At 47.6% G+C, this 115,343-nt stretch carries 107 protein-coding genes and 1 pseudogene (2 of these 108 cut by a window edge); 34 read left to right on the forward strand and 74 right to left on the reverse strand.

The genetic code is table 11. The features are described 5' to 3' along the window. From lon to tig, 4 genes are all read right to left on the reverse strand, one after another. Positions 1-894, reverse strand: partial view of an endopeptidase La gene (lon, locus tag B076_RS0106785; RefSeq protein WP_028486647.1) — the start only. 1,518 nt of this gene lie to the left of the window's left edge; 894 of the gene's 2,412 nt are visible here — the first part of the coding sequence; it begins with the start codon at positions 892-894; the stop codon falls past the left edge of the window. A gap of 104 nt (positions 895-998) precedes the next feature. Then, the gene (clpX, locus tag B076_RS0106790; protein WP_028486648.1) at positions 999-2,258 is read right to left on the reverse strand and encodes an ATP-dependent Clp protease ATP-binding subunit ClpX; all 1,260 of its coding nucleotides are present in this window, start codon (positions 2,256-2,258) and stop codon (positions 999-1,001) included. Positions 2,259-2,269: 11 nt separating this feature from the next. Continuing rightward, positions 2,270-2,872: an ATP-dependent Clp endopeptidase proteolytic subunit ClpP gene (clpP, locus tag B076_RS0106795; RefSeq protein ID WP_028486649.1), complete on the reverse strand. Its 603-nt coding sequence runs from the start codon at positions 2,870-2,872 to the stop codon at positions 2,270-2,272. A gap of 187 nt (positions 2,873-3,059) precedes the next feature. Continuing rightward, the gene (tig, locus tag B076_RS0106800) at positions 3,060-4,373 is read right to left on the reverse strand and encodes a trigger factor (protein ID WP_028486650.1); all 1,314 of its coding nucleotides are present in this window, start codon (positions 4,371-4,373) and stop codon (positions 3,060-3,062) included. Between the two features lie 267 nt (positions 4,374-4,640). On the opposite strand from tig, the gene B076_RS0106805 reads away from it, so the two are divergent. Next, positions 4,641-4,847, forward strand: a complete 207-nt coding sequence (locus B076_RS0106805; RefSeq protein ID WP_028486651.1) for a YgaP family membrane protein — start codon at positions 4,641-4,643, stop codon at positions 4,845-4,847. 104 nt (positions 4,848-4,951) lie between these two features. On the opposite strand, the gene B076_RS0106815 is transcribed toward B076_RS0106805, so the two are convergent. The 6 genes from B076_RS0106815 to B076_RS0106840 form a co-directional block, all read right to left on the reverse strand. Continuing rightward, the gene (locus B076_RS0106815) at positions 4,952-6,892 is read right to left on the reverse strand and encodes an ABC-F family ATP-binding cassette domain-containing protein (RefSeq protein WP_028486652.1); all 1,941 of its coding nucleotides are present in this window, start codon (positions 6,890-6,892) and stop codon (positions 4,952-4,954) included. A gap of 12 nt (positions 6,893-6,904) precedes the next feature. Then, positions 6,905-7,624, reverse strand: coding sequence for a lipoprotein-releasing ABC transporter ATP-binding protein LolD (lolD, locus tag B076_RS12340; protein ID WP_051347230.1), 720 nt, complete (start codon positions 7,622-7,624; stop codon positions 6,905-6,907). Continuing rightward, a complete protein-coding gene (locus tag B076_RS0106825; protein WP_028486653.1) occupies positions 7,617-8,867 on the reverse strand; it encodes a lipoprotein-releasing ABC transporter permease subunit in 1,251 nt (416 codons plus the stop codon). Before B076_RS0106825 ends, lolD begins: the two co-directional genes overlap by 8 nt. A 12-nt stretch (positions 8,868-8,879) precedes the next feature. Further along, complete coding sequence (locus tag B076_RS0106830) at positions 8,880-9,539, reverse strand: trimeric intracellular cation channel family protein (protein WP_028486654.1); 660 nt, start codon at positions 9,537-9,539, stop codon at positions 8,880-8,882. A gap of 141 nt (positions 9,540-9,680) precedes the next feature. Beyond that, positions 9,681-11,000: an NAD(P)/FAD-dependent oxidoreductase gene (locus B076_RS0106835; protein ID WP_028486655.1), complete on the reverse strand. Its 1,320-nt coding sequence runs from the start codon at positions 10,998-11,000 to the stop codon at positions 9,681-9,683. A gap of 216 nt (positions 11,001-11,216) precedes the next feature. Next, entirely contained in the window at positions 11,217-12,431 is a 1,215-nt protein-coding gene (locus tag B076_RS0106840) for an MMPL family transporter (protein ID WP_028486656.1), read from the reverse strand. A gap of 117 nt (positions 12,432-12,548) precedes the next feature. Between B076_RS0106840 and mfd the strand changes: the two genes are divergently transcribed. The 4 genes from mfd (at position 12,549) to B076_RS13020 (ending at position 19,288) form a co-directional block, all read left to right on the forward strand. Next, positions 12,549-15,992 carry a transcription-repair coupling factor gene (gene mfd / locus B076_RS0106845; RefSeq protein ID WP_028486657.1) on the forward strand — a complete coding sequence of 1,148 codons (3,444 nt, stop codon included), beginning with the start codon at positions 12,549-12,551 and terminating at the stop codon, positions 15,990-15,992. A 7-nt stretch (positions 15,993-15,999) separates the two neighbouring features. Further along, positions 16,000-16,716: a CsiV family protein gene (locus B076_RS0106850; RefSeq protein WP_051347231.1), complete on the forward strand. Its 717-nt coding sequence runs from the start codon at positions 16,000-16,002 to the stop codon at positions 16,714-16,716. 100 nt (positions 16,717-16,816) lie between these two features. Further along, positions 16,817-17,236, forward strand: a complete 420-nt coding sequence (locus B076_RS0106855) for a hypothetical protein (protein WP_028486659.1) — start codon at positions 16,817-16,819, stop codon at positions 17,234-17,236. 129 nt (positions 17,237-17,365) lie between these two features. Then, positions 17,366-19,288 carry an AAA family ATPase gene (locus B076_RS13020; RefSeq protein WP_169721410.1) on the forward strand — a complete coding sequence of 641 codons (1,923 nt, stop codon included), beginning with the start codon at positions 17,366-17,368 and terminating at the stop codon, positions 19,286-19,288. 164 nt (positions 19,289-19,452) lie between these two features. On the opposite strand, the gene B076_RS0106865 is transcribed toward B076_RS13020, so the two are convergent. Beyond that, positions 19,453-19,776: a DUF4156 domain-containing protein gene (locus B076_RS0106865; protein WP_028486660.1), complete on the reverse strand. Its 324-nt coding sequence runs from the start codon at positions 19,774-19,776 to the stop codon at positions 19,453-19,455. Between the two features lie 126 nt (positions 19,777-19,902). Here B076_RS0106865 and B076_RS0106870 point away from each other — a divergent pair, with 126 nt between their 5' ends. Then, positions 19,903-20,508, forward strand: a complete 606-nt coding sequence (locus tag B076_RS0106870) for a DUF938 domain-containing protein (RefSeq protein ID WP_028486661.1) — start codon at positions 19,903-19,905, stop codon at positions 20,506-20,508. 18 nt (positions 20,509-20,526) lie between these two features. On the opposite strand, the gene B076_RS0106875 is transcribed toward B076_RS0106870, so the two are convergent. Both B076_RS0106875 and B076_RS0106880 read right to left on the reverse strand, forming a co-directional pair. Then, positions 20,527-21,519 carry a lipid A-modifier LpxR family protein gene (locus B076_RS0106875; protein WP_169721411.1) on the reverse strand — a complete coding sequence of 331 codons (993 nt, stop codon included), beginning with the start codon at positions 21,517-21,519 and terminating at the stop codon, positions 20,527-20,529. Continuing rightward, positions 21,497-21,985, reverse strand: a complete 489-nt coding sequence (locus B076_RS0106880; protein WP_051347233.1) for a GlcG/HbpS family heme-binding protein — start codon at positions 21,983-21,985, stop codon at positions 21,497-21,499. Before B076_RS0106880 ends, B076_RS0106875 begins: the two co-directional genes overlap by 23 nt. Positions 21,986-22,104: 119 nt before the next feature. Between B076_RS0106880 and B076_RS0106885 the strand changes: the two genes are divergently transcribed. Both B076_RS0106885 and B076_RS0106890 read left to right on the forward strand, forming a co-directional pair. Then, the gene (locus tag B076_RS0106885) at positions 22,105-22,584 is read left to right on the forward strand and encodes a protein-tyrosine phosphatase family protein (RefSeq protein WP_028486664.1); all 480 of its coding nucleotides are present in this window, start codon (positions 22,105-22,107) and stop codon (positions 22,582-22,584) included. A gap of 148 nt (positions 22,585-22,732) precedes the next feature. Beyond that, the gene (locus B076_RS0106890; RefSeq protein WP_028486665.1) at positions 22,733-23,812 is read left to right on the forward strand and encodes an alkene reductase; all 1,080 of its coding nucleotides are present in this window, start codon (positions 22,733-22,735) and stop codon (positions 23,810-23,812) included. An 86-nt stretch (positions 23,813-23,898) separates the two neighbouring features. On the opposite strand, the gene B076_RS0106895 is transcribed toward B076_RS0106890, so the two are convergent. Beyond that, positions 23,899-24,594 (reverse strand): DUF4386 domain-containing protein, encoded by a 696-nt coding sequence (locus tag B076_RS0106895; RefSeq protein WP_038150469.1) that lies wholly within the window; start codon positions 24,592-24,594, stop codon positions 23,899-23,901. Positions 24,595-24,766: 172 nt separating this feature from the next. Here B076_RS0106895 and B076_RS0106900 point away from each other — a divergent pair, with 172 nt between their 5' ends. After that, positions 24,767-25,555 carry a TIGR01458 family HAD-type hydrolase gene (locus B076_RS0106900; protein ID WP_038150470.1) on the forward strand — a complete coding sequence of 263 codons (789 nt, stop codon included), beginning with the start codon at positions 24,767-24,769 and terminating at the stop codon, positions 25,553-25,555. A 148-nt stretch (positions 25,556-25,703) separates the two neighbouring features. Beyond that, entirely contained in the window at positions 25,704-26,324 is a 621-nt protein-coding gene (locus B076_RS0106905; protein ID WP_028486668.1) for an FKBP-type peptidyl-prolyl cis-trans isomerase, read from the forward strand. 119 nt (positions 26,325-26,443) lie between these two features. On the opposite strand, the gene B076_RS0106910 is transcribed toward B076_RS0106905, so the two are convergent. The 8 genes from B076_RS0106910 to B076_RS0106945 all read right to left on the reverse strand — a co-directional run bounded on the left by B076_RS0106910 (position 26,444) and on the right by B076_RS0106945 (position 31,997). Further along, positions 26,444-26,989: a DUF924 family protein gene (locus B076_RS0106910; protein ID WP_028486669.1), complete on the reverse strand. Its 546-nt coding sequence runs from the start codon at positions 26,987-26,989 to the stop codon at positions 26,444-26,446. Between the two features lie 10 nt (positions 26,990-26,999). After that, positions 27,000-27,551 (reverse strand): lipocalin family protein, encoded by a 552-nt coding sequence (locus tag B076_RS12350; RefSeq protein ID WP_051347373.1) that lies wholly within the window; start codon positions 27,549-27,551, stop codon positions 27,000-27,002. 80 nt (positions 27,552-27,631) lie between these two features. Then, positions 27,632-28,270: a paraquat-inducible protein A gene (locus B076_RS0106920; RefSeq protein ID WP_028486670.1), complete on the reverse strand. Its 639-nt coding sequence runs from the start codon at positions 28,268-28,270 to the stop codon at positions 27,632-27,634. A 193-nt stretch (positions 28,271-28,463) separates the two neighbouring features. Next, the gene (locus B076_RS0106925) at positions 28,464-29,366 is read right to left on the reverse strand and encodes a GGDEF domain-containing protein (protein ID WP_028486671.1); all 903 of its coding nucleotides are present in this window, start codon (positions 29,364-29,366) and stop codon (positions 28,464-28,466) included. A gap of 83 nt (positions 29,367-29,449) precedes the next feature. Further along, positions 29,450-30,106: an oxygen-insensitive NAD(P)H-dependent nitroreductase NfsB gene (locus B076_RS0106930; RefSeq protein WP_028486672.1), complete on the reverse strand. Its 657-nt coding sequence runs from the start codon at positions 30,104-30,106 to the stop codon at positions 29,450-29,452. Between the two features lie 216 nt (positions 30,107-30,322). Next, on the reverse strand, positions 30,323-30,634 hold the full coding sequence (locus B076_RS0106935) for a hypothetical protein (protein ID WP_028486673.1): 312 nt from the start codon (positions 30,632-30,634) through the stop codon (positions 30,323-30,325). Positions 30,635-30,767: 133 nt separating this feature from the next. Further along, positions 30,768-31,217, reverse strand: coding sequence for a DUF302 domain-containing protein (locus B076_RS0106940; RefSeq protein WP_028486674.1), 450 nt, complete (start codon positions 31,215-31,217; stop codon positions 30,768-30,770). 84 nt (positions 31,218-31,301) lie between these two features. Next, the gene (locus B076_RS0106945; RefSeq protein ID WP_028486675.1) at positions 31,302-31,997 is read right to left on the reverse strand and encodes a dUTP diphosphatase; all 696 of its coding nucleotides are present in this window, start codon (positions 31,995-31,997) and stop codon (positions 31,302-31,304) included. 183 nt (positions 31,998-32,180) lie between these two features. Here B076_RS0106945 and B076_RS0106950 point away from each other — a divergent pair, with 183 nt between their 5' ends. After that, positions 32,181-32,825 carry a LysE family translocator gene (locus B076_RS0106950; protein ID WP_028486676.1) on the forward strand — a complete coding sequence of 215 codons (645 nt, stop codon included), beginning with the start codon at positions 32,181-32,183 and terminating at the stop codon, positions 32,823-32,825. A 17-nt stretch (positions 32,826-32,842) separates the two neighbouring features. Here B076_RS0106950 and B076_RS0106955 read toward each other — a convergent pair whose 3' ends face one another. The 5 genes from B076_RS0106955 to B076_RS13265 form a co-directional block, all read right to left on the reverse strand. Next, on the reverse strand, positions 32,843-33,961 hold the full coding sequence (locus B076_RS0106955; RefSeq protein WP_028486677.1) for a PQQ-dependent sugar dehydrogenase: 1,119 nt from the start codon (positions 33,959-33,961) through the stop codon (positions 32,843-32,845). Positions 33,962-34,110: 149 nt separating this feature from the next. Then, complete coding sequence (locus B076_RS12355) at positions 34,111-34,404, reverse strand: hypothetical protein (RefSeq protein ID WP_028486678.1); 294 nt, start codon at positions 34,402-34,404, stop codon at positions 34,111-34,113. Then, complete coding sequence (parA, locus tag B076_RS0106965; protein WP_028486679.1) at positions 34,401-35,033, reverse strand: ParA family partition ATPase; 633 nt, start codon at positions 35,031-35,033, stop codon at positions 34,401-34,403. The genes B076_RS12355 and parA overlap by 4 nt, the downstream gene beginning before the upstream one ends. Positions 35,034-35,374: 341 nt before the next feature. After that, complete coding sequence (locus B076_RS0106970; protein ID WP_028486680.1) at positions 35,375-36,073, reverse strand: hypothetical protein; 699 nt, start codon at positions 36,071-36,073, stop codon at positions 35,375-35,377. A 229-nt stretch (positions 36,074-36,302) separates the two neighbouring features. Further along, positions 36,303-36,449, reverse strand: a complete 147-nt coding sequence (locus B076_RS13265; RefSeq protein ID WP_157753528.1) for a hypothetical protein — start codon at positions 36,447-36,449, stop codon at positions 36,303-36,305. A gap of 447 nt (positions 36,450-36,896) precedes the next feature. On the opposite strand from B076_RS13265, the gene B076_RS0106985 reads away from it, so the two are divergent. Next, the gene (locus tag B076_RS0106985) at positions 36,897-37,454 is read left to right on the forward strand and encodes an SgcJ/EcaC family oxidoreductase (RefSeq protein WP_028486681.1); all 558 of its coding nucleotides are present in this window, start codon (positions 36,897-36,899) and stop codon (positions 37,452-37,454) included. A 65-nt stretch (positions 37,455-37,519) separates the two neighbouring features. On the opposite strand, the gene B076_RS0106990 is transcribed toward B076_RS0106985, so the two are convergent. Together B076_RS0106990 and B076_RS0106995 are read right to left on the reverse strand one after the other, a co-directional pair. Beyond that, positions 37,520-37,843 (reverse strand): hypothetical protein, encoded by a 324-nt coding sequence (locus B076_RS0106990; protein ID WP_028486682.1) that lies wholly within the window; start codon positions 37,841-37,843, stop codon positions 37,520-37,522. Positions 37,844-38,436: 593 nt separating this feature from the next. Then, positions 38,437-39,624, reverse strand: coding sequence for a TlpA family protein disulfide reductase (locus B076_RS0106995; RefSeq protein WP_157753529.1), 1,188 nt, complete (start codon positions 39,622-39,624; stop codon positions 38,437-38,439). Here B076_RS0106995 and B076_RS13270 point away from each other — a divergent pair. Further along, positions 39,618-39,791 carry a hypothetical protein gene (locus B076_RS13270; RefSeq protein WP_157753530.1) on the forward strand — a complete coding sequence of 58 codons (174 nt, stop codon included), beginning with the start codon at positions 39,618-39,620 and terminating at the stop codon, positions 39,789-39,791. The two genes, B076_RS0106995 and B076_RS13270, sit on opposite strands and share 7 nt — an antisense overlap. A gap of 74 nt (positions 39,792-39,865) precedes the next feature. Here the strand turns inward: B076_RS13270 and B076_RS0107000 are convergent, their stop codons facing one another. After that, positions 39,866-40,939 (reverse strand): dihydrodipicolinate synthase family protein, encoded by a 1,074-nt coding sequence (locus B076_RS0107000; RefSeq protein ID WP_028486684.1) that lies wholly within the window; start codon positions 40,937-40,939, stop codon positions 39,866-39,868. Between the two features lie 93 nt (positions 40,940-41,032). Here B076_RS0107000 and B076_RS0107005 point away from each other — a divergent pair, with 93 nt between their 5' ends. Continuing rightward, positions 41,033-41,962, forward strand: coding sequence for a hypothetical protein (locus B076_RS0107005; RefSeq protein ID WP_028486685.1), 930 nt, complete (start codon positions 41,033-41,035; stop codon positions 41,960-41,962). An 11-nt stretch (positions 41,963-41,973) separates the two neighbouring features. Here the strand turns inward: B076_RS0107005 and B076_RS0107010 are convergent, their stop codons facing one another. Beyond that, on the reverse strand, positions 41,974-43,212 hold the full coding sequence (locus B076_RS0107010; protein ID WP_211230186.1) for a Glu/Leu/Phe/Val family dehydrogenase: 1,239 nt from the start codon (positions 43,210-43,212) through the stop codon (positions 41,974-41,976). Positions 43,213-43,509: 297 nt separating this feature from the next. After that, positions 43,510-44,367 (reverse strand): sensor domain-containing protein, encoded by an 858-nt coding sequence (locus B076_RS0107015; RefSeq protein WP_028486687.1) that lies wholly within the window; start codon positions 44,365-44,367, stop codon positions 43,510-43,512. 376 nt (positions 44,368-44,743) lie between these two features. Between B076_RS0107015 and B076_RS0107020 the strand changes: the two genes are divergently transcribed. Continuing rightward, entirely contained in the window at positions 44,744-45,916 is a 1,173-nt protein-coding gene (locus B076_RS0107020) for a DEAD/DEAH box helicase (RefSeq protein WP_028486688.1), read from the forward strand. A gap of 246 nt (positions 45,917-46,162) precedes the next feature. On the opposite strand, the gene B076_RS12360 is transcribed toward B076_RS0107020, so the two are convergent. The 4 genes from B076_RS12360 to B076_RS0107040 form a co-directional block, all read right to left on the reverse strand. Further along, positions 46,163-47,803: a sensor domain-containing diguanylate cyclase gene (locus B076_RS12360; protein WP_084205725.1), complete on the reverse strand. Its 1,641-nt coding sequence runs from the start codon at positions 47,801-47,803 to the stop codon at positions 46,163-46,165. 325 nt (positions 47,804-48,128) lie between these two features. Beyond that, complete coding sequence (locus tag B076_RS0107030; RefSeq protein WP_028486689.1) at positions 48,129-48,599, reverse strand: HAD family hydrolase; 471 nt, start codon at positions 48,597-48,599, stop codon at positions 48,129-48,131. Positions 48,600-48,839: 240 nt separating this feature from the next. Then, on the reverse strand, positions 48,840-49,877 hold the full coding sequence (locus tag B076_RS0107035) for a sodium:calcium antiporter (RefSeq protein ID WP_028486690.1): 1,038 nt from the start codon (positions 49,875-49,877) through the stop codon (positions 48,840-48,842). 242 nt (positions 49,878-50,119) lie between these two features. Then, entirely contained in the window at positions 50,120-51,562 is a 1,443-nt protein-coding gene (locus tag B076_RS0107040) for a dicarboxylate/amino acid:cation symporter (RefSeq protein WP_028486691.1), read from the reverse strand. A gap of 249 nt (positions 51,563-51,811) precedes the next feature. Here B076_RS0107040 and pyrC point away from each other — a divergent pair, with 249 nt between their 5' ends. Further along, positions 51,812-52,843, forward strand: coding sequence for a dihydroorotase (gene pyrC, locus B076_RS0107045; protein ID WP_028486692.1), 1,032 nt, complete (start codon positions 51,812-51,814; stop codon positions 52,841-52,843). Between the two features lie 124 nt (positions 52,844-52,967). On the opposite strand, the gene B076_RS0107050 is transcribed toward pyrC, so the two are convergent. The 10 genes from B076_RS0107050 to B076_RS0107100 form a co-directional block, all read right to left on the reverse strand. After that, positions 52,968-53,693 (reverse strand): VC0807 family protein, encoded by a 726-nt coding sequence (locus B076_RS0107050; RefSeq protein ID WP_028486693.1) that lies wholly within the window; start codon positions 53,691-53,693, stop codon positions 52,968-52,970. Positions 53,694-53,768: 75 nt separating this feature from the next. Further along, positions 53,769-54,446, reverse strand: a complete 678-nt coding sequence (locus tag B076_RS0107055) for a spermine/spermidine synthase domain-containing protein (protein WP_028486694.1) — start codon at positions 54,444-54,446, stop codon at positions 53,769-53,771. Between the two features lie 398 nt (positions 54,447-54,844). Next, a complete protein-coding gene (locus tag B076_RS13275; protein ID WP_157753531.1) occupies positions 54,845-55,006 on the reverse strand; it encodes a hypothetical protein in 162 nt (53 codons plus the stop codon). Between the two features lie 178 nt (positions 55,007-55,184). Next, on the reverse strand, positions 55,185-55,394 hold the full coding sequence (locus B076_RS0107065) for a DUF3820 family protein (RefSeq protein WP_028486695.1): 210 nt from the start codon (positions 55,392-55,394) through the stop codon (positions 55,185-55,187). Positions 55,395-55,632: 238 nt separating this feature from the next. Further along, positions 55,633-55,926, reverse strand: coding sequence for a GIY-YIG nuclease family protein (locus B076_RS0107070; RefSeq protein ID WP_028486696.1), 294 nt, complete (start codon positions 55,924-55,926; stop codon positions 55,633-55,635). Positions 55,927-56,094: 168 nt separating this feature from the next. Further along, positions 56,095-56,508 (reverse strand): ester cyclase, encoded by a 414-nt coding sequence (locus tag B076_RS0107075; RefSeq protein WP_028486697.1) that lies wholly within the window; start codon positions 56,506-56,508, stop codon positions 56,095-56,097. 500 nt (positions 56,509-57,008) lie between these two features. Beyond that, complete coding sequence (lpdA, locus tag B076_RS0107080) at positions 57,009-58,787, reverse strand: dihydrolipoyl dehydrogenase (protein WP_028486698.1); 1,779 nt, start codon at positions 58,785-58,787, stop codon at positions 57,009-57,011. 10 nt (positions 58,788-58,797) lie between these two features. Further along, the gene (gene aceF, locus B076_RS0107085; RefSeq protein WP_281168960.1) at positions 58,798-60,147 is read right to left on the reverse strand and encodes a dihydrolipoyllysine-residue acetyltransferase; all 1,350 of its coding nucleotides are present in this window, start codon (positions 60,145-60,147) and stop codon (positions 58,798-58,800) included. A gap of 105 nt (positions 60,148-60,252) precedes the next feature. Next, positions 60,253-62,916 (reverse strand): pyruvate dehydrogenase (acetyl-transferring), homodimeric type, encoded by a 2,664-nt coding sequence (gene aceE / locus B076_RS0107090; protein ID WP_028486700.1) that lies wholly within the window; start codon positions 62,914-62,916, stop codon positions 60,253-60,255. A 490-nt stretch (positions 62,917-63,406) separates the two neighbouring features. Continuing rightward, positions 63,407-63,895, reverse strand: coding sequence for an RNA pyrophosphohydrolase (locus B076_RS0107100; RefSeq protein ID WP_028486702.1), 489 nt, complete (start codon positions 63,893-63,895; stop codon positions 63,407-63,409). 201 nt (positions 63,896-64,096) lie between these two features. On the opposite strand from B076_RS0107100, the gene B076_RS0107105 reads away from it, so the two are divergent. After that, a complete protein-coding gene (locus tag B076_RS0107105; RefSeq protein WP_028486703.1) occupies positions 64,097-64,750 on the forward strand; it encodes a histidinol-phosphatase in 654 nt (217 codons plus the stop codon). Positions 64,751-64,932: 182 nt separating this feature from the next. Here B076_RS0107105 and B076_RS0107110 read toward each other — a convergent pair whose 3' ends face one another. Together B076_RS0107110 and ampD are read right to left on the reverse strand one after the other, a co-directional pair. Continuing rightward, positions 64,933-65,448, reverse strand: a complete 516-nt coding sequence (locus B076_RS0107110; protein WP_028486704.1) for a flavodoxin — start codon at positions 65,446-65,448, stop codon at positions 64,933-64,935. Between the two features lie 395 nt (positions 65,449-65,843). Further along, complete coding sequence (ampD, locus tag B076_RS0107120; protein ID WP_038150471.1) at positions 65,844-66,422, reverse strand: 1,6-anhydro-N-acetylmuramyl-L-alanine amidase AmpD; 579 nt, start codon at positions 66,420-66,422, stop codon at positions 65,844-65,846. Positions 66,423-66,746: 324 nt separating this feature from the next. Between ampD and nadC the strand changes: the two genes are divergently transcribed. Continuing rightward, on the forward strand, positions 66,747-67,589 hold the full coding sequence (gene nadC / locus B076_RS0107125) for a carboxylating nicotinate-nucleotide diphosphorylase (RefSeq protein ID WP_028486707.1): 843 nt from the start codon (positions 66,747-66,749) through the stop codon (positions 67,587-67,589). 145 nt (positions 67,590-67,734) lie between these two features. Then, entirely contained in the window at positions 67,735-69,723 is a 1,989-nt protein-coding gene (locus B076_RS0107130; protein ID WP_028486708.1) for a monovalent cation:proton antiporter family protein, read from the forward strand. A 45-nt stretch (positions 69,724-69,768) separates the two neighbouring features. Here the strand turns inward: B076_RS0107130 and pgeF are convergent, their stop codons facing one another. Both pgeF and rluD read right to left on the reverse strand, forming a co-directional pair. Further along, positions 69,769-70,548, reverse strand: a complete 780-nt coding sequence (gene pgeF / locus B076_RS0107135; RefSeq protein WP_028486709.1) for a peptidoglycan editing factor PgeF — start codon at positions 70,546-70,548, stop codon at positions 69,769-69,771. 69 nt (positions 70,549-70,617) lie between these two features. Continuing rightward, positions 70,618-71,661: a 23S rRNA pseudouridine(1911/1915/1917) synthase RluD gene (rluD, locus tag B076_RS12365; RefSeq protein ID WP_038150476.1), complete on the reverse strand. Its 1,044-nt coding sequence runs from the start codon at positions 71,659-71,661 to the stop codon at positions 70,618-70,620. Between the two features lie 83 nt (positions 71,662-71,744). Between rluD and B076_RS12370 the strand changes: the two genes are divergently transcribed. After that, on the forward strand, positions 71,745-72,590 hold the full coding sequence (locus B076_RS12370; RefSeq protein ID WP_051347235.1) for an outer membrane protein assembly factor BamD: 846 nt from the start codon (positions 71,745-71,747) through the stop codon (positions 72,588-72,590). A 129-nt stretch (positions 72,591-72,719) separates the two neighbouring features. Here B076_RS12370 and B076_RS0107150 read toward each other — a convergent pair whose 3' ends face one another. The 3 genes from B076_RS0107150 to sucC form a co-directional block, all read right to left on the reverse strand. After that, positions 72,720-74,348 (reverse strand): NAD+ synthase, encoded by a 1,629-nt coding sequence (locus B076_RS0107150; RefSeq protein ID WP_028486711.1) that lies wholly within the window; start codon positions 74,346-74,348, stop codon positions 72,720-72,722. A 66-nt stretch (positions 74,349-74,414) separates the two neighbouring features. Beyond that, the gene (sucD, locus tag B076_RS0107155) at positions 74,415-75,305 is read right to left on the reverse strand and encodes a succinate--CoA ligase subunit alpha (protein ID WP_028486712.1); all 891 of its coding nucleotides are present in this window, start codon (positions 75,303-75,305) and stop codon (positions 74,415-74,417) included. After that, positions 75,305-76,474: an ADP-forming succinate--CoA ligase subunit beta gene (gene sucC, locus B076_RS0107160; RefSeq protein ID WP_028486713.1), complete on the reverse strand. Its 1,170-nt coding sequence runs from the start codon at positions 76,472-76,474 to the stop codon at positions 75,305-75,307. The genes sucD and sucC overlap by 1 nt, the downstream gene beginning before the upstream one ends. Before the next feature lie 142 nt (positions 76,475-76,616). On the opposite strand from sucC, the gene B076_RS12375 reads away from it, so the two are divergent. Further along, positions 76,617-76,958, forward strand: coding sequence for a PP0621 family protein (locus tag B076_RS12375; RefSeq protein ID WP_211230187.1), 342 nt, complete (start codon positions 76,617-76,619; stop codon positions 76,956-76,958). Here the strand turns inward: B076_RS12375 and B076_RS12380 are convergent. From B076_RS12380 to cobO, 6 genes are all read right to left on the reverse strand, one after another. Beyond that, positions 76,955-77,467: an FKBP-type peptidyl-prolyl cis-trans isomerase gene (locus tag B076_RS12380; protein ID WP_051347236.1), complete on the reverse strand. Its 513-nt coding sequence runs from the start codon at positions 77,465-77,467 to the stop codon at positions 76,955-76,957. The two genes, B076_RS12375 and B076_RS12380, sit on opposite strands and share 4 nt — an antisense overlap. Beyond that, positions 77,439-78,677, reverse strand: a complete 1,239-nt coding sequence (locus tag B076_RS0107175; protein WP_028486714.1) for a GGDEF domain-containing protein — start codon at positions 78,675-78,677, stop codon at positions 77,439-77,441. The genes B076_RS12380 and B076_RS0107175 overlap by 29 nt, the downstream gene beginning before the upstream one ends. A gap of 96 nt (positions 78,678-78,773) precedes the next feature. After that, positions 78,774-79,124 carry a hypothetical protein gene (locus B076_RS0107180; protein ID WP_028486715.1) on the reverse strand — a complete coding sequence of 117 codons (351 nt, stop codon included), beginning with the start codon at positions 79,122-79,124 and terminating at the stop codon, positions 78,774-78,776. 43 nt (positions 79,125-79,167) lie between these two features. Then, entirely contained in the window at positions 79,168-79,506 is a 339-nt protein-coding gene (locus B076_RS0107185) for a hypothetical protein (RefSeq protein ID WP_245566333.1), read from the reverse strand. 28 nt (positions 79,507-79,534) lie between these two features. Next, entirely contained in the window at positions 79,535-79,843 is a 309-nt protein-coding gene (locus B076_RS0107190; protein WP_028486717.1) for a hypothetical protein, read from the reverse strand. A 69-nt stretch (positions 79,844-79,912) separates the two neighbouring features. Beyond that, positions 79,913-80,521: a cob(I)yrinic acid a,c-diamide adenosyltransferase gene (gene cobO, locus B076_RS0107195; protein WP_028486718.1), complete on the reverse strand. Its 609-nt coding sequence runs from the start codon at positions 80,519-80,521 to the stop codon at positions 79,913-79,915. Between the two features lie 189 nt (positions 80,522-80,710). On the opposite strand from cobO, the gene B076_RS0107200 reads away from it, so the two are divergent. Beyond that, positions 80,711-81,994 carry a glycosyltransferase gene (locus B076_RS0107200; protein WP_028486719.1) on the forward strand — a complete coding sequence of 428 codons (1,284 nt, stop codon included), beginning with the start codon at positions 80,711-80,713 and terminating at the stop codon, positions 81,992-81,994. 16 nt (positions 81,995-82,010) lie between these two features. Further along, on the forward strand, positions 82,011-82,322 hold the full coding sequence (locus B076_RS12385) for a VF530 family protein (protein WP_038150477.1): 312 nt from the start codon (positions 82,011-82,013) through the stop codon (positions 82,320-82,322). A gap of 122 nt (positions 82,323-82,444) precedes the next feature. On the opposite strand, the gene B076_RS13160 is transcribed toward B076_RS12385, so the two are convergent. The 5 genes from B076_RS13160 to hrpA form a co-directional block, all read right to left on the reverse strand. Further along, positions 82,445-82,999 (reverse strand): c-type cytochrome, encoded by a 555-nt coding sequence (locus tag B076_RS13160; RefSeq protein WP_245566334.1) that lies wholly within the window; start codon positions 82,997-82,999, stop codon positions 82,445-82,447. A gap of 188 nt (positions 83,000-83,187) precedes the next feature. Then, the gene (locus B076_RS0107215; protein WP_028486720.1) at positions 83,188-83,505 is read right to left on the reverse strand and encodes a hypothetical protein; all 318 of its coding nucleotides are present in this window, start codon (positions 83,503-83,505) and stop codon (positions 83,188-83,190) included. A 184-nt stretch (positions 83,506-83,689) separates the two neighbouring features. Next, positions 83,690-86,308, reverse strand: a complete 2,619-nt coding sequence (locus B076_RS0107220) for a HAMP domain-containing methyl-accepting chemotaxis protein (RefSeq protein ID WP_028486721.1) — start codon at positions 86,306-86,308, stop codon at positions 83,690-83,692. Between the two features lie 222 nt (positions 86,309-86,530). After that, positions 86,531-89,107: an ATP-dependent helicase HrpB gene (gene hrpB / locus B076_RS0107225; protein ID WP_028486722.1), complete on the reverse strand. Its 2,577-nt coding sequence runs from the start codon at positions 89,105-89,107 to the stop codon at positions 86,531-86,533. Between the two features lie 36 nt (positions 89,108-89,143). Beyond that, a complete protein-coding gene (hrpA, locus tag B076_RS0107230; protein ID WP_322785319.1) occupies positions 89,144-93,118 on the reverse strand; it encodes an ATP-dependent RNA helicase HrpA in 3,975 nt (1,324 codons plus the stop codon). 176 nt (positions 93,119-93,294) lie between these two features. Here hrpA and B076_RS0107235 point away from each other — a divergent pair, with 176 nt between their 5' ends. Next, positions 93,295-93,987 (forward strand): MBL fold metallo-hydrolase, encoded by a 693-nt coding sequence (locus B076_RS0107235; protein ID WP_028486724.1) that lies wholly within the window; start codon positions 93,295-93,297, stop codon positions 93,985-93,987. Between the two features lie 269 nt (positions 93,988-94,256). Continuing rightward, positions 94,257-95,300 carry an NADP(H)-dependent aldo-keto reductase gene (locus B076_RS0107245; protein WP_028486725.1) on the forward strand — a complete coding sequence of 348 codons (1,044 nt, stop codon included), beginning with the start codon at positions 94,257-94,259 and terminating at the stop codon, positions 95,298-95,300. A 103-nt stretch (positions 95,301-95,403) separates the two neighbouring features. Here B076_RS0107245 and B076_RS0107250 read toward each other — a convergent pair whose 3' ends face one another. Further along, complete coding sequence (locus tag B076_RS0107250; protein WP_028486726.1) at positions 95,404-95,793, reverse strand: Gfo/Idh/MocA family oxidoreductase; 390 nt, start codon at positions 95,791-95,793, stop codon at positions 95,404-95,406. Positions 95,794-96,369: 576 nt separating this feature from the next. On the opposite strand from B076_RS0107250, the gene B076_RS0107260 reads away from it, so the two are divergent. Further along, positions 96,370-98,445 carry a BCCT family transporter gene (locus tag B076_RS0107260; protein ID WP_028486727.1) on the forward strand — a complete coding sequence of 692 codons (2,076 nt, stop codon included), beginning with the start codon at positions 96,370-96,372 and terminating at the stop codon, positions 98,443-98,445. Between the two features lie 146 nt (positions 98,446-98,591). Here the strand turns inward: B076_RS0107260 and B076_RS0107265 are convergent, their stop codons facing one another. The 5 genes from B076_RS0107265 to B076_RS13285 form a co-directional block, all read right to left on the reverse strand. Further along, positions 98,592-99,257: a hypothetical protein gene (locus tag B076_RS0107265; protein ID WP_028486728.1), complete on the reverse strand. Its 666-nt coding sequence runs from the start codon at positions 99,255-99,257 to the stop codon at positions 98,592-98,594. A gap of 75 nt (positions 99,258-99,332) precedes the next feature. Further along, complete coding sequence (locus tag B076_RS0107270) at positions 99,333-100,067, reverse strand: hypothetical protein (protein ID WP_028486729.1); 735 nt, start codon at positions 100,065-100,067, stop codon at positions 99,333-99,335. Between the two features lie 122 nt (positions 100,068-100,189). Beyond that, positions 100,190-101,794: an AAA family ATPase gene (locus tag B076_RS0107275; protein ID WP_028486730.1), complete on the reverse strand. Its 1,605-nt coding sequence runs from the start codon at positions 101,792-101,794 to the stop codon at positions 100,190-100,192. A gap of 103 nt (positions 101,795-101,897) precedes the next feature. After that, the gene (locus B076_RS13280) at positions 101,898-102,035 is read right to left on the reverse strand and encodes a hypothetical protein (protein WP_157753532.1); all 138 of its coding nucleotides are present in this window, start codon (positions 102,033-102,035) and stop codon (positions 101,898-101,900) included. A 246-nt stretch (positions 102,036-102,281) separates the two neighbouring features. Then, complete coding sequence (locus B076_RS13285) at positions 102,282-102,440, reverse strand: hypothetical protein (RefSeq protein WP_157753533.1); 159 nt, start codon at positions 102,438-102,440, stop codon at positions 102,282-102,284. 226 nt (positions 102,441-102,666) lie between these two features. Here B076_RS13285 and B076_RS12395 point away from each other — a divergent pair. Next, a pseudogene (locus B076_RS12395) lies at positions 102,667-103,608 on the forward strand (integron integrase). 274 nt (positions 103,609-103,882) lie between these two features. Here the strand turns inward: B076_RS12395 and B076_RS0107290 are convergent. Further along, positions 103,883-104,308, reverse strand: coding sequence for an FKBP-type peptidyl-prolyl cis-trans isomerase (locus B076_RS0107290; RefSeq protein ID WP_028486731.1), 426 nt, complete (start codon positions 104,306-104,308; stop codon positions 103,883-103,885). A gap of 67 nt (positions 104,309-104,375) precedes the next feature. On the opposite strand from B076_RS0107290, the gene dnaQ reads away from it, so the two are divergent. Then, positions 104,376-105,077: a DNA polymerase III subunit epsilon gene (gene dnaQ / locus B076_RS0107295; RefSeq protein ID WP_028486732.1), complete on the forward strand. Its 702-nt coding sequence runs from the start codon at positions 104,376-104,378 to the stop codon at positions 105,075-105,077. 162 nt (positions 105,078-105,239) lie between these two features. On the opposite strand, the gene rnhA is transcribed toward dnaQ, so the two are convergent. Then, positions 105,240-105,686 carry a ribonuclease HI gene (rnhA, locus tag B076_RS0107300; RefSeq protein WP_028486733.1) on the reverse strand — a complete coding sequence of 149 codons (447 nt, stop codon included), beginning with the start codon at positions 105,684-105,686 and terminating at the stop codon, positions 105,240-105,242. After that, positions 105,677-106,543, reverse strand: a complete 867-nt coding sequence (locus B076_RS12400) for a class I SAM-dependent methyltransferase (RefSeq protein WP_051347237.1) — start codon at positions 106,541-106,543, stop codon at positions 105,677-105,679. The genes rnhA and B076_RS12400 overlap by 10 nt, the downstream gene beginning before the upstream one ends. Positions 106,544-106,805: 262 nt before the next feature. Here B076_RS12400 and gloB point away from each other — a divergent pair, with 262 nt between their 5' ends. From gloB to B076_RS12410, 3 genes are read left to right on the forward strand one after another with little or no spacing between them, the layout of a single operon-like run. Next, a complete protein-coding gene (gloB, locus tag B076_RS12405; RefSeq protein WP_038150479.1) occupies positions 106,806-107,621 on the forward strand; it encodes a hydroxyacylglutathione hydrolase in 816 nt (271 codons plus the stop codon). A gap of 2 nt (positions 107,622-107,623) precedes the next feature. After that, a complete protein-coding gene (locus B076_RS0107315; protein WP_157753534.1) occupies positions 107,624-109,474 on the forward strand; it encodes a LysM peptidoglycan-binding domain-containing protein in 1,851 nt (616 codons plus the stop codon). Then, positions 109,458-111,464, forward strand: a complete 2,007-nt coding sequence (locus B076_RS12410) for a transglycosylase SLT domain-containing protein (RefSeq protein ID WP_051347238.1) — start codon at positions 109,458-109,460, stop codon at positions 111,462-111,464. The genes B076_RS0107315 and B076_RS12410 overlap by 17 nt, the downstream gene beginning before the upstream one ends. 312 nt (positions 111,465-111,776) lie before the next feature. Here the strand turns inward: B076_RS12410 and cysS are convergent, their stop codons facing one another. Further along, positions 111,777-113,144, reverse strand: coding sequence for a cysteine--tRNA ligase (gene cysS, locus B076_RS0107325; RefSeq protein WP_028486735.1), 1,368 nt, complete (start codon positions 113,142-113,144; stop codon positions 111,777-111,779). Between the two features lie 296 nt (positions 113,145-113,440). Here cysS and B076_RS0107330 point away from each other — a divergent pair, with 296 nt between their 5' ends. From B076_RS0107330 to B076_RS12415, 3 genes are all read left to right on the forward strand, one after another. Continuing rightward, entirely contained in the window at positions 113,441-114,043 is a 603-nt protein-coding gene (locus B076_RS0107330) for a peptidylprolyl isomerase (RefSeq protein WP_028486736.1), read from the forward strand. Positions 114,044-114,100: 57 nt separating this feature from the next. Then, positions 114,101-114,604, forward strand: a complete 504-nt coding sequence (locus tag B076_RS0107335; protein WP_028486737.1) for a peptidylprolyl isomerase — start codon at positions 114,101-114,103, stop codon at positions 114,602-114,604. 203 nt (positions 114,605-114,807) lie between these two features. Next, positions 114,808-115,343, forward strand: partial view of a UDP-2,3-diacylglucosamine diphosphatase gene (locus B076_RS12415; RefSeq protein WP_084205728.1) — the 5' portion only. Its footprint extends 262 nt past the window's final position; 536 of the gene's 798 nt are visible here — the first part of the coding sequence; it begins with the start codon at positions 114,808-114,810; the stop codon falls past the right edge of the window.

Consider the following 115,343-nt stretch of genomic DNA (forward strand, 5'->3'; position numbering starts at 1 on the left):
ATCGAGATAATTGCGCACCACGGTCGCTTCGGATGATTGAGCGGGCATCATTTTGAGTTTTTTCAGCTCTGTCTGAGCTTTGGTTTTGGCTTCCTCACTCAACCCAACCTGCTCAATTTTTTCGGCGATTTGGTCATATTCACTGACCGCCTCTTCATCGCCACCTGCCAGTTCACTATGAATGGCCTTGATCTTTTCATTCAGATAGTACTCGCGTTGCGTTTTGTCCATCTGTTTCTTGATCTTGGTGGTAATGCGTTTTTCCGACTCCTGCAATTCTCTTTCCGTCTCAACGACCGTCAACATCCGTTCGAGACGTTCATTGACCGCGACCAACTCAAGCAACGCCTGCTTCTCGCTGACTTTTAAATTAACATTAGCCGACACCAGATCCACCAAGCGATCGGGCACCTCTTCTTTTTTAACTGAAGCAATCACTTCGGATGGAATTTTCTTTTTGAGTTCGGCATATTTGACAAAACTCTCTTTCAATGCACGAACCAATACAACCGTGTCTGCTTCGCTGGCTTCTTCTGAAACAAACTCGGCGATGTCACCCATCAATACATTGGTTTCGTGGTTAAGGCTTAAGAGTTTGAATCGCTGAACCCCTTCCACCAAAACCTTCACTGTGCCATCGGGCAATTTCAGCAACTGCAGAATGTTCGCCATGGTTCCGACACTGTACAAATCCTCCAAGCTGGGCACATCCAGCTCGGCACTTTTCTGCGTGACCAAAAAGATCTGCTTATCCCCTTCCATTGCCTCATTCAGTGCCTGGATAGATTTTTCCCTGCCCACAAAAAGGGGCATCACATTACCCGGAAACACCACCACATCTCTCAGTGGCAGTACGAGTACATTCATTTTCATTGTTACTTGGTCGAGTTCCATTTCATTCCTTCTCTATGTAAGGGTAAGGCCAAAAAAATACCCAGACTAGCTGGGTATTTAAAAAGACTGATTTGCCGTCCCTTCAGGACACCTGCCGTAAATAACTATTCACTTGAGGCTTTTTTTGGCTCGTCTTCTTGATACACCATCATCGGTGGCTTCTTACCTTGAATCACTGCTTTATTAATAACGACTTTCTCGACATTTTTCAAGCTTGGCAGGTCATACATCGTATCCAACAATAACTGCTCCATAATCGAACGCAGACCACGGGCACCGGTTTTACGCTCAATTGCCATCCTCGCAATCTCCAAAAGCGCATCTTTTCTGAACTGCAATTCCGCCCCTTCCAATTCGAACATCTTCTGAAACTGCTTGACCAGCGCGTTTTTAGGTTCGGTCAAAATCTTGACCAACGCTGTCTCATCCAACTCTTCCAGAACCGAAATCATCGGCAAACGCCCAACGAATTCGGGAATCAATCCAAATTTGATCAAATCTTCCGGCTCAATGCTTTTAAATTTCTCGGACAAGGTTTTCTTCTTGTCCGCAGACTTCACTTCAGCCGAAAAACCGATCCCCAAATTGGTTTCAACACGTTGATCAATGATTCTGTCGAGTCCTTCAAAAGCTCCCCCAACGATAAACAGAATCTTGGAGGTATCGACCTGGATCATATCCTGATTCGGGTGCTTACGCCCACCTTGAGGAGGAACAGATGCCTGCGTGCCTTCGATCAACTTAAGCAAAGCCTGCTGAACACCTTCACCGGAAACATCTCGGGTAATGGATGGATTTTCAGACTTACGCGTGATCTTGTCGATCTCATCAATATAAATAATGCCGCGCTCCGCTTTTTCAGGATCGTTATCGCAACGCTGTAACAACTTAAGGACAATGCTCTCAACATCTTCCCCAACATAACCCGCTTCCGTCAGAGTAGTGGCATCGGCAATTGCGAATGGCACGTCCAACAATCGAGCAAGAGTTTGTGCCAATAAAGTCTTCCCGGAACCGGTCGGACCGATCAGCAGGATATTACTTTTAGTAAGTTCCACGTCATCTTTGACATGCGCATTCTGCAAACGCTTGTAGTGGTTATAAACCGCAACGGAAAGCACTTTTTTGGCCGACTTTTGACCAATAACATAATCATCCAAAATGGTACTGATTTCGTGCGGTGTCGGCAGATTCTCAAGTTCAAACTGTGACAACTCTTCGCCACCAAACTCTTCTTGCAAAATATCGTTACACAACTCGACGCATTCATCACAAATGTAAACCGATGGACCCGCTATGAGTTTTCTAACTTCATCCTGCCCTTTTCCGCAAAATGAACAATACAGTGTTTTTTCATCACTCATAAAATCTAACCCTATCGTTGCGTCAAGACTTGATCAACTATTCCATATTCGTAAGCTTGCTGGGCGCTCATGAAATTATCGCGATCCGTATCTTGCTCAATGGTTTTAATGTCTTGCCCTGTGTGTTCTGCCAAAGCTTGGTTTAGCGTATCTTTGATTTTCAAAATCTCCTGGGCATGGATCTGAATATCACTGGCCTGCCCCTGAAATCCACCCAACGGCTGGTGAATCATCACTCTTGAATTAGGCAATGCATAACGTTTGCCTTTCGCTCCGGCTGACAATAAAAACGACCCCATACTCGCCGCCTGACCAATACACATTGTGCTCACATCCGGTTTGATGAAACGCATGGTATCGTAAATCGCCATTCCCGCCGTGACGCTTCCACCTGGAGAGTTGATATAAAGATGGATATCTTTATCGGGGTTTTCGGATTCCAAAAACAGCATTTGCGCAACAATCAGGTTAGCCATATGGTCTTCAACCTGGCCTACTAAAAAAATAACACGCTCTTTTAGTAAACGGGAATAGATGTCATAGGAACGTTCCCCTCGACTTGTCTGCTCAATAACCATGGGAACTAAAGCGTTTTGAATCAAATTACTCTCCATCCTGAATACCATTCCTCGTCAATATATACAATTAATCGTTTAACTTAGGTGTATCTTAGCCTTTTCTGTGGCAAAAAAAAACTTAACCCCAAAGACAAATGTAAAATTTCCTTTGGCAGGTTAAGTTTTTGATACAAAAAGCGACTTTCTTACAGAAAATCGCCTTCTAATGTCAGCTCTGACCTAATTAGGCAGCCGGGTTAATCACTTCATCAAATGATTTCTTAACTTCGGTCACCTTGGCTTCTGACAGAATCTTTTCAGCCACTGTGTTTTCAACAATGACCGCTTTGATTTCATTTAGAGCCTGAGGGTTCTTCTTATACCAATCGATGACTTCAGAAGGATCTTCATAAGAAGAAGCCTGTTCTTGAATAAATTCATCCACCTGCTCATCGCTTGCAACAATTTTATTGGCGCGAATAATATCACCCATCACCAAGCCTAACTTGACGCGTTTCTCAGCATCTGCCTGGAAATGTTCAGCGGAAATATTCACATCTTCAGGCTTCATGCCTTGCTGCTGAAGTTTTTGAACCATGTTATTCATTAGGCTTTGCACTTCTTGATCAACCAACGCCTTTGGAAGCTGAACATCAACGATTTCATTCAAGGAGTCCAACACGGCTGTACGATTCTGGTTTTGAACCGCACGCGCCAATTCTTTTTCCATATTGTCTTTGATTTCAGAACGAAGTGCTTCTTCGGTACCCGCTTCAATGCCGAAAGACTTCACAAACTCTTCATCAATTTCAGGCAATGTTTTAGTTGAAATCGAGTGAACCGTAATATCAAAAGTCGCAACCTTACCTTTCAGCTCATCCGACTGATAGTCTTCTGGGAAAGTCACTTCGATGGTTTTCTCTTCACCTTTTTTCATGCCAATGATTCCATCTTCAAAACCTGGGATCATACGACCACTACCAAGCTCCAAAGGAACGTTCTCTGCCGAACCGCCTTCAAACACTTCACCGTCAACTTTACCGACGAAATCAATGATTACTTGCTCGCCTTTCTTGGCTTTCTTGGCTGCGCTTTTTGAAGGCTTCCAAGCCATACGTTGCTCAAGTAGACGATTAATCATGTTATCCACGTCTTTATCGGTGATTTCCGCAGAAATCTTTTCGACTTCGACACCTGAAAATTCAGGAACGGTAATTTCAGGATAGGTTTCGAAACGCGCAGTGAATGTGATGCTGCCATCTTTATCATCCAACTCATCAAACATTGGGTAACCGGCTACCTGCAGTGATTCCTGTGCAACTGCATCGTAGAATGTTTGCTGGATCTTTTCACCCATGATCTCCTGCTTAACCTGCTCACCATGACGTTTTTTAACGACATTTAGAGGCACTTTACCAGGACGAAAACCATCCATTTTGATCGTACGGCGGATTTCGCTCAAACGCTTCTCGACTTGACTGTTTAATTCATCAGATGGGAATGTGACAGTAATTTTATGCTCAAGACCTTGTTCTGGCTTTTCTACAGTTACTTGCATGTTCTATTCTCAAAGTTGGTTATTAAAAGACGCTACCATGCCATAAACACACTAGCTAGAAATAAGGTGCAAAATTATACTTTTTTATTGGGATAAATTAAAGAAAAACAAAGAAAAACAACAAGAAATATTTTTTAAGACTTTGTCAGAACTTTAAAAAATGCTAAAATTTCATAACTTTTTTATATGGCTTTATCAGTTTTTTTGGCTTGAATATCGGTCCCTCGATCAAGATTCCAAAATCACCTCTATCATAAGGATTACAACATGAACATTGAAAGAATTGTATTATTGGTTGCCGGCACCATGGTTCTTGGAAGTGCCATCTTGAGCGTTTACCACGCCCCTGAGTGGATTTACCTAACCGGCTTTGTCGGCGCTAACCTGATATTTTCAGGCTTCACCGGATTCTGTCCAATGGTTAAAATCCTGCGCAAGTTCGGCTTCAAGCACGGCAACGCTTTCACAAAATAAACGCCGCATGCATTACCCATGCTTTAACAAAAAAAGGCCTTCATCCAGAAGGCCTTTTTTATTAGCCGCAGCCAATTGCAAACCATCAGGTCGGAACGCCGCGTTCAATCAAACTGCGAATCCTCAAAACTCTGGGTACAGAGCTCGATTTGCTCTTGTAACTCCAACCATTCCAACTCACTTTCTTCCAAAACTTTCTCACAACTTGCTTGAGTTTTCAGGATTTCAGTCAGTTTCGATTTGTTTTCAGCCTCATACAAAGCACTGTCTTCCATCAATTCATGCAATTGATCCAACTCCGACTGCGCCTTCTCCATTTGCTTTTCGACCTTTTTCATAGCCGACAAATGGGGTTTTAAAAGCTGGTCAAGCTGTTTGCGACGCTGCGCATTCTGCTGACGCAGCTGCTTTTTATTTTGAACAGGCCTGTCCATTTCCAGCCTCTCGGCTTGCTTTTGCGTCTCCTGGCTCTGCTTTAAGGTCTTAAGACGTGTTTGTAGGTAGGATTCCAAATCGCCATGATACAAAGTCACCTTGCCTTCATGCACCCACCAGAACTGATCTGCAATACTGGCCAACAAGTGCTTGTCATGAGTCACCACAATCAAAGCGCCACCAAACTCTTGCAGCGCCATGTCCAGCGCATCACGCGTTTCCATATCCAAATGGTTGGTCGGCTCATCCAAAATGACCAGATTAGGCCTTTGATAGACAATCATCGCCAAAGCGAGTCGCGCCTTCTCCCCTCCCGAAAAGGTGGCCACTGGCGTCAAAGACTGCTCGTTTGTAAATCCGAACTGGCCGAGAAAATCGCGGGCCTGTTGGTCGCTGACTTCCTCTCCCAAAGTCAACATATGTTGTAATGGGGAATGTTCAAGCTGCAAAGCCTCTAGCTGATGCTGTGCAAAATAACCGACGGTCACGCCTTTACTGATTTGTATTTTTCCGGCCTGAGGTTCAACCTCTCCCACAAGCAGCTTAATCAAGGTTGTTTTACCGGAGCCGTTGACCCCAACCAAACCGATACGGTCACCAGCGCGCAACACCAAGCTGGCCTGCTGCAAGATTGGTTTATCATCATACCCAAAATCCACGTTTTCGACTTTAACCATCGGGTCGGGCTGATGCTTTGGCTCAAAAAACTCGAAATGAAACGGATTGGTCGCCTGCACAGCCGCCACCTGCTCCATCCTTTCCAAAGCCTTGACACGACTTTGTGCCTGCTTGGCTTTAGAGGCTTTGGCCTTAAAACGTTCAATAAAGGTTTTTAGGTGCTGCATCTGCTGCTTCTGCTTTTCATGTAAAGCGTGCTGTTGCATCAACTGCTCATTGCGCTGACGCTCAAAAGCGGCAAAGTTACCCGAATAATAGTGAATTTTCTGATGTTGAATGTGCGCGATGCCCTGCACAACCTGATCCAGAAAATCGCGGTCGTGGGAAATCATCAATACGGCACCTTGATAAGACTTCAGCCATTGAATCAGCCAAGCCACCGCCTCAATATCCAAGTGGTTCGTGGGCTCATCCAGCAACAACAAATCCGAACGTTGCATCAGCGCCTTAGCCAGTTTCAGACGCACTTGCCAACCGCCGGAAAAAGACTGAATCGACTTATTCAAGTCCTGAACTGAAAAGCCCAGGCCTGCCAATAACTGCTGGGCTTTTTGCGGCACTTCATAACCCGAAATGCGATCCATTTCATCGTGTGCGCGAACCAATGCATCATGGTCATCGAGTTGTTCAGCGTGTTTGATTTTAGCCTCTAACTCGGCATACTGACTGTCACCGAAACAGACGTAATCCAAAGCGCACAACTTGGAATCACTGACCTCTTGCTCAACATAACCGATGAGCCAGTTAGCGGGGACTGAAATTTGCCCTGCGTCCAAAGGCACTTCGTTCATGATCGCTTTGAACAAGGTGGTTTTCCCTACCCCGTTCTGACCGATTAAACCGACCTTCTGGCCGGGATGAATGCTCAAACTGGCGTTTTCGAACAACGGCTTTACGCCGGCACGAATGCTAACCCCGTGAATCGCTAACATAGATCTCCCGCTTTATTGATTCTGATCGTCAGAAGCGTGTGCAACAGCGTGCAGCTGACCATCAAGCAAGGTAAGCTGTCGGTCCATACGACTCGCCAGCTCCAGATCATGGGTCACAATCAGCAAAGCCGTTTGCAATTCCTGATTCAACTCCAGCATCAGCTCAAAAACCTGCTCGGCCGTTTCATGATCCAAATTACCGGTCGGCTCATCCGCTAAAATCAAAGCCGGACGGGTGATCAAAGCTCGCGCAATCGAAACCCTTTGGCGCTCTCCACCTGACAATTCACTGGGCTTATGCTGCATACGATCCTTCAAACCAACACGCAACAGCAGCGCTTCTGCCTGGGCTTGTGCCGACTGAGCCGGCTCACGGCGAATGCGCAAAGGCAGCATGACGTTTTCAAGCGCGGTCAATTCGGCAAGCAAATGGTGAAACTGATATACAAAGCCCAAATGCTGGTTGCGCATCTTTCCACGCTTCACATCACTCAACTCGGAGAAAGGCTGCCCCATCAGCTCAACTCGCCCCGAACTCGGCTGATCCAACCCTGCAATCAAATGCAACAAGGTACTTTTTCCGGAGCCCGAAGAACCGATGATGGCAATTTTCTCACCCGCTTCCACCGTCAAATTGGCATCGGTCAACACCGGTGTCGGTATGACACCGTCCTGATAGGTCTTTTTCAAAGCACTCGCGCTTAATACCATTTGATTCAGTGTCTCACTCATATCTCAATGCCTCTGCCGGATGAATTTTAGAGGCCTTTCTGGCCGGGTACAATGTCGCAACCAAAGTTAAAAGAAAAGCCAACCCGGTTACATACCACACATCACTCCAAACCAGTTTTGAAGGCACTTCACTAATATAATAAACATCCGCCGGAAAGAATTTGAATCCCAAAAGGTTTTCGATGAATGGAATGATGACATCAATATTCATTGCCAACGCGACACCGCCCAGCAGACCGAAAAAGGCACCACTTAAGCCAATGACCAAGCCCTGAATAATAAACATCGTCTGAATACTCCCGGGCGTCGCTCCCAATGTTCTCAGAACCGCAATATCACTCTGCTTGTCCGTCACCACCATAACCATGGTTGAGACGATATTGAATGCGGCCACCATGATAATCAACGCCAACACAATAAACATCATGCGTTTTTCCATCTCGATGGCTTTAAAGAAATTAGCATGTTGCTGAGTCCAGTCACGCACATAAAAAACCTGCTGAATCTGCTGCGCCAAATCCTGACGAACCGAATAGACATCAAACATGTCACGGATTTTCAACTGCAACGCCCCTACCGCATCCCGATACTTGAACACCTTTTGTGCATCTTGGATATGAATGATCGCCAAACCGCTGTCATACTCATGCATGCCGGCTTTGAAAAGCCCAACAACAGTGAAACGTTTGATGCGCGGTACGATACCAACTGGGGAAAAACTGCCCTGAGGGGCAATCAAAGTGACCTTATCACCCACTGAAACCCCCAGACTGCCGGCCAACTCCGAACCCAAAATGATGCTGTAGGCTTTGGGCTGCAGATCCGCTAAATGACCATAGATCATTTTGCTATCGATATCGGCTACCTGCCCCTCATACTCTGGCAGAATGCCGCGAACCGCAACGCCTTTTACCTGGTCGCCGCTGGTCAACATGCCTTGCTCCATAATATTCGGAGCCGCACCCAGCACTTCTTTGTTCTGCTTGACCTCATGATAAAGAGTCGACCAGTCGTATAAACGCTCATCCCTCTCTGTCAAAGTCATGTGAGCCGTCATACCCAAAATCCTATCCCGCAATTCCTGTTGAAAGCCATTCATAATGGAAAGCACAGTAATCAACGCCATCGCCCCCAAGGCAATACCGATCATCGAGGACAAAGAAATAAAAGAGATGAAACCATTGCGTCTTTTGGCTTTGGTGTAGCGCAAACCTAACTGCAATTCAAACGGGGCTTTAAACATAATTAACCTAAGTTATGATTTGTGAACATCCTGATCGCTGGACTGAGTATCCGGCCCTTTATAGGAGATAAACACTGGCAATTCAACATTGAAGACAATGGCCCAGACACGCATAGTCAGCACCACTAGAATGGACGTCATGACCGCCCAATCCACCGTAACACCGGCCTCTATTAGAACCAATAAAAGACTGGCTCCAACAAATGAAGCCGTGGCATAGATTTCTTTACGGAAGACCAAAGGCACCTCACCCACGAGTACATCACGGATGACTCCGCCAACCACCCCGGTCATGATTCCGGTCATAATTGCGATCGGATCGGAAAAGCCTAACGCCATCGCCTTTTGTGTGCCAATTACGGTAAAAACAGCCAATCCCAGTGCATCTAAAAACAGTAACAACTTGACCGGCAGACGTTTAAATCGTGCCAAAAAGAACAATAGCAGCGCCGCAATGACCACGACATAAATATAGATATCATTCTGAGTCCAGAAAACCGGTACATCAATGATCAGATCGCGCACCGTTCCGCCACCAATCGCCGTAACCATGGCAATGACAATGGCCCCGAATAGGTCAAGCTGTTTACGACGAGCAGCCAAAAGTCCGGTAATGGCGAACACTACCGTGCCCAGTAAATCCAAATATTGCAATATCAGCGCTAAAGTCATAGGCGCATTATATAGGATGGATTAAATAAGGAAACTCCAATATGCACATTGCATGCGTAATTTGTCATAAGCACACAAACAAAAACGCCCTCTATATTGAGGGCGTTTTTGTACATCGTAAATAACCTGAATCAGGTCAGCTTATTTGCTGTCTGATTTCAAACGGTTAATACCTAACATTTTCATAATGTACTTCTGGTAGATCGGTTCAGAGTTACCGGCCTTCATATTGCGAATGAAGTATTTCTCAAACGCGATTTTAGCCAAATGCACCCACTTACCCTTCTTGGCCCAAGTCAGGTTACGCGGCGGAATCTGAGGCAAAGCCACAAACGCCGCACCGGAATCCCCCATATCTGCGAGACACACGGTATTCCAAGTTGGTTCTTCATGAGGCTCTTTGCCTTCCAGATTCGCTTCGATGTTATGACAGATGGCCGTCACCATCGACTCGATCATCAAGCCGGTTTTTGGGGTACCGCATGGAACGGGACATTTAGTGTCCACCGGAGGAATAGCAATCCCCACACCCAGAGCATAAATATTGTGATACGTCGGGTTACGACTGAACTTATCGACTTTAACAAACCCGCGCGGATTGACAAGCGGTCCACCCATTTTTTCCGGATCGGAGTCTACCAAATCAACCAAGAACTTAGACCCTTTGAAAGCCGGCAACATCATCGAATACTTGAACGGCAATTCATGTTTATTGATGACTTCACCCTGATTGTTATATTCATCAACGTACATCATGCCATCTTCGATTTTGGTGGTTTTGGCATTGCAAATCCAATTGATGTGACGGTTACGCATTTCCGATTCCATCAACCCCTTGGAATCACCTACCCCACCTAAACCTAGATGGCCGATGTAAGGTTCAGCTGTCACAAAGGTCATGGGAACCTGGCTACGGATTTTACGTTTACGCAAATCCGTTTCCATGATCATGGCAAATTCATAGGCTGGACCAAAACAGGAAGCACCTTGAACGGCCCCCACAATAATTGGTCCTGGATCCTTGCAAAACTCTTCCCACTGATCATAAGCTTCCACTGCGTGTGGAGTGGTACAAACCGAAACCGTATTACCACCGTGACTCTTAGGTCCAAACCCTTCCACCTCATCAAACGCCAGTGCTGGCCCTGTCGATAAGATCAGGTAGTCGTATTCCATCTCTGTGCCGTCATCCAAAGTAATCTTATTGTTTTCGGCATCCAAACCAGTACAGGTTTGATGATAGAACTCAATCCCTTTACGAGTTAGATAAGGCTCTAACTTGAATGAGATGTCTTCCGGCTTTCTCCAGCCAACTGCAACCCAAGGGTTGGACGGGACGAAATTGAATTCGTCGATGGCATTCACCACCTTGACAGTGTGTCCTTTATCCAAGTGCTTACGAATATCGTAAGACATGGGTAATCCTCCGGTACTAGATCCAACTACAACCACTGTTGCCATGTGTTCATCCTTTTGTTTGTCTTTTATTATTATTTACTTTTTTAATGGTAGTTAATTAAGCTTATTTATTAGTAAACCCTGCTTAACGTAAGTAGAGCCATCATGGACTAAAGCCCTGCAAAATAAAAATAAAATTTACATATCAGGCATTAATTAAATTAATTAATGACTAAAATTTTACCTTATGTAATTCAACGCAATATTTAACCAAAACCTTTACAGTTTTCGCATGATCAAAAACGCAGGCACCACAAACAAAATCATCAAAGTGGCCACTACCAGCGCCAACATAGTCATCAAACTCGCCTGCTGAATCAACCCTTGCCCAGCCAACAACAATACAAACAATCCCAGCATAACCGTCCAGCTAGTCATCCAGATCGGTCGCCCGACACTCGCCATCGCATAACGCACGGCCGATTCCGAATCCGAGAACACCCCTCGTTTAGCGCGAAGGTAACGGGAGAAGAAATGAATGCCGTCATCCACAATCAAACCCAACGGCATCATAATCAATAATACCGACAATGGGTGGGCCGGAACAAAAAGAACAAACACCAGCACCGCCACCGTCAACGCCAAAAAATTCGCCAGGGTATTCAGCAATGCCAAGCTCAGGCTTTGCCAAAAAACCGCAAACAATAACCACATGCCCGCCACCATCCAGACAATTTGGCTGAACCACGGCAACAAATCCCGTTGTAGCCAGCACAAGCCCATCAGCAACAGTGTCAAAACAAACATCAGCATCTTAACCTTATGAGGTGCAGACTGCATCCACTTAACCACAAACGCATAGCCCATGCGATCCGAACTGTGACCAACGCGAAACTCCAACAACCAACTCAACAGAATCATCGGCAAAACAGTTAAAGCCACCAGATAGCTGACAATGGCACCAATGACGACGACCCAACTCATTGGAACCAGCTCGGGTTCATACCACGCAGCCAACATAAAACCCAGCAAGGTGGTAAAGTTAGATAAAAAAACCGGCGTATTGTTCAATTTCAGAGCCTCCGCCAGCGCATCAAACTGAAATAGGCCGCGCGCCATTTCCCGCAATAAACTGCTTAATATATGAATCAGGTTACTTGTCACTAACGTCATCAGAATCACCCAGCCCAGCAGACTGGATTCATTCAACGCCACCCCGGCCCATCCCAGCGCGCCCAAGGTCATGGCACCAACATACAGACTCATCAGCAGTTGCAGGAACGCACTTTTGATCGAATCCATCCAGCGGGCCAGCGCAACACTCATCAACACCACACTTAAAAGCAACCAGCCCCATGCCTGATTGGACACCTGTTGATCCAACAGTGCGATGCCTGAGATCAGCAGCAGACTGATCCCGCTCCAAAGCACACTTAAAAGCACTTTGTTATGCGCCATAACCTGCACCCAACTAAACGCCCAATTACCGTACATACCTTCCCTTTTTATTGATTCATCTGGTTTTTCACATCCGGGCGGAAATTGCGCCCACTCTCCGGATGGGTAGTTTAAAATATTCCGTTTTACTCCATTAACAGAATTGATCAAAACATGAGCGCATTGACAAACCTATTGGCCTTAGACTCCATCAAACTCAAAGGAAACCGCTCTTACTGGGCGAGCCTCAATCCTTCCGAGCAATCTTTAGTCATCGCCAATCAAAGTCAAAAATCAGCAGGCCTGGTCGTCGTCGTCACAGCCGACACTCAGGAAGCCAACCGTTTAATGGATGAATTGCGTTTCTTCACACAAGACCAACAAACCCTATTGTCGTTCCCAGAATGGGAAACCCTGCCTTACGATCAATTCTCGCCACATCAGGATATCATCTCCGAACGATTAAAAACCCTCTATCAATTGCCGGATACCCAAAAAGGCATTCTGGTTGTGCCGGTCTCAACCCTGATTCAGCGTGTTGTCCCGTACGATTACATCCAGAAGTTTACCTTTCTGCTCTCCAACGGCGAACGCATCAAGATCCAGAGTTTTGCACAAAAACTCGAATCTGGCGGTTATCAGCGTGTCAGTCAAGTGATGGAACATGGCGAATTTGCAATTCGTGGTTCCATTATCGACCTCTACCCGATGGGAAGCAAAATACCTTTCCGCATCGACCTGTTTGACGAAGAGATCGAATCGATCCGCAGTTTCGATCCGGAAACCCAACGTTCAATTGAGCAAATCGAACGCATACAGTTGCTGCCGGCCAAAGAGTACGACTTCACCACCGAAGGCATCGATCTATTCCGTCAAAAGTTCCGTCAGTTTTTTGGCGACGACAGCCGCAATTGTCAGCTCTACCGGGCGGTCAGTGACGCCAGCACCACCGGCGGACTTGAATATTACCTACCCCTGTTTCATGAAAGTCTGACTTCTCTGTTTGACTACCTGCCAGACAACACCCTGTTTTTTGATTTCGACCAGACCGAAGAGAGCATTGACAAGGTGCATGAGGCATACCAGGAACGTTATCAGATCGGCCAGCACAACCCCGATTTCCCAATCCTCAAGCCGAACGAGCTGATTCTTTCCAAAACCGATTTCATGGGCGCACTCAAGGCGTTTCACCGCATCAGCCTGCAAAAAGAAAAAACCGCCAAAACCACTACCCTATTCAATACCCAGCAACTGCCGAACTTAAGCGTGCAGAGCGACAGCGAATACCCGCTTGCCAGACTCAACGCTTTTTGCGACCAATATCAAGGACGCATCATTTACAGTGCAGAAAGCACCGGTCGGCGTGAAACCTTATTGTCGCTACTGGGCAAACACAAACAACACCCCGAGATTCTGCATGACTGGAAACAAGCTCTGGAGACTCAAGCCCCCTACAGCATTGTCGTCAGTCCGCTGGAAGACTCTATCCACACCCCTGAACTCAGTCTCATCAGCGAAGCGCAAATTTTCGGACAAACCGTCGTTCAGAAGCGCCGACGCAAACGTAAACACAGCGATTTCGACGCCGCCATCAACAACCTGATTGAGCTCGACATTGGCAGCCCCATCGTGCATATCGACCACGGTGTGGGGCGTTACCAGGGATTGGAAACACTTGAGATTCAAGGGGAATCACGCGAATTCCTGATGATTGAATACGCCGGCGAAGCCAAACTCTATGTGCCGGTCACCTCCCTGCATCTGATCAGCCGTTACACCGGCGCCACGCCTGAAAGTGCCCCCTTACACAAACTCGGTAGCGACAGATGGGAAAAAGCCAAACGCAAAGCGGCTGAAAAAGTGCACGACGTCGCCGCCGAACTGCTTGATATCTACGCCCAGCGTGAAGCGCGTCCCGGCTACGCCTTCAACACGCCCGAAGAAGCCTACCAGCGTTTTGCCTCAAGCTTCCCGTTTGAAGAAACGCCCGATCAGCAACAAGCCATCGAAGCCGTCATCCACGACATGCATGCCAGCCGCCCGATGGACCGTCTGGTTTGTGGTGACGTTGGTTTCGGTAAAACCGAAGTCGCCATGCGTGCCGCCTTCATCGCCGCTTATGACGGCAAACAAGTGGCCATGCTGGTGCCCACCACACTGCTGGCGCAACAACATGTCGAGAACTTCCGCAACCGTTTCGCAGATTGGCCGGTGCGCATCGAAGTATTATCCCGATTCCAGACCGCCAAAGAACAAAAACAGGTACTGGCCGACTTGGAAGAAGGCAAAGTGGATATCATCATCGGAACCCACAAACTGATTCAGAAAGACGTCAAATACGCCAATCTCGGGCTGACCATCATCGACGAAGAACATCGTTTCGGCGTGCGTCAGAAAGAACAATTGAAGAAACTGCGCACCGAGGTCGACGTGCTCACCATGACGGCCACGCCAATCCCCAGAACCCTGAACATGGCGATGAACGACCTTCGCGATCTCTCCATTATCGCCACGGCGCCCGCAAAACGTCTGGCGGTACAGACCTTTGTACAGGAATGGAACGAAGACACAGTACGCGAAGCTTGCTTGCGTGAAATCCGCCGCGGTGGACAAATCTATCTTCTATACAACCAAGTCGACAAGATCGAAAAAATGGTTGAAACCATGCAGAAGCTGATTCCTGAAGCCAAAGTCGATTATGCCCACGGGCAGATGAACGAACGTGAACTGGAAGCGGTCATGGAAAACTTCTACCACCGCCGTTTCAACATATTGGTGTGCACCACCATCATCGAGACCGGGATCGACATTCCCACCGCCAACACCATCCTGATCCACCGGGCCGACAAGTTCGGGCTGGCGCAACTGCACCAGTTACGCGGTCGTGTCGGGCGTTCGCACCACCGAGCCTACGCCTACCTGTTCACCGCCGGTAAAGCCCTGCTTACCGCCGATGCCGAAAAACGTCTCGCCGCCATCGCCAAACACGACACCTTAGGCGCCGGATTTATGCTTGCCAGTCACGACCTGGAAATCCGAGGTGCGGGTGAATTGCTCGGAGACGGACAGTCCGGACAAATCCAGGAGGTGGGCTTCGGACTCTACAGCGAATTGCTGGATCGTGCGGTTAAAGCACTCAAGTCCGGCAAACAACCGGAACTCAACACCACATTGCACACCGGTTCGGAAGTCGACTTGGGCGTACCGGCGCTGATTCCAGAAGACTACCTGCCGGACATTCATACCCGTCTGGTATTTTACAAACGCATTGCCAGCGCCGATTCCGAACACGCCCTGCGTGAATTGGAAGTGGAGATGATTGACCGTTTCGGACTACTGCCTCAAACGGTCAAAAACCTGTTTGCCGTGACCCAGATCAAACTGGTGATTGAACCGATCGGCATCATCAAACTGGACGCCTCGGAGGCGATGGTGCGGGTGCAGTTCAACCAACAGCCCGATATCGACCCGCTCAAACTGATTCAGCTCATACAGGCCTACCCGAAGAACTACCAACTAAAAGGCCAGACCGAGTTGAAGTTTTTCGATACAATGCCCGATATGGAATCAAGAATCGCCGCCATTGAACTGATTATCAAATCCATAAAAAACGACTGAATCGATCATGAATTTCAACTTTTCAAAACCAGCAGGCCTGCTCAGAATGTTTAACTTTTTGCCACTTTTTGCCACTGCGGCCTTGTCGGCCTTTGTATTCTCCGTTGCCAGCCTATTTTCAAGTGCGCAAGCCAACGAGGAAAACCCGAATTACACCATCGAAGTCATCGTGTTTGAAACCTTTGCGCTCAGAAGCTGGACCGAAGAGTATTGGCCGGAAACCTTCGAATTGCCCGATTACGAAACCGCATTACCCTTGCAAGACATTTTGAACGGCAGTCTGACAACGCCAGTGACCCAAACCATGAAACTCAAAGCGCAACCCGATGGACTCACCTCCGAAGCGGCCAAACTCACACCCAAAAAAGGCTATCGAATCCTGTTTCACCAAGCTTGGTCGCAGGATACCGGAGCCGATGAAACCATGCCCAAGTTGCTGATTGATAATGCCGAACAAACCGGCTCGGCTTCGCATGTTTCCGGCACGGTCAAACTCTATAAAAGCCGTTACGCTCACGTCGAGTTTGACCTGGAATTCGAACGCCGTATCCCGGATCGTGTCAAAGCCGATTTCATGCAGCATCAGAAAATCACGGCCGACGAATTGACCCCTGATTACTGGCGTTTTAAACTCAAAGAATCCCGTAAGATCCGCCCCAACCAACTCCACTACATCGACCACCCGATGTTCGGCATACTGGTACAGATTCGCTATAACGGCTAAAACTCAGCCCATAAAAAACACACTAACAAACACTGAAATACCCTCAATAGCACAACACTTTTTAATTAGACATCATTAAGGTTTAAATATTATACAGTGCATGGGTCGCGCCGGTGGAATGGTAGGTGGTTCCGCAGGCAGCATGGCCAGCAATGCTGGAGGACGAGTTGCAGAGGCGGGCGCGCGTAGTGCCGTAGGAGGCTTGGCTGGCGCTGGGTCTGGAGCCAAGGCCGGTTGGAAGGGATCAAGTGGTGGTCTCCTCGGCAAATCTGTCAGTGCAGGCTATGGAGCGATCACCGGTGGAGGAACAGGCATTGGCTCAACCTTCCGTGGAAGGGGTGGAGAGTTTTCTAAAAAACCCCCTGCCATTGGCACAGGAATGCGGCTAGGTGACTCTATGAAGCAAGCCAGAAATGCCGTTTCCCTTAAATCCCAAGGCTCTAAAGGTTCTCAAGGCAAAGACGCATTGTTAAAAGTGCCCTCTAAAAGCGATTTTATGAATAGCGCCCACAGCCAATAGAGCCAGGGCCGCAAATTAGGAACGATGAAAAACCTGTAATCACAGGTTTTTTTATGCCTGGTGAAACCTTATTATGAGTGAACTTTTAAAAACTCAAATTAATTAAAGGAGTATTCAATGGATACTAAAGTGAAACAGAACCAAAAAAGGGATTATGCTGGCCATGGAGCCTTGTCGTTCTTCTTTTTTATACCGGCGGCAGGCATCTTGTATATTTGGCCCGAAGCAATAATTTCTCCTTACATTTTATTGTTTTTTGCGGCGCTCACGGCGCTTGCTTTCAGCCCTTTCCCTGTAAATTGGTGGAGGATTCTGCTTTTTACCATCACTAAGACTGGCATCCTCTGGGCCTCTCTTTACTTTTCATCCGGCATTGTAACGCCCGAAAAAAACCCGATGACTTGGATTTTTGGTGCCTTCCTCTTTAACATAGGTTTATCTCTTTTGTTTGTAAAAATTATAGAGATATCAGTCGAGGGTTATACAGTTTATCCAAAACAAGAAACGTATAGCCAAAAACAACCAATCCCAGCAGGCAATGGTCAACCTTCTCAGGAAGGCGAACTGTTACCGGCCAATGAGTTTCCAGCCAGACTGCCGCGCTTTACTTTTAAAGACGTTCACGGCATGGAGAACATGAAAGGTGAACTTTCTAAAACAGTAAACTTCTTTAAGGAAGAGGGTGGCAATGGTATTTTGTTATTTGGTGCGCCCGGTAATGGAAAAACCTTTGTGGCGGAATCCTTAGCCGGTGAGCTTGGAGTCAAGATCCTGGAAGCCAGAACGCAAGAACTGACTTCTAAATGGATTGGTGACACCACGGAGAAAATCAAACGGATTTTCGAAGCGGCCCAAGCTCAAGCGCCATGTGTTCTTTTCTTGGACGAGATTGATTCGTTTTTGCAAGACCGTGGTGACAGCGGGATGAACCAAGACCAGAATCAATCTGCCAACACCTTGTTGACCGCGATCGCGGAACTCAATAGAGGGTACAAGGAACACGGCATTCTCATCGTGGCGGCCACCAACTTCATCGATAAACTCGATGGAGCCGGTATTCGTGAAGGTCGCTTTGATAAGAAGATTGAAGTTTACTCACCTGATTTCGAGGCGCGTAAGTTCATCTTACTTGATGGCGTACTGGGTTACCCTGTCGATGAAAAAATGGTTGAACAGGTTGTGGCTCGATGGGAAGGTTTTTCGGTTTCTCGTATGCGGGCAATCGCCAAGATTGCGAAACGCTTCGCTCGAGAAGAAAACCGAACCATCGACATTGACTTGCTTAGCCGCGCTTTACGAGAGGTTCAAGGCAGGTTGGGAGACCAACTTTCTGAGAACACAATAGGCCTAAACGACCTATCCTTCAATAAGTTTCAAAAGGAGGCTCTGGATGTCATTCTCGAGATTATGCGAGATCGGCACCGCATCGAGGCTTCTGGTGGTAAGGTTCCTAAAGGTATGCTCATGTTTGGGGCACCCGGTACCGGAAAGACAACCGTGGCTAAGGCTTTGGCTAAGGAATTGGGATGGGCTTTCATTTCCACTTCAGGGCAAGAGCTTTTATCATCACCTTCACAAATCGATGTGGTCATCAAAAAAGCGGCTGACTTAAGGCCTGCCGTGATTTTTATTGATGAGGCTGAGGGGGTGTTGGCAGACCGCCAGCTCAACCCTCACACCAAAGAGATCACCAACAAGTTACTCGTGGCGATCGATGGTGAAAAGCCGTTGCACGACATCTTCATTGTCGCGGCAACCAATCACCCTGACGATATTGATCCGGCGATGGTTAGGTATGGCCGGTTGAGCCAGCACATGGATTTAACGCCAGATGCCGGCACAATCAAGTCAATCGTCCAAAACTTCATGAATGAGTGTGCGGAGCATGTCCAATTTATTGGGGATGTGGATGCATTGTCTGAAAGGTTAATTGAAAGACGTTATTACAACGCTGACACCATTGGCTGTTTAAGCGATAGCGTCACTTACGCCACCGTTAAACAAGGTAACAATACCGAAAAAGTCACCGTTGATTTAAATCGTTTACCCTAAACATGGTATTAAATCGCTTTTTAACTCAATTTGCAGCTTTTTAAAATGTAGGGCGGAGCCAGTGACAATCGGTTAAAAAAATGTCATGCCACCAATCACAAATGGACAGGCCTGTTGGTTTTCAAATACGGCTTCAACAAAACCTAGCGGCTTACGCTTAAGTTTTAACGCAACTGACAGCGATACACATCAAACACCATCTGACCTTGTTTGACCGGAGCGCGCGGCACGATGGTGTCGCCGCCCATCAAAGCGGCTTCGTTTTTAGCCAAGTCGGTCAATTCCTGGGTCATGGTTTCGGCGTCGCGCTCAATAAAACCGATCTTATGCGCCACCAAAGAACGTGTAAAACCCAATTTGCTGCAATGGGCGACTGAATCATAATCACTCACCGCCACCAAAGCTCCCTGCTGACTAACCTTAACCCAGCTGCACCCTGCCAAACTCAAGAGCAGTAACAACCAACCAACACTCCATAACATTTTCATATTCAACTCTCCCAGCAAATCAACACAAACCTCATTGCTTTACATATTTTTAAACACAGCGGCCGTTCAGCCGTACAATAAGGCCAATTAAATTTGAAAACCATTTAAACACGGGTCACCGAAACAATGCAAAACACAGCAGCCAAACCTTATGCCCCTTCCAGCGAAGAAAACAAAGAGGTAATTCTAAAGGTTCTCAGCCCTCTGTTCGCCAATAAGCACAGTGTTTTGGAAATCGGCAGCGGCACCGGCCAACATGCGGTCTATTTGGCGCAACAGATGCCGCATCTGCAATGGCAAACTTCCGACTTACCGGAAAACCATGACGGTATCCGTTTGTGGATAAAGGACTCGGGACTGCAGAATGTCGCGGAACCAATCGAATTGAATGTCTCCGCACGGCAGTGGCCAAACTGCCAATATGACGCCATCTTCACCGCCAACAGTTTCCACATCATGAGCCAGGAGAATGTCAGCGATCTGTTTGCACACATCGCCCAACAACTCAAGCCGCAAGGGCTCTTGGTAGTCTATGGACCTTTTAATTTCAAAGGCGAATTCACCAGTCCGAGCAATCAGCAGTTTGATGCTTTCCTCAAAAACCGCGACCCCAAAAGTGGCATCAAAGATTTTGAGTGGCTCAATGAACTGGCGACTGTGGCAGGACTGATGTTCAAGCAGGACTTCGCCATGCCGCAAAACAATCGTATTTTGTGCTGGCAAAAACTCTAGGGAAAAGAAACTACCCTATCAAAAGCGCCAGTTCATTGTCAGGGAAGCGAAGTGAAAGCTCTCTTCCGGTTGTTTTTTATAAATCTGACCGACCGCATTGCCACTTAAGGTGAGGGCAAACTCACGAAACGTCACTCCCATGCCATATTCCACCAACGGAATCCAATGGTAACGGCTCAACAGACGTTCGTCCTCGCCAAATAGGCGCCCATCCAACAAAGCGGTATAGCCCAGATAGCTCATGCCAAGACTGCCGTAATAGAAATAGCCCAGAGAGGAACCTGTCGGTGCCGCATAATTGATGTCGTTATATAAAAAAACCGGTTCGCTGTTGACCTGCTTGATCAAACCCGCGCCCCAAAATCCCTGCGTGGTTGGGCTGCCCAACTTCAACCAGGCCGATTGGTAGAGAGCCCAATCCTGCCAATATGCCTCGGTTTTTCTCACACTGGCGCCCAGCATCACGGTCGGCTGGTCAGGCAGTTGGTGATCCCAGCCGTCCACCAAGTCGTTACCAATCAACTGATGGAGTTCGTTTTGCAAAGGCTTTCCCGGACTGTTCGGCCCCAGCCAACCGACACTCAGATCCAGCCCCATCTGCACATCCCGATTTACATAGAATCGCCTCAAATCAACATGCGTCCAGGCTTCATTCAGCACCGCCACCGGCTTTTTACGATTGCCTTGAACACGAGTCAAGGTAAAGGCTTCCACCGCCACCTCCAACTGATCGCTGTGCGGTTTCAATTCGGCAATCCTGTACAACATCGCATCCAGGCCGCCAAATACCGCCTCGCCACTGTCCGAAGTGTCTGCCGTGAACTTAAACTTAAAGCCGCCGGTATACTCCCTGTCGGTACCGAAAAGCACATCGTTATCCACGTGCAAGGTGAACACAAGCGGTGCGGCAGAAAGCCTAACCGCAAAAAACATTGCCAGCACACCCAATAGAGCAGACAGTACGCTCGTGCGAATCTTGAGCATTCGCTTAGAACGCCAAACGATCTTCAAATTTTTCCAACGCCTTCACCACACAGGCTTCATCTTTTTCGCCGCCCGGGGCACCGCTCACACCAATCGCACCGATGCGTACCCCTCCGCTGACAATCGGCACCGCACCGACCATCATCAACACACCGTTCACATGGTTCAGTTCCGGACGAATATCCCCGCGCATTTCACGGAATTGCCCGGATTTCAGGCCCGACATGATGGTGGCATTGGCTTTTTCCTCGGCAATCTGCAAGGTGAATTTCGAAGCGAAATCGTTACGCAAGGCCACCCGCTGATTGCCATGCTTGTCGACTACGACCGCACTGACGGAAAACCCAGCTTCGCGACACGCATTTACCGCTTCGCTGGCAATATCCATGGCCAGATCCATGCCGATGTTTTTCTCTTCCAATACATCGGTCGCATTTGCGGACAAGGCCAAACAGCTCAACACCAGCAGACCGGTTTTTTTCAACATCTTCATCTTTGAATTCTCCATGTTTAGGGTCAGCTATCATTTTAGAACAGTGATTCTATTTGTCGAGAAACGATTTTAAATTATGTTTAAAATAGCTTTATTGTCACAGCTCTAGGCATCTCACTATGAACACTCAACTGTACCCTATCTGCCAACTTGGCAATGGCCAGATCTCCGTCATGCCCAAACCCGATCATGAACAGATGCAACGTGATGTCAGTCACTACCGTGCCCGAGGTGTCACCAAGGTCATCAGTTTGCTGTTGCCCAAAGAGATTGAAGAGCTGAAGATGCATCAGGAACCCGCCGTATGCGAAGCGCATCAGATTGAATTCATCAACTTTGCCATCAAGGACATGTCGGTTCCGGAACTGCAGAGCCTGAAGGCCTTGAATGCGCAATTGAAACTAGACCTGGAAAAAGGCCATCATTTGGCGATACACTGCCATGGTGGACGAGGGCGCGCCGGCATTGTCGCCATCAGCCTGATGGTGGAACACGGCATCCCGGCTGAACAGGCCATTGAAATCGCCTCCAAAGCCCGCGGAGACAGAATGCCGGTCAACGATTTTCAGACTGAATTCGTCAAAGCCTATCGACCTTGACGGGCTGGCCATCCAAAACAGACAGGCCTGCCCGTTTTGCCATGACCCTATTTTTTATCCCTGTATTTGACTTGCCTGTGCGTGTTAATATACCTGCTAACTGTAATACACATTACACAAACGACCCCATCACTGTAAGAGGTTTATTATGCAACAGACTTATCCGCATTTGTTTTCCCCCCTCAAACTCGGCACTATTGAGCTGCCTAACCGCATCATCATGGCACCTCTGACCCGCGCAAGATCGGGGGAAGACCATATTCCAACCGACCTGATGGCCGAACATTATGCGCAACGCGCCAGCGGTGGCTTGATTATCGCGGAAGCGACCATGGCCATGGAAGGCTGCAGCGCCTTCTGGAAAGAGCCCGGAATCTATTCCGAAGCACAAATCGCCGGTTGGAAAAAAGTCACCGACGCCGTGCATGCCAAAGGCGGCCGTATTGTTTTGCAGATTTGGCATGGCGGTCGCGCCTGCCATCCCGCGCTCAATAATGGCAAACAGCCGGTTGCACCCAGCGCCATCGCTATAAAAGATGAAGTGCACACGCCGCAAGGCAAACAACCATACACTGTACCTCACGCCCTCACTTTGGCAGAGATTCCTGGCATCATAGAAGGCTTTAAACAAGCGGCCATCAACGCCAAAGCCGCTGGATTTGACGGCGTGGAAGTCCATGGTGCCAACGGCTATCTTCTGGATCAATTTCTGCGCGAAAGCAGCAACCAGCGTACCGACACCTATGGTGGCTCAATCGAAAATCGCGCCCGCCTGTTATTGGAAGTGCTGACTGCCGTATGCGAGGTTTGGGGCAGTGATCGTGTCGGACTGCGCATTTCGCCGGTCAACAGCTTCAACAGCATGAAAGATGGCGATCCGCTGGCTTTGAGCCGCTGGTTGAGCGAAAAACTGAATGACTATAATTTGGCTTACCTGCATGTCATGCGCAGCGACTTTTTCGGGGAGCAGAAAGAGGACGTGCTGTCGGTGTGTGAAGAATTCTATCAAGGCAACCTGATTGCCAATATGGGCTATAGCGCCGAAGAAGCCGAAGCGGCCATTGCCAACGGTGATGTCGAAGCGGTAGCATTTGGCGTGAGTTACCTGGCCAATCCAGATTTGCCGGAACGCTTCAAGGCGGGTGCTGCTTTGAATGATCCAGATCCGGACACTTTCTATACCGAAGGGCCACAAGGTTACACCGACTATCCGTTTATGGAAAAATAACCCCTTCCTGCAAGGCACCTTTCTCAAAATGAACAGGCCTGCTCATTTTGAGAATCTCTCGATCATTAATCATTACCCCACAATGACTAATGATCCCTCACACCCTTAACCAACAAATACAGAGCAAAGGCTAGCTCGGCAAGCAATGGAATCAGATAAAGCGGCTCCATTAGCCCCGCATAATCCGGAAACACAAATCGCGTAAAACTGCCCGCCAAATACACCAATGCCGCCGCAATCAGCCCATAACCGAAAAACGTGGGAAAATAATCGGCACGAATCAAAAGATAACCCAGAATCAAATTGGAAAGCCCAAAGAAAATCAAGCCCAGATCGTAACCGTGGCTGTGCAGATCCAGAAACAAAGACGCCAAAACCTGCAATTGATTCAATTCCAAACCATTCAGATAGACTGTGCCGTTCATCAGCAAGGCGGCCGCATAATAATTGAGCAGGTTAAAGCCCAGAATCGAGGCCTGTGTCAGCCTGAACGCCGCCGCAATCAAAGCCAACGTTTGGTTGACCGGTTTAAGCAACACATAAAAAAGCACCGCAATCGCCACGTCACTTAACAGCATGATTGCATCGGCCACAAACCCCAGTCGAAACAGCCCGTCCGATTCCAGAATATTTGCCGCAGTGGCCGCGGCATCCCCATCAACGATCAAGCCGGAACGGATAAAGACTTCGCTGCCGATACCACAGACGATGATCACCAGATACAGAAACCCCGCCAATCGGGCCTGTCCCAAGGAAGGGATAATTGCATGGTTAGCTGACATTTCAATTCCCTCCAAATGCTTGGCCGTTGTACTAAAATAGAATTTACTCCGGTTCGAACGAACAAATCCAAAACCGCCAAACCACACCAACAATTATATAAAAAATTATTTAAAAACAACAAACTATATATCGCTCAGGAAAACCGGCACAATTTTTACAAAAGGCATGAGCATGAACCACCTTGCACCAGACGTTACACTTGCAAACATCAAAGCCCTCCTGCTTGACCTGAGTGGTGTCTTATACGAGGGAGAACAACGCCTTCCCGGAGCCGACAGCACTTTGCAATGGTTGCGAAACCAGGGTTACACCCTTCGATTCGTTACCAATACGGCCAGCGAATCACGGCGCCAAATACTTTCCAAACTAAAACAAATGGGATTGAGAGTCGAGGCATCCGAACTTTTTAGCGCTCCGCAGGCGGCCAAAAACTATCTGCTTAACCACCAAATGCGGCCCTTTTGCATTCTCCATCCAAACCTCAAAGAGGAGTTTCTTGAGCTCTGCAGCGACAGCCCAAATTGCGTATTGCTCGGCGACGCCCAGGACGACTTGAACTACGCCAACCTCAACCAGGCCTTTCGCCTGCTGGAACAAGGCATGCCGTTTTTCGGCATCGGCAAAAACAAATACTTCATGAACCACGACGGCCTCAAATTAGACGCCGGGGCTTTCATTCATGCTCTCGAATGGGCGAGTGGAACCGAAGCGGTGATTTTAGGCAAACCCGATGCCCACTTTTTTGCCGAAGCCGTGCGCTCCACCGGCCTGCAGAAGCATCAATGCCTCATGGTCGGTGACGACGTCGAAAGCGATGTGCAAGGTGCCATCCAAGCCGGTCTTCAAGCTTGCCTGGTCAAGACTGGAAAGTTCAAAAACACAGACCTGCAGAAGTTGCCTCAACAAGCACGGTTAATCGAAACGATCAAGGCTCTGCCAGACCTGCTTTCGGATTCATGACTCTCTATTCTTAATACTTCAAAATGGGCAGGCCTGACCATTTTTTACAAAAAGCAAAAAGCTTCCTACCCCTTAACCAGTGCGGTGACGGTCAAACACAGCCACAATTATGCTAAGATTGCCTTTTTCACTAAAAAGGACGACAGCAATGTCACAAAACTATACCACCACGCCAGACATCGTCAGTTATGGCTTAGGTCGTCAAGTAGGCGATCAATTTGCCTCAGACCCGTTTGACGGCATCAATGCCGAGGCCATTGCCGCCGGTGTCATGGATGCTTTGGGAGGCAAGCCCAGCCCGATCGACCAGGAAACCTTTACCAAAGCCTTTCAGGAAATCAACGACATCATGCAGGTCAAGGCCGCTGAGAAAGCTCAGAAAGCCGCCGAAGCAGGCGAAGCCTTTTTAGCCGAAAACGCTAAAAAAGAAGGCGTTATCGTGACCGAATCCGGTCTGCAGTATGAAATCCTGACCGAAGGCAGCGGTGACAAGCCTGGTGCCGAATCAGTCGTCTCGACACACTACCACGGCACCCTGGTCGACGGCACGGTTTTCGACAGTTCAGTCGAACGCGGCCAACCGGCACAATTTCCGGTCAATCGTGTGATTGCTGGCTGGACCGAAGCCCTGCAAATGATGCCGACCGGCTCAAAATGGCGCCTCTATGTGCCGCAAGAACTGGCCTATGGTGCACAAGGTTCCGGCGGTAAAATCGCCCCCTATTCCGCTTTAATCTTTGATGTGGAACTGCTGGAAATTCTTTCTTAAAAAAACAAAACCCGCTTAAGGCGGGTTTTTTATGACTTGCGCATTTTAGCCCTCGCCACAATAGAGCAGGCCTGCTCTTTTTAAGATTTCATGGCTTTGATATTCGGCGTGTTTTTCTGCTAACCGGTAAAGGCTTCCTTTGAAGTTAGATACGCCTTTTCCTCGGCACGGCTTGTCCTGCCCAAAAGCGCATTGCGATGCGGAAATCGACCAAAACGGCGAATAATCTCGCGATGATGGCGGGCAAAACGCGCATTACCTTCCAGTCCAGTGGCCTCGAACAAATGCACTGACTCATCCTGATCCGCCAGTTTTTCACTGTGCATCAACGGCATATACAAAAAAGCGCGCCGCTCTACAGGCAACTGCTCATCTAATCCATTGCTCACAGCATATCGACACACCTCTACTGCTTTTTGTTCAGTGGCAAAACTTTTAGCCTCACCGCGAAACATATTCAACGGAAACTGATCAAGCACAATACACAAAGCCAAACAGCCTTCCGCCGTCCGTTGCCAGGCATCCAACTCACCTTGTAAGGCTTGTTCCCACAGCCTTTCAAAACGATTGCGAATCAATCCGTCAATCTCGGGCGTTGAACTAAACCAATGTTCCGACATCGGTGGCGTGTACCAAAATTCGATGATTTCACTGACACGGGTCATGATGCCTCCTTCAAGCCGGGGACTTGAAATTTGCCGGCAGGCCACAATCTAACAGTCTGATCCAGGACTTTTCCGTTATGCCGATCTGCTCGGCAGCCTCATAAAATTCGCGGCACTGGCTGGCATCAGGCTGGTCGGATCGCGCTAAAATCCACGCGTAATCCAGGCTCGGGCCAATCACCAGCACCATGCTGTAATCCTCTGCCAATTTTGCGATGTTATAACCACCATAAAAAGGCCCAAAAAACGAGACCTTCAAACGTCCAACGGTTTCGTCCTCCACAAAATAGGCTTTGCCTTCGGCTTGCTTGACTTTACCGCTCTGGGCGTCGATGCCACGGTTTATGACGCGTACACCGCCGTCTTCACGCATCGAATAGGTAGCCGTCACCTGAAGCAGATTGCGCTCGAAACTGTGGTCCAAACGCGCCACTTCATGCCACTGACCCAAATAACGCGGCAATTCAAACCCGCTCACCGGCTCTACTTTATCCGGCACATTCGTACAGCCCAGCTGCATCATCAACACACTGAACAGGCCTGCCCATTTTATAATTCGCATCACGCTTCCTTTTAATTCATCTTGCATTGGTTCACGCGGACTTAATCAAACCCAAGTGTTTCAACTTTTCCTAAGATCTATCAAATGCACTCTTTTGCTGACACTTCACCCACGCTTGACTGGGTTGTCGCCAACAGCTGACTGCCCGCAATAGAGAACAGGCAATAACCCAAAAAGTAGTAAAACCCCACTTCAAAAGCAATACTGGTTTCCACTAACGGTGAACTTCCGGCGCTGGCTTTAATGGCTAAGAACGAGATAATCAAGGCCATTACAAATACATCCGCCATTGACCATTTGCTTAACCCCGAACTGATTTTTCCGGCCATCTGCCCCCAGAAATATCGCTGAAAACCTAAATGCACAATCAGCAGACCTGCCTTAATGACCGGCACCACCACACTAAAAAACAGAATCAAGGCCGCAACGGTGCGATTCCCCTGGTTCCACAAGAGTTCCGATGTGTCTAAAATGCTTTTAGCGGTATCTTGAATCACCACAGTGCCTTCAACCGTGACATTATTAAACAACTCAGTCGCCATCGACTTTATGAACGAAGGAATCTCTGGGCTCGCCAATAACGCTTCTTGACCCATATTGGCCAACTCCGATTTATCCAGAGTAGTAACCACATGCAAGACGGGTTCGCTGATGCCGGGAATCAGCAGGCCATACGCTAAGGCCAACAGCACAAGCCCCACATATTGTCGATATATCATTATTTTTTCTACCGTTAAAAAGTTGCAAAATTATACGTTTGATTCGTTCGATCGACGCTGTAAACAGGGTTTAGCTTTGTCAATCATCCACAAAGTGATTAGCCCGCCCCATAAAGATAGCGATGACAGGCAACGCCTTTGACGCAAACAGCAATGAACATCACTCTAGAAAAGTATCGAAAACGTTTTCCGATCATGCAATGACAATCTGGTTTTTACCATTTTTCTTGGCCGAGTACAAAGCGTCATCTACGCGCTTCAAGGTATCTTGATAAGAGGTATCCGTCGGCATGAAGGTTGTCACGCCAAGACTGACGGACACATCGGCACCATCAGCACGAAAACGCTCCAAACCTTGTTTAAAAAACTCTTTCAGCCTCTCGGAAAATTGAACCGCATGTTCCAATTCAATGCCCGGCAAAACAATAATGAATTCATCCCCACCAAAACGGCATGCAATATCGGTTTTTCTTAAGTGAGATTGGCAAATGCCGGTAACCATCAGAATGGCCTCGTCTCCAACGTGATGACCGAATCGGTCGTTGAGCTGTTTTAGATTATCTAAATCGTACATCACCACAGAAGTGGGTGTCGAATGCCGGGAAAACGCTTCGAAATGCAATGCTAGGTCTTGCTCAAGCCTTCTGCGATTGAAAAGTCCGGTCAGTTGATCGGTGTCACTTAGCTCACGAAGTTTAACTTCCAATTGGTGTCGCTTAGAAATATTACTCGCCACCCATAATACAACTTCTTCACCTTCGACAAGAAACTCCAGTGCCTGAATACGCCCCTCAAACCAAATGGGTTGTTGCGGCCCGTCATCTGGTAAGCCTTTCACATCTTTGTTACTTAGTTCGTATTCCTCAATCAATAATTTTCTAGATTGCAAAGCCTCATCGATTTTTTCAAGAAACCAGTCCGCTTTTTCGGCTTCAATCAAATCCGCAATAGACAAACCGACAAGACCACTACCGTCGTGATAGTAACGATTATCGCGCCCGCCGAAAATCGCTACATATTTGCCGCTTCTTGAAAACAAAAAAGCCGGATCCGGCAACGCATCAAGAATGGCTGGCATTTGTTCAAGATTAATCATGGATGATTTCTATGAAATTCAATTTCGGAGCTTTAAAAAACATAACGTTACACCTCATTCTAATTCTTGAAAAATAAATGCGTCTACTTTAAGAAAGTAAACAATTCTGCTTGCGGCAATCTGGATTTTGGCAAATCAGCGTTAAAATCGCCCTCATCACGATAACCTAAAGCGATCATCGCGACAGCGGTGTAGCCTTGACGGATCAAGTCGAACTCCTCATTCAGCACCTTCACATCCACCCCCTCTATCGGTACGGCATCCACGCCCAAAACGCCGGCCGCCAACAAGATTGTGCCCATATTCAAATACACCTGTTTTTCCATCCAACATTGGGTGTCCTGAAGCTCTTTTCGGTGCAAATCGGCATAAAATCCACGGACTTTCTTCACCATTTCCTTGCTTTCAGGCTTCGGAAAACGACCGTCTTTGTCTTCATTTTCCAGCAAGTGCTGTAGATAATCATCGTCCATGTCGGTTTTAGCACAAAAAAGAATTACATGGGAAGCGTCCAGCACCTTGGCTTCGTTGGCACTGTACACCCCCTGAGTGCCACGGCTCAAACGCTTTTTACCGGCTTCACTGTCCGCAATAATAAAGTGCCAAGGCTGCGAATTTACGCTTGAAGGGCTCAGTTGCAACAGACCCTTGATCTGTTTAAACACTTCTTGTGGAATGGATCGACCGCTGTCAAATTTCTTGGTGGCGTAACGCTTTTTGGCAACCTCAATTAAATTCATTTTTACACTCCCTTTTGGATAAAACAGGTTTTAACCACCATCATAATAAATTGCAATGAATCCGAGAAGACGGCATCAACTCATTTAAACATTTAAACCCAATAAAACGGCCAATAAAAAACCCGCTTAACAAAATCATTAAGCGGGTTATTCAGCCTCAATATGAACAGGCCTGATGGTTTTGCAATGAACCGCAGACCAGACCGATCCAATGCATTAGACCAGATGTTCCGTAATTAAATGCTGTACAAAATTAGCGTCAAAATCATAGTTAAAAAGGTCTTCTATCCACGAAGGGCTTTTCACGGCACCGTATTCGTCCGGTTCATAAAAAGCAAAACCCACTTTATATTCATCGCCATACTTGGCAAACATCAACACAAACTTTTTACGGTTCTGCTTATTGATCATCGAACAAGAGTGATTGTCGTTTTTCTCAAAGGCAATCTCAACGGCATCCTCTTGTTCCATATAATTTTCAATGGCGGATTGCACCACCTCATATAAATCATCGTAACCTTGAACCACAAAAAATCCTCCGCGCTATGGCAAAATCGCCTTCTTATTAAGAGAAGACATGATTATAAAACCTGTTAATAAAAAACTAAAAGTCACTGCCCTCCACGGCTCAACTGCCTGCTAGTCAGGACTTTTAGATGAATTAGTTGACTGACAATTTGACGATTGTGTCCAACCCCTTTTGCATTTTGGATAAGGTGGTATCACACCCTTCAATCTGATGCCTATGCTGCAAATAAGAAAAGGCGTTGTATGAGACCCAGACCTTCTCATGGGCGTCTTTCCAAATCAGCACTTTCAAGGGCAAATCAATCGCAACACTTTGCTGACATTGCATGAGGCGACTGCCTATTTTGGGGTTGCCGAACATCAGCAAAACCGTGTCTCTAAGCTCCATGCCCACGCCATGTGCGGCATCGGAATGATTAACACGAGCAAAAACCGTGATGCCCTTGTCTTGCAACACCTGTTCCATCCGTGCCGCCGTTTCCTCAACGTTGAAATGACTTTCAAGCTGAATCAAACTGTCCTCGGCCATCGCTGAAGTCGAGAAAACCAGTGTCGATAAAATTGCAAAAATCCATCTTCTCATTGCCTGTCCTTTGACAAAAGCTCTTTTCGATTCCAACAAGCCGGCAGCCTGCATATAAACATAGCGTTTTTCAGAAACGATGCTCTAGCCCACTTGGCTGTAGTATTGTTTTAAACTCAGGTAAAGTTCATCACCGGAAAACACCGACATCTTGGCGATGATTTCAAACATCACTACATTATCTTCCCGGCCATTCCAGAGTTTGCTGTAGGTGCCCTCTTTATAGCCGTGGTCCTGTCTGAACTTGTTCAACACATTCTTCGCCATGTAGATTTGATACAACTGCTCAAAACTTAAAGCCGCCACCTGGCAGGAATTGAAGAAAGCGCTTGCCAAAGCCGTTAAATACGCCTGAGACACCTCTGATTTTTGCAACGCCAACCGCATCATCTCTTCATGAATGGCGACCTGATCGATCACGGAGCTTTCATTGTCCGTTTTTTTCGACTCTTGCGATTTTTGACTGACCTGCATGGCTTTTTCCAACAGGCCTGCCGATTCTTCAAGATCAAAATGTTCCAACGCCAAACTCAGCAGAAAGTGCCAGATATCCACCAATTCGACTTGAACATTCTCAATATCGGTTTTCGCCTCCACACTTTTCCAATGCTTCCACGGATAACTGTCAATCAACTCCGCCGTTTCCATATAGATGCATCGCCGCCAATCAATCACCTTGCCCAACTGAGTCAGACCCGAACGCCAATTTTCACCATTGGTCATCTCATTCAGGGTGTTTTGCATGGAAAGCATTTCATGAATTGCATTGTGGTTTGGCATCAGTTTCTCTCAAGCGGTCTTTAATCATTAAAACGACTCATAATCATAGCATATCTCAATCCACTTCTTGGGGCTCTGGCCTAATCTACTGTCCTTTGACTGACAAGAGATTTACCCTCAATCCGCAATGCATTTCAGTGCTAGAATATTCGTCTTTACCCTGTTTTTAAACGGATTGGCTCAATGAGTTTGGAATTGTATTCGCTGTTTTTCATCACCACCGTATTGCTGATCATGGTGCCTGGACCTTCGGCGATGGTCGCCTCGTCACAGGGCGCTTCGCAACAGTCCTCCAAAGCCTTTCTGGGCATTCTGGGCATCGCCTCGGCCGATGTGATCTTCTTCGCCCTTTCAGCCACCGGCATCGCCACCTTGATCATTGCATCCAGCCTGCTGTTTAACCTGATTAAATGGGTCGGCGTGATCTTTCTGCTCTACCTTGGGTTAAGCGTACTTTTCAGCAAAACCTCAGCCATCCGGCTCAATTCGGCGCAAACCGACTCCCACCCTTTCAAACTATTCAGCCAAGGTTTGGTAGTGCAGTTCGCCAACCCCAAGGCGCTGATGTATTTTTCGGCGCTATTGCCGCAATTCATCAACCCAAACGAGCCACTGTTATCGCAAATTCTAATTATGGGTTTGACCTGTTTCATTGCCGATATTCTGGTGTACAGCCTCTATGCTTTCCTGGGGGCGCACCTTGCCAAACAACAACTCAAGGCCTGGGTGATCAACCTCATCAACAAAGTGGCCGGCACCGCCTTAATCTACACCGGCATTAAAATGGCACTGATCGAAAACCATCAAGCCGCCCCGACCAATCTGTAAAAGCCCAAGCGTCCCTCTCAATGGAGGTTCGCATTGCTCAGCCGATAAATATGGCCGGTATCCGTACCCACATAAATCCGCCCGGAAGCATCCACGGCGAGGCTGCGAATACGTTCATTCAGGTCTTGCAAATAGCGGCGTTCCCTGATTGGCTGAAGCGAGTCATTGAAGCGGATACGGTTAAGGTGTTGCAACTTGAGCGCACCGGTTAGGAGATCACCCTGCCAGGCCGAAAATTCCTGACCTCGATAGAGAATCAAATCGCTGGGGGCAATCGAGGGAACATAGATTTTTACCGGTTCCTGCATGCCCGGCTTATGTTTGACCCCCACCTGTGTATTGGAAAAATACTCCTTGCCTTGGGAGACAATCGGCCAGCCGTAATTTTTGCCTTTCTCTATCAGATTGATTTCATCACCGCCCCTTGGACCGTGTTCAATCTCCCAGAGCTGACTGGTTGCAGAATCGTAATACAGACCTTGGGGGTTGCGATGACCAAAACTCCATATCTCGTCACGGACATTGGGGTCGCCCACAAACGGATTGTCCTCAGGCACACTGCCGTCGCGATTCAGGCGCAGGATGCTTCCGGCATGGTTGCTCAGGTCTTGCGCATTGGCGCGCTCCCCACGGTCACCAATCGAGAAAAACAGATGTCCTGCGTCATCAAAGGCAATCCGGCTACCGAAATGAATGTTTCTGAAACTCTTCGAATCCGTGACCAATAAATCCTGCCAATCCACCAGCGACGTCTTTTCCAACCTGGCTCTAGCCAAAGTGGTTTGCGCCTGAAGCAAATCCGGCTTGCTGTAGGTGAAATAAATCCAGCCGTGTGTCGCATAGTCCGCTGGAATTTTCACATCCAACAAGCCGCCCTGGTTGTGCGCATGCACCTCCGGCAAACCCGACAGCCAAGTAACTTGATTGTTGCGTAAATCCAGCAGGCCTGCCTTTCCCGACCGTTGGGTGAAAAGAATGCGTTTGGAATCGATCAACTCCATGCCCCAAACCACACCCAATTGCGAAGCAACTTTCTCTATATGAAAAGGCTGGTCCGCAGCGCTTACGCTTTGGTAAACCAAGGTCATCAAAACTACGGCTGAAACAGCAGATCGAATCCAACGCATAAAACGCATAAGTCACTCCCGTCAAATAAACAGAATTTTATTTTAATACTTAAAAACACCGGTCAAAACACCAATAAAAAAACCCGCCTTTGCAGAAGCGGGTTTTTTCATCAAAACAGACAGGCCTGCTGATTTTTAAATGACGTTCAAAAGACGGCTTAATCCGGCCAAACTCGGCGGTTGGACGGCATAGGCGCGACCGATTCCTCTCGCGGCTTTTCCTGTTCCACAGCCTTCTTTGCCGGAGCCTTTCTGGTAGCCGGTGTTTTTCTCGCTGCCGGCTTTTTCGTTGCAGCAGGCGTTTTTCTCGTTGCCGCGGGCTTAGACGAGGTGCTTTCAGCTTTTGCAGATTCAACTTCGAGCGTCTTTTCTTCTGTCGGTGAAGTCTTGGCTCGGCGTACACTACTGGCTAGTTTTGAACCCGTGGTAGTTTTTGGTTTTGTGTCTGTCATAGTAACTCCTCGATAATTTCATCTATTTCTTGTGCCGCGGTTTGCCCGCGCTTTCCAATACAATAAACGCTCAGTCCTTCTATGGCGGCATTGCGATATATGGCACGGCGACGAACGCCAGACTGCAAAGCCGGAATATCAAACTCTTCCAGAGCCTCTTTCATAGCCGTGGATAAAGCACTGCGTGGCTCCAATTGATTCACCACAATGTACGGTTTGAGTTTTCGATTACGGAGTTTGGCGTGCTCAATCGCTTCGGCAATGCGAATGCTGGCCCACAAATCCACCGGCGACGGCAATACCGGAATTAAAACCGACTCCGACACCCCCAAAGCAGACTGCATCACCCCGGTTTCCAAAGTGGGTGGACAGTCAATTACGATAAAATCGTAATCCTCGGCAAAACGTGTCACTTCTCGTGACAACTGCCCCCCCACCGAAATCACTGAAACCGGAAACGGCTTATCATCCGAAGAACTTCTGCTCCACTGGCTGGCTGACCCCTGCGGATCGGCATCAACCAGCAAGACTCGCCCCCGCTGTGCCAAACCGGCCGCAAAGTTCATACTAAGGGTCGTCTTGCCCGTGCCACCCTTCTGATTCGCAATTGAAAAAATACGTGCCGTCATAAACGCTTCCAAATTTCATATTAAACATTGGCTTTTCAGCCGCATTTCATCATCTTATCAATAAGACAAAATCATTATACTGTGATTAATTGCGTAATAACCAATCTAAAAATACCATGCAAAAGCGCAAAAACCAGTGAGGCTACCTATTCCAGAGACGCTTTTACAGAATATCATCTAAATCGTGCTTACAGAGGCCAGTGCTCAACTCCATAATGGATAGTCAGACAAATCAATCCGCTAATGTCAGCGCTAGTGAAAAACCACAGATTTATACAACATTTGCTTTAAAGACTTTTCTGGTTCTCATGTTAAACAATTCAAGTTCAGCAAACGGTTTTTCAATCTTGCGCTGTGTTGAACTCATAATAGGGTCTGAGCTGACCTTCAAACGAATACGCGAATCGATAGGAACCACCGCTTGAAGCAGACTCCTTTGCTTTTGGGTTGATAGGAGTATGTTTGACCAGGACGGCCCTGATTTTATTGAGTTCAATGATTTCTTCAACAATCATCGGATAATAACCGTCAAGGAACTTACGCATGTAAGGGCCACGTTGAATATAAAAACCCGACTCCAGTAACGTCAAGGTACGACTCTCACCCTGAATGCAAACCTGGGCACCCCGCGTGACATTCGTCAAAACAACCCGGTGATGTGTCGCGTGGGCCCGTTCAATGCCCTGGTAAGCCACCACCTTGAGATTACGCGTATTTTCCGGATGGTAAGCCACTTCTATTTTGGGCACCGGGTCGAGTTGAAAATGGCATTGCGAGAACTGAACCCAGCCGGTTTTGAGACTGTCCGTATTAATTTTAAGTTCATTTTTTAACCAATAACTCTGTTTATTGGCTTTGTCGCTCCAAACCAATTGCTCGGAGGCAACGGTCATCGCATCCAGGTTAGAATCGTCTAATAACCACGCTTTTTCTTGTGGCGTTAACCCGTCCAGACTCTGACTGATTTCGATTTCAGCCGTCACATTAGAGAAACAACCAATCAGAACAAAACATAAAAGAGATCTAAAAAGCGTTTGCATAAGCTTCAAACTCAATCAATACATTCAGCATTCACTTTAGCATAGAAACCAATAATCAATGAATGACATACAAATTTTGGAAAAGGGTCAATCTTCTGACTTGTGACATGCAGAAGAACCGAAAGAAATGGAAATGGATTCTTTATGATCGGGTTTTACGGGATAAGAAAAATGGAAACAAGGTAGAAAAATAGGAAATTGCCCACCCGAATGGTGGGCAATGAATGCTTTATAGCGAGGCGCTAGTCAAAGCGACGGATACCGAACTTAAGAAAGCAACAGGTAAGATTGCAGAAATAAAGGCAACTTCAAAAATGCCGTCATAAAAAGAACCTTTTTTAGCAATAGACTGTAATTGACTGCGATTTTTTTTCATGGAATATCTCCTGACAAAATGACTCAATAATAAAATTATTTAATAATGGATCAACTTTATTTATGATTATAATCAGAAGAAGAGCGCTGTCAACAATAAATAGAATAATTTTATAGGCATATATATTATGCTAATGGTTTATTAAGACTCTATCGTGAATTGACAATGAAAACGCTTAAATCCGTGAATCTTTCATCTATCAAAAAGGATAGTGGCAATAATCGAATCCCTTGATACAACAACAAAAATAGGATGAAAGCGGACACTCAAACAAAAACCAGCAGGCCTGCTGATTATTCCGTTATTCAAAGGCATTAGTTTGATGGATGCGGTCTAGACTCTCTGCCTAAAAATACTGAAAGTAGGTAAAGCCGACTTGATGAAATGATTAAACTCATGATTCAGACTTTTTGATAAAATAATGCCTAAATATTACAAGGCATGAAGATGGACAATAAAAGTTATCAAATCTCAGGTACTAAAGGGATCAATCAAAGCCTTGAAGGCAACATCAGTTTTGGTCACTACCATCGCAACAAAACTGAACAAACCATTACCGGACGGGCCGCCTATAACTCGCCGATAGATACCGCAAGCACATCTGAAACGGTCGTTTGTCAGCCTGCCACCAAAAAGTTGGCTGATGAGTTATTCACTAAATGGAATACTGCCTTGCAAAGCGGCGATGCTAAAAAAGTCGCTGACTTATATGCTGAAGATGCAGTATTACTGCCTACGGTTTCCAATCTACCGCGCACTACCCCGGCCGAAATTGAAGACTACTTCAAACATTTTCTACAAAAAAAACCTTTCGGAATCATCAAACAACGCAATATCAAGCAAGGTTGCAATAAATTGACCGATGCAGGGGTTTATGATTTTGAAGTGACCACCAACGGCAAAAAAGAGATTGTTCCAGCACGTTATACCTTTGTATACGAATACCGCAACAACACCTGGAAGATTATTCATCATCACTCCTCGATGATGCCCGAAGCGAAATAATCTGGTTTAACCCAAAAGGCTCCAAGATAGGAGCCTTTTTAAAATTGCTTTGAAAAGCCTATTTATCACATCCCTCTGGGATGCATGGTTAAAAGCTCCTTAACCTCTTCTTGACTGCAACCTTGATCAAAAGCACATTTAGCCAGCTTCTTGGCACGAGACTGGAGTTCTTCTACGCCAACCCCTTGTGCAAGCGCATCCTCTAACCACTTTGAAAGCACATCTAATGTTTTTAACGGATTTTCATCCTCTTTGCGACCATGGTCATAATCATCGGCACTGATTCGCTCAATATTCAAATCAAAACGTTCGAGCAGTTGCTCGACTGAAATATTGGTATCTTTAACTAAATCAACATATTTTTGATTCATTGGATTCATCGGACCCATAACTTTTTCCTATTTAATGTTTTTGTATTACGCACATTTAAAAATCCCATCCTTACATCTGGATAATGTGCATTATCCGCTATATCACTCTTGAGAACTGAGGCTTTTTATAAATGAGTATGTAAATTTTGTGATTGTTTTATGGTTTTGTAAGAGGATAAATAAGGCTTAGCCGACTGCAAGCTACTCCCCTTTGAATTAAGTTTTAGACCAACTTAACGAAAGACTCTGAAAGCGATGAGTTGTTTGAGCAAACTTTAGTTTGCGAGTTCGAAGTCGCCAGAGGCTAAGCTTTAGTTGGTCTTAACGAAATGAGCAGGGGCTGTTTTCTTTGGTTCGTTTCTTTGTCAGCACAAAGAAATGAACAAGCGAAAGAGACCTCAAAAATGAATCTCCTAAGACAAAATAAAGAAGCTTGCTAATATCCGATAACAATCACAAAATTTACATACCCTTATAAATCTACCACTCAATTAACATAGACCCCTTGTTTACCCTACGGCCTCTAATTTAAATTAATTACAGGCTCAACATTAAAACCAACAGGCCTGCTGATTTTTTTAACTGTCTGTTTATTTGCTACACACAAACGACTAATCAATCAGTCTTTGGATAATGGATTGGATTTGCGGATCATCCCATTCAATGGCCGCATTCACCGAATAGCGCAGCTGCCCCTTTGAATCAATGATGAAAGAGCTGGGAAATGAGAATATCTCATAGCGGGCGGAAACCCGGCCGTCCAAATCGATTAACACCGGAAAATCCACCTGCACCTGCTTTAAGAACGCTTCAATGGTTGCTGGCGTCTCCTTAAAATTAACCGAAACAATTTCAAACTGATCGGCATTGAAAGACTGTGCCAACCGATTCATAGACGGAATTTCTTTAACACAGGGCGGACACCAACTGGCCCAAAAGTTAAGCAATATGACTTTACCGCGTTTATCTTTTAAATCGATCGATTTGCCATTGATATCTTTCAATATAAACTCAGGAGCAAGTCGGCTTGAAATGGGCACCAAACCCTTAAGGCTTGTCGTAGCGTCTTGAGAAATCAGCTCCTCAACCGGTTTGAATGTCGCTTGAGCGGAGACTCTGCTGGCCTTTAGCCAAAGCTCAAGTTGTGACGGAATGGCCTCTCCCGATTTTTTCTCTAACTCATTGGGATCACGGCGCAGAAAGTACCAATCCCTTACATCCGGCACAGCAACAATCATGACCTGGCTTTGATTCTTTTCCAAAGCCTCAATGATTTCCGGTAGCTTCCATTTATAGGTACCTTCAGTCGGTTGCACCAGCGTAATCGGCAGACTGGTTGCAGAAACAATCGGAAACAACTGTGGGGCATCCCCCGCTTTTTTGGGCGCATCGAATACATTCGGAAAAAACGTGATCACTTGTTGCAAGCTACCGATACCCTGCTTGGATGTATGAGCAAGCTGCCACAGGCGCGCACCCCGCAACAGCACCAAACTCATACGACCGGTACTGATCGGCACAAAAGCACGGCCTTGTTGACTGGCCTGCTTGAGTACCGCCTCCACACCTTCACCGGTTAAGCCCCGAACATTGATGGGCGTACGTTCCATAAAATAGGACTCCAACAAATCCACTTGCCAGAACGTATAACCCGCATCATTGAGTTGGGTAATCAACTGCTTAAACGGCTTTCTAGAGGCATAGCCCTCGGTAAACCAAATCAATATCGGTTTTTCAGACTCTCCAAAAGTCGCCGGATAAACATTGACCGTGACCTCCTCGCCGGACTCAAGTGGCAAGTGGATACTTTCGCTTGCCATTGACGGCATGGAAAAGAGAAAAAGACAGAAAAAAGAAAACCAATAATGCACTTGATAACCCCTTAGGTAAAAAGAGAAGCAATGCCAATCAGAATAAATGGATGAAAGATTTTATTTTGACCGCAAAAGGCCGTTTTGTGAACTAAAACCGGTTTGTCTCGAACCGAAAAGTGTCAGGAAAACTTCGTTATTCAGCAGCAGCACATCACAAGCGTCACCATTAGCTTTGATACAGTTGCAACAAACGTTGATGGTATGGGCCATCACTCATCAGATCCAAGCTTCTTGATAGCCTGATCCGATCCTCCCGGTTTTCAACCTTATTCAAGGCTTCAAACAATCGCTCAACCTCTACAGCTGTGACTCGCCCTAAAATAGGCTGTCCCAACCCCATTAGATACTTTGCGCGCTGCAAGTCAGCAAAATGCTCCGGATCATCCTGCATGGCTGAGAACAGTGGGGTCACTGCTTTTTGTGCGCGTTCCAACTCAGCCCAATTTCCGGCTTGCGCCTGTTGAAGCATATAATCATACTGATAGAGTGCCAGAGACATCATGCCTGACGTAATGCCCACTCGCTGACGTGCCAGCTTGTCAAAGCGCGGTCCATCTTGTAAAGCGCGACTCAAAAAAGGGTCCCAACCCTGAACGATCTTTAAGTTTTTCAACCTTGTATGGGATAAAAAACCAGCCGTGCTCGCTTCATAGTCGGCTTCGGTCACCTTAACAGCAACAATATGATCCCCTCCAGGGCGTTGCATCAGTTCAGCCACCGCTTCAGGTGTCAACGCCAGACCACTGACATCCGAAATGGAATAAAGTCCGATTGCCAGTCCGCGCTTGGCTGCGGCCTCAACGAATGGAGACAGGCTATCGGCCACCTGCGTCGTATCGGCATCGGCCGACAAATCATTTCCCGGCCGGAAAAAAACAATCGGATAACCGCTCCCGTAAAGCACGTCCATTAAATTTTCACAGGCATCCACGCCGTCTTCTGGGCGCAACAATCCGATCAAACGCATGGAACCGGTCTCAGCCGCAGCCGCACAAAGGAACCAGCTTTCTAATTCCGCGACCGTACGAAGATGCCCTTGTCCGGTGGAAGAAGCAATAAGCGCCGCTTGTGTTCCTGCTTGAGCCAAGCGTTCAAGAAACAATTGGGTGCGTCTTTCATCCAATTGACGGCGTGGCAGATTTCCGCAAGTGGGGTCAAACGCGGCTACCGTTGCCTGCGGATAAAAGTCGATTGGATTATTGAGCAACTTTTTAATCCACAACAAATCCTGCTTGGACATTTAGCCCCCTTGTGATGATAACCATAACAGCGTTAAGATGAATGCTATGCAACCTAAGTTCTTATACTAAATCGCTTTTCCGGAGGAGACAACATGCAAAATCTAGAACAGGTGCTCGAAGAACTCGGGCTACCTACTCAGGACAACCTCCACCTGCCTTCGTCGGAACTGCGCTTTCCCGACGGCGGTCACTACCGAATCGAAATCTCCGGTGTGGAGCGTGTGTCAGCTCTGGAAACCTTGATTCGTGAAGCCGAAAAACAGCAGGTTCCGGTACACAGAATCATCGCCACCGTCGGCGGCGCAACCTACCTGACCCAATCCGAACTCAACGACTTCGCCCAAATCGCCAAGGAACAGCGTATAGAAGTCGTCATGACACCCGGACCACGCAGGGCCTGGGATAACGGCCGCCAGATGCTGACGGACGAAGGATTGGTTTCAGGAATGCGCATGCGCGGCATGACAGGCGTGCGTCACTGGTTAAAAGATATAGATCGCTGCATTCAAGCCGGCATTCGAGGATTTTTAGTCGCCGATGAAGGCCTGCTCTGGCTCGTAACCCAACTCAAACAAAAAGGCGTCATCCCCGCCGACGTGATATTTAAACTTTCCGTATTCGCCGGCCAAGCCAATCCGGCCGGCGCCAAAGTGGCGCAATCGCTTGGCGCCAACACCTTTAACCCTTTAGCCGATTTAGACCTGCCGATGCTCTCGGCTATTCGCAGCAGCATTGACATTCCGATGGATGTCTATCTTTGCCTGGTCAACTCAATGGGAGGGTTTGTGCGTTTTTACGAGGCCGCGGAAATTGCCCGCATTGCCGCGCCGTGCTACTTCAAAATTGAACCCGGCCCTTCCGAAGCCCAGATCTACGCGCCTTGGAACCCACCCGAATACCACGACAATATGATCAAAGAACGGGTTCGTAATGCCGCCGTAGCATTGGAATTAATCCAACAAGAAAACCCTGAACTCAGGTGCTCGCCAACAGGAGGGCCAGACTTGGCCATACCGGTTTGAAGAGGATGCCATCAACACCAACCGCGCATCTTAATCGCCTCTTCCATACGTTTAAGGGCATTGATCCAGGCTCCGATGCGAGCCGATGTCACCTGGTAGCGTGCTGCAGTATTCAAAGCCGCATGAAATCCGCCCGATAATCGCTCACGACGAAACTGGTTTATGGTGGCCTCGTCCCAATAATTATCATATAACCCTTGTGTTCTTTCCATCTGACACAGGTGCACGCTACCGGCGTTAGCGAGTACATCCGGCACCACCGTCACGCCCTTTTCGGCCAGAATCCTATCCGCCTCCATCGTGGTCGGCGCATTCGCGGCCTCAACCACCAAACGTGCTTTGACGTGCACGGCGTTATCTGAGGTAATCACTCCTTGCAAGGCGGCAGGCACCAATACATCGCAGTCACAAGCGATCAATTCTTCATTGGTCACACCGTGTGTTCCCTCAAGCCCCAAAACCTGGCCGGTTGTCTGTTTATGCTCAATCAACGTGGGGACGTCTATGCCATTTTCACTAAAGACACCACCACGGCTGTCGCTGATGGCAATGACTTTACAACCTGCTGTAAAAAAACATTGTGCGGCCACGGCTCCAACCTGTCCGAAGCCTTGAATGGCAACACGGGCACCTTCGATTTCGAGGCCGATTTCACGAGCGGCCTCCTCAAAAACCTCAAAAACGCCACTTCCGGTCGCTTCATACCCCCCTAAAGTCCCCCCTAAGATCGGAGGTTTGTCATTCACGGCCGTTGGCTCGTGTCGATTATGAATAGATTCAAATTCATCCAACATCCAAGACATCGTCTGCAGGTTGGTACCCACATCGGCTCCGGGAACATCATAAGCAGAACCGCTGGAATGTAGGTGGCGCATATAACCACGGCACAACGCCTCAAACTCTCGACCACTCAATGCCTTGGGATCGGCAGCGATTCCGCCCTTTCCGCCCCCGGCGGGAATTTTACCGGCCGCATGCTTGACAGACATAATCAACGCTAATGCCTTAACCTCGTCCAAATCAAGTTCGGGTGAAATCCGCGTACCGTCACGCGTGGGTCCAAGGGCGTCGTTATAACGAACCCGGTGCGCATCGAAAACCCGAAACGAACCATCGTCCATTTTAAGCGGGATACGAAAAGAAATGACTCTCTGCGGTGCCTCTAACAGCTGCATCACATTCGGGTCAATTTGGCCAACCTTGCCGGCCTCTTGTAGAATCAAAGAACTCTGTTCCAGAAAGCTATACATAGTCATCCCCCGTTGGCTGAACAATAAGACCGGAGGCGTCTGAAAATCACCTCCGAGGTCATTCACCATAGCATTTTTTAATAACTTGAAAAAGACACCACCCGAGAACCTGCCGAACTGAATGCCTATCAGGATGACACGCGCATCTACTCTGAAAACCGGGTTAAACGCATTGAGAAATATAACCCGCTATGAAAGACCACTCTATATAAGCCAATGAAACCAAACTAAAAGCCTATGAAATTTTATAATTAACATCTAAAAAGGGGCTCATTCCTTTTCTGACCAGAGCCTTGCTCATCGTCCTTTGGCTTTATACATATTCACATCAGCGGTTGTGAACAAGCTATCCGTGGTTGTGCCATCTTCAGGGTAGAATGCAAAACCAATACTACAATTGATTTCAATTCTTTCATTATTAATGATAAATTCTCGGTTCAATGCCTTGTTTATGGTTTGGATCATTTTTGAGACATTGTTTTTGTCAGCCACATTTTCCAATAAGAGAACAAATTCATCCCCCCCGATTCTTGCAACCGTATCCGAATGACGAAGCGTTTTCTTTAAACGCGTAGCGGCTTCAATCAACACTAGATCGCCAAATACGTGGCCTTTTGTGTCATTGATAACCTTAAAGTCATCCAAATCAATGAAAAGCAGAGCGAAATGACTTTTACTCCTTTCCGACTGTGAAATTAAGTGCTTAAGACGTTCAAGCAACAAAAAACGATTCGGGACTTTGGTGAGATAGTCATAATGAGCCAATTGCTCGAGACGTTCGGTTTCTTTAATACGGTTAGTGATATCGCGGTTGATCCCTAATGCGCCAACCATCTGTTCATCTGAACCATAAATGGGCACGCACATGGACTCAATCCAGCCAATATCCCCATTTTTATGTAACATCCTGATTTCACCAGACCATTTGCCAAATTTTTCAACCGCTGATATCACCTCAAAGGTAATCCGCTCTGAGTCCTCGGGCACATGTAGGATATTAACGCATTGACCAATGGCCTCGTCTTTTGAGTAACCGTACAAATCTTCGGAACCTTTGTTCCAATCGGTAATGATGCCCTGCAGATCCGTCACGACCACGGCATCGAACAGGTAATCAAACGCCTTCGCGCGTTGTTTAAGGATATCCAAATTCATAATATTATATGCATCGGAAGAGATTCGTTTGATTATAACCCTTAAGAAAAAATAAACCTGTTATATAAGTTATTGGGGCATAACTTTTATTAAAGCCCAAAAATAAACTGTCGTTCAGTCAACGCTACGCAAGTTCATTAAAATCATAAAAACAAAGATCAATCCAAAATAGACAGGCCTGCTCATTTTCAAAGCGGGTTTCATTATGTTCAAACCTTGGTTTTTGAAATACTCAAAAAGAAGATGAAAACACACAAAACCAAAAACATGCGGCTTATTCAGTGCGTTGCTTTATAATTCCGCCTAACACAACTCCCCCAATTTTCACTCAATTTGCCTGCACCGCACGTTGAATACACCCAACCCGAGGTTTTATATGTCATTTTCAAAGCTTGGATTATGCAATCCCATTTTAAAAGCCGTGTCCGAGCTAGGCTATCAAACCCCAACTGAGATTCAAAAACAGGCCATCCCCATTATTCTATCGGGCAAAGATTTAATCGCCGCCGCACAGACCGGAACCGGAAAAACCGCCAGCTTTGTTTTACCATTGTTGGAAAAAATCAGCACCTACGACAAACCACGCGGTCGCTCTGTTCACGCCCTGATTCTAACGCCCACGCGCGAATTGGCGGTGCAAGTGGAGGCCAATGTGGCCGAATATGCAAAGTACCTGGATACCAGCTCACTGGCGGTCTATGGCGGTGTAGACTTGGAGCCGCAAATACAGCATCTAAAACAGGGCATCGACATTCTGGTCGCCACGCCGGGAAGACTGTTGGATTTGGCTTATCAACGCGCCCTGTTCTTTGATGACCTGGAGTTTTTGGTATTGGACGAAGCCGACAGAATGCTGGACATGGGCTTTATTGGCGACCTCAATAAAATCATCGAACGCCTGCCCAGAGACCGTCAGAGTTTGCTGTTTTCCGCCACCTTGACGGACGACGTGCGCTATTTGGCCGATACCGTGTACGACGATGCCGCCGAAATTTCCGTTTCGCCCAAAAAGAAAGCCAAGCCCAAAATCGAACAGTGGTTGATTACCGTCGATAAAGACACCAAATCGGCACTCCTGAGCCATTTGATTAAAGAACAACAGTGGGATCAGGCGCTGATTTTCGTCGAGAAAAAACACTCCGCCGCCAAATTGGTGGAGCAGCTCGGCAAGCGCGGCATCGAAGCCGACTCCATTCACGCAGGCCGCAGCCAGGCCAGTCGTGAAAAAGTGCTCGCCGCCTTCAAATCCGGTAAATTGAAATTTTTAGTGGCCACCGGCGTGGCGGCAAGAGGGATTGATATCGAAAACCTGAGCCGAGTCGTCAATTACGACCTGCCCTATCCTGCCGAAGATTACATTCACCGAATCGGCCGTACAGGGCGAGCAGGCAAAACCGGGGAGGCCATCTCCTTTGTCTCCAAAGACGACTTTAAAAACCTCTGCGCAATCGAAAGCCTGCTCGGGCATTTAATTGAACGCCGAGAAATCGAAGGCTTTCCGGTCAGAAAAGTGGTGCCGATTTCAATCCTGAACTATCAGCGTCGATAATTTTTTGATAAAGCCCGTGTAATTTGAGCTTTAACCGTTATCCAAAATGGATTATCGCAAAATTGCTTTAGAAGGCCTGAGTGTGACGATTTAAGCTCGCTTTTTGCGATCTCATTATCATAGTTACGCTCATCTTCTTTTAGCAGAATGTTTCAAAATCATATAATTCTAGATCCAGATAGCATTCAACCGCACCATCAAACCAATACTCTGTTGTCGAACTACCCACCAAGGACATGTATGTGGCTATGAATCCTTATTCAAGCTGTGATTATGCTGCGCCTTGCGTTGGTATTTATTTTCGTACATTCGTATATCGGCCAGATGTTTCAAATCCGAGGTATTTTCCACCTCATTCATAAAGGCCGTACCGGCACTGACACCCGCTTGTTCAAAGCCAGCTTGATGCATTTTCTCAATGACATCGTCTATAAGTGCCTGCACCCTGTGTACATTGCCGTCAGGGCAGGTCACCGCAAATTCATCTCCGCCTACGCGGTAAATGCAACCGTCATCTCCCAAGTCTTGCTTCATTAGCTGGGCAAACTGTACGAGCATCTCGTCGCCCTTTGCATGTCCAAACTGGTCGTTGTAAAACTTGAGATTGTCCATGTCGATATAGGTCAAAGATGAGTTTTGTCCGAATGTGGCCAATTCAACTTCCAGTGCATAACGGTTTGGGATTTGGGTAGCCGCATCGGTATGCGCCAATTTAGTGCTGTGATCGAGACGAAGCAGTATTTTCATGCGTTCACGGTAAAGTTGGCCAACCTGATAGGTGAGCACCAACGCAAGCAGAATCACCTCTATGGCAATAGCGGCCAGTCCATAGTGTTCAACGTAGATGGTATTTGAGCTTAATGTCGTTGGCAGCGTGGCCATACTCGCAAGCACGATAAAACTGAACAGAGCAATCAAATATAAACGCGCCACAATGCTACCCTGCATTGAACGTGCAACGCCCGCTACCAACCCGTATAACAGAAAAGCCCATACGCCAAAACGCGCCATCTCGTTAATCCAATGGGGCCAGAGCATGGCAAACAGCGCAAACGCCACCAGTATCAAAAGAGTCACAACTCCGATAGTGTGCAGTTTTGAGTTTTTTTCCGGATGTATTTCCAAAAGCTTCATTACAAAAAGGACATAAATAAAGTTGGAAATCAGGATAGGAAAGGAAATTAGATAAAAGTTATGCAGGTTAAACAGCTGCGCTAGAACCTGGTGTGCGCCGGCATTAAACAGCAAATTAGAAAATATGAAGATGGCATAAAGGATCTCTGTATTACGAGAGCGAGCAAAAGAAAGCGCACCGTAATAAATCCCCATGGAAAGGAAAATACCCAGACCAACCAACACGATGGCATTACCAATCCTGATCTCCTGCTGGTAATTGGCAAGCCTGTTGACATAGGGAACAGGCTGGGCAATAAAGTAAGGAGAAGACACTTCCGCAAGCAACTTATAGTGCCCGGATTTCAATTCAAACAATCGCCCATGGCGAAGAAAAAACGGATTGGCTTCATGACTTCCTATGCCACCGGAGGCACTGGCAATCAGTTTGTCTTGTTGGTCATAAATATAAAATGAAAAACGGTCTATCGCGGAGGTGTTTTTAAAGTCGACCACATAAGAACCGTCCTGATCTATATGCATCTCCCCAGAATAGAGGTAATGACCGCCCACCAAAGAAATGCCACCCACTTTTTGAAGGTTGTTTTGCAACTCCGGCCGATCAGGATCGAATTGTTGGTTTTCATCAAGGCTATACAACTGCCAAACATCATGATCGGCTTGTGCAGAAACGAGTCCAGAAAAAACAACACCCATTAACAGGATGGTCAACAGCAATGCCTTGTTCATCCGGACATGTCTAGAATCGTACATTCTTATCCTTTAAGAATATTAGAAACAAGGAACAATTAAATCCCGTTCCCATACTCAAACTGTTTAGGTCTGAATATGGCATTCGCTTGAATTCACTATAAAAGCCACGTTTTTAAGCGTGGGTTTTATTTAAGCAAAAACAACTAGGGATTACTATTTTTATAGCGAACAATCTTTGCGCTAAGCCCCCAAGTTCTAAGCCAATATTAAGCACGGACTTTAGGCTTCAAACTGAACAGGCCTGCTTATTCTTAAGAGTTGATGGGGAGTGAATTTGATCCTGATAGTGATTAACCGAGCCCAGGGTTGTCCGTATTCGTTTTGATCAGTTTCGCAGGGATGCAATGATCCGTTTGGGCTGCAACAGCGCGGTCAGTAGCTCGTAGATCGAACCGAACAGCAAATCGCTGGTCATCAGGGTTTGGGTAGCGCAACCCTCTTCCTGCATAATGGCAATGCCCAATGCCGCCTCTTTGAGCATCAACGCATCATTAAGACCGTTGCCGACAGCCACACAGTTTTGCGCGCCCAGCTGATTGATATACTGCTGTTTCTGCTTGTCCTGATGCTCTTTTCCAATCACATGAACGGTGATAAAGTCCTCAGAGCAAGCTTCATGAACCGAACCGTGGGTATCCGCCGTAATCACATGAACTTGCAAGCTGTTCGAAAGCTCTTGCAGCTTGGACATCACCCCCGCTTTCATTGTTCCGTCGCAAGCGATTGTACCGTTATAGTCCAACACCAGGTGTTGTAACGCCAAAGATTCGTGACCGGGTATTTCAATTTGCAGCATCTTCATCCCTATTCATTTTTCCATGTCGGTTGATGATCATACCCTATAAAAAGGCTTAAGAAGCAGACCCGTCGGTTAATTCACCTGATTTTGAAACCATGCCAGCCAAATTGTTTCCAGAACCAATTAAAATTAAAATTTTAAACAAAAAATGAGTTCTTTTTAGAGTTTGAGATTAGGAAGTCGGTCAAATTTTCACACTGGACTTATCCACGAAAAATGGCTTTGCCCCTTTTGTGACTACTGTACTATCGATAAAACAGTTATCCCGCCGAAATACAGCACCAGCAATATCACACTTTCCAAACCTATATTCCCTGGCCCGTGACGCTCACGATAGATCAACCCCATGGCAAGTACCGCTGTCATCAGCATTGAATTGGCGAGCCAGAACTGCTCTGTGCTCGAAATGGCCGCGTAGATTGAACCCTCACTATAGGCGATATCCGATGCGGCTACGAAAAGCGTGTCAAAAGCATTCCCCCCGATAATATCACCAACCGCTAGGTTTGGCGCCCCCATCCGAACAGCGGTAATCGCGACAACGAGCTCAGGAATTGACGTAGAGACGGCTGTGAAAACGCCTCCAACAACACCGTGTGATAAACCAGTTTTGTCTCCAAAAGGTATTGCAAGTTGAGCCAGTGCCCAACCAGCCAAAGCAACAATAGCAGCGTAGCTGCTAAAGTACAGCCAGAGCCTCCAAAGTTGATGGTGCCGTTTATGGCTGTGGTTCGCGGGTTCTGGAACGGTGTCAGCCGTCCTTCTCGGGATCCACATTGGCATATCGTGCGTTCGGGCTAGCAGATGAATACCAAAAACATACACAACAAGCAAAATCAGCGTCGCCGGATGGAAGGAGAAGATGCTGATATCTGGGAACGATAATGCAAGTGCGTGGATGCTCAACAAAATCAGAAGTAAGACTGACATAAATAAATTTTCAGCGGATGCGGCGGCATGCTCCAGATTTGCGCGACGGTAAGCAATGTCCGCTAAAGCAAGAAAGGCGGTCTGAGCAGCGATGCCGCCCAAACCATTACTGACTGCCAATTCTGCATGCCCGGCAGCCGCTGCTGAGACGGACGTCGTGATTCCTGACAGTGATGTTGAAGCACCAATGAATAGCGCTCCCATAAGCGCTTCCCCTAAACCTGTAGCTTGGGCAAGGTCACGAGCGGTTTTAGTCATCTTGATACCAAACCATCCAATTATCAATGCAACACCCGCGAAGGCTATCACAACTAATGTCAGCGACCAGCTGGCCGGATCTGTCATGCGATTACTCCAAACACCCATCAGACCTAAATGTACAAAGGATCTAAAAAAGGTAGCGCCCTTTTTTAGGTCTACCTACTGGCTTAAATTAAAGGGCATCATCCCTTTTCCTAACTGGTTAAATTACCAGACGCCTTTATCTCCTATTGCGAGCGCGACCACTCTGCCTCAAATGAGAAGGCCTGTTGATTTTAAAAAATCAATTTAAAAAACGAGAACTGTCTGTTTACTGTTACCCTGCCTTACCCCTTAACATTTTCGGGGGTCAGCACATCTAATCCTGTTTTTTCACGTATGTCTTCATGTAAGGCTTGCGTTTTAAGTTCCTCTTTAAGGGTGGCTTTCCCCCCTACCCAGCGATCCATCAGCTTAGCCGCAACGAGATCCCCTGTTACATTAATGGCCGTACGGCTCATATCCAAAATTCGGTCTACCCCCATAATCAAAGCAATCCCCGCCGCAGGAATACCCACCGATGCAAGCACCATCGATAGGATAACAATGCCGACTCCCGGTGTGGCAGGCGCACCGATCGAAGCGCCCACAGACGTTAATATAATCAGAGCCATACCCCCAAGGCCAATTTCAATACCAAACACTTGTGCTAGAAAAATCGCGGCCACTCCTTGATACAAAGCTGTACCGTTCATATTGATTGTGGCGCCCAACGGAATCACAAATTGGGAAATAGAAGGACGGACGTTCAATTTTTCTTCGGCTGTTTTGATCGAAAGCGGCATCACCGCTGCCGAACTGGACGTTGAAAAGGCCAGCAGCAATACATCACGGATAGAACGAATAAAGTTGAAAGGATGTTCTCTAGCAATGAAAAAAATCATGACCAAATAGGTGATGAACAATAACAGCAAAGCCAGCAACACCGTACCCACATACACGGCCATCCCAAATAAAGCGTCCATTCCAAGCTTGGCGGTTAACTGCGCCAGTAAGCCAAACACCGCTATTGGTGCCAGTACCATCGCCCAGCGTACTACGGTCATGCAAACCTCCTGCAAGGAGCCTAACAATTCCAGCATAGGTTTAGCTTGTGCGGGTGCCATCATAACCAGGGCAACCCCGACCACCATCGCAAAAATGACCACTTGCAACATATTGCTTTCCACCATTGAGTTCAACGGGTTAGAGGGCAATAACGAAACCACTTTTTGGGGCAATTCGGAAATATTGAGATCCTGGGAAGACGCTTGTTCAACCACCACCGGAGCCATTGACATGCTTGCCTGCAAAGATTGGCTATCAATGTAGGTGCCGGGTTTGATGATGGTTGCCACCGTCAAGCCGATAATAATCGCCATGGCGGTAGTCGCAATAAAAAACAAAACCACACGGAGACCTATATCGCGCAATTGCTCAAGGTCTTCCGTGGCTGCCAGACCGCGTATAATGGAAGCAAATATCAGTGGAATCACAATCATCTGGATTAAGGCCAGAAACAGCTTGCCCGGAAAGGCCAACCAATCCCCCACCACATTGGCGGTTGCAGGCTCAATGAGTCCTACGGAAGGACCAATAAGAATGCCCGTAAAAATCCCCAGAACCATCCCTATAATGACTTTTAGCCACAAGCGGCCTCGTACCAGTGATTGCAGATAACTCGTCAGGTACTTAAGAGATCGCGGGTACAATAAATCAATCGAAAAATCCTGCTTTGAATCTTGCTGCATGACGGGAATCCTGTATAAACGCACTTTTTATACGTTAATTAAACATATTTCATCACAGAAATACAGTCGCTGAGTTCAATCCAAAAAACCACATAAACCGGGCTTGTTAAATATCAAATGTACAGGCCTGGCCATTTCATTTTTTCTATATAAATCGGGGCTAATTCAATTGTTTTTTAATTCTGACTTAAGAAAAAACCTAAAAAACGGCATAATATGTTCACTTTAAATATCTTATAAGGCGTTGCTATGAAAAAATTAACCATCACTCGTCCAGATGACTGGCACCTACATCTGCGTGATGGTGCGGTTCTTAAAGATCTAGTACCTGCAACAGCTCGAATTTTCGGACGTGCGATTATCATGCCTAACCTGGTACCACCGGTGACCACTACCGCATTAGCATTAAGCTACCGTGAGCGTATTCTGGCTGCAAAACCAGAAGGCAGTCATTTCAAACCATTAATGACACTTTATCTTACTGACAACACCACCCCTGAAGAGATTCGAGCGGCAAAAGCCAGTGGTCACATTTACGCCTGTAAACTCTACCCTGCTGGCGCAACCACCAACTCGGATAGCGGCGTAACGGATATAGCCAACCTCTACCCTGCGTTGGAAGCCATGCAAGAAGTTGGACTACCACTGCTTGTACACGGAGAAGTCACGGCATCACACATTGATATCTTTGACCGTGAAGCCGAATTCATCAAAACCGTTCTTGAGCCGTTACTGCAACGCATGCCAGACCTGCGTGTTGTGTTTGAACACATTACCACCGCCCAAGCCGCTGAATTTGTTCGTAATGCCGGTGACAATGTCGCGGCGACCATTACAGTTCAGCATCTCATGTTAAACCGTAACGATATGTTAGTTGGCGGAATACGTCCTCATCACTACTGCCTACCGGTTTTAAAGCGTGAAACCCACCGTCAAGCGTTGGTAGAAGCGGCCATTAGCGACAGCGGTAAATTCTTTCTGGGTACGGACAGCGCGCCGCATACCAAAAACAATAAAGAAAATGCATGCGGCTGTGCAGGTATCTATACGGCTCCAGCCGCCATTGAATGGTATGCAGAGATTTTTGAACAAGCCGGTGCTTTAGATAAACTAGAAGGGTTTGCCAGTCATTACGGGCCAGACTTCTATGGTCTACCGCGAAATACTGACACCATTACACTGGTGAAAGAGCCTTGGCAGATGGCAACAGAGCTACCCTTAGCTGACGATACCATCGTACCCTTCCAAGCAGGTAACACCGTTCAGTGGCGTGCAGAATAAACACCTGTTAATTTGAATTGCCATGCTCATTTTAAGCAATGGATTGAGCCAATAAAAAACCACCCTCACGGTGGTTTTTTATTGGTCTGAACAAGCTAAAGTCAAAGAGATCGACTCCCTTTCTTCATCCTCTTTTTTGCTGAGCCGACACCATCACTTCCTCTAGGGCTAATCCGGTCATACTATTGATCGTGCGCCACAAATAATAAACAATCGCCATCATCATTAAGGTCGAAGGAATCGCAATCACCGGATAACTCAACAGTGTCATCTGCCCTAACTCTTCATTAAAAGCGACACTGCCTGCCGGGCTCGTGACCACCCATTTGGCCAATAGATAATTCATCGCAGCAGAAAACCCGAAGGTGCCGCTTAAAAAATAAGTGGCCTTCAAAAGGCGACTTTCAAATTCAGCCAAATTGCCGCTCTCTTGCAGTTTCTGCTCGATTTTTTCCACATTCAAAATCAGCGGGTTGTAAATCAAGGTTTTGATTAATGGATAACGCGTAAAGGTTGAAATCAAAACAGCCAAACCAATCACCGCAGGAATCGCCGCCTCTTTAATCGCCAACCACTTTACATCCAACGCCAACAAACCGATGCCACCGGTCAGCAAAACACTCACTAAACCCAAAATGGCAATGAAGTTAACTTTTCGGTATTTAACCAGCTCAAACAGCCCCCAGCCAATTGGGAAAGCCAGCGCCAAAATCAGCGCATTCGCCGCACCCAAATCATGGTCGCCACTGAATTTCATCAGAATGACCGAAGGAATCACAATACTCACCAACAGATCAACCATTGGGCGAGGTTTATGGGTAGGAATGTTTTTGGAATCCGTTTTTTTCATTTTTACCGCAAGCTTTTTTAATTAATTCGTTCAATAAATAAGAATAAAAGGATAACGTCTCTTGCCCCCAATTATTTAAGGCTTTTTCGCAAGGAAAATAGTATGCCGGCTACCTTTACCCGGTCTTGCTCTCACCATTTTGTCGGTCACTTTGAACCCGGCTTTTTTGAGTTGAGTAATGAACATCGAATCTGGCCCCGCAGACCACACGGCCAGCATGCCTTCAGGGCGCAGGCTATTATATAAGGCCTGTAAACCTGCGGTGGAATAAAGCCAATTGTTATCACTATTCGTCATGCCTTCCGGCCCATTATCAACATCGAGCAAAATGGCGTCAAAATCTGGCTTTTGTTGTTTGATTAAATCCGCGATATCGCCTAATCGTACATGACTACGCTCATCTGCCAAAGGGTTGCCCGCACATTCACCGAGCGGGCCCTGGTTCCATTCAACCACTTGTGGAATAAGCTCTGCCACAGTCACCCTTGAGCTAGCCGTCACACACTCTAACGCGGTTGCCAAGGTATAGCCCATACCCAAACCGCCCACTAAAACCTCTGCGCACTCTTTGTTTTTAATATGCGCACAGCCAAGCTTAGCCAACTCCTGCTCGGAGTTATAAACCCGGCTATTCATCAATACCCCGCGCGCGCCAGAAAGCTTGATAGAAAATTCATCTTCACGCTGTAATAAAACCAACTCGCCGCCGTTGTTGGGAATCATCGCTGTCGCGAGTTTATTTAATTGCTTCATATTATCTCGTCGTGGTTGTTGTGGGGGTTGATTGAGCTGCAGTGTGCTTTTTTTAGAAAAAATATTAGAACAGAAAATAAGCAGAAAGTGTTTTAAAAAAAGAATGGTTTAGACTTTGTGGCTTCAAAGTCATAGTAAAAAAGCCAGGTTAAACCTACCAGGCCTGGTGATCTTAAAAACATTCATGAGGAAATCAATCGAGCCTGATACCTTTGAATAACAACTGCAATAAAAGAGCAGCGTCTCTTTTTCCCTTTTTCTCTTTTTCAATTATTCCAATAAAAAACCCGCTTTTAAGCGGGTTTCTTCAAGATAAACTGACCAGGCCTGGTCAGTTTAATTATGCACGAATCAATCGAGTCTTATCCCGTTGATTATAAACATTTTTTGATAGTCAATTAAGCATTAACCATTGGCAATACCATTTGACTAATCAATGTCACTGGCGCTAGCAAAAGTAATGCACCAATAATGCTATATTTAAACCATGAAGCCGCTTTAATTTTATTTTGATTTGTATTAGACATTTTTTCACCTGTTTTTATTTCGGGCGAAATCATATAACATTTTCTTATCGAGATTAATCAGAATGATTTATAGTCGAACAAAAACCACCTATACCTTTGATTACCCACTTTTGTTTCTTTTCAGACATAAAAAAACCGCTTAACAAAAATGCTAAACGGTTTCACTATTTACCTAATTGATTTTAAAGCCCCACATTTTCTAATTAAAAGCCTATTTCCTTAACGGATCAAGAAGGTGCTTTAAACCATTGTGATCCAACTCCTGCATTAAAGCTAATAACTGCCCTAAATGACCAGGCGGGAAGCCCTTACGCGCAAACCAATTAAGGTAATTGCCTGGCAAATCAGCAATAATTCGACCCTTGTATTTTCCATAAGGCATTGTGACTTCAACGAGTTTCTTTAAGTTCTCAGGATCCATAAGTTAAAGTATACAGAAGCTGTAAACCTCCCTCTTGTAGTAGAGTTTAAGGATAGCGTATCCAATAATCTGCTTAATGAATACACTTTTAACAAAAAAACCGCTTAACAAAACGCTAAACGGTTTTTATGGATTACTACCAGGCCTGGTGATTTTTAATTGGGATCAGAGTAAAATTATTTTTAAGTCACTAATTATCAATAGGTTATAAATTTAATTTTACTCTGACCCAATTGTTTTATGTGTTTTGTTTGAATTTTGGCCATTGGTTGTAGCCAATTTCAGGGTTGTTAGATTCGTACTCTTTAATCAATTCAGCTTCTTTTTTATTAATTTCGTCAGCATTATCTGAAATTAAAAGTATTTCTCGCCGAATTGTCATATCCATTCTTTCTTCAGGCGAATAGTCTTTTGCAATTAATTCACTATTAGCACTTCCCCAATAGTTAATGCTATTGGTTAGATCTTTGCCAACGTATATCTTTCCGTTTGGGTAGGTGATTTTGTAAATTATTTTGCTTTTTTCATTCATGAGATTAGATTACACATAACGCAGTTTTCAGCGTGCCGGGCGGCGAACCGAGAAAGCCGACCAGAAGGATGAAATGGTTGAAAAACAACAGTGGTTAGCACAGGCACACTCCCGCCCGGTCCGCTACAAAAAATTGTTATGTCTCTTTTCTAACGGTTAGATAATGCGTTAGGAGAGTTCAGGAACAACCCCTAGCTGTTGAAAAAAGCTCAAGTTATCGAGAATCTCCCAATCCTCAAAGATCTTGTTGTCTTTAAATCGGCTCATTACCATTCCTCGGACTTCCACAGACTTTTTAGTTGCCGGAATCCCCATGAAATCGTCCTCGTGAGTGCCTCTAAGGGTGAAGGCAGTACAAGAGCGGTCATTTGACACAAACAGATCATCTATCAGAAGATTAAGATCAGGAAAGGCTTTGCGGAACGCCTGTATAAATTCTGTCAATTGACCTATACCTTTTAGTTGGCTGTTGTCAGGACTCAAATATTGGTACTCAGTATGAATGACATCCTCGAGTATCGAAAGATTCCCTTTGTTGAATGCTTCATCAATGAAGGTACGAATTAAGACTTCTGGTTGCATACTTTTCTCCTTTAGTGAGCAGGTTCATAGCAACATAACGGGGTGACGATAACCTGCGTGGCTTCGCCGAAAACATTTTAATTTTTTGGGTGAAACACATCAGGTTATTGGCTTGTTATGAGGCGCGAAGGCACGTCATGGCAAAGCAATTTTAATCGCCACCCCGTTAGGAGCGCCTTCGGGCGCTCCTAACATTTCGCATAAGGCACTCTTGCCTTGTTATTTGGTATTGCATTGATTTTTATGATTATTTTCCTGCCTAATGAACAGGCCTGTTGTTTTGACAGGTTATGCGGCATTACCTGTATTCACCTGATCAAATCAAAATGCTTTAATAAATAATACGTGAACAATACCACAATTACTAGAATAAATACGTAACTAGATACATCTTAAAATAGCTTTTGAATAAAATTCATGGCGGTGTAGATAGTGAAACATACATAATAAAAAACCCGCTAAAAAGCGGGTTTCTTAAAAGTGAAAATAGGCAGGCCTGCTTATTTTTTCTTTTTAGGTGGCATCAAGTCCGTAATCGTTCCTTCCGCCATCTCGGCTGCGAAACAGATGGTTTCACTTAGCGTTGGATGTGGATGGATGGTCAGGCCGATGTCTTGCATATCCGCGCCCATTTCAATCGCCAGCATGGCTTCGGCGATTAATTCACCGGCGTTTGGCCCGACGATGCCGCAACCCAATAAGCGATGCGTTTCGGCACAGAACAAGGCTTTGGTCATGCCTTCGTCACGACCTAAACTCAAGCTACGTCCGGAAGCGGCCCATGGGAAAGCGCCCTTCTCGTATTCAATGCCTTCGTCTTTAAGTTCTTGTTCGGTTTTACCCGCCCAAGCCACTTCCGGATCGGTATAGGCGACCGAGGGAATGCTCATTGGCGTAAAGGCCGATGGCATGCCGTTAATGACTTCTGCCGCCACTTTACCTTCGTGCACCGCTTTGTGTGCCAGCATTGGCTGACCGACGATATCACCGATGGCGTAAATGTGGTCTACATTGGTTTTTTGACGTTCGTCGACTTCGATGAAGCCCCAATCGTTAACCGCAACCCCCGCCTTGTCGGCGTCGATCAGTTTACCGTTCGGCGCACGACCGACGGCCACCAGAATACGGTCGAAGGTATCGGTTTCAGGACAATCCTTACCTTCAAACGTGACCACCAAGCCTTCTTCTTTGGCTTCGACGTTAGTCACTTTCGATTTCAGGTAAATGTTTTCGTACTGCTTTTTGATTTTCTTAAGCAGCGGTTTGGAGATGTCTTTGTCCGCACCCGGGATAATGGTGTCACCCAGTTCAACCACGGTGATGTTGGCACCCAGTGAATCGTAAACCTGCGCCATTTCCAGACCGATGATGCCGCCACCGATGACCAGCATGCGGTTTGGCACTTCTTCCAGTTCCAAGGCGTCGGTGGAATCCATGACACGAGGATCGTCATGCGGAATGAACGGCAGCTTCACCACACGCGAACCGGCCGCGATAATGGCGTTTTCAAATGCGATGGTTTTGCTGGAACCGTCCGCCATTTCAACCGTCACGGTATTGGCGGAGCTGAACTTACCATAGCCCTGAACCACTTCCACCTTACGCGCTTTGGCCAGGCCTGCCAAACCGCCAGTCAACTTACCGATTACGCTATCTTTATATTCACGCATCTTGTTGGTGTCGATTTTCGGTTCGGCAAAGGTGATACCATGCGCACCCATTTCACGGGTTTCGTTCAACACGACCGACATGTGCAACAAGGCTTTGGACGGAATACAACCGACGTTCAAACACACACCACCGATGTTGTCGTAACGTTCGATCATCACCACTTTCTTGCCAAGGTCGGCGGCACGGAAAGCGGCCGTGTAACCGCCAGGGCCGGACCCCAGAACCAGGACTTCGCACTGCATGTCAGCAGGCGGAAGGTCGGCGGCGGAAACGGCTTGCGGTGCAGGCTGTTCGGTTTTCGGCTCTTCTGCCGGAGCCGCACTAGCGGCCACGCTGGTTTCAACATTAGCGGCCACCGACTCGCTGTCAGCGATTTCGATGGTACCGAGAATAGACCCCTCTTTCACCTTATCGCCCACGGCGGCCGTAAACGTCACCACTTTACCGGCAAACGGTGCTGGGATTTCCATGGTGGCTTTATCGGATTCTAGCGTAACCAGCGAATCATCCTGCGCCACTTCTTCACCGGCCGCAACCAAGACTTCGATAATATCGACTTCTGCAAAGTCACCAATGTCTGGAACGACGATGTCTACAATTTTACTCATCAGTTAGCTCCTAAAGAATCAATTGGCGTAGGTCAGACAGGTATTGGCCAACCGTGGTCGTGAAACGTACCCCTTCGGCACCGTCAATGGCGCGATGGTCGTAAGAGACGCTAAATGGCATGATCAGACGCGGTACAAATTCGTTACCGTTCCAAACCGGCTGCATCTTGGCTTTTGAAAGCCCCATGATGGCCACTTCAGGCGCATTGACGATCGGCGTGAACTGGGTACCGCCGATACCGCCCAAACTTGAGATGGTGAAGGTTCCGCCGGACATGTCCTTAGGCCCCAATTTACCGTCACGCGCTTTAGCGGAGATTTCCATCAAATCACGAGACAACTCGTAAATGCCTTTCTTGTCGACGTCTTTGACGACCGGCACCATCAAGCCATTTGGCGTATCCACCGCGATACCGATGTTGTAATAGCCTTTCTTGATGATTGATTGCGCGTCTTCCGACAAGGAAGCGTTGAAACTTGGGTAATCCTGCAAGGCTTTGACCACGGCTTTCATCACAAAAACCAGCGGTGTCAGTTTGATGCCCTGCTTCTCGGCCACGGCTTTTTGATCTTTACGGAACTGATCCATCTCGGTGATGTCACACTCGTCAAACTGGGTGACGTGAGGCACGTTCAGCCAGCTGGCGTGCAGGAACTTACCGGAAATCTTCTTGATACGACCCAGCTCTTCGGTTTCGGTTTCGCCAAACTGGCTGAAATCGACCGCCGGAATCGGAGGAATGCCCGCGCCACCGGTCGCTTGTCCCGGTGCCGCTTTCTGGCCGGACATGACCGCTTTGATTGCCGCTTCCACATCGTTCTGTTGAATACGGCCTTTAGGGCCCGTTCCAGACACATTCGATAGATCCACACCCAATTTACGTGCGAAAGCACGTACCGATGGCGAGGCGTGAGATTTGGCGCCCATGGATTGCGCATTCACCAATTTATTGGCAACGGGCGCAACCGGAACCGGAGGTGCGGCTTGCGGAACCGGTTCCGGTTTTGGTGTTTCTGCGGCCGGAGCAGATGCTGGCTTAGCGGGTTCAGGTGCTTTTTCAGCCGGCTTTTCTTCGGCAGGCGCCGCCGCGTCACCGGACACTTCGATATCTAAAACGTAATCGCCTTCGGAAACCGAATCGCCAATTGATACCGCCACTTTTTTGACCGTTCCGGCTACCGGAGACGGAATTTCCATGGTGGCTTTATCGGATTCCAAGGTTAAAAGAGAATCGTCTACGGCAACCGTATCGCCCGCAGACACAAGGATTTCGATGATTTCAACCGAATCAAAATCACCGATATCAGGAATAGTAATTTGCTGTATAGCCATTGTTCGAACTTCCTTTGTAAATTCTATGTATCGGATATTCTTAAATATTTACCGATTTAATGTCGACCTAAGTCAGATTAAAACCTGTGTAAAAAAGCCGCTGACTCTGCAATGAGACAACGGCTTAGGACATTAAGCGTGAACCGGATAAGGTTTCGCGCTATCGATACCATATTTCTCGATAGCTTGAGCCACCACGTCTGCTTTGATGCTGCCGGCATCGGCCAGCGCTTTCAGCGCTTGCACGACCACATAGTAGCGATTCACTTCAAAGAACTTACGCAGTTGTTCACGGGTATCGGAACGACCAAAGCCGTCCGTACCCAATACATAAAATTCACCCGGAACGTATTGACGAATACGCTCTGGATAGTCACGGATATAATCCGTTGCCGCAATAAACGGACCTTCTGCGCCTGAAAGGGTTTCAGTCACATAAGGCTGTTTTGGCGCTTCCGTCGGGTTCAACATATTCCAACGTGTGGTTTCAACACCGTCACGACGCAACATATTGAAACTTGGCGCACCCCAGATATCGGCCGCGACATCCCATTCGTTTTCAAGCATTTCAGCCGCAGCGATGACTTCACGGAAAATGGTTCCCGAGCCCATCAGCTGAACTTTATTCTTATGCTTGGCTTCCGATTTCTTGAACGAATACAGACCTTTCAGAATGCCTTCTTCGGAACCTTCCGGCATTTCAGGGTGCGAGTAGTTTTCGTTCATGGCGGTGATGTAGTAGAACACGTCCTCTTTTTCATGGAACATGCGCTTGATACCGTCACGAATGATCACCGCCATTTCATATGCGAAAGTCGGGTCGTAAGACATGCAGTTAGGAATGTGGTCAAACTGTACCAAGTTGTGACCATCCTGATGCTGAAGACCTTCACCTTCAAGGGTGGTACGACCTGCCGTACCCCCCATTAGGAAACCGCGTGCACGGGAATCACCTGCTGCCCAAGCCAAGTCACCGATACGTTGGAAACCGAACATGGAGTAGTAAATATAGAACGGAATCATGCTCACGCCGTAGTTGGCATAAGCGGTAGAAGCCGCGACCCAGTTAGCCATCGCACCGGCTTCATTGATCCCTTCTTCAAATACTTGTCCGCTGGCAGATTCTTTGTACCACATCAGCTGATCGGCATCCATCGGCTCATAAAGCTGACCGGCCGGATCGTAAATACCCACCTGACGGAACAGACCTTCCATACCGAAAGTACGCGCCTCATCCGGAATGATCGGCACGACACGCGGGCCAAGTGTTTTGTCACGCAATAGAATCGAGATGATACGAACGAATGCCATAGTCGTGGACATTTCACGTTCGCCGGTACCGTCCGTCAACATTTTGAAGACATCCAACGCGGGAACCGGTAAAGCTTCGGCGTTGTCTTGACGGGACGGTAAAGAACCGCCCATTTCTTCACGGCGCTCACGCATATACTTCATGACGTCGGAATCTTCGTCCGGACGATAGAAAGGCACCGGCCCGTTTTCCAATTCGTCATCGGAAATCGGGATCGCAAAACGGTCACGGAAGTATTTGTAACCTTCCACGTCCAATTTTTTCTGCTGGTGGGCGGTATTGGCCGCTTCACCATAAGGCCCCATGCCGTAACCTTTGATTGTTTTGGCCAGGATCACGGTCGGCTTGCCGACGATTTCCGAAGCGCGTTTGTAAGCGTTGTAGATTTTACGCGGTGAATGACCACCACGGCTTAACTTGAAGATTTCGTCATCGGTCATATCTTCAACCAACGCCGCGGTTTCCGGATACTTGCCGAAGAAGTGTTTACGCACAAAGGCACCGTCTTTGGCTTTGTAGGACTGGTATTCACCGTCAACCACTTCACCCATGCGTTCAATCAGCTTACCGGTTTTGTCTTTGGCCAACAGGCGATCCCAGCCGGAGCCCCAAATCACTTTAGTCACAGACCAACCCGCACCGCGGAACAGGCCTTCAAGTTCGTCGATGATGCTGTCGTTACCACGAACCGGCCCATCTAGACGCTGCAAGTTACAGTTGATGACAAATACCAGGTTGTCCAGTTTTTCACGTTTGGCCAATTGAATGGCACCACGAGATTCCGGCTCATCCATCTCACCGTCGCCCAAAAACGCCCAGACTTTACGACCTGTGGTTTCAGCCAAACCACGTGCCTGCATATATTTCATGAAACGTGCCTGGTAGATCGCCATGAGTGGTCCAAGCCCCATAGAAACCGTCGGGAACTGCCAGTAATCGTTCATCAACCAAGGGTGCGGATAGGAAGACAGGCCGTTACCGTCCACTTCCTGGCGGTAGTTCCTCAACTGCTCTTCATTTAAACGTCCCTCAAGGAAAGAACGCGCATACATGCCCGGAGCGGTATGCCCCTGGAAGAAAACCATATCGGCACCCTGCTCATGCTTAGGACCTTTGAAGAAGTGGTTCATTCCCACTTCATACAAGGTACAACTAGAAGCATACGAGGCGATGTGACCACCCACACTAGTATTCTTATTGGCTCCCGACACGGTGGCCATCGCATTCCAGCGTAAAATCGCACGCAACTTCTGCTCAAGGCTCATATCGCCTGGGTAGTTGACCTGCTCTTCTTCGGAAATGGTATTGATATAAGGCGTGTTAGCCGAATAAGGAATGTCGATGCCGTGAACACGGGCTTTTTCGATTAGGCTTGCGATAATGTGTTGCGCCTTGTCCGTGCCTTCAAAATCGACAACGGCTTCTAAGGCATCAATCCACTCTTGTGTTTCTTGTGGATCTTGGTCTACAAAATTTTCGCTCATGATGTGCGTACCTCATGGGTTGGATCATTAATCTCCAGGTGCTGGGTGGGCCTGAAGCAAAGTCAGTACAGATAGGTCGTATCCATACCGCCAACAAAAATTAAACGTCTAGGGTTCCAGCTACTTAGTATTGCCAAGACGTTGAACAAAGGATTTGGTTTACTTATTTAACAGCGTTCGGCGTTTCCGCCGTGAGGTCTTTTATAAACTCAACAACCGCCAAAAAAGACGAATATTACCGCATCACTGGGTTCAATAAAGTTGTGGCATAATAACATTTTTTACGCCATTTTTACATTTAAAGCGGAACCGGCAGGCCTGCCTATTCTGCATGGTTTCGCTAAGCAATTGAATATTTTGTATTTCCATCCTTAAAACACCCTGAAAACCGATACAAAAAAGCCCCGAAATCGGGGCTTTCACGAACGATGCCAGGTCGGTTTTAAACACAAAAACGTGCCGCATACCGAGTCAAACACTTGTTAAGTACTTATTTAGGCAGCCAAAACTTGTCAAGTACGTCTTCAAGTTCCGTCAGAGCCTGATGATAGACCGCCTGTTTGAAACACACCACTTCCTGAACCGGGCGCCAATAATCCACCCATGTCCAGTCTTCAAACTCCGGGCTTTCGTGCAATCCGAGATCGATACGGTCCGAATTGCCCTCCAAACCCAACATGAACCAGATCTGCTTTTGACCAATACACACCGGCTGACTGTAGTGACGAATCAGGTGTTTGGGCAAGTCATAAGTCAACCAGTCCTGAGTGCGTCCCAAAACACGAACATCGGATGGTTCCAGCCCCACCTCTTCTTTCAGCTCTCTAAACACGGCCTGTTGAGGGGTTTCATGTTCACGAATCCCGCCTTGGGGAAACTGCCAAGCATCCTGCTGGATGCGCTTGCCCCAAAAGAGCTTGCCTTCTTTATTGACAATAATAATACCGACATTCGGTCGATACCCATCTTGATCTATCACAAATAGCCTTAAAAACTTTTAATACAAATATCCCGTATTATTGCCCATATTTCGCTCAATATTCAATCCAAATTTTGTTAATGTCGCCATTATCCCCGATTCAAGCCAAAATAAATGGCGCAATTGCCAGGGCGTGACTTGTGGCTACCCAATCAATGGTTTAGGATTGTCGCACCCAGAATAATTAGGAACAGGCAAAAGATGGCACTCGCAATTTTTGATCTCGACAACACCCTTATCGCCGGTGACAGCGATTATTTATGGGGGGAGTTTTTAGTTAAAAACGGTTACGTTGATGGTGAAGACTTCGCCAAACAAAACGATCGCTTTTATCAAGATTACCAATCGGGGTCTCTTGACATCATGGCCTACCAACGTTTTGCCCTCAAACCTTTGAGTGAGCAGAGCATGGATACCCTGGCCGATTGGCACAAGCAATTCATGCAGACTTTTATCGATCCCATATTGCTGCCGAAAGCCCAGCAACTGGTTAATAAACACAAAAAACAAGGGGATCGCCTGCTCATTATCACCGCCACTAACACCTTCATTACCCGACCCATTGGCAAACGTTACGGCATTACCGAATTGCTGGGGACCGAAGGCGAGATCATTGACAACCGTTATACTGGAGAAGTCTCCGGCACCCCTACTTTCCAACAGGGCAAGGTAACACGCCTCAATGAGTGGCTGGAAGAACAGGGCGAAACCTTGGAAGGCAGTTATTTCTATTCCGATTCACACAACGATTTGCCGCTTTTAGAAATTGTCGATTTTCCGGTGGTGGTGGATGCCGACGATACCCTAAGCGCCATCGCTAAACAAAAAGGCTGGCCAGCCATCAGTTTGCGTTAAAACCTGAAAACAGGCAGGCCTGTCCATTTTCAAACAGCCTTGACAGAATCTATAAAAAAACCGCCATAAAGGCGGTTTTTATCTTTTTATCTTTTTATCTTTTTATCTTTTTATCTTTTTATCTTTTCGATTAGGCCAGAAACCCTTAAAGACCCCCTTAACCTAAAGTCAAACTGAAAAAATCAGATTTCGAACTCTTCTTTAATCTGATCGACCCAGTCGTCCACTCGACTGGCTGTCAACTCAGGTTGCTGGTCTTCATCAATGCCCAAGCCGACAAAAAACTCTTCATCTTCGGTAACGGCTTTTGACTCGTCAAACTCAAACCCGTCGGTTGAGGTATAACCCGCCGGGATGGCGCCGTTTTCGACCGCGATGTCATGCATCATGCCCATGGCGTCCAAAAAGTACTCTGAATAATCCGCCTGGTCGCCCAAACCGAAACACGCTACGGTTTTACCAGTGAAATCGATGCCTTTGAAGTCTTCCCAGAAATCATCCCAGCTACTTTGCAATTCACCGTAGTACCAAGTTGGTTGGCCCAGAATAATCTTATCGTATTTGGCAAAATCCTCTGCGCTGGCGGTTGCGATATCGTGAACATCAACCAGGTCAGCACCGATTTTATCCTTAATCATATCTGCAACGCGTTCTGTGTTACCTGTATCCGTTCCGTAGAATAGGCCAACTTTGCTCATGTTTGTACCCTTTTAAGTCAAAATGAAAGTAAAATGAAATCCAAATCCGTTTATAGGATTCGCTTGCCGTACACTACAAAACCGTCGTACGACAAACGTATTTATGCGCTATAACTCATATTTATCACGAATAATAGCATAACCCCCCGGTTAATTAATTCACTAAATTTTATCGTGCTTTATGAATAAAACTAATTCGATTGATTGCTTTAAATGTCAACATTTTTACATCACCTGGGATGCGAATCAACCGCGAGGTTGCAAGGCTTTTAACTTTAAAAGCCGACAAATGCCAAGCCAAGTGGTTCAGGAAAGCTCCGGAGCTCCGTGCCTTAAATTCAACCCCAAACCGGAACCTCAAAAAAAACCGCCTAAAAAAGGCTGGATCGCTTAAGTCATTCTTTATGCTGCCAAGTCAGCGGCACATCCAACAGCCGTGCCAAAGAGACCCACTGAAAATACTGGCCCGGATCGGTTTTTCTGCCCGGAGCGATATGCTGATGTCCCACGACCTTATGCCCGGCCAAACTGGGATAGGCCTGCCACAAGCCCTGAATCAACTCCGCCAAGGCATGGTACTGGCTGGCGGTATAACAACACTGATCGGTGCCTTCCAACTCAATCCCAATCGAAAAATCATTACAACGCTCACGCCCTTCAAACTGGGAAACCCCGGCATGCCAAGCCCGACAATGAAAAGGCACATACTGAATCAGCCTGCCATCACGGCGAATCAATACATGCGCCGACACTTTCAGATCCTTGATGCTTTCAAAATAGGGATCCTCAGCCGGATCCAACTGATTGGTAAACAGCTGCGTCACCGCATGGCCGCCAAATTGATCGGGCGGCAGACTGATACCGTGCACGACAATCAGATCGACGTCCACCCCAGGCGGCCGTTCATCATAATTCGGACTTTTGATAAATTCCGCCTGCTCACACAGGCCTGATTTAAAATCCACATAGTACATGTCAATGCTCCCATTCAAATCCGCACCCAGCCTTAGCCCTTTAGGCTAAACGGATAAGGTATAATACCGAAATTTGGCGTATTTTATAGATTTCTACTTGAATAGGCCATAAAGAGAGATTTGCACGAGTCAATGGCACGACTAAAAAAGTTAAAATGCACGGCTTCTGTGTTAAAAAATTGGGCAATAGCACGTTATTACCTGCATTTTTTGCCTTGAATCCGCACATTTTTACGCCTTTTTATCTCGCGCCCTGACTTGTACAAAGCTCTCATAAAGACTTTTAAATTGGCACTAACGGCAAAGACCTTGAGTACACAGATTATGCGAAACATCGATTACTTTCAAACACTCACCCAGACAGTTGAAAACGCCCTGGCGGAAGATATCCAAAATGCCGACCTGACCGCGGATTTGATTCCTGAAGAGAAAAACGCCACGGCGCGTATCATCTGTCGTGAAGCGGCGGTGATCTGCGGCCGACCTTGGTTTAACGAAGTATTCCGGCAAATCGACGACAGCATTGTCATCAACTGGTTCGTGGACGAAGGTGAACAGGTAACACCCGATCAACTGCTGTGCACCTTGAAGGGATCCGCTCGGCATATCCTGACGGCAGAACGTACCGCATTGAATTTTTTACAGACCTTGTCGGCCACTGCCACGGTCACGGCTCAGTATGTCAGCAAACTCAAAGGCGGTAAAACCCAACTTTTAGACACACGCAAAACCTTGCCGGGCTTGAGAATGGCACAAAAATATGCGGTCGCCTGCGGCGGCGGCACCAATCATCGCATCGGTCTGTTTGATGCCATCCTCATCAAGGAAAACCACATCATGGCGGCTGGCAGCATTGCTCAAGCGGTACAAACGGCCAAACAGCGCCATCCCGGGATCAGCGTCGAGGTCGAAACCGAAAACCTGGACGAAGTGCAGCAAGCGGTCGATGCCGGCGCCGACATCATCATGCTGGACAACTTCACCCTCGAAATGATGCATCGAGCGGTTAAGCTGGTTGAAGGACGTGCCAAACTTGAGGTGTCCGGCAATGTTGAAATCGAGCAACTGGAAAAACTGGCAAGCACACAGGTGGATTTCATCTCCACCGGAGCCATCACCAAACACATCCGGGCAATCGATCTCTCAATGCGCTTTGAAAGTCATTGATTTTTAATCTGAAGTCTTCTGCGAACAGGTAAAATACTTTATAGTTGATGTAAGACTGGATGGTTCAGGTCTTTGGTCTGACCTCCACTCTATAGACAACTGAAACGCAGAAGTTTAAGACAACCGCTAACACCCAAGGCACAGAGTGAACGACCACCTTCTTCTACACATAGTTTTATTGCTCGGCATCGCCGTCATTACCGTTTCCATATCCCGCAGACTGCACTTTCCGCCCATTCTGAGTTATATCATCGTCGGGATCATTGTCGGTCCGTTTGGGTTTGGCTGGATTGAAAAAGAAGAAAACATCTCCCTGTTAGCGGAATTCGGCATCGTCTTTTTGCTGTTCTCAATCGGTCTCGAGTTTTCACTTTCGCAAATGGTCGCCATGCGCAAACTGGTGTTTGGCCTGGGCAGCGCACAGGTACTGGGAACCGGCGTGGCCTTCTTCACCATCGGCTGGCTGGCCGGATTGGACACCAACACCAACATTGTGGTGGCCTGCGCCTTTGCCCTCTCCTCCACCGCCATTGTCATTAAACAGTTGACGGAACAGGCTGAAATCCAGTCACGCCATGGCCGCTCAGCGGTGGGCATTCTGATTTTCCAGGACATTATGGCGATTCCGCTGCTGATCCTGATTCCCGCTTTAGCGATGAGCGGCGGCAGCGAAAATGCTTTGACCATGTCATTAGCCACCGCTTTTGTCAAAGGGATCGTGATTGTGGTCATCATGCATGCCATCGGCCGTTACCTGTTGCGGCCTCTGTTCCATGAAGTGGCTTCGGCCAAATCTTCGGAACTGTTTACCTTGACCGTTTTATTGGTGGCGCTGAGTTCAGCCGCGCTGACCGAAGAGATGGGCTTATCGATGACTCTGGGGGCGTTCTTAGCCGGCATGATGCTGGGTGAAACCGAATACCGTCACCAGATCGAATCTGATATCCGTCCTTTCCAGGACATTTTGCTCGGCCTGTTCTTCGTCACCGTCGGGATGTTGATTTCGGTGGAACGCCTTATCGAACATTTCTGGTCGATTGTTGCCTTGACGATTGGCATCATCCTCATCAAAGGCTTCATCATCTATGGGATTGCCCGCGTGTTTGGAAAAAAACCGGGCGTGGCCACCCGAACCGCCGTCTCTCTGGCACAGGTCGGGGAGTTTGGTCTGGTTCTGATGACCCTTGCCTTTACCTACAAACTCTTGCCGGAAGACACCGGCAACATCCTGCTGACTTCCGCAGTCATCAGCATGGCGATTTCGCCGTTCATTGTTAAATTCAACGGAAAAATCGCACGTTACCTGCATAAATCCAGCTATTCGCAAAATCATGCCGACATTGAGCACAGCATTGCGGAAGACAATGTACACCTGTCCAAACACGTGATTCTGTGTGGTTTCGGGCGTGTCGGCCAGACTGTAAGCCGATTTTTACATAATGCCAATGAAACCTTTATCGCGTTGGACATGGACATCAAACGTGTCAATGAAGCCCACAACGCCGGGGAACGTGTGTATTACGGCGATGCCGCCAAAGAACGTATTCTGCATGCCGCAGGACTGGATAAGGCCAAGGCCGTCATCATCACTTTCAGCGATTATCACGCCTCTTTAAAGATTTTGCACGCGATCCGCCACATCAATAAAGATATTCCGATCTTGGTTCGAACCATCGACGATTCACGCCTCAATGAATTATTGGAGGCCGGCGCCTCAGAAGTGGTGCCCGATACCTTTGAATCGAGCATCATGCTCTCCTCTCACCTATTGCTGATGATCGGCCAGCCGCCCAGCAAAGTGCTGCGTGAAACCCGTTCGGTGCGCAAAGACCGCTACAAGATTTTGGAAAATTTCTACCCAGGCCAGGACGACAATCCACTTGACGAACACCACATCATGAACCGCATCATCCATACGGTATTTGTCGAGGAGACCGCATTCGCGGTTGGAAAGACATTGAAGGAGATCCCCTTTGAGGAGATGAATGTGCAGGTCGATGCCATTGCACGCGGTCATGTTCGCGGCGAAAACCCCGATGAAGACACCGTGATCCGCGCGCATGACCGCATTGTCATTTCAGGCTTGGTGGAAGATGTCGAACGGGTCGAATATTATCTGATTACCGGCAAGTAAGCCGTATGCTGTATCGGGCTTTGGGGGCTCCCAGACTTAGCAGACTCAGTTAGCCGAGTCTGACGGATCTAGCCAGATTAAAGAGGCCATACGCCCAGTTTGGCCATCTCGACGATAAGAGTAAAAACGTGATGAATCCTCATATGAGCAGAGTTCACTGTCGTATATCTGCTCCACTCCCAAAGTCTTCAACTCCAATATGAGCAGGCCTGCCAGATCCGCCAGATATTTGTTTTTTGAGGGAACAGAACCGACTGTTTGTATTTGGAAATAAGGCTCGCTCTGCGGTGAGTCTTTGGCAAAAACCTCAAACACATCCTGCCCGACTTCAAAATGCGGTTGGCGTATCGACGGTCCAATCCAAACTAACAGATTTTCAGGGTTTTCCGGGAGCGCCAGAAGGCTTTTCCTGACAATGCCATTGGCAAGCCCTTTCCATCCGGCATGAATCGCACACACCAGACTGCCGGCACGATTCGTCACCAACAGTGGCAAGCAATCGGCCGTCATCACGACCGCCACTTTTCGCGCCTCGTCACTCCAGGCGGCATCCGCTTTGGGCGCGACCCAAGTAGACGAATCCTGTCCGTTGAGACACACTAGTCGGTCGGTATGCATCTGTTCAAGCCACATAGGGGCATCCGGCAGCTGCGCCATATCATTGAGTCTTTGACGATTCTGCCTGACCAGAGAAGGCGCATCTCCAACATGTGTGGCCAGGTTGAAACTGTCATAAGGCGGCAGGCTGACACCGCCCAAACGAGTCGTACACAAAGCTCGAATGGATTTTGGAGCCGGCCAGTCAGGTCGAATAACATCCATCATTTTCGACAACCGTTTTCATTCAAACTGCAAACGCTTTGGAGCGGAAGAAAAACGAACGCCATACTCTGTTCAATTGGGAATGTCATCATCCGTCACCCACTCCACTTCGACGCCATAATCGTAATCAAACTCATCATAACCGGCGTGCTTGGATTCAAATTCTTCCATATCGTCACGCAAAGTATCAATCAGATCGAGCATGTCTTCGGGCATATCCACTTTCCACTTCATGGTTTTTCCGGTGACCGGGTGGGTCAAACTTAAAGCCCCGGCATGCAGCGCTTGACGTTTAAAGTTTCTAAGGGTTTCAACAAAGTCTTCCAGCATCTGTTTGGGGATGCGCATGCGCTTGCCATAAACCGGGTCGCCGATCAGCGGAAAACCGATCGAGGCCATGTGCACTCGAATCTGGTGGGTTCTGCCGGTTTCCAGCTTAACGCGGATTCGGGTATGTTCTCTAAAGTGTTCCAGGACGCGATAATGACTGACGGCATGTTTCCCTCCCATTAACCTGATCGCCATTTTTTTGCGATCCTGCGGACTGCGTCCAATGGGTTTGTCAACCGTCCCTCCGGAGATCATGTGCCCGACCACCACTGCATCATAAATACGCTCTACCGCATGGCGCTGCAACTGATCAACCAGATGGGTTTGTGCCGGTACGGTCTTGGCGACCACCATTAAACCCGAGGTTTCTTTATCGAGACGATGCACGATTCCGGCACGTGGCACTTCACGCAGACGCTTGTCATGAAACAGCAAGGCATTCAACAGGGTTTTATCCGGGTTGCCCGCTCCGGGGTGCACAACCAGGCCTGCCGGTTTATTGATAACCAGAATGGCGTCGTCTTCGTATACAATATCCAACGGAATATTCTGGGCTTCAAGCGACACTTCCTCTTCAAGTTCGGCAATCAGTTCGACCTTTTCTCCACCCAAAACGGCTTGGCGAGGTTTGCTCCAAACCTCGCCATCGACCTTAAGGTTGCCCTCTTTGATCCACTGCTGGATACGGCTTCTGGAATAATCGGGAAACAGCGGCGCAATCGCCACATCCAGGCGCTGTCCCAAACAGGACTGCGGAATTTCTGCGTTTAAAATCTGTGTACTCAATTGAAGGCCTTAAAATACTGTGAACGGGTGAATTTGTGATACAATTTTGATCTTATTCATTTTATGTATTGTACCTAAGAAACATGAAAAAATCGCTGTTATCCATTGTGCTGGCCTTAACATTTTCTTTGCACGGTTGTTCGTCACTGATCGAGAAACCCGACTCTGAAATGACTGTCGAAGAATTTTACACCGAAGCCACGACAGCGTTCGAAGAAGGCAACTGGGATACCGCCATACAGTACTATGAAAAACTCAAGGCCTACTTCCCTTACGGGAGTTACGCCGAACAGTCCTATCTGGAACTGGCCTACGCCTATTACCGTTATGACGAACCGGAATCGGCGATCCGCGAACTGGAAGAGTTCATCAAACTGTACCCCAAACACAAGCAACTGGCTTATGCCTATTACCTTAAAGCGGTCGCGGCGGATTCCATCATCAAAAGCTGGCTGGACCGTTTCATCACCGATCCGGCTCACCGCGACATCAAGTCCACGGATCGCGCCTTCAACTACTACCAGGAACTGCTGACGCGCTTCCCCGACACGGACTATGCTAGAAGTGCCAGTGAGCGCCTGATCATCATTCGTAACCGCATGGCCAGACACGAATTTCAAGTGGCCAAGTTTTACTATTCCAAAAAAGCCTATCTGGCCGCTGCCAACCGTTGCCGCTACCTGATTGAAGAATACCCAAGAGCGGTCATAAACTTGCAAGCTCTGGAGTTAATGAAAGACAGTTATGCCGCACTTGGCATGCAGCAAAACTATGTGGATACACTAAAGGTTTACGAACTCAACCTGAATGTTCAGCAACAAGCCGAAGAGCAAGCCCTTGAAGAAGCCCCCGCGCCAGGCTCTGCAAATAAAAAACAGCCATCTTGGTGGGACAAAATGTCCACTACCCTTGATGAAATCTTCGATTAATATTCTAGCCCCGATAACGTCTTAATTTTCAAACAGTGCTTGAAGCTAAAAAGGCCAGTTCGATTCAATTCGAACTGGCCTTTTTTAATTCTATCTGTCTAGGCTAGGGGTTTAAACCTTGATCAGCTTTCATTCCGAATAACGGCTGGTAATCGGATAACGGCGATCCCGACCGAAAGCTCGATGGGTGATTTTAACGCCTGGGGCGGCCTGTCTGCGTTTGTATTCACTTCGGTCAATCAAGCGAATCACGCGGCGCACCTCTTGCTCATCGTAACCCAATGCTACTATTTCAGCGGGCGTTTTGTCTTCTTTCACATAACCTTTGATGATGGCATCGAGCACATCATAATCCGGCAAAGAATCCTGGTCTTTTTGATCCGGTCTCAATTCGGCCGATGGCGGACGTGTGATGACCCTTTCAGGAATCACCGGCGACAAGGTATTGCGATAGGATGCCAGACGGTAAACCAAGGTTTTAGGCACGTCTTTCAAAGGTGAAAAACCGCCGACCATGTCCCCGTAAAGCGTCGAATAACCTACCGCCACCTCGCTTTTATTACTGGTGGCCAGCACCATCTTCCCGGTCTTATTGGATAAAGCCATCAACAGGGTACCGCGAATACGCGCCTGCAAGTTCTCTTCGGTCACATCCTCATCGTAACCCTTGAACGCATCCGCCAGCGTTGCCTCAAAGGCATTGTACATCGGCTCAATCGGCAAAACACTGTACTTCACTCCCATGGTGTTGGCCTGCTTTTCGGCATCTTCCATACTGATGGCGGCGGTATAGCGGAACGGCATCATCACCGCCTCAACCTTGTCGGCGCCCAAAGCATCAACGGCCACGGCTAAAGTCAAAGCCGAATCAATCCCACCCGACAGTCCCAGCAAAACGCCTGGAAAACCGTTTTTATTGACATAGTCGCCGACCCCCTGGATGATCGCCTGGTAGATGCGCGCCTCATCCTCATAAAGTTCGGCCTGTTCACCTTTCAAAAGCACCACAGAATCCGCCTGCTTTATGACTTTGACTGGCGTGAGTTGCTCTTTGAATTCCGGTGACTGCACCATGACCTCACCGTCGGCACACATCGCAAAGGATCCACCATCGAATACCAGCTCATCCTGCCCACCAACTTGGTTGACATAAATCACTGGTTTCTTGATTTCGTCCACCCGACGCCTCACTACCTCTAAACGGTCTTGGTGCTTTTCATTGGAAAACGGCGACGCATTCAAATTAAGAATAATGTCCGCGCCTGCATCCACCGCTTGGGTAGCCGGCGTGATTTTCCAGATATCTTCACAGACCAACACCCCAAATCGGATGCCTTTAAATTCCACCACACAGGGCTGCTTGCCCGCAGAAAAATAACGCTGTTCGTCGAAGACGCTGTAATTGGGCAGGTTCTGTTTCATGTAGCTGGCCTGAATCAAGCCACCTTCAATCCACGCCGCCATATTGAAACGTTCTCCTAATTCATCCATCATTGGATAACCCACTAGCAGTACCACGTCTTCTACCCGTTCACACAGGTCGGACAAGGCTTGATTGATCTGGGCATAAAGGCCATCACGCAACAACAGATCTTCAGGTGGGTAGCCGGTCAGTGTCATCTCTGGAAACACCACGATATCGGCTTGATGTGTGTTTTTTGCCGTGTGTGCTGCATTCAATATCTTTTCGACATTGCCTGAGATATCCCCTACAACCGGATTAATCTGCGCCATTACGATGGTAACATTCTGTGTCATTGCGTCTTTCTCAAACTGTTTTGGATCCCGAGTGAATTTTACCGGTCGCCCATAAGGCAACCACCTTTAGCCAATTTGCTCAAGCTGTTTACGCATGACCTGACCCAAGTCCGCCGGAGAACGCACCACTGTGACACCGGCCGATTCCAAGGCTGCAAATTTGGCTTCTGCCGTGCCTTTACCGCCACTGACAATGGCACCCGCATGTCCCATGCGTTTACCCGCTGGGGCGGTCACACCGGCAATATAGGCTACCACCGGCTTGGTCACATGGGCCTTGATGAATTCGGCTGCGTCTTCTTCCGCCTGCCCACCGATTTCGCCGACCATGATAATGCCTTCGGTCTGTGGATCCTCTTGGAACAGACGTAAACAATCAATAAAGTTCATCCCTTGAATCGGGTCGCCGCCAATGCCCACACAGGTCGATTGGCCTAAACCGTTTTGAGTGGTCTGATGTACCGCTTCATAGGTAAGGGTTCCAGAGCGCGACACCACCCCAATCTTGCCCGGCAAGTGAATATGGCCCGGCATTATGCCGATTTTACAGCCTTCACCGTCATTTCCTGGGGTAATCAGTCCCGGACAGTTCGGTCCAATCAAATAAGCGTCGGACTTTTCCAACACCGCTCGCACTTTCAGCATATCGGCGACCGGAATGCCTTCGGTGATACAAGTAATCACTTTGATTCCTGCGGCAATAGCCTCAATAATCGAATCCGCAGCAAACGCAGGCGGCACATAAATCATCGAGGCTTCCGCACCCGTCTGTTCCACCGCTTCACGAACCGTATTGAAGACCGGCAGTCCAAGGTGGGTTTGCCCTCCCTTACCTGGGGTCACACCGCCGACCATTTTGGTGCCGTAAGCCAAAGCCTGTTCGGAGTGAAAAGAGCCTTGCTTACCGGTAAACCCCTGACAAATCACTTTTGTGTCTTTATTGATCAAAATACTCATTATGCCGATACTCCTGCCGCTTCCACCACTTTTTTAGCGGCATCCGCCAATCCATCTGCGGTAATAATACTCACATCACTGTTTGCCAAAATCTCTTTCCCTAATTCCACATTAGTGCCTTCCAGACGCACCACCACCGGAATGCTCAAGCCCACTTCCTTAACCGCTTGAATGATTCCATCGGCAATCAAATCGCAGCGCACAATGCCACCAAAAATATTCACCAAAATCGACTTCACTTCCGAAGAAGACAGAATCAGCTTAAAGGCTTCCGCAACACGTTCCGGTGTGGCACCGCCGCCCACATCCAAGAAGTTGGCCGGCTCTCCGCCATTGAGTTTAATCAAGTCCATGGTCGCCATCGCCAAGCCGGCGCCATTCACCATACAACCGATATCGCCGTCCAGGGCGATATAGTTCAACTGGTGTTCTGACGCCTTGGCTTCACGCTCATCTTCCTGCGTGAAGTCACGCATCTCTACCAATCCGGGCTGACGGTAAAGCGCATTGGAATCGATATTCACCTTAGCGTCCAACGCGACCAGTTCGTTGTCGGCGGTACGAATCAACGGGTTAATTTCGATTTGCGACACATCCTTGTCCAACGCCAGCTTGTAAAAAGCCATCATCAACTGTCCCAGCTGCTTAAAGGCACTGCCGGTCAAACCCAAGGCGAAAGCCACTTCACGGCATTGGTAAGGCATCACCCCCACCGTCGGATCAATATGCACACTCAAAATCTTTTCCGGACTCTGGGCCGCGACCTCTTCAATATCCATGCCGCCGGCGGCTGAGATCACAAAGGTGTGCGTGCGGGTGACACGATCCACCACCAGACTCAAATACAACTCTTCCTCAATCGCCAAGGTCTCTTCAATCAATAAGCTGTTGATCGGCAAAGCCTTACCCGCAGTTTGAATGGTCGCCAATGAGCTGCCCAACAAATCGGCTGCAGCGGAATGCGCTTCTTCACGGCTTTTAACCAGACGCACGCCACCGGCTTTGCCGCGTGCACCCGCATGGATTTGAGCTTTTACCACCCAAGCCTCGCCCCCTAAGGTGTCCATAGCGGACTGCAATGCATCCAATTGGGTGATGAGCTGGCCTTCGGGTACAGCAATGCCGTATTTTTTAAATAAAGACTTGGATTGATATTCATGTAAATTCATGTGAAAAAACGTCTCCGATTTCCTGCCCGGATTCTCACACAAAGGCAGGATGATGTTGCGATGGATTTTTTGTAGATATAAATTGCTTTTATTTTATGTTTTTTAGACAATGATTGCACCAACAAATCATTGCGAGAGCCCCGTGAGAGCCATTGTTTTTCTGTTATTCGTCATTTTAGTCTTCCTGATTTTGCGCTTTACCCTAAACCGCGTGATCGAGATCCGAGCCAAAAACCGGGAAAAAGCGATGATGAAAGATCAGCCAGCCTCTGCCAAAGAGAGTCAGCCGATGGTGCGTTGCGCTTTGTGCGGGATTCACCTGCCGCAATCGGAGGCGTATTTCGATGGCCAACACACCTTTTGCAGTGAAGGCCACATGCGTGAATTTCATGAGAATGGCGGTGTGCCAACAAAGACCGGGAAATCGTCGCAGTCAGACGAAGCAAACAACCATAACCCGGATGATACCAAGAACGAGAATTAGACTCTAAGCCTGAAAACCGACAGGCCTGTCGGTTTATGAATGAATCGCTTTGTAGTCGCTTTGAATACAATCATCTGTCCGGCAAGAGGATGGTTGAAATCGATCACCACTTCCTCCCCTTTTAATTCATGCACCTTGCCGGGCACCTCTTCTCCGGTGGGCGTATTAAAGCCAATCACATAGCCCTCTTCCATTTCCATATCTGCCGGAAAGTCCGAACGAGACATGCTCTGCAAGTTTGCCGGATCAATTTGACCAAAAGCCTGCTCGGGCGGCAAGGTGAAGGTTCCGGTGGTGCCGACTTCCAGACCAATCAACAACTCATCCAGTTTGTTGATAAAGGTGTTATCACCAATGGTAAACCGGAAGGTCTCATCACCTTCGGTCTCTTCCACCACCGTGCCGTCGATTAGCGTGAGTTTAAAACCGATTTCAACCTCACTGTTCTCGCCTACCGTCAATGGTGGAGCTGGATTCTGATCAACTTTTTCGTTTGCGGATTCTTGCACTTTTCTGTCCTCTTTTAATCACTTTCTCAGCCGGATCGCCGGAAACCACCACCCGGTTACGCCCCATCTCTTTGGCTTGATAGAGCGCCTGATCTGCCGCTTTAACGACCTCTTCCGGCGACTTAATATCCGCAGTTTTCTCGGCCACGCCGATACTCACGGTCACCTTGGTGGAGGTGTCCTGATTCTTGTGTTTAAAGCGTAGATCGGTGGCTTCAACCTGCTTGCGTAACTCATCCAGAATCGGACGAGCTTGTTCCGGAGTTTTATTGGTGAACACCACGGTAAATTCCTCACCGCCAAAACGATAGGCTTTACCACCCGATCCAACCTGGTTGAGCACCTTGCTGACGGTGCGCAACACCAAATCGCCGATATCGTGTCCATAGGTATCGTTGAACTTCTTGAAATGATCGATGTCGATCATGGCGATCGAATAACGCCGCCCCAACCCCATAAAGGATTCAAACAGCGCGCGACGTCCGGCCATACCGGTTAATTCATCGGTATAGGCAATCTGATGGGTGTCAAACACAACCGACAATACAATCATCAAGGCGGCAATCGTAATCAGCCAGTTCAACAGGCCATATTGCGCCGCATTGTTGAGCCCGACGGCCACCAGAATCAACACAAACAACGCCACCTGATCCAGCACTCTAGCCTTACGCATCATCGCCAAACGAATAATCATCAGATTGGCCACCACCAGCATCACCACCGTGCTAAGCATCGGCATTTTAAACGGCGAGTCCAAATCAGTGCTCACCGGCTTGGCAAGAAACTGAACCGTCTCAAACGATAAATTCTGCATCATCCAGTAAATGCCGACACCTTGTAAAACCAACAGGCCTGTCAGAAATAGATTGTAAGCGTGATGTTTGACGCCGCGCTCAGGCAGCAGAATCCACAGCAGGATATTGATTGGAATCAGCAGACTCACCAAAGGAAAACGCAGTGCTTGCGCGGTACTGTTCAAAGGCAATGGAACCAGGTCGCTCATCAAAAACACGACCAATAACAGATTCACCAGTAAAAATACCGGCTGCATGCGGTTGAGAAGCAGACTGACAAACACACCAATCGCGGCCACCGCATAAGGGGCATAATCCAATAAAGCCTGCCAGCCTAAGGGCCAACTGGGGATTTGATAAGCTTGCCAAACGGCAAATCCACTTAGTAACAACAACCAGAAGTAATGCCGTGCCAATTCAAAACCCTTATTGATTCAATTTTACGATTTGTCTTCATGTTTTGGCGGCTGGCCTGTCGCCATGCGCCCTTCGCTTTGCCCGTCACGGGGCAATTAGCTTTTCCCGAAGAGGGAGAATTTCTCTTCCGGCTTGTCGCTGCATTGAATGCGCCATTCCATTGCGTATTCGCAATTCTTGCCGCCAACACATTCAAAGTGCTGCTTGGCGAATTCCGAAGACTTGCCCGCCTTGCGCAACAGATACACATAGCCTTTCGGGCAACTCTCTTTGGCTTGGCGGCGCAATGACCAACTGTCAAAGCCGGTAACCGGCTCACTGTAGAATTCGGTCAGATAAAACGTCTCTTCATCCACCTGCTGGCTTTGCACCGTGGAACATGCGGATAAACTCAAGACCGTAACGCCAAAAACGAACAGGCCTGCTAATTTCAGAATGGGTTTCATGATTAAATAAATCTACTTATTAAGTTAAACAACGCCTCAAAGCCTATTGCTTGACGACCCCTAGCGAATCCATCGGCAAAGGCTCCTCTTTAAGGCCTTTTTCGGAAATAATATAACACAGATTAGTGTGCAGCTTTTTACCGTTGACCAACAAAGAAGCGCCGTACTGATCTTCGGGGTTCAAGCGCACATGCCCTTGATAAACTTTCAACAATTTACCGGTCATGCAACTGTACACTTCAACGGTTCGATCCAGGCCAATCCAGTCAGACTGAATATTTTTCGCACTATTGGTGACCTTTTCACACCCCGAACCCGCAAGTACGATCAGCATCGCACCCAACATCAGGCTCCAACTTTTAAAATTCCAGTTGAACTTCATTTTCTTCCCCTAAATGGTAGTAAATAACTTATTGTGGAATCCCGGCTTCATCAGTTTCAGGCGATTCCGGGTCGGCCGCGGAAGCTTTGATGCCTTCCCAGGTATCGACGTAGGTTTGCTTTTCGCCCAGTTTCTTGGCTTTTTCAATGCCCACTTGCGTGCTTTCCACCACATCATCGGCCAGCTCGCTGGATGTCTCTTTGGTGGCTTCCCAAGCGTTTGCAGCATCCGACTTGATGTTCTCCCACACACCGGCACTCGCCAGCGGCGAAACACTTAAGGCTTGTAAAGCAATCAGACCGATCAATCCGGTCTTAAGGTTTGTTTTTTTCAACATATGAATTCCTTGAATGAACAAAGGGGGTAATCCAATCTATATAATAGCTGGACAGGCGATTTTCAATGTTTACATCTCAATTCCGTTCTGCGCCTTAATACCGTTTTCAAAAGCATGCTTAACCAGCCCCATTTCGGTCACGGTATCAGCCAGTTCAATCAACTCAGCCGGCGCACCGCGGCCGGTGATCACCACATGCTGGTGTTGTGGACGCTTCAGGATATCCTCTTCAATATCCGACCATTGCAGATAACCGTAACTCAGCGCGATGTTCAACTCATCCAGCACCACCAACTCAAAATTCGGATCTTGCAGGTATTTTCTGGCTTCATCCCAGGCGATGCGGCAAATTTCAATATCACGACTGCGATCCTGGGTATCCCAGGTAAAGCCTTCGCCCATCGCCTTGAACACCACCTCTTCAGGAAAGCGTTTGAAAAACTGCTCTTCACCGGTACTCATGGCACCCTTAATGAATTGAATCACCGCCACCTTCATGCCGTGTCCTAATGCACGCGCTACCATGCCGAAAGCCGAACTGCTCTTGCCTTTGCCATCTCCGGTATTAACCAGCACAATCCCGCACTCTTCGTTTGATTCCTGAATTCTTCGATCCATGTAGGCTTTACGACGTTTCATGATCTGGTTGTGTTTTTGATCGCTGATGGTGACTGCCATTGTTTAATCCGTTGCTGATTTTAGTATTGATTCCATTTCTGTCCAAAGCGATGGTTGCTGTTTTTTAACCCCATCCGAACGACTCGCCAATTTGCACAATCGCACAGTGTAACATGCCTCAAAACCCGTCAAAACGCTTTATACTATGCACACACCCGCAACCTTTCAGTTTTTAAAGTACTTACCCCTATGAAACAAACACTCTTAATCATCGGTTATGTTTGGCCGGAACCCAACTCGTCGGCCGCGGGCACCCGCATGATGCAACTGATTCAATTGTTTCTAAAGCACGGCTTCAACATCACCTTCGCCAGCCCGGCCAAACTCGGTGAACACGCTCAAGACCTGAGCCAACTTGGCGTCATTTCACAAGCCATCCAACTCAACCACGCCAGCTTTGATGACTTCGTTCAACAACTCAGTCCCGATATCGTTCTATTTGACCGCTTCATGATGGAAGAACAATTCGGTTGGCGGGTCGAAAAACACTGCCCTAACGCCCTGAGAATCCTCAACACCGAAGATTTACACAGTTTGCGTGAAGCACGCCAAACCAACCTGAAAGCGCTTTTAAAAAAAACAACGTCCTCTTTGGAGGCGCTTTGGGAGCAGAACCCTCAGAAATTATTTGAAGACATGGCGAGCAGCGATGCCGCACAGCGTGAAATAGCATCAATTTTTCGTAGCGACCTGACCTTGATGATCTCCAAGTTCGAGAGCCAACTCCTGCAGCAGGCCTTTCAGGTCAATGCGAATCTGCTTTTCACCCTGCCATTTCTCTACCCGACTCCTGACAAATTGGAAACTCCCGACTTCGAACAACGCCAGAACTTCGTATTCATCGGCAACTTCCGCCATGCGCCCAACTGGGATTCGGTGATATGGCTCAAACAGAACCTATGGCCAAAAATAAGAGAGGCATTGCCACACACGGAACTGCATATTTACGGCGCTTATCCAGCCAAAAAAGTCACCGACTTTCACAACCCCAAACAAGGCTTTCATGTGCAAGGCTGGGCGGAATCGGTCTGGCCGGTGATGCAGCAGGCACGAGTTTGCCTCGCACCCTTGCGTTTTGGCGCGGGCATCAAAGGCAAATTGGCCGAGGCCATGTTATGCGGCACCCCCAGCATCACCACGCCCATCGGCAGTGAAGGCATGCTGCCCGCAGAAAGCTCCGTGCAAGACTGGCCGGGATTCATCGGCCGCACAGAAACCGAACTGGTAGAACAGGCGATCAATCTCTATCAAAATGAACAGGCCTGGTATGAAGCGCAACAAAACGCCATCAAGCTGGGTCAAACCCAATACTGCGAAACTTCAACCGGCTCTGCCATGTTGCAGGTCATCGAAACCATACAAGCCAACCTGACCACACATCGCCAACATAACTTCATCGGAGCCATGCTACGTCATCACCACCATAAAAGCACTCAATATATGGCACAATGGATCGAAGCCAAAAACAAATGAAATTTGCCGAGAAAAAATGACCAAGACCCAAACCCCAAAAACCGCCCCAAAACCCGATCTTGCCCACACCAAAAAGCAACCCAATAATCCGCTTCACGGCCTGAGCCTCAAGGAGATCGTCTCCCAACTGCATGCACATTACGGTTGGGAAGAATTGGCGGAACGCATTCCAATCCGCTGCTTTCAATACGATCCCAGCCTAAAATCCAGTCTGACGTTTTTACGTAAAACCCCATGGGCACGGGAAAAAGTCGAACAGCTATATATTGAGGCCAGCCAGAATTGGGGAAAATACAAACGCCCTGCTTCTACGGAGGCCAAAAAATAACCACTCAAGTGGCCGACAGGCCGTTTTCTAGACGGGTCAAAGCCAACAAAAAAAGGGAGCCTAAGCTCCCTTTTAAGATTAAAATCGATTAATTCAGCCTGTTTTCACTGTTTAACCGATATTTAAAAACCGGCGATATATTCCGATACCGTCTGAATATCTTCATCACTTAATCCGGTTGCCATTGGCGCCATCATCGCCGTCATGGCACCCAACTGTTCACCGGCTTTGTATTTAGCCAGTTTGGAAGCGATGTCCTCTTTTGACTGCCCGGCCAGTTTAGGGCCTACGCCACCCTCACCGCTGGCACCATGGCAACCGATACAGGTCGCATACAGATTGGAACCGGACTTGGCAGGTGCCGCCGCTTCTTCTACGGTTTCAACCACCTCTTCAACTTCTTGCGTCACCGCCTGCTCCACTTTCTCAACCACTTCTTCCGCTTTTTCAGTGGTGGCCTCAACGGCTTTTTCCACTTCCGGAACCACAACCGGCTCAGGTTGCTTCACATCCGCAGCGCTCGGCTGAGCCGAAGAAGGCTGGCTCACACCCGCTCCGCTCTCGGAAGTATGTTCGGTTTTATCATCATCTGAACAACCCGCCATCCCCAACATCATTAAGGAAGCCAAACTCGCGGCCACCAAATTCCGTTTGAATCCATTCTGCATGTCTTTCATTGATCTCTCCAAAGTGTTACATGACAAATAAACCGGCTTAAGAATCTTAACGGCTTATTCGATTATCCAATTTACTTACGCTTTCATTATGCAGAAATCTTAAGGCAATTGGAAATAAATAGGCGCCAATCAATTGGTTCCCATGGATTGACTGGCATCTTTACCAGAGCAACCGTTAATATCGGCAGTTACAGCAGTAGATCCCCAAAGCCCCAAATCAGGGTTCCCAAAATAACCGTGAGATGCGATAACCAAACTTTTTTGCGATGCCATTTGGAGGGCGTCAAATCCGGCATGTCGTCTTCAGCCTGCACCTTTTCCAAACGCTGATACAAAAGATCCAATTCACCGTGCAGCAATGCATATTCACTCATCACCGCAAACAACACCATCAAGCTACCGAAACGTGCAAACCAAATGGGTTCCAGTACCAAACCAAATACCAAACCCGCCAGACCCATCACCCAGGCCAGTAACAGTAACAAGCCATTTTTATTTCGTAACATATCCTTCCCTTAATGCTCTAATACGCTTCTAAATTAACAGGCCTGCCGGTTTATGCCAGCACCTAGGCAAAAAACAATTCAAGCACTTCAAAATTCAACACACCTAATCATACACTTAAAGGCCGAATACAAAAAAGGCCAACAGAGCGTTGGCCTTTAAATTGATCAAAGCAAGTGATTCGCTTTAAAAATCTTCCCACTCTTCATCGCTCTTGCTGAACGATGCAGTCGGAACCGAGTCACTTTTTTCAGCTTTAGGCGCAGGTTGACTAACCGGTTTCGCAGCCGGTTTCGCTTCTACAGCCTTTGCTTCCGACGCACTTTTTAACTGACTGGAATCGGGTTTCTGGAGAGCCACTTTTTTGTTCTCAGCCTTTTTGTTGGGCAACGCCTGGGCGCTTTGACCGATATTAAAGAACGACATGTCTTTCGCCAAAATGCCCGCCTGCTCACTCATACTTTCCGAAGCCGCCGAAGTCTGCTCCACCAGCGCCGCATTTTGCTGGGTCACTTCATCAATCTGGCTGACGGCTTTATGAACCTGCTCAATCCCTTCCATCTGCTGGACGGAAGCCTGCGCGATTTGCTCAATCATATTCGCCACGTCTCTGACCGACGCGTTAATATCAACCAGCATCTCACCCGATTCGGAAGCCAACTTGGTTCCTTGGTCAATACGTGTCACACTCTCATTGATGAGTGCGGTGATGTCTTTGGCCGCCTCGGCAGACTTCTGCGCCAAAGCGCGTACCTCACCGGCGACCACCGCAAAACCACGCCCGTGATCACCGGCCCTGGCCGCTTCAACGGCGGCATTTAATGCCAACAGGTTGGTCTGGAAGGCAATGCTATCGATCAAAGTCACAATATCGGAAATCTTGTGACTGGATTCTTGAATCGCATTCATCGCCTGAATTGTCTGCTGCATGACCTCCGTGCCTTCAGTAGTTTTATTCTGCACAGCGTGAGCCACTCCGGAAGCCTCTTTGGAATGCTCGGTGTTGTTTTGCACGGCAGAATTCATCTCTTCCATGGTGGAAGAAGTTTCTTCCAAGGCCGCAGCCTGCTCCTGAACACGCTGACTCAGATCCAATGCACCTTGGGAAACTTCACTGGAGGCCATATTCACAACTTGGGTCGCGTTCACCGCTTGTGTCACCACATTCAACAAACGCTCCGTGGTGGCGTTGACTGCCTCTTTCAATACACGCAATTCACCATGGTATTCACCCTCGATATTTTGCGTCAAATCCCCCTCTGACTGTGACACTACAACACGGGTCACGTCTTTGATGGCGTTTTCCAGCGCATCCATGGAAACATTGATTCCATCTTTCAGCGTCAACAAATCCCCTCGAGCTTCAACATCTACACGATGCTCGAACTTACCTTGCTGCATGTAATTCATGACATCGATAATGGCACCAATGGTGGCATTCAGAGAGTTCATCGTCGAGGAGACATTATTGACCATCTTCAAGAAGTCACCCTGTACATCGGCATCGACCTTGACATTAAAGTCGCCGTTATTCATCGACTCCATAACCTTGCCAAGCTCGCCCATGGTTTCATTGACTGAATCCGCAGAATCGTTGATGCCGCGTTTCAAGGTGTCCAGATCTCCTCTCAAATCCAATTCAATGCGCTGGTCGAACTCCCCACGCGCAATCGCCGTCACCACCTTATTGGATTCCTCAATCGCATTCTGCATATTGGTCAACAATTCGTTGACCGAACGCCCCATATCTCCAATTTCATCTTCTCTCTGTTGATCGGCTCGAATCGAGAAATCACCGCTATCACTAACCTGGGCAAGCTTAGTCTGAATACTGCCCAGCCCGCGACTGATACTACGAGGAATGAAAATGGCGATTAAAATCGAGAACAGTGTAATCACCACTGCCACGATTGACATGACCTGAATGATGCTGTCATTCAATGCCTGAACCATCGGCCCGATTCGATCCTGATCGTCTTTAATCGACAGCTTGATGTCTTCCGACCATGTGGCGATATCAGGCCCGATCACATTCAATTTTTCTTCAACAATCTGATTACGGTCGTTAATCACCTGGTTAAGTTGTTTGACACCCTTAGTGTAGGTTTCGATCAAGCTATCCAGCTCGGCAAGCTGCTGGATACGATTCGGATTTTCAACGTTTAGAGCAAGTTTCTTCATCTGCTTAGAAAGCTCCGTGAATTCAGACAAGGTGCGATCCATGTCCTTAACGGCGTTGCTCTCAATGAACTTGACTGCATAGAGTCTCGCCAACAACAGGTTTCTTAAACCATCCGACGCAGCAAACGCGACCGCCAAATCAGCATCTTCTCTAGCAGAGTGTTTAATGGCTGTCAGCAACTGCTCCATGGATTTACCGTTTACATTCATGTTATTGAACACGATATCATTGCGTTGCTTCATCAGCGCCTGAACTTTCTCAAATTCAGCCTTATAGGTCAACAGACCTTCATCCACCTGATCCACTAACTTGGCTCGTTCAGGGTTTTCAATGCTCACTTGAGCTTCCTGAATAAATCCATACGTGCGGTCAAAATATTTGGTGAACTCTTCCACTTCCTTATCAACCGGGTTAATCAAATAATCCTTGACGTTCATGCGCACCATCAGCATATTGGCCTGAACACGTCCCGCCAAAACCGCATCTTTGGCGATTTCACGGTATTGTTTAAAACCGCTGGCGGATTCGTTAATTTTGGTGACACTGAAGATTGACATGGCAATTACCAGCACAGTCAGCAATATGAAACTGGCCAGCAATTTAGCGCGAATGGTCTTAAGCATGGAAACCCCTATTTATTGTAAAAATATGTTGTGATAAGTGTCTGGTTAATCTATTAGCCCTAAACACTCAGTAATGCTCTTATGTTGATATATTTTATTTATTAACGGCAATTACACTTATTGATTGAATGGTAATTGAAAGCCTACAACAGTGCAATAACATAAAAAATGACATTTTGAATAATTCATGACCATCTTCCATGCCCTAAACAACCATAGACTTCATCGTTTTGATTGAAGCGAGCGCCCCGCTTTTTCTAGCAAGGGTTCTTCCGGCCAACGGTGCTTCGGATAACGGCCGCGCATCTCTTTGGCAATCTCGAAATAGGAGTTTTGCCAGAAATTTGCCAAGTCGGCGGTGACCTGTATGGGCCGACGGGCCGGAGACAAGAGTTCAAATGTCAGAGGCACGGAACCCCAAGCCAACCGGGGCGATTGCAATTCACCAAACAGTTCTTGCAAAGGCACGGACACCGTCGGGTTCTGGCCGAGTGCATAACGAATCCTGACTTTTTTACCCGATGGAGTCACATAAAACAGTGGCGCCTCACACTCCAAAGCCTGTTGCAATTCATATGGTAACAGCGCCTGCAAAATTCCCATCAAATCAATTTTCTGCAAGACTTTGACGCTGTCCACCCCAGCTAAATAAGGCGCCAACCAGGCCTGCAGGTTTTCAACCAACCAAGTTTCCGATAAATCCGTCAAGCCTCTCTCAGCGGCCCCTTCTTGAGCGGCCAGCCAACGCACACGGTTCAACCAGGCCTGGTTAGTTTCGTTCCACGGCAATAAACTCAGTTTCTTGGCTTTCAGCGTCTCCAGCAAACAGCCATGCAATTGTGCTTCATCCATTTTTTTCAACGGGGCTTGCGCCAATACCAAGGCCTGATATTGGGTCTGAAAAGTTCCGATCACTTCATTGCGACTTTCGTCATAGCGGTACACCGCCTGTTTTTCGATCTGTCCTGCAAACAGACTCTCAATCTCGCTCCTGTCCAACGGAGCGGCCAGAAATATCCGCCCTTCGCGGGCTTGACCGTCGATATTGGCCACCGCCAGAGCAGACTCGCGGCTTAAGGGATCGGCTTCATCCAGTAACGCTCCTTTGCCGTTGGACAATAAATATCGAAACTGTCCGTTACGCTGCAACGCCACCCTGTCCGGAAACGCCTGCGCCACCAGCTTGCCGCTTTGCGACTGCAAAAACATCAGGTCGTATTCACATTTATTCATCTTGCCATTTAGACCCAACTGTCTTTGCCAGTTGCGGCTGTTCAACAAGGCCTGTTCCATTGCCGAAACCGAAATCTGATACTCGCTTTTAGCACGGTTTCGGTCTTGGCGGTAAGCTTTAAGCGCCAATAAACGGCTGGTCAAATCCGCCCCCGAATCGCGGCCCTGCAACACATCACGTTCCGCCAACAAAGCAGCCACATCACAGGCCAGCTGCTGTAACTTTTCGTCAGCAGAGACCTTGGCGACCAATAACAATTTCGCCAATCGCGGCGAACAGGCAAACTGCATCGCCTGCTGACCCAAATCGGTGATTTGCCCTTTATTATTTAGCAAACCTAACTGTTGCAGCAATCGTTGCGCTTGCTGAAAGTGCGCCGCAGGTGGTTCCGTCAACCAGCGTAGTGAGCGCACATCCTGCACACCCCATAAAGCCAGTTCCAAACATAGATCGGACAGGTCGGTGACACAAATCTCTTCGGCTTCAAACGGTGCCAACTGTGCCTGCTGGGATTCACTCCACAAACGATAACAAACACCGGCATAAAGACGACCGGCACGACCTTTTCGCTGCTCCGCCGAAGCCGCCGAAATGCGCTGGGTGTGCAAACGGCTCATGCCGCTGTTGACGTCATAAAACAGCTTACGCGCGAAACCCGAATCAATCACGCAATCAATGCCTTCAATCGTCAAACTGGTTTCGGCGATATTGGTGGTCAGCACGATTTTTCGCCGCCCTTGATTATCCGGCTGAATCGCCCGATCCTGCTGTTCGGGTTTCAATCCGCCATAAAGCGGCAAAACGGCAAACTCGTTTTCGTCCACACATTCCTGCAAGGCCTGCTGCGCCTGTTTGATTTCCCCCTGGCCGGCCAAAAATACCAATAGGTCTTTTTCGGATTGCTTGATGGCCTGCAAGACCGAATTCTTCAACAACGGCAACAGATCCCATTTAAATTTAGCATTGCTTGGCAAAGCTTGTGGCAAATAGTGTGTCGCCACCGGATAAGCTCGACCTTGTGAACGGATGACCGGCGCATTGTCCAAAAACTGACTGACCTCCTCAGTATCGATGGTGGCCGACATCACCAATAGCTTCAAGTTTTCGTTCAGGGCCGATTGCGTGTCCAGGCATAAGGTCAACGCCAGATCGGCGTGGATGGAACGTTCATGAAATTCGTCGAATATCACCAGAGCAACGTCGCTGAGTTCCGGATCTGACTGAATGCGTCGGGTCAGAATTCCTTCGGTGACAATCTCCAGACGCGTCTGCTTAGAACTGAGTTTTTCATTACGAATCTGATAACCGATGGACTGGCCGACTGGCTCGCCCAACTGCTTGGCCAAATAACGGGCGATGGAACGCACCGCCAAACGACGCGGTTCCAACATGATGATTTTCTTGCCTTGGTTCGGCTCGGATTGAAACCACTCCGACAGCAAAATCGCAATGGGCACTGCCGTGGATTTACCCGCTCCCGGATCGGCCTGCAACACCGCATTGCTTGACGTGGTCAAAGTGGAGACAATCTCCGACAACAAGGTATAAATAGGTAAATTAGTCATTTAAACCAAACACTTGAAACAACTTATTAAAGTTAATCATAATGCCTTCAGCTGTTTTTCCAAACGCTGGATCGACACCGGCTTCAGGGTTTTCAACGGCTGCGCAAACATCGAAATACGCAGTTCCTCAATCAGCCAGCGGATTTCAATCAGGCCTGGGTGATGAAGGTAAGCGGGGTTATCCGCCAGCTCGGCATACTGATTCAACAACGGCTGAATTTGGCGAATCGCCAGCTGATCCTTGCTCGGGTCCTGGTCGATTTTTTCAAGACGTTTTTGCAACGCCGTCAAATATCTCGGCAATTGCGACAACCATTGCGGCGGCGTTTCCGATACGAAATCCGGAGTGATCAATTCGTTCAACTGGGTTTTGATGTCGCTGATCGACGCCAACCAACGCGGATTGAGCTTGCCATTGACCTGTTTGGCGATTTTCTGATGGGCCGTCAGTATCTCATTAACCAGCTTGGATAGTTTCTGCGCCTCAGCCACCCACTCTGATTTCAGAACTGCCTCGGCCTCTTCATAATCCTGTTGGCTGCGGATTCGTTGCGGTTCCGGCAGCAACTGGCTCAGCGCCCGGTCGATAATCTGCTCTTTCAGATGCTCGCAAGTGCCATAGGGCGCGTAAATCAGGCAGGCTTTTTGCAACGGCAACTGCTTCTTAAGGTATTTGACCTTATCCTGCAACGCCTGCTTGAGCAAAAACACCACCCCTTGCGCGTGACTCCGATTAGCCTGTTCGGGATCGGACATCAACGTCAAAAACAGCAAGCCATCATTTTGTAATTCCAGGCACGGATAAGCCACCAGCTGATTGCCGTTGGCTTTTAACGACTCTTGATCCGGCAAGTCGCCAAAATCCCATTGCGTCACCCGGCGTTTTTCAAAACCGCTCGCCTGCTGGCGACTCTGTTGCTGAATTTTCTCATCCACCAAATGCTGGTATTCGGCTTTCAGGCTTTCCAGTTGATCGCTTTCGGCGATTTTGCGCCCCTTCTCATCCAACAGAATAAAATAAGGCAGCAGATAAGACGGCAAATTCACCTCGCCGAAATCGGTCTCACTCACTTTCTGGCTGGCACGACGGTTCAACGCCAACACCAATTGCGATTCAAAGCGACCTTTATCCCGACTTTGGTTGCTCTCCATCCAGGCCACCACCGCTTCTGCCACCGGCGGGGTCGGCACAAACTGCTTTCTAAGTTGTTTTGGTAACGCTTTGATATAAAAAGCAACTTTCTCTTTCAAAAACCCCGGAGTCAGCCACTCGAACTGCTCTGTCTCCAACAGGTTCAAGCCGTGCAGCGGAATCTTGAACACCACCCCGTCCTGCGCTTTGCCGGGTTCAAACTGATAATCGACCTTAAGCGGCAATTGGTTTTTTAACTGCACCTGATCGGGAAAAGCCTGACTCAAATCTTCGTCCACCGACTGTTTCAACAGTTGTGCTTTCGTCAGATAAAGCGACTTCTCGCTTTCAGCATCCAGTTTCTTCAACCAGGTTTCAAACGCCGGCTGGTTATAGATATGCGCCGGAATCTTCTCATCATAAAAGCGGTACAGCACTTCATCGTCCACCAGGTAATCGGGACGGCGCAGTTTGCTCTCCAATTTCTCGATGTCGGCAATCAACTTCTGATTGTGTCTGAAAAATTTGGCGCGGGTATTCAGTTCCCCCTGCACCAGAGCGTGACGAATGAAAATCTTGTGCGCTTCTTTGGGATTGATCGGGCCATAATTGCAGCGGCGATTATTGACGATAGGCAAACCATATAAGGTGATCGATTCGTACGCACCCACCTGTCCCGACTTCTTCTGCCAGTGCGGATCATTGTAATTGTGTTTGATCAGGTGTTTCGCCAAAGGTTCAACCCAACGGATGTCGATGGTCGCGTTATTGCGCGCATATAATTTAGTGGTTTCCACCAGTTCACCGGACAGCATCCACTTGGGTTTCTGCTTAAACAGGCTGGAACTCGGATGAATATAGAGTTTGGTGTTACGTGCGCCTAAATAGGATTTATCGTCTTGGCGCATGGAGACATTTCCCAACAGGCCTGCCAATAATGACTGATGCACGGCCATGCTGTGCATATCGCTCAAACGCTCCTTGACCTCCTTGCCCTGTTTGACTTCTTCAAACAGGTGCAACGGCGACACCTTAATGCCGGTGCGTTTCAGACTCTGTTCCAACTGTACATAGAGTTCGTGCCACTCTTTCATGCGCATATACGACAAAAAATTGGTTTTACAGAGTTTACGCAATTTGTTTTGCGTCAGATGGCGGCGCTGAAACTCATAGAAGTGCCACAGGTTAAGGAAAAACAGAAAATCGGAACGTTCGTCCTCAAACGGCTTGTGTGCGGTACGCGCCGCCTGCATGGTGGATTCGTTGATGTCGCGCGGGTCTTGAATACTCAAGGCGGCGGCAATCACCAGCACTTCTGCCAGCACACCGTTCTTGTCAGCCTGAATCACCATTTTGGCGATGCTCGGATCAACTGGCAGTTTGGCGATCTGCCTTCCCTCTTCGGTCAAGCGGCGCTTGTCGTTCAAAGCCCCCAGTTCGTGCAGCTGGCGGAAACCGTCGTTGACCGATTTGTAGCTTGGCGCTTCAATAAACGGAAAGTGTTTGACCTCACCCAGTTTCAACTGCGCCATGGTCAGGATGATCGAGGCCAACGAGGTACGATGGATTTCCGGATCGGTGAATTCCGGGCGCGCCTTGAAATCCTCCTCCGAATAGAGGCGAATGCAAATCCCTTCACTGACACGCCCGCAGCGCCCCTTTCGCTGATTGGCCGAGGCCTGCGAAATCTTCTCCACCGGCAGGCGCTGTACCTTGTTGCGCACACTGTAACGGCTCATGCGCACCAGACCTGGGTCAATCACATATTTGATGCCGGGCACCGTCAAAGAGGTTTCGGCCACGTTGGTGCTGAGAATGACACGCCGCTTCTGCGAAGTCTGAAACACCTTATTCTGCTCGGCCATCGACAAGCGTGCATACAAAGGCACCACTTCGGTATTCTTCAAATTGCGCTTGCGGATCGCCTCGGCGGTTTCCTTGATGTCACGTTCGCCCACCTGAAACACCAACACATCGCCAAACGGGTCTTCGTGCGACAGTTCCTCCAACGCATCCAGAATCGCGGTCGGTATATCCTGCTCGATCTCGTTGCCCGCATCATCCTCGTAAGTCACCAACGGGTTGTAACGCACCTCCACCGGATAGGTACGGCCGGAGACTTCCACCACCGGCGGTTTGACCCCGTTCATGGTGAAGTGATTGGCAAAACGCTGGGTGTCGATGGTCGCCGAGGTAATAATGACTTTCAAATCCGGACGTTTGGGCAACAGCTGTTTGAGAATGCCCAATAGAAAATCGATATTAACACTCCGTTCATGCGCTTCGTCGATGATGATGGTGTCGTATTGACTCAGAAAGCGGTCGTTCTGGACTTCGGCTAACAGAATCCCATCGGTCATCACCTTGATCAGACTTTGCTGATGCACGTGATCCTGAAAACGCACCTGATACCCCACCAACTGGCCAACACTCGAACCCAATTCCTCGGCGATACGTTCGGCCACACTTCTGGCGGCCAAACGTCTTGGCTGGGTACAGCCGATGCGCCCGAACACGCCTTGCCCGGCTTCCAGGCAGATTTTAGGAATCTGCGTGGTTTTACCCGAACCGGTCTCCCCGGCAATCACCACCACCTGATTGTGTTTAACCAGCTCGATCAGCTCATCTTTTTTGGATGCCACCGGCAAAGCCGAGTCAAACTGAATCTGCTTGGGCACGGCAAGCGCATTTTGTTGCGCCGAATTCATCGATTTTTGCAACTTATCACACCATTTCAACCAGGCCTGCTGGTTTTTAGAAAGCGAATCGATCTGCGTTTTTTCACTTACTTCAGTCGTCATTTCCTTAATATTTTCAGCCACTTCCTGCAAATTGATCGCTTTCAACTCTCGATGCAAACGATGCCGATCTTTGATCAAACACCCTTCTATCAATGAGGTTAACTGTTTATTATTTATAGGAAAGTTCATATTGACGCGACAACTCAAATCTGGATAATGACTCTAACATTAGAAAAAGCTTATATAATTATAAATATATTTTATAGTCTATAAAGCACACCTATTATAACAAACTACGCGAAAGGTCTTTGCATATGAAAATCCGCCAGCTATTCGATTACGACACTTGGACTTATACCTATTTAGTGTGGGATGAAACCACCAAGGAAGCCGCAGTCATCGATTCGGTACTGGAACAGGTGGATCGCGACATGCAACACATCGAAGAATTGGGGCTCAAAGTCAAATACCTTCTGGAAACGCACATTCACGCCGACCACATCACCGGTGCCGGGCCGATTCGCAAACGCACCAACGGTCAGATCGTAGTTCACACCAATTCAGGTTCGGAATGTGCCGACATTCTGGCCGAAGAAGGCGACGTCTTCAAGCTGGGCGAACAGGAAATCCGCGTGATGCACACCCCAGGGCACACCAATAACGACATCACTTATTTGATCGACGGCGCGGCTTTTACCGGTGACACCCTGTTTGTGCGTGACTGCGGACGAACCGATTTTCAATTAGGCAGCAACGAACAGATGTACCACTCCTTGACCGAAAAACTGTTCAAATTGCCGGAAGACACCATGGTTTTCCCCGCGCACGACTACAAAGGGCTGACGCAATCCACCATCGGTGAAGAAAAACAGTTCAACACCCGTGTCGGTTCTGGAAAAACCTTCGAGGACTTCAGCACCATCATGGACGGCATGAATCTGCCCAACCCGAAACGTTTGGACGTCTCCGTCCCAGGTAACCTGAAATGCGGAAACCTGGACGACTGATCAAAAGATTCATCAAAACGTCCAACACCAAATATATCTAATAAAAAAGCGCCCAAGTCTGCTGGAGGCGCTTTTTTATTGTCCTGATTTTAGCGTGGGTTTTAGGTCAACCTGACACCGCCTGACGGCTTGCCACAAAAATGGGGCAATGCAGGTCGAAGCGTTGCATAAAGACCGACTCTAAGTTAGTCTGAATTTTCAAATTTTTTTTTACACAAGCCAATGACCCCGCACGCAAAAACATACAAACAATTCAAGGAAGCGTAAAAATGATTTACAACCCTTTAGGCCATTCTGATATTAAAATCAGCCGCATCTGTCTCGGCACCATGACCTGGGGCGAGCAGAACACCCAGCAAGAAGCCTTTGCGCAAATGGAAATGGCGTTGGATTACGGCGTCAACTTCTGGGACACCGCCGAACTCTATGCGGTGCCGCCACGTGCCGAAACCTATGGCGCCACCGAAACCATCATCGGCAACTGGCTCAACAAAAGCGGACGCCGGGACGAGATTGTGCTTGCCTCCAAAATCGCCGGGCCGGGGGAATTTGTACGCCATATCCGCGGCGGTTCAAGCCGATTTAACCGCGAACAGATCCATCAGGCGCTGGAAGGTTCGCTTAAACGCCTGCAAACCGATTACCTCGACCTCTACCAACTGCACTGGCCCGAACGCAGCACCAATTACTTCGGCCAACTCGGGTTTACCCCGCCGTCACAGCCCGAAGACACCACCGATTTTGAAGAGACGCTGGAAGTGCTCAGCGAGCTGGTTAAAGAAGGCAAAATCCGCCAGATTGGGATTTCCAACGAAACCCCGTGGGCCACCATGAAGTACCTGCAAATCGCCGAAGCCAAAGGACTGCAAAAAATCGTCAGCGTGCAGAACCCATACAGCCTGCTCAACCGCAGCTATGAAGTCGGCATGGCGGAGATCGCCTATCAGGAAAACGTGCAACTGCTGGCCTATTCACCTCTTGGCTTCGGGGTGCTTTCCGGCAAATACCTCAACGGACAACGCCCGGCTAATGCGCGCATTACCCTCTACCCGCATTACGACCGCTACCTGAATGAAAACGCCGTCAAAGCCACCCAAGCCTATGCCGACCTGGCGCATGATCACAACTTAAGCCCAACACAGCTTGCGCTGGCGTTTGTTAACAGCCGCCCGTTTGTGGCCGCCAACATCATCGGTGCCACCACTTTGGAACAGCTTAAGGAAAATATCGAATCGATTGATGTAACACTCAGCGAAACCGTTTTGCAGGAAATCGAACAGATTCACAGCCAATATCCCATTCCCGCCCCTTAGCAGGTAACTGAAAAGGGAAGTTCGTTTTAAAGAAATTGACCCAATAAAAAAGCCTCTGTTGAGAGGCTTTTCACGATTACATCACACTTGCAATCAGTAAGGTCTAATAACCAATGCTGGTGTGGTGTGATTGTGGAATGTCTTCTGATCCAGGCAACAGATACCACATCAAATAATCGACGACCATTGGCACGACCACACTGTGATGATTATCCGTATCTTGCAGTTTCTGACGAATCGCCTGTTTGATCTCAGAGCGGTTTGACGTATCCATGATAATGTCAATCTGGTCTCCAAATTGATCAATGGCGTCTTCAAACGCTACAAAATTCGGAATGCCACGTTGCTCGGCATCCTTTACCAGTGGATTATTCTCATTAGGCTCACTGATACCGATAATTTCTACACGCTCGGGATTCATGCTGTTAAATTGCTCGTAAAACTTACCGCCAATACGGCCAAGACCGATCATCAAAATGGTAATTTTCCTCACTTGTAAACTCCTTAATTTATTTTTATGCGCCAGCTAGGACTATTTACGTAGCTGGCACCCACTGAGTATAAGTGAAAGTCATTGATGGACGTCGATTTAGATCCCTTTCTTGCTATGAATTTTTCTATATGGTGCTCAGTGATTTTGATTAGCTTTGCGATCAACGTGCAAAAACCAAACTCTTGTACCAAAAAGGCAAAGAAAATAAAAGAAGCATCGCTCTTTGATACAGCATGACCTGACTCACTCGATTTTACTTTGCTGTACTCATCACTAAATGGCCATGGTGCGTCATCAAAACCTAAACACCCAATAAAATCATCACTTATCAAACACCTAACGGAACTGGGTCAGATAAACCCATAATCAGCGGATTGAGAAAAACAGATTCACTTTTACCACCAAATTGAACAGCATGATTGGGAACATTGGTAAGAAAAACGTGGTTGACGCCACATCAATAGATGCAAAGACACCCAAGCGTGCCTGCCGACTTGCCTTAATCACTTTTTAGCAATTCGTAATTTAAACCCGAATCTGGTAGGGTAACGCTAATTTTGTCAAAAAAAGATACCTATGTCTGTCTCCACACCGCGTTTACAATCCACATTATTGCTTCCCGTCTTTATTCCGGCAATTGCCGTTATCTTCTTAATCATTATTGGCACACTCAGTAACCCAGAGCTAGCCGGGAACTTCTTTGCAAGCACCCAGTCGAGCATCACTGAAAACTTCAGCTGGTTCTACATGTTGACCGTCGCCACTTTTTTAATATTTGTGGTATCGATTGCGATCTCGCCTTGGGGGAAAATCAAACTCGGACCCGACCATGCCGAACCTGAATATTCGTTTATCGCGTGGTTTGCCATGCTGTTTTCGGCCGGCTATGGCATTGCCCTGTTATTCTTTGGCGTCGCCGAGCCCGTCTTGCACTATGCCACGCCACCGGAAGGTGCGGCGGAGACTGTCGGCGCGGCCAAAGGCGCAATGCAAATTGCCTTCTTTCATTGGGGATTTCATATTTGGGCCATTTATGGCTTCGTAGGCCTTGTCTTAGCCTACTTCTCGTTTAGACATAACTTACCGCTTTCGATGCGCTCCACACTTTACCCTTTAATTGGCGAACGTATTTATGGCCACATTGGCCACAGCGTGGATACCTTTGCAATTTTAGGCACCGTGTTTGGTCTGGCGACCACCTTAGGACTGTCGGTCACCCAAATTAACGCTGGCGTTCATTACCTTTTACCATCGATACCGAATAACACAACAATACAAATCGTAGCGATAACCATCATTACAGGCTTGGCGATTTTTTCAGTGGTGGCCGGCATGGATAAAGGCATTAAGCGACTCTCGTTGCTGAACATTGGGTTAGCCATCGTTTTAATGTTATTTGTCTTTGTAACCGGGCCGTCCGTCTTTATTCTAGAGACCTTTTTGCAGAATACCGGCAGTTACCTGGGCAATATCGTTGAACGTACTTTCAATTTACAAGCCTACTCTTCGGGTGATTGGATTGGGGACTGGACCATATTCATCTTTGCCTGGACCATTGCCTGGGCACCTTTTGTGGGGCTCTTTATCGCCAAAATCAGCAAAGGTCGCACCATTCGTCAGTTTGTTCTAGGCGTCATGATCGTGCCCACCTTTTTTACGTTTTTTTGGTTTTCCGTGTTTGGCGATACCGCCTTGCATCTAATTATGCAAGAGGGCTACCACAGCTTTATTCAGGCGGTACAAAATGATCACGCCATCGCCCTGTTTCAACTGTTTGAACACCTACCTTTAAGCAGTATCATGTCTGCTTTAGCCGTCTTTTTGATCATCACCTTCTTTGTCACCTCGGCCGATTCCGGGGCCTTGGTGTTGGACTCATTAGCCTCTAACAGCAGTTCTGCGCCCCCAGTTTGGCAACGTATCTTCTGGGCCGCTTTACTCGGCACAGTGGCCGCCGTTCTGCTACTGGCCGGTGGCCTTAAAGCCCTGCAAACCGCCTCAATCGTCAGCGCCCTGCCTTTTGCCTTTATTATGTTGATTGCAATGGTCGGCATCTGGCGTGCGCTGGTTATTGAAAGCCAGCGAGAAGTCAGTCTACAAAGCGCTGTGCGCAATAGCGGTAAAATCCTGGAACAAGATGGCGACAACTGGAAAGATCGTCTAGCAAAACTGGTGGAATACCCCAGCAAAGAAGAGGTGTCAGACTTTATTAACGGCGTCGCCTATAAAAGCATGCAAACCGTACAACTCGAACTCAAACGTCGTGGTTGGGAATCCAACGTGTATATTGATAACGACCCACTCAGAACCCGCATCGAGGTCGTTAAGTCCGAACAGGTGCCTTTTATCTATGAAGTGCGCTTATGCGAACGCATTATTCCGGGATTTGCTTTCTCAGAAGTTCTGCTGGAGCCAGAATCCAACGCAAAAGAAGAGGAATCATTCTATTACCGTGCCGAAGTCTTCTTAAGAGAAGGCGCAGAAGCTTATGACGTATATGGTTACAGTCGCCACAACATGATTACCGACATACTCAACCACTTTGAACACTACCTACACAAACTGCACCACACCGCCGAGTTGTTGCCGTGGGATGTTGAGCAACACGAACAGCAACTGCAACCCAACTTAAACCTAAACGAAAAACCGTAAACAGAACCAATCAATCACATTGTAATAAAGGGCTTTGAGCCATTTTTTATTGAAAAATCTCACGTCGCCAATAACTGGGCAAAATAAGTGCCGCGAGTCTTTTTTCGCGGTGCTTATTTTGATCCACGTTGATTGGCCTTGTTAGATTATTTGTTATCAAGTTCATAACCAATTTCCCAAAAGTACATATCTACCAACTTCATTGGTGGGTAGCTAACACTGCTTCTTTTTAAGACTTCACTGTGAGCGCATAGAAAACTATTACGGTTTTCTTTGTAAAAATTCACAACAGAAGAAAAGTTTTTGGGCTTTAAACCGGAATAACTCAGACCTTTACTTCGTATACCATCAATAAAATAACGATCATATGCTGGAATACACCCTAAAGCCCCTAATATTATTTTAGTTGCTAAGGTATCTGTAACATTAACCTTCTTCTTTTCTCCATTCACAAAATCTATATTATTTTGATACCAATTTTTCACCCAAGATATTAACTCAAATATTTCTTTAATTTCTTTTTCTGTTGTATCAATAAAATTTAGTTTTTGAAGGTGTTTGTGTTGTATTAGGTGCGCTACTACCTCTTTATGAATGAGATAATCTTTCCATAATAAAAAGCTAGAGCCACGATACATTCCCCAGCTAGCCAAATAAAACGCCATTTGTAAGCAAGCAGTATCTATAACTGTTTTGTCTTGAATAAAATATGAATAACAATGCTCCCATGATTTATACCTATGATTGTCATTACCATCAAGCTGAGAGTGGAACCTTAATATTTTAGTGCTGATATCATCCATATTTTTCATCTAACGCCTCAATAACCGGCGCAGCTTTGCTGCGTCCGGCGCCGAAGACACGTAGTCAATTGACTTGTTATATTTTTAAACGATCTCATCTAATTCACAGGCCAGTATCTTTGGTTGTTGGACGTCAAGAATATCTCGCAATTTAGCTTGGTATTCATTCTGATTATTGAAATGGAAGAATCGCCCCTTAGTGCTACTTTTATTTTTTGGCCTTGGATTCCAATGTGTATAAATATGATATTTTCCGGCTGCAGTATATCCGCTAACTTTGCACAATCTTTCAGTGTTTGACTCTTCGGATTCGTGCAGTTTCTCATTATGCACTTCTAGTTCAAGCATTTTAGAAGAAGGCCATTTAACTTTCCATTTAGTACCTGATTGATCATGAACTTCGACTTTGACAATATCGAGAATACTTAAACCATCCGGCATTGAAATGCCAATTTCCTCTTTCTTCCCTTCAGTAATTTGCATTATGGATTTTGGCTGGTAATCGTATTTCCATCGGTTTTGATGCCATGCTCTGTGTCGAAATAATGATTGCCAGAAGCCTTTGGGCTTTATGAAATACCGGACATAATCAACGGTTACAGGTCGTTTTCCAACGGATCTAAGAGTCAATTTATGCTTTGGATGAGCGGAGCCAGTGGAATGCTCAAAGGAAAAATTAGACGAACACAAAAGTCTAGGTTGATCTTTTTTATGCTGCTTAAACCTAAGGGTCAGATTAGCTATCCCCGCAATGGTTCCTATGGTGCCAGTTACCGCACCCCATAGCGCTAAAGTTTGTGTTAGTGATTCTGCTTCCATGCTTTCTCGAAAATATAACGCTCCGCTCACCCGCACATACTGCGGAGAGCGTTTTTGTGTAAGTGGCGCGCAGCGACACACAAAAACGAGCGTAGCAGTATGTGTCGGTGTGAAGCGGCTTGTTATGTTCGATTCAGCCGATTTGTGACTGGCAACAGTAAATTTCGAAGCATTGTTAATGACTCTTCAGAATCTATTAGCATTTTTCGCACTGCTTGCTCATACTTCTCACGTGAAGGAAACAATGACTTCCTAGCAATAGATTCAAAAGCTGGGGTTTCCCGTAATGGATACCGAGAAATTAGTTTTTCAACATCTTTGTTATCAATTAACGCTGATATTAAATCATTTTCCTCTTGGAGAATCTGGGCTGTTGAAAAGGACACTTCAACATTGCCACCGAGTATTTGTCTCCAATCTGGGCATTCTCTATATGCGTGCTCTTTCACGCTCCTTTCAACTAACCGCGCGGCCATGCGATCTTTATGCTCGGTAACAGCTTGTATGACGGAATCAGTGATTTCAGTTATCGTGGCATCGATATCAATATCATTTACTATCGCCACACGTTGTAGAACAGCCTTAGTGACCGAGGGATGGTAATACAGTGACTCCACTGAATATTGATCCAGTGGAATGATTCCAGTCTCATGAAGTTGTTCACATTCTTCATCGGATCTGTTGTCCCTGTCGATTATGCCAAAAGCAGAAATCCAGTGATTATGTTCGGAAGCTCTAATTCCTGATACGACACGCTCGACATCTACGCAACTACCCAGCGGCTTAATACTTACTTGAGGGTACAAGATTTGGTAAAGCTGAAGGTCTAGGCTCGAACTGTTACCCTCGACAAATAGCAATATTCTTCGTGATCCAAGGATCGCTAGAGCCGTGTCCTCGTCCATTTCCTCTACGCGCTCAATATGGTCTGCTTTCCACTGCCGAGGCTGATGTGAATACTCTCTAAGTAAAATTGCACCAGACTTTTCTTGGTCATGTGGAAGAGTAATATCGTGAGTAGAAACAACCAAGGCACAATCGCTGCGATAGGAAAGTAAAGTGCTAATGAGAGGTGATACAATCGAGCGATGGAGGTGCCTTTCAGGTTCATCAAGTAATATCAAAGTGTTTTCTGGAGCTGTCAGAACATTGGCGATTATGAGTAGCGCGTTTCTCTCTCCGTCAGAAAGCTGCGCAATGCTATATGGGGCATAGCCATCCCTAACAGCAATCAATTTGCTGCCCTGATCCACGTCAACCTGAAAATGAAGGTTAGATATTCTAAGAATGTCATTCATTTTCGATATTGGTGCTTGTTCTCTGGCTAATGCTGCAACATCATCAGTCCTTCCAGCTCTAACAGCGTCGGCAATTTTTCGTGCATCAACATTTTCATAATCGATTAAGTCGAATATTGTCGCCTGCGACCTTTGGTGCGCGTAATCGTCTTTGTACCTGGATTGTTCATGGCGATCTTGGTTGTTGATATTCGTTTCCATCTGCTGCCGTGAGGCAGGCGTCAGATCAACAGAATCGGAATTCAGCCAAATCTGTCTGTGTGCTGTAATTCTCCGAACCTTCCCAGAATTCTGCGTGTTGAATTGATGCATCAAAGTAGACTTGCCAGTTCCATTTGGCCCAACCATAAAGATTATTTCACCTGACTTGATAGTAAGCTGCTTCTGCTCACCATTATTAGTCGGGAAATTTAAATTAAATTCGGTCATTTCTTTCCATACTCTCTAAGGAACATAACGATTAAGCTAAGCAGCTGCGCTTTAGCACAGTCGGCTTGAGTGTTTTGTTATGTGTTGGTGACATAATTTGACACTATATAGTTGATGAAGAAGCTTTAGGCTGAGCGAGGAATACACCATACAAACCTAGTGGCAAAGACAATGAAACCAAAGCAACCTTTTTGATTTTAACTTTAATTTTAATTTTCAGATTAACAATGATTTTAGTCATGTTGCACCTCCGTTACACAAAATTGAGTTTGGTTAATTATTACATTTGCTTTACCAGAGGGATTTGAACCCTCTGAACGTTTACTACTTACTACCATGATGCTACTTTGAGTTACACAATAGCTTTGGATCACGTCCCGCTCACTCTAAAACTCCCTCTCTTACTATTTATACATAACAACCAAGCTAAGCGGCTGCGCGTTAGCGCAGTCCGCTTGAGTGTTTTGTTAGCCAAATAACTTTATTTCTATTTTCGATCTTTATATTTTCCTTCTCTTCTTAAGGCGTCTAAATTATCTTGACCTTGTCTCATAGCTTTTTTAATAAACCAATATACTGGGTATAGAAAAAGTCCAATAACGAAAAACCCTGCCAATGTGCTTATGATAGATTCTAAAAATTCCATAATATTTCCTTTGCTACATTAGATATTTTTTTCAAGAGCTAACATTTAGTATAAGGCATTATTGCCCTGTTATCCGGTATTGCAAATGTTTTAAGTATCATTTTCACTACCATCTCTAAACATTGTTGATTTGACAGGTTATACAGTATTATTTGAATTTCCTATCATTATCCGAATAATTTGTTGTATGAATACTATCTCAAAAAAGCCTACTCTGCTAGAACAAATGCGTAATTCATTGCGTAGTGAGGGGTATGCCTATTCCACTGAAAATAGTTACTGTGATTGGGTAAAGCGATTTGTGAAATTTCATGGATTTTTAGAGCGTGAATCTATGCTGATTGATTCCAACTAAAGGGTCGAGCAGTTTTTAACCCATTTAGCAGTTGACAAAAATGTGGCACCATCCACGCAAAACCAGGCTTTAAATGCTTTAGTTTATTGCTATGACAAGGTTTTGCATGCGCCATTTTCAGAGGTCAAAGCCAGCCATTCTCGCAAAGAGCCAAGAATTCCAGTGGTGTTAACCAAGGAAGAGGTGGCTCAGGTTTTATCGGTTATGCAAGGTACAGCGGGGTTAATTACCAAGCTGTTATATGCAGGTGGTTTGCGCATTACTGAAGCAGCACGTTTGAGGGTTCAGGATATTGATTTTGGGTTTAAACAAATTACCGTGCGAGACGGCAAGGGCAAAAAAGACCGGGGAACGCCACTTTCTGTCAATTTGATTCCCTTACTTGAAAACCAATTAAAAAAAGTGAGGACGCTTCATCAGCAAGATTTGAGTAAAGGCTTCGGCTCGGTTTATTTGCCCTATGCCTTGGCGAAAAAATATCCCAAAGCCGATCAGGAGTTGAACTGGCAGTATGTTTTTCCAAGCCGTAATTTGGCGATGGATCCGCGTTCTGGTGTCACGCGCCGACATCATGTCGATCAATCAGTGGTGAATAAGGCCATTAAACGCGCAGTTAAACTGTGCGACATTACAAAAAAAGTCAGCGCACATACCTTTAGGCACTCTTTTGCCACGCATTTGTTGCAAACCGGCACCGACATTCGCACCATTCAAGCTTTATTAGGCCATGCTGATTTGCAAACTACGATGATTTATACCCATGTGTTAAAGCAAGGTGGTCAAGGCGTGGTCAGTCCGTTTGATAATTTGTAGCGTTATTATTGAGTTGTTCTGCTGGAGATCCTTCGGCTGCGCGCTGCGAAGCAAGCACTCCTGGGGTGCTCAGGATGACAGTTTTTTCGTTCAGAATGACAAGTGGTTTCACTCAAGATGGCAGGTGTTTTTGCTCAAGAAGATTGCTATTTTGAAGGCTTCCACAGCTTCACAGTATTCATGTAAAGCCAGAAACCAGCTAGGCTCTTAAAACACAAAAGCCCCAATCAGAATACTGACTGGGGCTTTATCAAGCAGGTGAAGCGGTGTGCGTTTAATCTACCGCAACCACTTCCACTTTGTAGTCCAACGTCTTGCCGGCCAATGGGTGGTTGCCGTCCAGATAGACTTTGTCTTCGGTGACTTCGATGATTTTGAAGGTGACGGTATTGCCTTCCGGGTCTTCGGTTTCGACGCTTGAGCCGATTTCAATCTCAACGTCTTCATCAAAGTTTTCTGGTCCGGCAAACACCACCAAGTCTTCATTGACCGGGCCGTAGGCTTTTTCGGGCTCCAAAGTGACTTTAGCCTCAAAGCCCGGCTCTTCGCCTTGCATCAACTCTTCCAATCCGGGAATGATTTCGCCTTCGCCCTGGATGTAAATCACCGGCTCGCCGCCGAAAGTGGTGTCAATGACTTCGCCCGAATCGTCACGCAATTCATAATGGAAGGTGACGCGACTGCCCTTTTTAATTTTCATATCTGTCCTTTCGATCAAATTTTGCTTTAAAATAAGTTGCAAACATTTTACCGTAAAGAGAAGTGGAATGCGTCAGATTATATTGGATACGGAAACCACCGGGGTGGAACCGCATAACGGGGATCGCATCATTGAAATTGGTGCGGTGGAACTGGTTAAGCGCCGCCTGACCCACAACAACTATCACCAATACATTCAGCCGGAACGCGAGGTGCCGCAAGAGGTCATCGAGGTTCACGGTATCACCAACGAGTTCTTGGTGGGCAAACCGGTGTTTGCCGAGGTGGTGGATGCGTTTATGGAGTATGTGGCCGGTGCGGAACTGATTATCCACAACGCGCCGTTTGATGTGGGCTTTATCAACAACGAGCTGTCGTTGCTGGCAAACAACAAATGGGGCAAACTGGAAGACCACTGCACCATCACCGACACCTTGAAAATGGCGCGCAAGGCCTATCCGGGGCAACGCAACTCGTTGGATGCATTGTGCAAACGCCTGATGGTGGACAACTCCAACCGAACCTTGCACGGCGCCCTGCTCGATTCCGAGATTCTGGCGGATGTGTATCTGACCATGACCGGCGGGCAAACCAAGTTGTCGCTGAACGCCGACGATAACGAAGGCGGTGAGCGCGATGCTTCGCTGCACAAAATCAGTCGTGATCGCTTGCCGTTGAAAGTGCTTTACGCCAATGATGAAGAACTCACCCGCCACCAGACCAAACTGGGTGAAATCAGCAAAAAAAGCGGCTTGGAACTCAACTGGTAAGCCCGTAATTTAGCGTTCTTTTTTTGATTTAGCCTCATTTAAAAACCAGCAGGCCTGGTATGGAAGCTTCCTACCAGGCCTGTTCATTTTCAAAAAGCGTTTACTTTTTACCATCCGACAACGCGTTTAAGCGCGGTACGAAAATTCGATTAAACCCTTTTTTCAGGCTTTTCCGGCCAGAAGTTCATCAATCGCCTCGTTCGCCAATTCATCGACACGTTCATTTTCCGGATGCCCGGAATGGCCTTTGACCCAAAACCAATCGACCGTATGCGGGGCGATGGCTTGATCCAAGCGCTGCCACAGCTCTTTGTTTTTAACCGGCTTGTTGGCGGCGGTTTTCCAGCCTTTCTTTTTCCAGCCGTCCATCCATTGGGTAATGCCGTTTTTAACGTATTGCGAATCGGTGGTGATCTTGACGTGACACGGACGGGTCAGCGCCTCAAACGCCTGGATGGCGGCCATCAATTCCATCTGGTTATTGGTGGTCTCGGCTTGCGAACCTTTCATTTCCTTGATGTGCTCGTTAAAACGCAACAAGGCGCCCCAGCCGCCCGGCCCCGGATTGCCGCGGCAGCCGCCGTCGGTAAAGATTTCGATTACTTGCAATTGAGACTCTCTTTTAATTTCATCTTGGTTTGTTTGTTTGGCTGAGTCACCGACTCAGCCTGTTTTTTGTGCGCGTTTCGTGAAGCCAGCTGCGGGGCTTTGCCCCAATTAAACCAGCGCGTGCGCCGCCAGCTCAGCCCCACCATACGCGGGGCGTCCACGCGTTTGCGCGCCACAATACAATAGACATTACCAAACTGCAATCCCATGCGGCTCAAGGCGCGTTCCAGCCTTTCCAGCAGGCGCCAGCCGAGTTTACCCGAATCGGATGTGGTTCCGGCAAAACAGGAGATGGTGCTGTACTTGACCTTTTCGATGTCATAACCCAACACCTCCAGCCACTCTATCACACGCTGGCTGCGCACCAGATTGGCCTCACGAAACGCCTTGCCCTGCTTGCTGAAACGGTTTTTAAGAATGCCGCAGGCATAGGGGTTGAACCCGGTGAGCACCAGATGCCCTTCCGGCATCAGCATCGAATCGACCTGGCGCAGAATGTAGTAAGGATCCTGCACGGTTTCCAATGTATGTGGCAAAAGCATTACATCCACCGACTCCTTGTCAATCGGCAGGTAATCCAAATCGGCTTTGATCCAATGAACGCTGTGGGGTTCGTTTTTGTCTGTCGATAAAGATTTCACCAAAGCGGGATCAATCCGGTCATCCAGAATGAGTTTTTCGGAGACCCGACTGAACTCGATCCAGTCCATCTGCGAGGTGCAGCCCAATTGAACGAAAAAATAGCCGAAGAGATTGGCAATGGCGGATTCAAGCAGACGCGACTCTTGTTCATGCAAAAGCCGCCCGCCCGGATTACGATACCAATGTTTTAGAAACTGCTGAAATCCCTGATTCACCGCGATTTCTCCCCGGTTTTCCTATAGAGAGAGCTTAGCAGGAGATGGATGCACAATCAAAAATGGTTAAAATCTACCTGCTTTGCGTTGAAAAACTTGCCAATAGCCGGCTATTAGCTACATTTTTCGCCTTAATCAGGCAAATTTTTCCTCATTTTTGTTTTGCGCCCCACTCATGCAAAGCTCTCTAATAAACAGAAAACAAATTTGTTAAAATGGCCTCAATTATATCAACTCCGTTACCCAAAAAAGACAAGCTTCTATGAATATCATTGGCATACCGGCACTGGTGGGCACTTACGACAACTACATCTGGGTGTTGCACCAGTCACAAAACGCCTGGGTCGTCGACCCCGGAGAATCAGATCAAGTCATTGATTTTCTATATAAAAATTCGCTGACACTGAAGGGTATCCTAATCACCCACGCGCATCATGACCATGTCAATGGCATTGCGGCTTTAAAAACCGCTTTTGCGGATGCCATCGTTTACGGGCCGGCCGATGCACAAACAGCCGGCGTTGAAATCGGCCTTAAAGAAGGCGATCAGCTTGAGCTGACCCCAAACTTTGAACTCAAAGTTTTGGAAACACCGGGGCATACTCTGGATCACCTAGCCTACTACAACGACAATGCGCTGTTCTGCGGCGACACCTTGTTTACAGCCGGTTGCGGACGCAAGTTCACCGGAAGCTATGCGCAGTTTGCAGATTCCATCCTCAAACTGCGCCAGCTGGATGAGACCACCGGATTCTATTGCGCTCATGAATACACCTTGACCAATTTAAAATTCGCCTACCTGGTGGAACCGGAAAACCCGGCGTTGATCGAACGCATCCGCACCACCCGGATTGATTACCCGCAAATCCATCAAGGGGCGCAGTCGACCATAGCCGAAGAAAACGCCACCAACCCGTTTTTGCGTTTTGACACGCCCGCCATCAAAGCCAAGCTGTTACAACGCGGTGCCGTGGATACATCGGAAAGCCTGTTCAAAACCTTACGTCTATGGAAAGACGAACTCGACCAGTCCGGTGAGCTCGACCACATTGATTTAACCTCCCTCTCGGTTTCTTAAGGATGAGAAGCTTGATATCCCTCAAAGAGAACAATACGACCATCATGAACATCCTAGATTCCACCCGTAGATCGAATTCTGAAGAAACCACTCCCCTGCTGCTAAAACCCTTATTGGCAGGACTCTGTGCGCTGGGACTATTGTCCGGTTGCGCCCAGTTGCCCTCTGCAAGTAAGTCTGACACCAGCACGCACTTGAGCGCCTTGCAAGGAAGCTTGGCTCCGTCTCTTGACTCTTCCGACAAGCCAACCGATTTGACGACACAAACCGCCAAGGTGAGCGTCACCAATGACCATCCTTGGCTCGAAGAATCCAAGCTCACGGCATTACAGCATGACAACCTGTGGGATGATATCGCTTCAAAACTCGTAATGGGCGACCAGCACCTTGAGGATTTTGAGAGCTACTTGGCGTTTTATCTGAGAAACCATCGCCACCTCGAACGCGTATCCGAACGCGCCAAACCCTATCTGCATTACATCGTTTCCGAAGTCAAAAAGCGCAACATGCCTTATGAAATCGCGCTCTTGCCAATCATCGAAAGCGGATTCAAACCGGAAGCGCGTTCCCATCAACGGGCCGTGGGATTATGGCAATTCATTCCACAGACCGGGCACCTTTATGGCTTGGATCAAAACTGGTGGTACGACGGTCGTCAAGATGTGGTGCAAAGCACCGAAGCGGCACTAAATTACCTGCAAAAACTTTATGAGCTGAACGACAATGATTGGCTGTTGGCGCTGGCCTCCTATAACGGCGGCATCGGTAACGTCTGGAAAGCGGTCAAACGCTACCAGAGAAAACACCCCGAAAACAAAACGCCTGATTTTTGGCAAATTCGCCGCTACCTGCCCAAAGAGACTCAACATTACGTGCCGCAGCTGCTGGCGGTCTCACATCTTGTAAAAAATCGAGGCCAATACGAAGTTCAATTGGAACCCATTGATAACAAACCTTATTTTGAGGTTGTTGAGCTGGAAAAACAGGTGGCGCTCAATACGGTGGCTTCGCTTTCGGACACGCCGCGCGAGTTGTTTTCAAAACTCAATCCCGGCTATTTAAGACCGGCCACCCCGCCAAACGGCCCTTTTCACATTGTATTGCCGCTTGAGAACCATCAGCAGTTCCAAAGCAAACTGAATGACAAAGCCTTGTTTGACATTCATTGGAAAAAACACAAAATCAAATCGGGTGACACCTTGAGTGAGATCGCCCAGCAATACCAGACTTCCACTCGAGCCATCCAGAAGCTCAACCATATGAAAGACCACAATATCCGTATCGGCAAAACGTTGTTGATTCCGGTGCCTCAGCAGTTTGTTCCGCAACTGGCCCAAAACGAGCAAAAGAGCCAATACACCGGACCGAAGTTTTACCACAGCGTAAAATCCGGCGAATCCTTATGGACCATTGCCCGCTACTACAATACCGATACCAAAACTCTTTGCGACTGGAACCGGATACGTGCCGACCAGCCTCTGCGCAAAGGCCAAAAACTGGCCATCCATTCCGATCAATACGGTTACCAAACACACTATGTTCTGAAAAAGAACGAGAGTTTGTGGGTGGTGGCGCAAAAATTTGGCGTGACCACACAAGAATTGAGCCGCTGGAACAAGATCAAACGAAATCAGGTACTTCAACCTGGCATTAAACTAACGATCTGGCAACCGCGTGGCAAACAGGCCGCCGGCTATAGACAGTATGTGGTTAAATCCGGCGACAGCCTTTGGAACATCGCACGCGCCAATAACCTCTCCACCAAAACCATTGCGCGTTATAATCAAATGACCGAAAAAGAATACCTTAAACCCGGCCAGGTTCTAAAAATACCTTATGACCAAGAAACTTAAATACGGCGCGCCGACTTTATTGGTTCGCGTCTTATCGAGATTGAAGTCACCTCCAAAGTCGGCCTCTGCATTTACAAAATGGGGGCTTGGTCTGATGCTGTTAATGGGATCCGCGCAACTGATGGCGGCCACCCAACTCACGACCAACCAGCAAGCCTATCTTGACGCTTATCAGGCCGTCAAAAGCAACGACCGGCCCAGCATCGCCAAATACAAAGCCCAACTGCAAGACTATGCGCTTTACCCCTACGTTCTTTATCACGACTATCGCTTGCATTTCGACACCACGCCCACGCAGCTGGTCTTGAAGTTTATTGAAGATAACCGCAACAATTATCTGGGCGACCGCCTCTATACCAAATGGCTGAGACATCTGGGTAAAAAGCGCCACTGGAAAACCTATCTTAAACACTACAAACCGCAAAAAAGCCGAGACCTTCAGTGTTTTGCGGTTCGGGCACAAGCCCAGCATAACCAACTCAAAACCGCTCTAACCAGCGCCAAGCAGTTATGGCAGACCGGTCAGGAGTTGAGTCAGGCTTGCCAACCGGTAGACGCTCTGCTGAAAAAACACAAAGCCCTCACCGGCTCGATGATCTGGCAGCGGATTGATTTGGCCATGCAAAAGAACCGCACATCTTTGGCCAAAAAGCTCTCAAAACTGCTCTCCCGTAAAGAGCGAGCCATGCTCGAAACCTGGCTGGACATTTACCGTCATCCGCACAAAATAGAAAAACCGCTGCCGAGCAGCCTGAATGCTGTGGTCAGAAAACAGATTTTCACCCAAGGCGTCAAACGCCTGGCGAGTCGTAAACCTGAACAAGCCGAGCAGAGCCTGAAGCGATTCCACAAACAATACGGCCTTTCCACGGCGCAGTATCAAACCCTGTTGCGATCCATTGCGTTACGCAGCGCTTACCGTTATGACCCAACTGCGGAGACCTTTCTGCAAGAAGTCAACGGCAATGGTGAGTCTTCCGAAGACAGTTTACGCTGGCAGGCACAAATTGCGCTGAAGCAGTCTAACTGGCCTTTGCTTCTGGAAACGATCGGTTTGATGGATGCAGAACAGCAATCCGAAAAACAGTGGCAATATTGGAAAGCCCGAGGCTTAGCGGCTACCGGCCTGACAAAGCAGGCTAACGCAATTTATCGAAACTTGGCTAAAGAACGCCATTTCTACGCTTTCTTGTCGGCCGATATTTTGAGAAGTCCATACCAATTCAATCCTGATCCGGTTAAGCCGGTGGACAGCCAGGCCTTGATCAAGAAATACCCGCAACTGCAGCGCATGCAGGAGTTGCTGGCAATTGACTGGATGATCAGCGCCAAACGCGAATGGTATAGTTTATTGAACCGTCTGGATTCGAGCGAACTGCATGCGGTGGCCATACTCACCAACCAGTGGCAACAGCACTCCATGGCGATCACCACCGCCGCGAGAGCCAACAAATGGAACGATCTGGCGATTCGTTTTCCGACCCCACACAAAACCCCGGTGATGCAAAGTGCCGATAAACACGGGGTCGATCCCGCTTGGGTCTATGGCGTCATCCGCCGGGAAAGCGCATTTTCCGATTCGATTCGATCGTCTGCCGGGGCGATCGGCCTGATGCAACTGATGCCCAAAACCGCTCAGTACATCGGCAGAAAAATCGGCATTCGCAAAACCTCATATCGGGTATTGACCGAACCGAAATCGAACATTGAATTGGGCAGCGCCTATTTGAGTTATCTCTATAAAAAATATGATGGCAACAGAGTGCTGGCCACCGCCGCCTACAACGCCGGCCCCAACCGCGTGGATGCCTGGATGCCCAAGGATCGATTTCTTCCGGCCGACCAATGGATCGATTCCATCCCCTTTTCAGAAACCCGCGCTTACGTCAAAGCGGTATTGGAATACACCACCATCTTCAAATCCATCCTCAATAAAAAATACGACCGCCTGGAGGATGTGATGCCGCCTATTGGGCTCTCCGCTTCATAAACACGGTTTTAGACACTCACAAAAAAAGAAATTTTGGACAAAAAAAACCCCGAAACGAGTCGGGGTTTAAATATTATCTCATATAGAAATAATCAGAGGAGGATACTCATGAAGAAACATGATTGAGGCTAATTATATTAGTAGTTTCTAATTTCGTCAACCTCTAATATGAATTTAATTCACAAAATTCTTTTTTGCCATCAATCACTTACAAAGAATACGGAAATTTAACCGGGCTTAAATGCGAATCCTCTACGTTTATCCAAGCAGCATAAAAACGACTGATTTTACAGGTATTTTTCGCTAATCTGATTACGTTCTGCGCCAGCTGGTACCCTCTGCCGTATCCAGCAATTCAATGCCTTGTTCCAGCAACAAATCGCGAATCTCATCGGAACGCGCAAAGTTTTTATCGGCTCGTGCCTGTTTACGTTCTTCAATCAAGGCTTCGATCTGGGTTTCGTCAAATTCCGAATCGGACGGCTGGGATTTAAAGAACATTTCCGGGCTTTGCGTTAACAGACCAATCTGATTGGCCAGCTTGACCAACAAACCGCACAGGCCTGCGTCTTTCTGTTTATTGACCTCTTTGGCCAATTCAAACAGCACCGCCATGGCTTTAGGCGTGTTGAAATCGTCGTTCATGACATCCATGAAATCTTTTTCAAACTGAGAGTCTTGCATCGCTTCTCCCGGCTCAACGGCCTCTAAAGCCGAATAGAGTCTTCCTACGCTGGCTTTGGCCGCTTCCAAATTCTCCTGTGAATAATTCACCGGACTACGGTAGTGGCTGGCCAATAGGAAGTAACGAATCACTTCCGGGTGGTACATCTTCAAGACTTCGCGAATGGTGAAGAAGTTATTCAGGGATTTGGACATCTTCTCGTCGTCGATGCGCACAAAACCACAGTGCATCCAGGTGTTCACATAATGCTCGCCGGTGGCGCATTCGGACTGGGCAATTTCGTTTTCATGATGCGGAAACGATAAATCCATGCCGCCGCCGTGGATGTCGAAATGGTTGCCCAGACATTTGGTGGACATGGCCGAACATTCGATATGCCAACCGGGACGACCGTCACCCCAATTGGAATCCCAAGCCGGCTCGTTTTCCTTGGAGGCTTTCCACAATACAAAATCCATCGGATCTTGTTTGATTTCATTGACCTCAACACGCGAACCGGCTTCAAGCTCTTCCAGGTTCTTACCGGATAAACGGCCGTACTCTTTAAACGATTTCACCTTGAAATAGACATCGCCATTGGTCGCCGGATAGGCATAACCTTTGTCGATCAGAGTCTGGATCATCTGCTGGATCTCATCCATATATTCGGTCGCTTTGGGCTCCATGTCCGGACGCAACACATTCATGGCCGCTTCATCGGCATGCATCTCTTCAATCATGCGGGTGGTCAGAGCCTGGATCGATTCGCCGTTTTCAAGCGCGCGTTTGATGATTTTGTCGTCGATATCGGTGATGTTACGCACGTAATTGACGTCATATCCCAAGCTGCGTAAATGGCGCACCACGGTATCGAACACCACCATCACTCGGGCATGGCCGATATGACAGAAATCATAGACCGTCACTCCGCACACATAAATGCCGACCTGGCCGGGGTGAATCGGGGTAAACAGCTCTTTCTGACGAGTTTCGGTGTTATAGATATGCAATGCCATCATTATTTCCATGCCTATTCTTGATGATTGAATAAAAAGGTTAAAAACTAAATCGAACCCGGCTGACCAGGCCTGCTGATTTTCGCAGAGCGTTTTTTTGAAGCACTCTGCACATTCATGCGCAAAACCTGCAGAAACGTTTCAGGTCGACTGAGCCTAATGTTAGAATGTTGCCTATTGTACCTTATGAGGCCTTTGTTAAGAGTCGCAGACGTTAAATTTTGTTTAGCCTGACACTTTTTACAAGGCATTGTGAACTCAAGGTGCCCCCAACCCATTTTCCGGAGTGAATCAATATGAGAAGAAGACTTTTTTTGGCTCTGCCGTTTGCGTTAATCGGGCTGTTTTTCAGCGCCGTCGGTCACGCCCAATCCGAAACCGATAAATCCGACAACGCCCTGCCGCAGGTTTTGCTTGAAACCAATATGGGCAATATTGTCATCGAACTCTACCCTGAAAAAGCGCCAAAAACAGTGGAAAACTTTCTGGCTTACGTTCACGAAGGGTTTTATGACGGCACCATTTTTCACCGTGTGATTCCAAACTTCATGATTCAAGGCGGCGGCTTCACCGAGAGCATGAACAAGAAAATCACCCGTGCCCCGATTCTTAACGAAGCCGATAACGGATTGCGCAACCGCATCGGAACCGTGGCAATGGCACGCACCAACGATCCACATTCCGCCACCGCACAGTTCTTCATCAACGTGGCGCAAAACAGCTTTTTGGATTTTCGTGAAAAGACCGCCCGTGCTTATGGCTACACCGTTTTCGGACGTGTCATCAAAGGCATGAAAACGGTCAACCAAATCCGCATGGTCAAAACCGGCTTCAAAAACGGCCATGGCGATGTACCGCTGCAAACCGTGGTGATCGAGAAAGTCCGCCAGATCAAATAATTGTTTGATAACCGCAATACATTAACAATAACAGTAAACGCAACATAAGGAATTTTCATGCCTAAAGTGATCATTGAAACCACCATGGGAAACATCACCGTTGAACTGGATGCCGACAAAGCACCGGTTGGAACCGAGAACTTCATCCACTACGTGATGGATGGCTTTTTCAACGGCACATTGTTCCACCGCATCATCCCCAACTTCATGGTGCAAGGTGGCGGCATGCTACCGGGAATGGAAGACAAACCTTCCGGTGAACCGATTGAAAACGAAGCCGACAACGGCTTGAAAAACGAACGCGGCACCTTGGCTTATGCACGTACCATGGACCCGCACTCGGCCACCACGCAGTTCTTTATCAACCTGAAAGACAACAGCTTTCTGGACCATACCGGTAAAGATACACAAGGCTGGGGTTATGCGGTATTCGGCAAGGTGGTCGACGGCATGGATGTAGTGGATGCGATGGCTAAGGTTGAAACCACCAGCCGCCGTGGACACCAAGACGTTCCGGTAGAGGACATCCTCATCACCAAAACCACCTTGATTGAAGACTGAGTTTTCAAAACTTGGAAACAATCAAGCCTCAGCGTTTGTTGTTTAAAAGCCTTTAGAACTCCTTTAGAACTTTAAAAAACACACGTCATTCAAAACCAGCAGGCCTGCTGGTTTTTTTATGCCTGTCGACAATGACACCGCCTATTCAACAAAAAACGCTTGCAAAGCCTTACCTTGTCCAACAGCTCTGGTAAAATCGTGCTATGAGCAAACACACCCTCTTCATCGCTGACGTACACCTGCAACCGGACGACAATCACCCGATCAATTTGGCGTTTTCCGATTTTTTGGCCACTCAGGTGCCTCAGGCGGACGCGCTTTACATTCTGGGCGACCTGTTCGAGATGTGGGTCGGCGACGACATCGGTCTGCCGCTTTATAAAACGGTGATTGAACAATTCAAATCCCTGACCGACACAGGCCTGCCCATTTACCTGCTGTTTGGAAACCGTGATTTCCTAATGCGTCGCAAGTTTTGGCAAGAAACCGGCATCCAGCCCCTATCCGATCCCAAGGAGGTTGAACTTTACGGTTTGCCGGTGCTGCTGATGCACGGCGACAGTTTATGCACCGATGATCGAGAGTATCAAAAAATGCGCAAAATCCTGCGTTTTCCGTTGGTGACGTGGCTGTTTTTAAAACTGCCTAAACGCCGACGTTTGAAAATTGGGGAATCAATGCGTGAAAAATCCAAGCGTTTCAGCCAAAATAAGCCGGAAAACATCATGGACGTGAATCC

The organism is Thiomicrorhabdus chilensis DSM 12352 (assembly GCF_000483485.1).
Classification (GTDB): Bacteria; Pseudomonadota; Gammaproteobacteria; order Thiomicrospirales; family Thiomicrospiraceae; genus Thiomicrorhabdus; species Thiomicrorhabdus chilensis.

Bases quoted from the DNA above. Each gene is read 5' to 3' on its own strand.
- clpX (WP_028486648.1), bottom strand. From the start codon at position 2,258: ATGAGTGATGAAAAAACACTGTATTGTTCATTTTGCGGAAAAGGGCAG.
- clpP (WP_028486649.1), bottom strand. From the start codon at position 2,872: ATGGAGAGTAATTTGATTCAAAACGCTTTAGTTCCCATGGTTATTGAG.
- tig (WP_028486650.1), bottom strand. From the start codon at position 4,373: ATGCAAGTAACTGTAGAAAAGCCAGAACAAGGTCTTGAGCATAAAATT.
- B076_RS0106805 (WP_028486651.1), top strand. From the start codon at position 4,641: ATGAACATTGAAAGAATTGTATTATTGGTTGCCGGCACCATGGTTCTT.
- B076_RS0106815 (WP_028486652.1), bottom strand. From the start codon at position 6,892: ATGTTAGCGATTCACGGGGTTAGCATTCGTGCCGGCGTAAAGCCGTTG.
- lolD (WP_051347230.1), bottom strand. From the start codon at position 7,624: ATGAGTGAGACACTGAATCAAATGGTATTAAGCGCGAGTGCTTTGAAA.
- B076_RS0106825 (WP_028486653.1), bottom strand. From the start codon at position 8,867: ATGTTTAAAGCCCCGTTTGAATTGCAGTTAGGTTTGCGCTACACCAAA.
- B076_RS0106830 (WP_028486654.1), bottom strand. From the start codon at position 9,539: ATGACTTTAGCGCTGATATTGCAATATTTGGATTTACTGGGCACGGTA.
- B076_RS0106835 (WP_028486655.1), bottom strand. From the start codon at position 11,000: ATGGCAACAGTGGTTGTAGTTGGATCTAGTACCGGAGGATTACCCATG.
- B076_RS0106840 (WP_028486656.1), bottom strand. From the start codon at position 12,431: ATGTACGGTAATTGGGCGTTTAGTTGGGTGCAGGTTATGGCGCATAAC.
- mfd (WP_028486657.1), top strand. From the start codon at position 12,549: ATGAGCGCATTGACAAACCTATTGGCCTTAGACTCCATCAAACTCAAA.
- B076_RS0106850 (WP_051347231.1), top strand. From the start codon at position 16,000: ATGAATTTCAACTTTTCAAAACCAGCAGGCCTGCTCAGAATGTTTAAC.
- B076_RS0106855 (WP_028486659.1), top strand. From the start codon at position 16,817: ATGGGTCGCGCCGGTGGAATGGTAGGTGGTTCCGCAGGCAGCATGGCC.
- B076_RS0106865 (WP_028486660.1), bottom strand. From the start codon at position 19,776: ATGAAAATGTTATGGAGTGTTGGTTGGTTGTTACTGCTCTTGAGTTTG.
- B076_RS0106870 (WP_028486661.1), top strand. From the start codon at position 19,903: ATGCAAAACACAGCAGCCAAACCTTATGCCCCTTCCAGCGAAGAAAAC.
- B076_RS0106880 (WP_051347233.1), bottom strand. From the start codon at position 21,985: ATGAAGATGTTGAAAAAAACCGGTCTGCTGGTGTTGAGCTGTTTGGCC.
- B076_RS0106885 (WP_028486664.1), top strand. From the start codon at position 22,105: ATGAACACTCAACTGTACCCTATCTGCCAACTTGGCAATGGCCAGATC.
- B076_RS0106890 (WP_028486665.1), top strand. From the start codon at position 22,733: ATGCAACAGACTTATCCGCATTTGTTTTCCCCCCTCAAACTCGGCACT.
- B076_RS0106895 (WP_038150469.1), bottom strand. From the start codon at position 24,594: ATGTCAGCTAACCATGCAATTATCCCTTCCTTGGGACAGGCCCGATTG.
- B076_RS0106900 (WP_038150470.1), top strand. From the start codon at position 24,767: ATGAACCACCTTGCACCAGACGTTACACTTGCAAACATCAAAGCCCTC.
- B076_RS0106905 (WP_028486668.1), top strand. From the start codon at position 25,704: ATGTCACAAAACTATACCACCACGCCAGACATCGTCAGTTATGGCTTA.
- B076_RS0106910 (WP_028486669.1), bottom strand. From the start codon at position 26,989: ATGACCCGTGTCAGTGAAATCATCGAATTTTGGTACACGCCACCGATG.
- B076_RS12350 (WP_051347373.1), bottom strand. From the start codon at position 27,551: ATGCGAATTATAAAATGGGCAGGCCTGTTCAGTGTGTTGATGATGCAG.
- B076_RS0106920 (WP_028486670.1), bottom strand. From the start codon at position 28,270: ATGATATATCGACAATATGTGGGGCTTGTGCTGTTGGCCTTAGCGTAT.
- B076_RS0106925 (WP_028486671.1), bottom strand. From the start codon at position 29,366: ATGATTAATCTTGAACAAATGCCAGCCATTCTTGATGCGTTGCCGGAT.
- B076_RS0106930 (WP_028486672.1), bottom strand. From the start codon at position 30,106: ATGAATTTAATTGAGGTTGCCAAAAAGCGTTACGCCACCAAGAAATTT.
- B076_RS0106940 (WP_028486674.1), bottom strand. From the start codon at position 31,217: ATGAGAAGATGGATTTTTGCAATTTTATCGACACTGGTTTTCTCGACT.
- B076_RS0106945 (WP_028486675.1), bottom strand. From the start codon at position 31,997: ATGCCAAACCACAATGCAATTCATGAAATGCTTTCCATGCAAAACACC.
- B076_RS0106950 (WP_028486676.1), top strand. From the start codon at position 32,181: ATGAGTTTGGAATTGTATTCGCTGTTTTTCATCACCACCGTATTGCTG.
- B076_RS0106955 (WP_028486677.1), bottom strand. From the start codon at position 33,961: ATGCGTTTTATGCGTTGGATTCGATCTGCTGTTTCAGCCGTAGTTTTG.
- B076_RS12355 (WP_028486678.1), bottom strand. From the start codon at position 34,404: ATGACAGACACAAAACCAAAAACTACCACGGGTTCAAAACTAGCCAGT.
- parA (WP_028486679.1), bottom strand. From the start codon at position 35,033: ATGACGGCACGTATTTTTTCAATTGCGAATCAGAAGGGTGGCACGGGC.
- B076_RS0106970 (WP_028486680.1), bottom strand. From the start codon at position 36,073: ATGCAAACGCTTTTTAGATCTCTTTTATGTTTTGTTCTGATTGGTTGT.
- B076_RS13265 (WP_157753528.1), bottom strand. From the start codon at position 36,449: ATGAAAAAAAATCGCAGTCAATTACAGTCTATTGCTAAAAAAGGTTCT.
- B076_RS0106985 (WP_028486681.1), top strand. From the start codon at position 36,897: ATGGACAATAAAAGTTATCAAATCTCAGGTACTAAAGGGATCAATCAA.
- B076_RS0106990 (WP_028486682.1), bottom strand. From the start codon at position 37,843: ATGGGTCCGATGAATCCAATGAATCAAAAATATGTTGATTTAGTTAAA.
- B076_RS0107000 (WP_028486684.1), bottom strand. From the start codon at position 40,939: ATGTCCAAGCAGGATTTGTTGTGGATTAAAAAGTTGCTCAATAATCCA.
- B076_RS0107005 (WP_028486685.1), top strand. From the start codon at position 41,033: ATGCAAAATCTAGAACAGGTGCTCGAAGAACTCGGGCTACCTACTCAG.
- B076_RS0107010 (WP_211230186.1), bottom strand. From the start codon at position 43,212: ATGTATAGCTTTCTGGAACAGAGTTCTTTGATTCTACAAGAGGCCGGC.
- B076_RS0107015 (WP_028486687.1), bottom strand. From the start codon at position 44,367: ATGAATTTGGATATCCTTAAACAACGCGCGAAGGCGTTTGATTACCTG.
- B076_RS0107020 (WP_028486688.1), top strand. From the start codon at position 44,744: ATGTCATTTTCAAAGCTTGGATTATGCAATCCCATTTTAAAAGCCGTG.
- B076_RS12360 (WP_084205725.1), bottom strand. From the start codon at position 47,803: ATGTACGATTCTAGACATGTCCGGATGAACAAGGCATTGCTGTTGACC.
- B076_RS0107030 (WP_028486689.1), bottom strand. From the start codon at position 48,599: ATGCTGCAAATTGAAATACCCGGTCACGAATCTTTGGCGTTACAACAC.
- B076_RS0107035 (WP_028486690.1), bottom strand. From the start codon at position 49,877: ATGACAGATCCGGCCAGCTGGTCGCTGACATTAGTTGTGATAGCCTTC.
- B076_RS0107040 (WP_028486691.1), bottom strand. From the start codon at position 51,562: ATGCAGCAAGATTCAAAGCAGGATTTTTCGATTGATTTATTGTACCCG.
- pyrC (WP_028486692.1), top strand. From the start codon at position 51,812: ATGAAAAAATTAACCATCACTCGTCCAGATGACTGGCACCTACATCTG.
- B076_RS0107050 (WP_028486693.1), bottom strand. From the start codon at position 53,693: ATGAAAAAAACGGATTCCAAAAACATTCCTACCCATAAACCTCGCCCA.
- B076_RS0107055 (WP_028486694.1), bottom strand. From the start codon at position 54,446: ATGAAGCAATTAAATAAACTCGCGACAGCGATGATTCCCAACAACGGC.
- B076_RS13275 (WP_157753531.1), bottom strand. From the start codon at position 55,006: ATGATTTCGCCCGAAATAAAAACAGGTGAAAAAATGTCTAATACAAAT.
- B076_RS0107065 (WP_028486695.1), bottom strand. From the start codon at position 55,394: ATGGATCCTGAGAACTTAAAGAAACTCGTTGAAGTCACAATGCCTTAT.
- B076_RS0107070 (WP_028486696.1), bottom strand. From the start codon at position 55,926: ATGAATGAAAAAAGCAAAATAATTTACAAAATCACCTACCCAAACGGA.
- B076_RS0107075 (WP_028486697.1), bottom strand. From the start codon at position 56,508: ATGCAACCAGAAGTCTTAATTCGTACCTTCATTGATGAAGCATTCAAC.
- lpdA (WP_028486698.1), bottom strand. From the start codon at position 58,787: ATGAGTAAAATTGTAGACATCGTCGTTCCAGACATTGGTGACTTTGCA.
- aceE (WP_028486700.1), bottom strand. From the start codon at position 62,916: ATGAGCGAAAATTTTGTAGACCAAGATCCACAAGAAACACAAGAGTGG.
- B076_RS0107105 (WP_028486703.1), top strand. From the start codon at position 64,097: ATGGCACTCGCAATTTTTGATCTCGACAACACCCTTATCGCCGGTGAC.
- B076_RS0107110 (WP_028486704.1), bottom strand. From the start codon at position 65,448: ATGAGCAAAGTTGGCCTATTCTACGGAACGGATACAGGTAACACAGAA.
- ampD (WP_038150471.1), bottom strand. From the start codon at position 66,422: ATGTACTATGTGGATTTTAAATCAGGCCTGTGTGAGCAGGCGGAATTT.
- nadC (WP_028486707.1), top strand. From the start codon at position 66,747: ATGCGAAACATCGATTACTTTCAAACACTCACCCAGACAGTTGAAAAC.
- pgeF (WP_028486709.1), bottom strand. From the start codon at position 70,548: ATGATGGATGTTATTCGACCTGACTGGCCGGCTCCAAAATCCATTCGA.
- B076_RS12370 (WP_051347235.1), top strand. From the start codon at position 71,745: ATGAAAAAATCGCTGTTATCCATTGTGCTGGCCTTAACATTTTCTTTG.
- B076_RS0107150 (WP_028486711.1), bottom strand. From the start codon at position 74,348: ATGACACAGAATGTTACCATCGTAATGGCGCAGATTAATCCGGTTGTA.
- sucD (WP_028486712.1), bottom strand. From the start codon at position 75,305: ATGAGTATTTTGATCAATAAAGACACAAAAGTGATTTGTCAGGGGTTT.
- sucC (WP_028486713.1), bottom strand. From the start codon at position 76,474: ATGAATTTACATGAATATCAATCCAAGTCTTTATTTAAAAAATACGGC.
- B076_RS0107180 (WP_028486715.1), bottom strand. From the start codon at position 79,124: ATGAAACCCATTCTGAAATTAGCAGGCCTGTTCGTTTTTGGCGTTACG.
- B076_RS0107185 (WP_245566333.1), bottom strand. From the start codon at position 79,506: ATGAAGTTCAACTGGAATTTTAAAAGTTGGAGCCTGATGTTGGGTGCG.
- B076_RS0107190 (WP_028486717.1), bottom strand. From the start codon at position 79,843: ATGTTGAAAAAAACAAACCTTAAGACCGGATTGATCGGTCTGATTGCT.
- cobO (WP_028486718.1), bottom strand. From the start codon at position 80,521: ATGGCAGTCACCATCAGCGATCAAAAACACAACCAGATCATGAAACGT.
- B076_RS0107200 (WP_028486719.1), top strand. From the start codon at position 80,711: ATGAAACAAACACTCTTAATCATCGGTTATGTTTGGCCGGAACCCAAC.
- B076_RS12385 (WP_038150477.1), top strand. From the start codon at position 82,011: ATGACCAAGACCCAAACCCCAAAAACCGCCCCAAAACCCGATCTTGCC.
- B076_RS13160 (WP_245566334.1), bottom strand. From the start codon at position 82,999: ATGAAAGACATGCAGAATGGATTCAAACGGAATTTGGTGGCCGCGAGT.
- B076_RS0107215 (WP_028486720.1), bottom strand. From the start codon at position 83,505: ATGTTACGAAATAAAAATGGCTTGTTACTGTTACTGGCCTGGGTGATG.
- B076_RS0107220 (WP_028486721.1), bottom strand. From the start codon at position 86,308: ATGCTTAAGACCATTCGCGCTAAATTGCTGGCCAGTTTCATATTGCTG.
- hrpB (WP_028486722.1), bottom strand. From the start codon at position 89,107: ATGACTAATTTACCTATTTATACCTTGTTGTCGGAGATTGTCTCCACT.
- B076_RS0107235 (WP_028486724.1), top strand. From the start codon at position 93,295: ATGAAAATCCGCCAGCTATTCGATTACGACACTTGGACTTATACCTAT.
- B076_RS0107245 (WP_028486725.1), top strand. From the start codon at position 94,257: ATGATTTACAACCCTTTAGGCCATTCTGATATTAAAATCAGCCGCATC.
- B076_RS0107260 (WP_028486727.1), top strand. From the start codon at position 96,370: ATGTCTGTCTCCACACCGCGTTTACAATCCACATTATTGCTTCCCGTC.
- B076_RS0107265 (WP_028486728.1), bottom strand. From the start codon at position 99,257: ATGAAAAATATGGATGATATCAGCACTAAAATATTAAGGTTCCACTCT.
- B076_RS0107270 (WP_028486729.1), bottom strand. From the start codon at position 100,067: ATGGAAGCAGAATCACTAACACAAACTTTAGCGCTATGGGGTGCGGTA.
- B076_RS0107275 (WP_028486730.1), bottom strand. From the start codon at position 101,794: ATGACCGAATTTAATTTAAATTTCCCGACTAATAATGGTGAGCAGAAG.
- B076_RS13280 (WP_157753532.1), bottom strand. From the start codon at position 102,035: ATGACTAAAATCATTGTTAATCTGAAAATTAAAATTAAAGTTAAAATC.
- B076_RS13285 (WP_157753533.1), bottom strand. From the start codon at position 102,440: ATGGAATTTTTAGAATCTATCATAAGCACATTGGCAGGGTTTTTCGTT.
- B076_RS0107290 (WP_028486731.1), bottom strand. From the start codon at position 104,308: ATGAAAATTAAAAAGGGCAGTCGCGTCACCTTCCATTATGAATTGCGT.
- dnaQ (WP_028486732.1), top strand. From the start codon at position 104,376: ATGCGTCAGATTATATTGGATACGGAAACCACCGGGGTGGAACCGCAT.
- gloB (WP_038150479.1), top strand. From the start codon at position 106,806: ATGAATATCATTGGCATACCGGCACTGGTGGGCACTTACGACAACTAC.
- B076_RS0107315 (WP_157753534.1), top strand. From the start codon at position 107,624: ATGAGAAGCTTGATATCCCTCAAAGAGAACAATACGACCATCATGAAC.
- B076_RS12410 (WP_051347238.1), top strand. From the start codon at position 109,458: ATGACCAAGAAACTTAAATACGGCGCGCCGACTTTATTGGTTCGCGTC.
- cysS (WP_028486735.1), bottom strand. From the start codon at position 113,144: ATGGCATTGCATATCTATAACACCGAAACTCGTCAGAAAGAGCTGTTT.
- B076_RS0107330 (WP_028486736.1), top strand. From the start codon at position 113,441: ATGAGAAGAAGACTTTTTTTGGCTCTGCCGTTTGCGTTAATCGGGCTG.
- B076_RS0107335 (WP_028486737.1), top strand. From the start codon at position 114,101: ATGCCTAAAGTGATCATTGAAACCACCATGGGAAACATCACCGTTGAA.